110 protein-coding genes and 1 tRNA gene (2 of these 111 running past the window's edge) are annotated in these 110010 nt (G+C 66.6%); 62 read left to right on the top strand and 49 right to left on the bottom strand.

The window, feature by feature from the left end:
* On the top strand, nucleotides 1–48 hold the 3' portion of the coding sequence (locus FQV39_RS23540; protein WP_149132508.1) for an L-2-amino-thiazoline-4-carboxylic acid hydrolase. Its footprint begins 480 nt before the window's first position; the window shows 48 of its 528 coding nt (coding positions 481–528); its start codon lies beyond the left edge, outside the window; its stop codon occupies nucleotides 46–48.
* Nucleotides 49–54: 6 nt separating this feature from the next.
* On the opposite strand, the gene FQV39_RS23545 is transcribed toward FQV39_RS23540, so the two are convergent.
* Both FQV39_RS23545 and argH read right to left on the bottom strand, forming a co-directional pair.
* Nucleotides 55–3066: an aminotransferase class III-fold pyridoxal phosphate-dependent enzyme gene (locus FQV39_RS23545; protein WP_210251136.1), complete on the bottom strand. Its 3012-nt coding sequence runs from the start codon at nucleotides 3064–3066 to the stop codon at nucleotides 55–57.
* A 295-nt stretch (nucleotides 3067–3361) separates the two neighbouring features.
* The gene (argH, locus tag FQV39_RS23550; RefSeq protein ID WP_210251137.1) at nucleotides 3362–4768 is read right to left on the bottom strand and encodes an argininosuccinate lyase; all 1407 of its coding nucleotides are present in this window, start codon (nucleotides 4766–4768) and stop codon (nucleotides 3362–3364) included.
* A gap of 152 nt (nucleotides 4769–4920) precedes the next feature.
* On the opposite strand from argH, the gene FQV39_RS23555 reads away from it, so the two are divergent.
* The 3 genes from FQV39_RS23555 to FQV39_RS23565 are packed head-to-tail and all read left to right on the top strand — an operon-like array spanning nucleotide 4921 to nucleotide 7619.
* Entirely contained in the window at nucleotides 4921–6036 is a 1116-nt protein-coding gene (locus tag FQV39_RS23555) for an aminotransferase class I/II-fold pyridoxal phosphate-dependent enzyme (RefSeq protein WP_149132509.1), read from the top strand.
* A 19-nt stretch (nucleotides 6037–6055) separates the two neighbouring features.
* Entirely contained in the window at nucleotides 6056–6673 is a 618-nt protein-coding gene (locus tag FQV39_RS23560; RefSeq protein WP_149132510.1) for a helix-turn-helix transcriptional regulator, read from the top strand.
* Nucleotides 6666–7619, top strand: coding sequence for an ornithine cyclodeaminase family protein (locus FQV39_RS23565; RefSeq protein ID WP_149132511.1), 954 nt, complete (start codon nucleotides 6666–6668; stop codon nucleotides 7617–7619). Before FQV39_RS23560 ends, FQV39_RS23565 begins: the two co-directional genes overlap by 8 nt.
* A gap of 79 nt (nucleotides 7620–7698) precedes the next feature.
* On the opposite strand, the gene FQV39_RS23570 is transcribed toward FQV39_RS23565, so the two are convergent.
* Complete coding sequence (locus tag FQV39_RS23570) at nucleotides 7699–8808, bottom strand: aminotransferase class I/II-fold pyridoxal phosphate-dependent enzyme (protein ID WP_149132512.1); 1110 nt, start codon at nucleotides 8806–8808, stop codon at nucleotides 7699–7701.
* Between the two features lie 373 nt (nucleotides 8809–9181).
* Here FQV39_RS23570 and FQV39_RS23575 point away from each other — a divergent pair, with 373 nt between their 5' ends.
* Nucleotides 9182–9475, top strand: coding sequence for a hypothetical protein (locus FQV39_RS23575; protein WP_149132513.1), 294 nt, complete (start codon nucleotides 9182–9184; stop codon nucleotides 9473–9475).
* A gap of 57 nt (nucleotides 9476–9532) precedes the next feature.
* Here the strand turns inward: FQV39_RS23575 and FQV39_RS23580 are convergent, their stop codons facing one another.
* The 5 genes from FQV39_RS23580 to FQV39_RS23600 all read right to left on the bottom strand — a co-directional run bounded on the left by FQV39_RS23580 (nucleotide 9533) and on the right by FQV39_RS23600 (nucleotide 14226).
* Complete coding sequence (locus FQV39_RS23580; protein ID WP_149132514.1) at nucleotides 9533–10381, bottom strand: transporter substrate-binding domain-containing protein; 849 nt, start codon at nucleotides 10379–10381, stop codon at nucleotides 9533–9535.
* Between the two features lie 46 nt (nucleotides 10382–10427).
* Nucleotides 10428–11201, bottom strand: a complete 774-nt coding sequence (locus FQV39_RS23585) for an ABC transporter ATP-binding protein (protein ID WP_149132515.1) — start codon at nucleotides 11199–11201, stop codon at nucleotides 10428–10430.
* On the bottom strand, nucleotides 11198–11923 hold the full coding sequence (locus tag FQV39_RS23590) for an ABC transporter permease (RefSeq protein ID WP_149132516.1): 726 nt from the start codon (nucleotides 11921–11923) through the stop codon (nucleotides 11198–11200). Before FQV39_RS23590 ends, FQV39_RS23585 begins: the two co-directional genes overlap by 4 nt.
* Entirely contained in the window at nucleotides 11923–12642 is a 720-nt protein-coding gene (locus FQV39_RS23595; RefSeq protein WP_149132517.1) for an ABC transporter permease, read from the bottom strand. Before FQV39_RS23595 ends, FQV39_RS23590 begins: the two co-directional genes overlap by 1 nt.
* A 162-nt stretch (nucleotides 12643–12804) precedes the next feature.
* Nucleotides 12805–14226, bottom strand: a complete 1422-nt coding sequence (locus tag FQV39_RS23600; protein WP_149132518.1) for an amidohydrolase — start codon at nucleotides 14224–14226, stop codon at nucleotides 12805–12807.
* A gap of 255 nt (nucleotides 14227–14481) precedes the next feature.
* On the opposite strand from FQV39_RS23600, the gene FQV39_RS33295 reads away from it, so the two are divergent.
* From FQV39_RS33295 to FQV39_RS23645, 10 genes are all read left to right on the top strand, one after another.
* Nucleotides 14482–14637, top strand: coding sequence for a hypothetical protein (locus tag FQV39_RS33295; RefSeq protein WP_187640034.1), 156 nt, complete (start codon nucleotides 14482–14484; stop codon nucleotides 14635–14637).
* 11 nt (nucleotides 14638–14648) lie between these two features.
* The gene (locus FQV39_RS23605) at nucleotides 14649–14738 is read left to right on the top strand and encodes a K(+)-transporting ATPase subunit F (protein ID WP_149132519.1); all 90 of its coding nucleotides are present in this window, start codon (nucleotides 14649–14651) and stop codon (nucleotides 14736–14738) included.
* A 33-nt stretch (nucleotides 14739–14771) separates the two neighbouring features.
* Nucleotides 14772–16475, top strand: coding sequence for a potassium-transporting ATPase subunit KdpA (gene kdpA, locus FQV39_RS23610; protein WP_149132520.1), 1704 nt, complete (start codon nucleotides 14772–14774; stop codon nucleotides 16473–16475).
* Between the two features lie 166 nt (nucleotides 16476–16641).
* Nucleotides 16642–18693, top strand: a complete 2052-nt coding sequence (gene kdpB / locus FQV39_RS23615; protein WP_149132521.1) for a potassium-transporting ATPase subunit KdpB — start codon at nucleotides 16642–16644, stop codon at nucleotides 18691–18693.
* 13 nt (nucleotides 18694–18706) lie between these two features.
* Nucleotides 18707–19312 (top strand): K(+)-transporting ATPase subunit C, encoded by a 606-nt coding sequence (locus FQV39_RS23620; protein ID WP_149132522.1) that lies wholly within the window; start codon nucleotides 18707–18709, stop codon nucleotides 19310–19312.
* Between the two features lie 230 nt (nucleotides 19313–19542).
* Complete coding sequence (locus FQV39_RS23625; protein ID WP_149132523.1) at nucleotides 19543–22245, top strand: sensor histidine kinase; 2703 nt, start codon at nucleotides 19543–19545, stop codon at nucleotides 22243–22245.
* Complete coding sequence (locus tag FQV39_RS23630; RefSeq protein WP_149132524.1) at nucleotides 22242–22934, top strand: response regulator transcription factor; 693 nt, start codon at nucleotides 22242–22244, stop codon at nucleotides 22932–22934. The genes FQV39_RS23625 and FQV39_RS23630 overlap by 4 nt, the downstream gene beginning before the upstream one ends.
* Before the next feature lie 5 nt (nucleotides 22935–22939).
* Nucleotides 22940–23386: a PTS sugar transporter subunit IIA gene (locus FQV39_RS23635; protein ID WP_149132525.1), complete on the top strand. Its 447-nt coding sequence runs from the start codon at nucleotides 22940–22942 to the stop codon at nucleotides 23384–23386.
* Nucleotides 23387–23741: 355 nt separating this feature from the next.
* Entirely contained in the window at nucleotides 23742–24269 is a 528-nt protein-coding gene (locus tag FQV39_RS23640) for an invasion associated locus B family protein (protein WP_248313117.1), read from the top strand.
* 167 nt (nucleotides 24270–24436) lie between these two features.
* Nucleotides 24437–26833: a transketolase-like TK C-terminal-containing protein gene (locus FQV39_RS23645; RefSeq protein WP_149132527.1), complete on the top strand. Its 2397-nt coding sequence runs from the start codon at nucleotides 24437–24439 to the stop codon at nucleotides 26831–26833.
* Nucleotides 26834–26981: 148 nt separating this feature from the next.
* On the opposite strand, the gene FQV39_RS23650 is transcribed toward FQV39_RS23645, so the two are convergent.
* Both FQV39_RS23650 and FQV39_RS23655 read right to left on the bottom strand, forming a co-directional pair.
* Nucleotides 26982–27287 (bottom strand): hypothetical protein, encoded by a 306-nt coding sequence (locus FQV39_RS23650; protein WP_149132528.1) that lies wholly within the window; start codon nucleotides 27285–27287, stop codon nucleotides 26982–26984.
* Between the two features lie 116 nt (nucleotides 27288–27403).
* The gene (locus tag FQV39_RS23655; protein ID WP_149132529.1) at nucleotides 27404–28510 is read right to left on the bottom strand and encodes a hypothetical protein; all 1107 of its coding nucleotides are present in this window, start codon (nucleotides 28508–28510) and stop codon (nucleotides 27404–27406) included.
* A gap of 454 nt (nucleotides 28511–28964) precedes the next feature.
* Between FQV39_RS23655 and FQV39_RS23660 the strand changes: the two genes are divergently transcribed.
* Both FQV39_RS23660 and FQV39_RS23665 read left to right on the top strand, forming a co-directional pair.
* Nucleotides 28965–29999, top strand: coding sequence for an aspartate-semialdehyde dehydrogenase (locus FQV39_RS23660; protein WP_149132530.1), 1035 nt, complete (start codon nucleotides 28965–28967; stop codon nucleotides 29997–29999).
* Nucleotides 30000–30129: 130 nt separating this feature from the next.
* On the top strand, nucleotides 30130–31116 hold the full coding sequence (locus FQV39_RS23665; RefSeq protein WP_149132531.1) for a DMT family transporter: 987 nt from the start codon (nucleotides 30130–30132) through the stop codon (nucleotides 31114–31116).
* Between the two features lie 15 nt (nucleotides 31117–31131).
* On the opposite strand, the gene FQV39_RS23670 is transcribed toward FQV39_RS23665, so the two are convergent.
* Entirely contained in the window at nucleotides 31132–31800 is a 669-nt protein-coding gene (locus FQV39_RS23670; protein WP_149132532.1) for a TetR/AcrR family transcriptional regulator, read from the bottom strand.
* 149 nt (nucleotides 31801–31949) lie between these two features.
* Between FQV39_RS23670 and FQV39_RS23675 the strand changes: the two genes are divergently transcribed.
* From FQV39_RS23675 to bfr, 5 genes are all read left to right on the top strand, one after another.
* Nucleotides 31950–33149 (top strand): HlyD family secretion protein, encoded by a 1200-nt coding sequence (locus FQV39_RS23675; RefSeq protein ID WP_149132533.1) that lies wholly within the window; start codon nucleotides 31950–31952, stop codon nucleotides 33147–33149.
* Nucleotides 33150–33170: 21 nt separating this feature from the next.
* The gene (locus FQV39_RS23680; protein WP_149132534.1) at nucleotides 33171–34757 is read left to right on the top strand and encodes a DHA2 family efflux MFS transporter permease subunit; all 1587 of its coding nucleotides are present in this window, start codon (nucleotides 33171–33173) and stop codon (nucleotides 34755–34757) included.
* Nucleotides 34758–34922: 165 nt separating this feature from the next.
* On the top strand, nucleotides 34923–35456 hold the full coding sequence (gene irrA / locus FQV39_RS23685) for an iron response transcriptional regulator IrrA (protein ID WP_149132535.1): 534 nt from the start codon (nucleotides 34923–34925) through the stop codon (nucleotides 35454–35456).
* Nucleotides 35453–35740, top strand: a complete 288-nt coding sequence (locus tag FQV39_RS23690; protein ID WP_187640035.1) for a (2Fe-2S)-binding protein — start codon at nucleotides 35453–35455, stop codon at nucleotides 35738–35740. Before irrA ends, FQV39_RS23690 begins: the two co-directional genes overlap by 4 nt.
* A gap of 129 nt (nucleotides 35741–35869) precedes the next feature.
* A complete protein-coding gene (gene bfr / locus FQV39_RS23695; protein ID WP_149132536.1) occupies nucleotides 35870–36364 on the top strand; it encodes a bacterioferritin in 495 nt (164 codons plus the stop codon).
* A 222-nt stretch (nucleotides 36365–36586) separates the two neighbouring features.
* On the opposite strand, the gene FQV39_RS34150 is transcribed toward bfr, so the two are convergent.
* Entirely contained in the window at nucleotides 36587–37261 is a 675-nt protein-coding gene (locus tag FQV39_RS34150) for a cold-shock protein (RefSeq protein WP_149132537.1), read from the bottom strand.
* Between the two features lie 325 nt (nucleotides 37262–37586).
* On the opposite strand from FQV39_RS34150, the gene FQV39_RS23705 reads away from it, so the two are divergent.
* On the top strand, nucleotides 37587–38201 hold the full coding sequence (locus FQV39_RS23705; RefSeq protein WP_149132538.1) for a GNAT family N-acetyltransferase: 615 nt from the start codon (nucleotides 37587–37589) through the stop codon (nucleotides 38199–38201).
* A gap of 70 nt (nucleotides 38202–38271) precedes the next feature.
* On the opposite strand, the gene FQV39_RS23710 is transcribed toward FQV39_RS23705, so the two are convergent.
* Nucleotides 38272–38976, bottom strand: coding sequence for an AprI/Inh family metalloprotease inhibitor (locus tag FQV39_RS23710; protein ID WP_149132539.1), 705 nt, complete (start codon nucleotides 38974–38976; stop codon nucleotides 38272–38274).
* Nucleotides 38977–39153: 177 nt separating this feature from the next.
* On the opposite strand from FQV39_RS23710, the gene FQV39_RS23715 reads away from it, so the two are divergent.
* Nucleotides 39154–39537 carry a RidA family protein gene (locus FQV39_RS23715; protein WP_149132540.1) on the top strand — a complete coding sequence of 128 codons (384 nt, stop codon included), beginning with the start codon at nucleotides 39154–39156 and terminating at the stop codon, nucleotides 39535–39537.
* A gap of 18 nt (nucleotides 39538–39555) precedes the next feature.
* On the opposite strand, the gene acs is transcribed toward FQV39_RS23715, so the two are convergent.
* Nucleotides 39556–41508: an acetate--CoA ligase gene (gene acs / locus FQV39_RS23720; protein ID WP_149132541.1), complete on the bottom strand. Its 1953-nt coding sequence runs from the start codon at nucleotides 41506–41508 to the stop codon at nucleotides 39556–39558.
* Nucleotides 41509–41741: 233 nt separating this feature from the next.
* On the opposite strand from acs, the gene FQV39_RS23725 reads away from it, so the two are divergent.
* Complete coding sequence (locus tag FQV39_RS23725; protein WP_149132542.1) at nucleotides 41742–42875, top strand: DUF2235 domain-containing protein; 1134 nt, start codon at nucleotides 41742–41744, stop codon at nucleotides 42873–42875.
* A 207-nt stretch (nucleotides 42876–43082) separates the two neighbouring features.
* On the opposite strand, the gene FQV39_RS23730 is transcribed toward FQV39_RS23725, so the two are convergent.
* The 4 genes from FQV39_RS23730 to tsaD are packed head-to-tail and all read right to left on the bottom strand — an operon-like array spanning nucleotide 43083 to nucleotide 45880.
* A complete protein-coding gene (locus FQV39_RS23730) occupies nucleotides 43083–43493 on the bottom strand; it encodes an EVE domain-containing protein (RefSeq protein ID WP_149132543.1) in 411 nt (136 codons plus the stop codon).
* The gene (locus FQV39_RS23735) at nucleotides 43493–43819 is read right to left on the bottom strand and encodes a hypothetical protein (protein ID WP_149132544.1); all 327 of its coding nucleotides are present in this window, start codon (nucleotides 43817–43819) and stop codon (nucleotides 43493–43495) included. Before FQV39_RS23735 ends, FQV39_RS23730 begins: the two co-directional genes overlap by 1 nt.
* 10 nt (nucleotides 43820–43829) lie before the next feature.
* Nucleotides 43830–44828, bottom strand: coding sequence for an NAD(P)H-dependent glycerol-3-phosphate dehydrogenase (locus FQV39_RS23740; protein WP_149132545.1), 999 nt, complete (start codon nucleotides 44826–44828; stop codon nucleotides 43830–43832).
* Nucleotides 44825–45880 carry a tRNA (adenosine(37)-N6)-threonylcarbamoyltransferase complex transferase subunit TsaD gene (gene tsaD / locus FQV39_RS23745; protein WP_149132546.1) on the bottom strand — a complete coding sequence of 352 codons (1056 nt, stop codon included), beginning with the start codon at nucleotides 45878–45880 and terminating at the stop codon, nucleotides 44825–44827. The genes FQV39_RS23740 and tsaD overlap by 4 nt, the downstream gene beginning before the upstream one ends.
* A 256-nt stretch (nucleotides 45881–46136) precedes the next feature.
* Here tsaD and FQV39_RS23750 point away from each other — a divergent pair, with 256 nt between their 5' ends.
* The 4 genes from FQV39_RS23750 to rpoH all read left to right on the top strand — a co-directional run bounded on the left by FQV39_RS23750 (nucleotide 46137) and on the right by rpoH (nucleotide 52132).
* Nucleotides 46137–47996, top strand: coding sequence for a uroporphyrinogen-III synthase (locus FQV39_RS23750; protein WP_149132547.1), 1860 nt, complete (start codon nucleotides 46137–46139; stop codon nucleotides 47994–47996).
* 17 nt (nucleotides 47997–48013) lie between these two features.
* Nucleotides 48014–49711, top strand: a complete 1698-nt coding sequence (locus FQV39_RS23755; RefSeq protein ID WP_149132548.1) for a heme biosynthesis protein HemY — start codon at nucleotides 48014–48016, stop codon at nucleotides 49709–49711.
* 277 nt (nucleotides 49712–49988) lie between these two features.
* The gene (locus FQV39_RS23760; protein ID WP_149132549.1) at nucleotides 49989–51017 is read left to right on the top strand and encodes an RluA family pseudouridine synthase; all 1029 of its coding nucleotides are present in this window, start codon (nucleotides 49989–49991) and stop codon (nucleotides 51015–51017) included.
* A 218-nt stretch (nucleotides 51018–51235) separates the two neighbouring features.
* On the top strand, nucleotides 51236–52132 hold the full coding sequence (gene rpoH / locus FQV39_RS23765) for an RNA polymerase sigma factor RpoH (RefSeq protein WP_149132550.1): 897 nt from the start codon (nucleotides 51236–51238) through the stop codon (nucleotides 52130–52132).
* A 324-nt stretch (nucleotides 52133–52456) separates the two neighbouring features.
* On the opposite strand, the gene FQV39_RS23770 is transcribed toward rpoH, so the two are convergent.
* Entirely contained in the window at nucleotides 52457–53497 is a 1041-nt protein-coding gene (locus tag FQV39_RS23770; RefSeq protein ID WP_149132551.1) for a DUF2125 domain-containing protein, read from the bottom strand.
* A gap of 230 nt (nucleotides 53498–53727) precedes the next feature.
* On the opposite strand from FQV39_RS23770, the gene FQV39_RS23775 reads away from it, so the two are divergent.
* Nucleotides 53728–54300, top strand: coding sequence for a gamma-glutamylcyclotransferase (locus FQV39_RS23775; protein ID WP_149132552.1), 573 nt, complete (start codon nucleotides 53728–53730; stop codon nucleotides 54298–54300).
* Between the two features lie 13 nt (nucleotides 54301–54313).
* Here the strand turns inward: FQV39_RS23775 and FQV39_RS23780 are convergent, their stop codons facing one another.
* The 5 genes from FQV39_RS23780 to ftsE form a co-directional block, all read right to left on the bottom strand.
* Entirely contained in the window at nucleotides 54314–54712 is a 399-nt protein-coding gene (locus FQV39_RS23780) for a hypothetical protein (RefSeq protein ID WP_149132553.1), read from the bottom strand.
* A 95-nt stretch (nucleotides 54713–54807) separates the two neighbouring features.
* Nucleotides 54808–55584, bottom strand: coding sequence for a lysophospholipid acyltransferase family protein (locus FQV39_RS23785; RefSeq protein ID WP_149132554.1), 777 nt, complete (start codon nucleotides 55582–55584; stop codon nucleotides 54808–54810).
* Nucleotides 55585–55640: 56 nt separating this feature from the next.
* On the bottom strand, nucleotides 55641–56441 hold the full coding sequence (locus FQV39_RS23790) for a YdcF family protein (RefSeq protein ID WP_149132555.1): 801 nt from the start codon (nucleotides 56439–56441) through the stop codon (nucleotides 55641–55643).
* A gap of 115 nt (nucleotides 56442–56556) precedes the next feature.
* A complete protein-coding gene (locus FQV39_RS23795) occupies nucleotides 56557–57519 on the bottom strand; it encodes a cell division protein FtsX (protein ID WP_248313118.1) in 963 nt (320 codons plus the stop codon).
* Nucleotides 57506–58129 carry a cell division ATP-binding protein FtsE gene (gene ftsE, locus FQV39_RS23800; RefSeq protein WP_149134001.1) on the bottom strand — a complete coding sequence of 208 codons (624 nt, stop codon included), beginning with the start codon at nucleotides 58127–58129 and terminating at the stop codon, nucleotides 57506–57508. Before ftsE ends, FQV39_RS23795 begins: the two co-directional genes overlap by 14 nt.
* Before the next feature lie 302 nt (nucleotides 58130–58431).
* Here ftsE and FQV39_RS23805 point away from each other — a divergent pair, with 302 nt between their 5' ends.
* The 3 genes from FQV39_RS23805 to FQV39_RS23815 all read left to right on the top strand — a co-directional run bounded on the left by FQV39_RS23805 (nucleotide 58432) and on the right by FQV39_RS23815 (nucleotide 60371).
* Nucleotides 58432–59235, top strand: a complete 804-nt coding sequence (locus tag FQV39_RS23805; protein WP_149134002.1) for a zinc-ribbon domain-containing protein — start codon at nucleotides 58432–58434, stop codon at nucleotides 59233–59235.
* Between the two features lie 130 nt (nucleotides 59236–59365).
* Nucleotides 59366–59923 carry a hypoxanthine phosphoribosyltransferase gene (hpt, locus tag FQV39_RS23810; protein ID WP_149132556.1) on the top strand — a complete coding sequence of 186 codons (558 nt, stop codon included), beginning with the start codon at nucleotides 59366–59368 and terminating at the stop codon, nucleotides 59921–59923.
* Between the two features lie 73 nt (nucleotides 59924–59996).
* Nucleotides 59997–60371 (top strand): response regulator, encoded by a 375-nt coding sequence (locus FQV39_RS23815; protein ID WP_149132557.1) that lies wholly within the window; start codon nucleotides 59997–59999, stop codon nucleotides 60369–60371.
* 153 nt (nucleotides 60372–60524) lie between these two features.
* Here FQV39_RS23815 and FQV39_RS23820 read toward each other — a convergent pair whose 3' ends face one another.
* On the bottom strand, nucleotides 60525–61031 hold the full coding sequence (locus tag FQV39_RS23820; RefSeq protein ID WP_248313119.1) for an Lrp/AsnC family transcriptional regulator: 507 nt from the start codon (nucleotides 61029–61031) through the stop codon (nucleotides 60525–60527).
* A gap of 137 nt (nucleotides 61032–61168) precedes the next feature.
* Here FQV39_RS23820 and FQV39_RS23825 point away from each other — a divergent pair, with 137 nt between their 5' ends.
* Nucleotides 61169–62323 (top strand): trans-sulfuration enzyme family protein, encoded by a 1155-nt coding sequence (locus FQV39_RS23825; protein WP_149132559.1) that lies wholly within the window; start codon nucleotides 61169–61171, stop codon nucleotides 62321–62323.
* Nucleotides 62324–62330: 7 nt separating this feature from the next.
* Here FQV39_RS23825 and FQV39_RS23830 read toward each other — a convergent pair whose 3' ends face one another.
* Entirely contained in the window at nucleotides 62331–62864 is a 534-nt protein-coding gene (locus tag FQV39_RS23830) for a glycoside hydrolase family 19 protein (RefSeq protein WP_187640037.1), read from the bottom strand.
* Between the two features lie 199 nt (nucleotides 62865–63063).
* On the opposite strand from FQV39_RS23830, the gene FQV39_RS23835 reads away from it, so the two are divergent.
* Nucleotides 63064–64362, top strand: a complete 1299-nt coding sequence (locus FQV39_RS23835) for an aminotransferase class V-fold PLP-dependent enzyme (RefSeq protein ID WP_149132561.1) — start codon at nucleotides 63064–63066, stop codon at nucleotides 64360–64362.
* 66 nt (nucleotides 64363–64428) lie between these two features.
* Here FQV39_RS23835 and FQV39_RS23840 read toward each other — a convergent pair whose 3' ends face one another.
* Nucleotides 64429–64950: a cysteine dioxygenase gene (locus FQV39_RS23840; protein ID WP_187640038.1), complete on the bottom strand. Its 522-nt coding sequence runs from the start codon at nucleotides 64948–64950 to the stop codon at nucleotides 64429–64431.
* Between the two features lie 179 nt (nucleotides 64951–65129).
* Here FQV39_RS23840 and FQV39_RS23845 point away from each other — a divergent pair, with 179 nt between their 5' ends.
* On the top strand, nucleotides 65130–65603 hold the full coding sequence (locus FQV39_RS23845) for an Lrp/AsnC family transcriptional regulator (RefSeq protein WP_149132563.1): 474 nt from the start codon (nucleotides 65130–65132) through the stop codon (nucleotides 65601–65603).
* A 79-nt stretch (nucleotides 65604–65682) separates the two neighbouring features.
* On the opposite strand, the gene FQV39_RS23850 is transcribed toward FQV39_RS23845, so the two are convergent.
* From FQV39_RS23850 to FQV39_RS23875, 6 genes are all read right to left on the bottom strand, one after another.
* Entirely contained in the window at nucleotides 65683–66372 is a 690-nt protein-coding gene (locus tag FQV39_RS23850) for an OmpW/AlkL family protein (RefSeq protein WP_149132564.1), read from the bottom strand.
* A 152-nt stretch (nucleotides 66373–66524) separates the two neighbouring features.
* The gene (locus FQV39_RS23855) at nucleotides 66525–68150 is read right to left on the bottom strand and encodes a peptide chain release factor 3 (protein WP_149134003.1); all 1626 of its coding nucleotides are present in this window, start codon (nucleotides 68148–68150) and stop codon (nucleotides 66525–66527) included.
* Nucleotides 68151–68363: 213 nt separating this feature from the next.
* A complete protein-coding gene (locus FQV39_RS23860) occupies nucleotides 68364–69140 on the bottom strand; it encodes an ABC transporter permease (RefSeq protein ID WP_149132565.1) in 777 nt (258 codons plus the stop codon).
* Complete coding sequence (locus FQV39_RS23865) at nucleotides 69137–70078, bottom strand: ABC transporter ATP-binding protein (RefSeq protein WP_149134004.1); 942 nt, start codon at nucleotides 70076–70078, stop codon at nucleotides 69137–69139. Before FQV39_RS23865 ends, FQV39_RS23860 begins: the two co-directional genes overlap by 4 nt.
* Nucleotides 70079–70361: 283 nt before the next feature.
* On the bottom strand, nucleotides 70362–71012 hold the full coding sequence (locus FQV39_RS23870; protein WP_149132566.1) for a hypothetical protein: 651 nt from the start codon (nucleotides 71010–71012) through the stop codon (nucleotides 70362–70364).
* A gap of 240 nt (nucleotides 71013–71252) precedes the next feature.
* The gene (locus FQV39_RS23875; RefSeq protein ID WP_149132567.1) at nucleotides 71253–71477 is read right to left on the bottom strand and encodes a DUF1127 domain-containing protein; all 225 of its coding nucleotides are present in this window, start codon (nucleotides 71475–71477) and stop codon (nucleotides 71253–71255) included.
* Nucleotides 71478–71580: 103 nt separating this feature from the next.
* Between FQV39_RS23875 and gcvA the strand changes: the two genes are divergently transcribed.
* Complete coding sequence (gcvA, locus tag FQV39_RS23880; RefSeq protein ID WP_149132568.1) at nucleotides 71581–72513, top strand: transcriptional regulator GcvA; 933 nt, start codon at nucleotides 71581–71583, stop codon at nucleotides 72511–72513.
* A 117-nt stretch (nucleotides 72514–72630) separates the two neighbouring features.
* Here gcvA and FQV39_RS23885 read toward each other — a convergent pair whose 3' ends face one another.
* From FQV39_RS23885 to FQV39_RS23900, 4 genes are all read right to left on the bottom strand, one after another.
* The gene (locus FQV39_RS23885; protein ID WP_248313120.1) at nucleotides 72631–72924 is read right to left on the bottom strand and encodes a hypothetical protein; all 294 of its coding nucleotides are present in this window, start codon (nucleotides 72922–72924) and stop codon (nucleotides 72631–72633) included.
* A 148-nt stretch (nucleotides 72925–73072) separates the two neighbouring features.
* Nucleotides 73073–73696, bottom strand: a complete 624-nt coding sequence (locus FQV39_RS23890) for a TlpA family protein disulfide reductase (protein ID WP_149132569.1) — start codon at nucleotides 73694–73696, stop codon at nucleotides 73073–73075.
* Between the two features lie 226 nt (nucleotides 73697–73922).
* Entirely contained in the window at nucleotides 73923–74819 is an 897-nt protein-coding gene (locus FQV39_RS23895; protein WP_149132570.1) for a tellurite resistance TerB family protein, read from the bottom strand.
* Between the two features lie 102 nt (nucleotides 74820–74921).
* Entirely contained in the window at nucleotides 74922–75392 is a 471-nt protein-coding gene (locus FQV39_RS23900; protein WP_149132571.1) for an Lrp/AsnC family transcriptional regulator, read from the bottom strand.
* Nucleotides 75393–75517: 125 nt separating this feature from the next.
* Here FQV39_RS23900 and hppD point away from each other — a divergent pair, with 125 nt between their 5' ends.
* Nucleotides 75518–76651, top strand: coding sequence for a 4-hydroxyphenylpyruvate dioxygenase (gene hppD, locus FQV39_RS23905; protein WP_149132572.1), 1134 nt, complete (start codon nucleotides 75518–75520; stop codon nucleotides 76649–76651).
* 180 nt (nucleotides 76652–76831) lie between these two features.
* Here the strand turns inward: hppD and FQV39_RS23910 are convergent, their stop codons facing one another.
* From FQV39_RS23910 to FQV39_RS23920, 3 genes are all read right to left on the bottom strand, one after another.
* On the bottom strand, nucleotides 76832–77635 hold the full coding sequence (locus FQV39_RS23910; RefSeq protein WP_187640039.1) for an AprI/Inh family metalloprotease inhibitor: 804 nt from the start codon (nucleotides 77633–77635) through the stop codon (nucleotides 76832–76834).
* On the bottom strand, nucleotides 77620–78594 hold the full coding sequence (locus tag FQV39_RS23915) for a 2-hydroxyacid dehydrogenase (protein WP_248313121.1): 975 nt from the start codon (nucleotides 78592–78594) through the stop codon (nucleotides 77620–77622). Before FQV39_RS23915 ends, FQV39_RS23910 begins: the two co-directional genes overlap by 16 nt.
* Nucleotides 78595–78740: 146 nt before the next feature.
* Nucleotides 78741–79517: a FadR/GntR family transcriptional regulator gene (locus tag FQV39_RS23920; protein ID WP_149132574.1), complete on the bottom strand. Its 777-nt coding sequence runs from the start codon at nucleotides 79515–79517 to the stop codon at nucleotides 78741–78743.
* 228 nt (nucleotides 79518–79745) lie between these two features.
* Between FQV39_RS23920 and FQV39_RS23925 the strand changes: the two genes are divergently transcribed.
* The 5 genes from FQV39_RS23925 (at nucleotide 79746) to FQV39_RS23945 (ending at nucleotide 85245) form a co-directional block, all read left to right on the top strand.
* Entirely contained in the window at nucleotides 79746–80798 is a 1053-nt protein-coding gene (locus FQV39_RS23925; protein WP_149132575.1) for an ABC transporter ATP-binding protein, read from the top strand.
* Between the two features lie 226 nt (nucleotides 80799–81024).
* On the top strand, nucleotides 81025–82329 hold the full coding sequence (locus tag FQV39_RS23930) for an ABC transporter substrate-binding protein (protein WP_149132576.1): 1305 nt from the start codon (nucleotides 81025–81027) through the stop codon (nucleotides 82327–82329).
* 65 nt (nucleotides 82330–82394) lie between these two features.
* Nucleotides 82395–83351 (top strand): carbohydrate ABC transporter permease, encoded by a 957-nt coding sequence (locus tag FQV39_RS23935; RefSeq protein WP_149132577.1) that lies wholly within the window; start codon nucleotides 82395–82397, stop codon nucleotides 83349–83351.
* Nucleotides 83344–84246: a carbohydrate ABC transporter permease gene (locus FQV39_RS23940; protein ID WP_149132578.1), complete on the top strand. Its 903-nt coding sequence runs from the start codon at nucleotides 83344–83346 to the stop codon at nucleotides 84244–84246. The genes FQV39_RS23935 and FQV39_RS23940 overlap by 8 nt, the downstream gene beginning before the upstream one ends.
* A 93-nt stretch (nucleotides 84247–84339) precedes the next feature.
* The gene (locus tag FQV39_RS23945) at nucleotides 84340–85245 is read left to right on the top strand and encodes an NAD(P)-dependent oxidoreductase (protein ID WP_149132579.1); all 906 of its coding nucleotides are present in this window, start codon (nucleotides 84340–84342) and stop codon (nucleotides 85243–85245) included.
* 7 nt (nucleotides 85246–85252) lie between these two features.
* On the opposite strand, the gene FQV39_RS23950 is transcribed toward FQV39_RS23945, so the two are convergent.
* A complete protein-coding gene (locus FQV39_RS23950; protein ID WP_149132580.1) occupies nucleotides 85253–86329 on the bottom strand; it encodes a LacI family DNA-binding transcriptional regulator in 1077 nt (358 codons plus the stop codon).
* A 92-nt stretch (nucleotides 86330–86421) separates the two neighbouring features.
* On the opposite strand from FQV39_RS23950, the gene FQV39_RS23955 reads away from it, so the two are divergent.
* Nucleotides 86422–87444, top strand: coding sequence for an NAD(P)-dependent oxidoreductase (locus FQV39_RS23955; protein WP_149132581.1), 1023 nt, complete (start codon nucleotides 86422–86424; stop codon nucleotides 87442–87444).
* Between the two features lie 49 nt (nucleotides 87445–87493).
* Here the strand turns inward: FQV39_RS23955 and FQV39_RS23960 are convergent, their stop codons facing one another.
* Nucleotides 87494–88237, bottom strand: coding sequence for an aspartate/glutamate racemase family protein (locus FQV39_RS23960; protein WP_149132582.1), 744 nt, complete (start codon nucleotides 88235–88237; stop codon nucleotides 87494–87496).
* 568 nt (nucleotides 88238–88805) lie between these two features.
* Nucleotides 88806–88890, bottom strand: a tRNA-Leu gene (locus FQV39_RS23965).
* 205 nt (nucleotides 88891–89095) lie between these two features.
* On the opposite strand from FQV39_RS23965, the gene FQV39_RS23970 reads away from it, so the two are divergent.
* Both FQV39_RS23970 and FQV39_RS23975 read left to right on the top strand, forming a co-directional pair.
* Nucleotides 89096–89707, top strand: coding sequence for a YqaA family protein (locus FQV39_RS23970; RefSeq protein ID WP_149132583.1), 612 nt, complete (start codon nucleotides 89096–89098; stop codon nucleotides 89705–89707).
* An 8-nt stretch (nucleotides 89708–89715) separates the two neighbouring features.
* Entirely contained in the window at nucleotides 89716–90234 is a 519-nt protein-coding gene (locus FQV39_RS23975; RefSeq protein ID WP_149132584.1) for a disulfide bond formation protein B, read from the top strand.
* Nucleotides 90235–90379: 145 nt separating this feature from the next.
* Here the strand turns inward: FQV39_RS23975 and FQV39_RS33300 are convergent, their stop codons facing one another.
* Nucleotides 90380–90625 carry a hypothetical protein gene (locus tag FQV39_RS33300; RefSeq protein WP_187640351.1) on the bottom strand — a complete coding sequence of 82 codons (246 nt, stop codon included), beginning with the start codon at nucleotides 90623–90625 and terminating at the stop codon, nucleotides 90380–90382.
* Here FQV39_RS33300 and FQV39_RS23980 point away from each other — a divergent pair.
* From FQV39_RS23980 to maiA, 16 genes are all read left to right on the top strand, one after another.
* Nucleotides 90510–91895 carry an NfeD family protein gene (locus FQV39_RS23980; protein WP_149132585.1) on the top strand — a complete coding sequence of 462 codons (1386 nt, stop codon included), beginning with the start codon at nucleotides 90510–90512 and terminating at the stop codon, nucleotides 91893–91895. The two genes, FQV39_RS33300 and FQV39_RS23980, sit on opposite strands and share 116 nt — an antisense overlap.
* Entirely contained in the window at nucleotides 91892–92680 is a 789-nt protein-coding gene (locus FQV39_RS23985; RefSeq protein ID WP_248313123.1) for a slipin family protein, read from the top strand. The genes FQV39_RS23980 and FQV39_RS23985 overlap by 4 nt, the downstream gene beginning before the upstream one ends.
* A gap of 41 nt (nucleotides 92681–92721) precedes the next feature.
* On the top strand, nucleotides 92722–92853 hold the full coding sequence (locus tag FQV39_RS34155; RefSeq protein WP_282570104.1) for a hypothetical protein: 132 nt from the start codon (nucleotides 92722–92724) through the stop codon (nucleotides 92851–92853).
* Between the two features lie 223 nt (nucleotides 92854–93076).
* The gene (gene fahA / locus FQV39_RS23990; protein WP_149132586.1) at nucleotides 93077–94438 is read left to right on the top strand and encodes a fumarylacetoacetase; all 1362 of its coding nucleotides are present in this window, start codon (nucleotides 93077–93079) and stop codon (nucleotides 94436–94438) included.
* A 98-nt stretch (nucleotides 94439–94536) separates the two neighbouring features.
* Nucleotides 94537–95283: a GntR family transcriptional regulator gene (locus FQV39_RS23995; RefSeq protein WP_187640040.1), complete on the top strand. Its 747-nt coding sequence runs from the start codon at nucleotides 94537–94539 to the stop codon at nucleotides 95281–95283.
* Nucleotides 95284–95653: 370 nt separating this feature from the next.
* Nucleotides 95654–96862, top strand: coding sequence for an ABC transporter substrate-binding protein (locus FQV39_RS24000; protein ID WP_149132588.1), 1209 nt, complete (start codon nucleotides 95654–95656; stop codon nucleotides 96860–96862).
* Between the two features lie 71 nt (nucleotides 96863–96933).
* Nucleotides 96934–97836, top strand: a complete 903-nt coding sequence (locus tag FQV39_RS24005; RefSeq protein ID WP_149132589.1) for a branched-chain amino acid ABC transporter permease — start codon at nucleotides 96934–96936, stop codon at nucleotides 97834–97836.
* Nucleotides 97837–97838: 2 nt separating this feature from the next.
* Nucleotides 97839–98822, top strand: a complete 984-nt coding sequence (locus FQV39_RS24010) for a branched-chain amino acid ABC transporter permease (RefSeq protein ID WP_210251138.1) — start codon at nucleotides 97839–97841, stop codon at nucleotides 98820–98822.
* Nucleotides 98809–99576, top strand: a complete 768-nt coding sequence (locus FQV39_RS24015) for an ABC transporter ATP-binding protein (RefSeq protein WP_149132590.1) — start codon at nucleotides 98809–98811, stop codon at nucleotides 99574–99576. Before FQV39_RS24010 ends, FQV39_RS24015 begins: the two co-directional genes overlap by 14 nt.
* Nucleotides 99569–100282 carry an ABC transporter ATP-binding protein gene (locus FQV39_RS24020; RefSeq protein ID WP_149132591.1) on the top strand — a complete coding sequence of 238 codons (714 nt, stop codon included), beginning with the start codon at nucleotides 99569–99571 and terminating at the stop codon, nucleotides 100280–100282. The genes FQV39_RS24015 and FQV39_RS24020 overlap by 8 nt, the downstream gene beginning before the upstream one ends.
* A gap of 36 nt (nucleotides 100283–100318) precedes the next feature.
* Entirely contained in the window at nucleotides 100319–101062 is a 744-nt protein-coding gene (locus tag FQV39_RS24025; protein WP_149132592.1) for an SDR family NAD(P)-dependent oxidoreductase, read from the top strand.
* 14 nt (nucleotides 101063–101076) lie between these two features.
* Nucleotides 101077–102792, top strand: a complete 1716-nt coding sequence (locus tag FQV39_RS24030; RefSeq protein WP_149132593.1) for an FAD-dependent oxidoreductase — start codon at nucleotides 101077–101079, stop codon at nucleotides 102790–102792.
* The gene (locus tag FQV39_RS24035) at nucleotides 102789–103409 is read left to right on the top strand and encodes a glutathione S-transferase family protein (protein WP_149132594.1); all 621 of its coding nucleotides are present in this window, start codon (nucleotides 102789–102791) and stop codon (nucleotides 103407–103409) included. The genes FQV39_RS24030 and FQV39_RS24035 overlap by 4 nt, the downstream gene beginning before the upstream one ends.
* 37 nt (nucleotides 103410–103446) lie before the next feature.
* The gene (locus FQV39_RS24040; protein WP_187640041.1) at nucleotides 103447–104277 is read left to right on the top strand and encodes an SDR family NAD(P)-dependent oxidoreductase; all 831 of its coding nucleotides are present in this window, start codon (nucleotides 103447–103449) and stop codon (nucleotides 104275–104277) included.
* 49 nt (nucleotides 104278–104326) lie between these two features.
* Nucleotides 104327–105097 carry an SDR family NAD(P)-dependent oxidoreductase gene (locus FQV39_RS24045; RefSeq protein WP_149132596.1) on the top strand — a complete coding sequence of 257 codons (771 nt, stop codon included), beginning with the start codon at nucleotides 104327–104329 and terminating at the stop codon, nucleotides 105095–105097.
* A 154-nt stretch (nucleotides 105098–105251) separates the two neighbouring features.
* Nucleotides 105252–105884 carry a maleylacetoacetate isomerase gene (gene maiA, locus FQV39_RS24050; protein ID WP_149134009.1) on the top strand — a complete coding sequence of 211 codons (633 nt, stop codon included), beginning with the start codon at nucleotides 105252–105254 and terminating at the stop codon, nucleotides 105882–105884.
* 10 nt (nucleotides 105885–105894) lie between these two features.
* Here the strand turns inward: maiA and FQV39_RS24055 are convergent, their stop codons facing one another.
* From FQV39_RS24055 to FQV39_RS24075, 5 genes are all read right to left on the bottom strand, one after another.
* Entirely contained in the window at nucleotides 105895–106674 is a 780-nt protein-coding gene (locus tag FQV39_RS24055; RefSeq protein WP_149132597.1) for a helix-turn-helix transcriptional regulator, read from the bottom strand.
* Between the two features lie 364 nt (nucleotides 106675–107038).
* Nucleotides 107039–107824, bottom strand: coding sequence for an inositol monophosphatase family protein (locus tag FQV39_RS24060; protein WP_149132598.1), 786 nt, complete (start codon nucleotides 107822–107824; stop codon nucleotides 107039–107041).
* The gene (locus FQV39_RS24065) at nucleotides 107811–108539 is read right to left on the bottom strand and encodes an ABC transporter permease (protein WP_149132599.1); all 729 of its coding nucleotides are present in this window, start codon (nucleotides 108537–108539) and stop codon (nucleotides 107811–107813) included. Before FQV39_RS24065 ends, FQV39_RS24060 begins: the two co-directional genes overlap by 14 nt.
* Nucleotides 108536–109234 (bottom strand): ABC transporter permease, encoded by a 699-nt coding sequence (locus tag FQV39_RS24070; protein WP_149134010.1) that lies wholly within the window; start codon nucleotides 109232–109234, stop codon nucleotides 108536–108538. Before FQV39_RS24070 ends, FQV39_RS24065 begins: the two co-directional genes overlap by 4 nt.
* Before the next feature lie 48 nt (nucleotides 109235–109282).
* Nucleotides 109283–110010: the 3' portion of a transporter substrate-binding domain-containing protein gene (locus tag FQV39_RS24075; protein ID WP_149132600.1), read on the bottom strand. The gene runs 55 nt beyond the window's last position; 728 of the gene's 783 nt are visible here — the last part of the coding sequence; the start codon falls outside the window, past its right edge; the stop codon is at nucleotides 109283–109285.

The raw sequence follows: 110010 nt of genomic DNA on the forward strand, positions 1-110010 counted from the left end.
CACTGCAACTTCCGCTACACGCTGCAGCAGGAGCCGAAGGTCGGCTGAGGCGGCTCAGCGCGCCACCTCGACCTCGCGCAGGCAGATCCTCAGCCGGTCGAGGATCATCTCGACATCATCCGCGCCGATCGTCAGCGGCGGCCGGATCTTGAGGATGTTGTCGGCCGGCCCCTCGCGCCCGACCAGAATGCGCATCTCGCGCAGGCGATTCATGACATGGGCTGCCGCATCGGTCGCGGGCTCGAGCGTCTCGCGATCCGTGACCAGTTCAAGGCCGAGGAAGAGGCCGATACCGCGCACGTCGCCGACGCTAGCATAGTCCTTCGCCAGCTCGCGCATCCCGGAAAGCAGGCGCTCGCCCATCACCTTGGCGTTGGCCGAGAGCCCTTCCTCCTCGACGATGTCGAGCACCTCGGAGGCGATGCGGCAGGAGAGGTTCGAGCCGCCGAAGGTCGAGAAATACTCCGGTCCTTCGGCGAAGCGTTCGGCGATGGCGCGGGTCGTGATGACCGCGCCGATCGGGTGGCCGTTGCCCAGCGGCTTGCCGAGCACGACGATGTCGGGACGCACCGCCTGCTGCTCGAAGCCGAAATAGTAATCGCCGAGGCGGCCGAGGCCGGTCTGCACCTCGTCGGCGATGCAGACGCCGCCGGCAGCGCGGATGCGCTCATAGACCGCGGCGAGATAGCCGGGCGGCGGGATGATCTGGCCGCCGACGCTCGGGAAGGTCTCGGCGATGAAGCCGGCGACCTTGCCGCCGCGTTCCGCGATGGCGGCGAGCGCGCCGTCGACCTGCTGCGCATAATGCAGCGACCGGTCGGGATCGTCGCGGCGGAAGCGGCCGCGATAGTCATCGGCGACGTCGATAAGCTGCACCCAGGGCTTGCGGCCGCCCATGTTCGGCTTGTTGAACTTGTAGGCGGAGATGTCGATCGCGCCGGTGGTGTTGCCGTGATAGCCGTGATCGGGCGTGACGATGTCATAGCCGCCACTTGCGGCGCGCGCGAGGCGCAGCGCCAGTTCGTTCGCCTCCGAACCGGAATTGACGAAGAAGCAGACCTCAAGCTCCTTCGGCAGCTTCGCGGTAAGGCGTTCGGCCAGCGCCATCGGCGCGGGGTGCAGGTAGCGCGTATTGGAGTTCATCCGCGCGAGCTGGTCCATCGCGACGGCACGGATGCGCGGATGCGCGTGCCCGACATGCGGCACGTTGTTGTAGGCGTCGAGATAGGGCCGCCCCATCGTGTCGAAGAGATGGTGGCGCCAGCCGCGCAAGAAGGTGATCGGCCTCTTGTAACTGAGCTTGAGATTGGCGCCGAAGCGGGCCTTGCGCTCGGCCAAAAGCGCGGCCTCGTCGATCGGCTCGTAGGCGACGCGCTCGTCCGGCAGGTTGAGCAAGGCTGCGGGGTTCGGGCAGATCGCCTGCCAGAGCGCCCAGTCGTCGGGGTCGGCGACGCCCGGCCAGTCATGGCCCATGCCGTCGAGCGTCAGCGCAAGCTGGAAATGCAGATGCGGCTCCCAGCCACCATTTTCCTCGGCCGGGCCGAGTCTGGCGAAGGCCTCGCCTGCTGCGATCTCCTGGCCCGGTTTCAGCTTCGCCGCGCCATCGGCGGCGAGATGGCCGTAGAGGGTATGGAAGACATCGCCCGCGGGCGTGCGGTGCTCGAGGATGACGACGCCGCCATAGTCGAGATGGCGCTTGCGGTTCTCGGCCAGCGCGACCCGGCCGGCCAGAGGCGCGCGGACCGGCTCGCCGGCAGGGGCGAAGATGTCGACCGCCATATGGATGGTGCGGCGGTTCGAAGCGAGCCAAGGGCCCTTGCGGAAGGCCTTGTCGGTATAGACCAGCCGCGGCTCGCCATATTGGCCGATCCACCACTGCGAGGTGATGCCGATGGCGGGGCCGAGGTTCCGGGCCTCGTCAGCGCGCATGCTGAAGGGATTCTGCGGGACCGTTGCGTCGGCGATGGCCAGCGAGCCGACCGGGAGATCGTCGAGGGCACGGCCCAGCACCGGCGCGAAGCTGCCGCGCTGGCCGGCGATCCAGCTTGCGATGCGGCCGGCGGTGTCGGTGACGGGCAGGCCGCAGGCATTGCGCAGGCGGGCGCCCATCAATTCGCCGTCGATCGCGGGGTTTTCCAGCAGCCGCCAAGCCGGCGCCTGCGAGATGGTGACATAGGGGTCGCTCGGGCGGCTCTTGGCCTCGATCGTCGAGTTCACGACGCTGACGGCGAGCCGCATGCGGACGAGCGGCCAGATCAGGCCGATCTCCTCGGCACTCAAGGGCGAGACGGCGTGATAGCCGGCGACGAAGGCGGCGAGCGCGGCCTCGGGCGTCTCGTGGTCGAGGATGGCATAGGCCGCGGCGATGGCGATCTCGCAGACGCGCGGACCATTGGTGATGTCGCCGAAGTCGATCAGGCCACTGATCCCGGCGGGCTCGCCGAGGCGCGGCTGGACGAGGATATTGAAGTCGTTGAGGTCGTTGTGGATGGTCTGCTGCGGCAGCCGGTCGAGCGCGGGTTGCAGGGCCTCGAAGGCGGCGACGATCTCCGCGACGAGCTTGCGGCGCGAGCCTTCGAGCACGTCGAGATGCGGCTTGATCCAACCGGCCTTGGTCAGGTCCCACTTTGCCGCATCGGGCGAGGCCGTGACCTTGAAATCGCGCAAAGCGAGATCGAGCCGCGCGGTCAGCGCGCCGAGTTCGGAGAGGATTGCGGGCGTCTGCGGCCCGGCCTCGCCCATCGGGATGCCGTCAAAGGCGCGCTGGACCCAGACCATGCGCTGGCGGCCTTCGGCATCCGCGACGTTCTGCCAGAAACGGCGGCCTTCGGCCGGGAGAAGGCGCGGCAGCGGCAATGTCGGATCGGCGGCCAGCACGTGGCTGATCGCAGCGCATTGCTGGTCGACCAAAGCGGGCTCGCCCTGCGGACGCATCGCCTTGATGATGACGTCGCCCTCAGGCGTCCGGCCGCGGAAGTTGAGATCGTACTCGCCGCCGAGCTGCCGCAGCCCGCCATCGATGCCGAACTGCTCGGCCACCCCACGCAACCAGACGTGTTCCATCATCTCTCCCCCGCCGTGGAGCTGCTTGGCTCCGCGCTCGTTTCCTCAGCCCCGGCCGAATCGGTCGACGCCGTCTTCCATAGCCAGAAAGGCGGCTGGTTTGATCCCGCAAAGTTTGCGGGACGGCGACCGTCGGGATGCGTTGGGCGTATCTACGTTGAAAGAAAATACTCCGTCATCCCGGACAAGCCGCGAAGCGGCGCCGATCCGGGATCCATCGTAAAGCGCGGCGCCCTACGATGGATCCCGGGGCAAGCCCGGGATGACGGCGTGGTGGCAGTGCGAGCGATCAGATCGCTCAGCCCTCTGCCAGCCAGCGCTGCTTTGCCCGCGTGATCGCTTCGCGCACGGTATCGGGGGCGGTGCCGCCATAGCTGCGGCGGCTGCGGACGGAATGCTCCGGCGCCAACACTTCGAAGACCGCTGCGCCGATGCGCGGATCGATCGAGCGCATGCTGTCGAGGTCGAGGGCCTGCAAGGTGCAGCCCTTCGCCTCGGCCAGCGCGACGATGCGGGCGGTGATGTGGTGGGCGTCGCGGAAGGGCACGCCGGCCTCGCGCACCAGCCAGTCGGCGAGGTCGGTGGCGGTCGGGAAGCCGCGATCGAGGAAGGCGCGCATGTTTTCGGGTCGCACCGTCAGGTCGCGGACCATGCCGGTGGTGGCGGCGACGCAGAGCTCGACCGTCTCCAGCGCGTCGAACATCGGCTCCTTGTCCTCCTGCATGTCCTTCATGAAAGTCATCGGCAGGCCCTTCACCATCATCAGCATGGCGGTGAGCGAGCCGACGACACGGCCGGTCTTGCCGCGCACCAGCTCGGCGGCGTCCGGGTTGCGCTTCTGCGGCATGATCGAGGAGCCGGTGGTGAAGGCGTCGGACAGCGCGATGAAGCGGAAGCCGTCGCTGCACCAGAGCGTGATCTCCTCGTTGAGGCGCGAGAGATGCACGGCGAGCATCGAGCAGCAGAACAGCAACTCGCAGATATGGTCGCGCGAGCCGACCGAATCCATCGAGTTCTCGGTCGGGCGGGCGAAGCCGAGTTGTTCCGCAGTGACATGCCGGTCGATCGGGAAGGCGGTGCCGGCCAGCGCGGCGGCGCCGAGCGGCGAGACATTGGTGCGCTGGCGCGCGCCTGCGAGCCGTTCGCGGTCGCGGCCGAACATCTCGACATAGGCCATCAGATGGTGGCCGAAGGTCACGGGCTGGGCGACCTGGAGATGGGTGAAGCCGGGCATGATCGTTTCCGCATGCTCGCTCGCCCGCTCGATCAGCGCCTGTTGCAGGTCGCGGATCACGCCGTCGAGCCCGTCGATGGCGTCGCGCATCCACAGGCGGACATCGGTGACGGCCTGGTCGTTGCGGCTGCGGGCGGTGTGCAGCCGTCCGGCCGGCTCGCCGATGATCTCCTTGAGGCGCGCTTCCACGTTCATGTGGATGTCTTCGAGATCGATGCTGAATTCGAGTTCGCCGCGGTCGATCTCGCCGCGGATCTGGTCGAGCCCGGCCTGGATGCGCTCGTTGTCAGCCGCGGCGATGATGCCCTGGCGGGCGAGCATCGCGGCATGGACCTTGGAGGCGGCGATATCCTGTCGGTAAAGCCGATAGTCGAAGCCGATCGAGGGATTGATCCGGCGCATCACATCGGCCGGGGCGGAGGTGAAGCGACCGCCCCACATCTTGTTGGCGCCGGTGGTCTGGTCGGACATGATGACGGCTCTCCGGGAGCGGCTGTGAAGCGGTTGCACAGGGATAGCAACCGCGTATTGGACTGTAAATTCCAAAATCGACCTTGACGTCCAAATGATGCCCATCATACTCGCGGGAAATGTGGCGGATTGGTCGCCGCGGGATGGGCAGCATGAAGATCGAAGAATTCAGCCTGGAGCGCATCCAGTCGCTCTATGAGAACACCGTCGAGTTCAATCTCTCCGACAGCGGCGTCCATCCTTATTCGCTGAACGAGCTGCTCAGCGCCGATGAGCGCGCCAAGCTGATGGAGGTCGAGCTCGGCTATGGCTGGACCAATGGCGCGGTCGAGCTGCGCGAGGATATCGCCAAGCTCTATCGCAACCGGACCGCCGACGAGGTGATCGTCACCAATGGCTCGGCCGAAGCGAATTTCCTGATGGTGATGTCGCTGATCGAGCCGGGCGACGAGATCGTGGTCTTCGTGCCGAACTACCTGCAGATCTGGGGCTGGGCGCGGGCGATCGGCGCCACGGTCAAGGAGGTGAAGCTGCACGAGGAACTGGGCTGGACGCCCGATCTCGACGAGGTCCGCAAGGCGATCACGCCGCGCACCAAGCTGATGACGATCTGCAACCCGAACAATCCGACGGGCAGTTTGCTGTCGCGCGAGACGATGGACGCGCTCGTCGCCATCGCCCGGGCGCAGGGCTGCTACCTCCATGCCGACGAGGTCTACAAGGGCGCTGAACTCGAAACCGACGAGCCGCCGAGCTTCGCCGATCTCTATGAGAAGGCGATCATCACCAGCGGCCTCTCGAAGGCGATGGCGCTGCCGGGTTTGCGGATCGGCTGGCTGGTCGGGCCGGCTGCCGAGATCTACACGGCCTGGCAGAACAAGGACTACACCTCGATCACGACGAGCGCGCTGAGCGAGCAGATTGCCCGCATCGTCGTCCAGCCGGCGAAGCGCGCCGAGATCCTGCAGCGGAGCAAGACCATCCTGCGGCAGAACCTCGCCTTGCTGAGCGATTGGGTGAAGGCGAATGACGCGTTCTTCTCCTTCGTGCCGCCGAAGGCCGGCGGCATGGCCTTCATCAAGTACAGCCACTCGATGAACTCGACCCAGCTCGTGCATCGACTGCGCGAGGAGCGCGGCATCATGCTGCTGCCGGGCGACGTCTACGGGCTCGACGGCTATATCCGCGTCGGCATCGGCGCGCCGGGTGAGCATCTCTCGGCCGGGCTCGAGCGCCTGAGCGACTATCTGAAGTCGCAGCCGCGCTGACGCCGGTCCTGGGGGAAGCATGACGCCGGAACTCGCTCCTTACTTGGCCGTCTGCGATGCAGTCGCGCTGCTGTTCCGGCCGCATGCCGAGGTCGTGCTGCACGATCTCGCCTCGCAGAGCGTCGTGCATATCGCCGGCAATTTCTCGCAGCGCGTGCTGGGCGAGCCCTCGCTGCTCGACGAGATCGGCTTCGATCCCAACGAGACGATTATCGGCCCCTATGAGAAGGTGAACTGGGACGGGCGCCGGCTGAAGTCGATCAGCATCGTGCTCTCGGCCGGAGGCAAGGCAGCCGGCGTGCTCTGCATCAATGTCGATGTCTCGCATTTCCATGCGCTGATGCAGACCCTTTCCGCCTTTGCGACCGTGCCGGTGGGCACGGAGAAGCCGCAGGCGCTGTTCAAGGAAGACTGGCACGAGCGCATCAACGAGTTCGTGCAGCAATGGACGCAGGCGCGCGGGCTCGCCGTGACCAATCTCAGCCGGGCCGAGAAGCGCGAGCTGGTGGCGGATCTCGCCGCCAACGGCGCCTTCGGCGGCCGCAATGCGGCAGCCTATATCTCGCGCATCCTCGGACTCGCCCGTGCGACCGTCTACAACTACCTGAACCAGGCCAACGAGACCCCGGATGCTTGATCTGACGCGGGCGCAGATCGAGGCAGCCGTCGATCTCGACCGTGCCTTTGCCGCGCTGGAGGAGGGGTTCAAGGCCGCTGCGGCCGGCCAGGTGCAGATGCCGCCGGTCGGCTTTCTCGGCTTCCCCGCACACAACGGTGATTGCCACATCAAGTTCGGCCACATCGCCGGCGACCCGATCTTCGTGGTGAAGATCGCGACGGGCTTTTACGACAATCCGGCGAAGGGCCTGCCGACGACGAGTGGCATGATGATCGCGCTCTCGGCCGAGACCGGCGCCGTCGTCGCGATCCTGCGCGACGAGGGCTGGCTCACCGATCTCAGGACGGCGCTGGCCGGCGCCATCGCGACCCGCGCAGGGATGAGGGCAGATGCGCGCCGGATCGGGATCGTAGGGGCCGGCACGCAGGCACGTTTCCAGATTCGTGCCGCCGCACATCTGCTACGCGAACGAAAGCCGCGTTTTGCGGTCTGGGCGCGTTCGCCCGAGCGGCTGGAGGCGCTGCGGCGCGATCTCGAACGTGATGGCATCGCCGTCGAGCCGGTGACCGAACTTGAAGCGCTGTGCGCGCAATCGGACGCGCTGATCACGGTGACGCCGGCCGCCGCGCCGATCATCCGTGACGACTGGATCAAGCCGGGGACGCATATCACCGCGCTCGGTGCCGATGCGCCCGGCAAGCAGGAGCTGGACAGCGCGCTGGTGGCGCTTGCGGATACCCGGATCGCGGATTCACTGGAGCAGAGTCTCGACCATGGCGAGTTCGCCGCTGCCGCGGCTGTCGGGCTGATCGATGCGGGCGATTGCGTCGAACTGGGCGCCGTACTGGCCGGGCAGGTGCCGGCGCGTCGCTCGGACGGCGATATCACCATCGCTGACCTGACGGGGCTCGCGGTTCAGGACATCGCCATCGCCCGCGTCGTGCTGGACGGGATCGCGGGCTGAACGGCACTCCTCGCCGTTCCGGGCTCGGCCCTGCGGGCCGCCCCGGAATGACGGCGTGGGTGAAGGCGAGGCTCTTTGCTCAGCCCTTCAGCCGCGCCAGAAACCGGTCCATGCGCGCCAGCCCTTCCCGCAGCGTCTCGGTCGGCACGCCGATGCCGATGCGGATATGGCTCTCGATGCCGAACCAGCTTCCGGCGACGACGAAGACGCTCTCCTCCTCGCGCAGCTTCTGCGAGAAGACCTCGGAGGGCATGTCGAGCGGATAGCGCAGGAAGGCCATCCCGCCGGCCTGTGGCCGCCGCCAGGACCAGTCATTATGCTGCGCCATCCATTGCGCAACAAGGTCGGCATTGCTGCGCAGCAAATCCCGACCGCGTGCGAGCAGGCGGCCGCGCGTCTCGGGGCGCATTACCTCGGCCGCGAGGATCTGGCTGAGGATGCCGCTGCCGATGGTGGTGTAGTCCTGCCGCTCGGCCGCGGCCGCGACGATCGCGGGCGGAGCGACGATCCAGCCGAGGCGCAGGCCGGGGCAGGCGAAGGATTTCGACAGGCTGCTGGTGACGACGACCTTGGGATAGCTGCCCCAGAGCGTCTCCGTCTCTGCGCCCTCAATCTCGCCGCCGCGATAGATTTCGTCGACCATAAGCCAGGCGTCGTTGCGCTTCGCCGTTTCGACGAGCGCGGCGCGGCTCGCAGGCGCGAGCACGCTGCCGGTCGGGTTGGCCGGGTTGGTGACGGCGATGGCCTTGGCACCGGCCGCAACGCGGGCAAGATGTTCGGGATCGATCTGCCAGTCGCTTTCGCCGGAGAGTTCCAGCCGGCGGATGTCGAAGCCGAGCGCCCGGCCGAGGCCGTCGATCTGCATGAAGTTCGGCAGGGCGAAGACGAGCGCGTCGCCGGGCTCGAACAGCGCCATCAGCGCGATCATCGTCGCCTCGGAGGAGCCGTTGGTCACCAGCACATTGGCGGCCGTAGCGCCCGGATACCAGGAGGCGATGTTGGCGCGCAGGTCCGGCCGGCCGTCGGTCCAGCCATAGCCGAGCGGCTGCCTGAGCAGATCGCGCGCGGCTTGCTCGCCCAGAATATCCTCGATCGCCCAGGGGTGAACACCGCTCTCGGTCAGGTTGATCTCGACGTCGTTCTCGAAGAGCGTCTGGTTCCGCTCCATCTGGAAAATGTCGAACTTCACGAGAGCCTCCGGCAACGCGACATCGGTCCCTGCCGTCGCTGGGCAGGGCGGGTGCCCGATCTGTGAGCCTGGGCGGCTGGCGGGTCAAGTTTAATTTGGACAATCAGTCCAAATTGGACTGATTGTTTATTTGTCTCGTGTTGCAGCGCCTGTCAGCGATCGGCGCGCCACCACAGCCCGTAGCAGAACGTCGAGCATCGGGTTCGCGTTCCTCGCGCGTGCAGGGTTCGTTGTTGTTGTTGTGGGGGAATGCCGTTCTTGCAGGGGGGCGAAGGTCATCGCCGACGGCGCATCACAGCAGGTGTTCAGGGCGTGGCCGCAATTCCGCCTGGCTTGCCGGGAACCTCGCCGTCCCTATATCCGTTGCCCGGCCATGTTCGAATCGATGATGCTTACCCCGAATTTCCGCTTTCCCGGTGTCTTGAATTCCCAGGAGCTTCTCGTCGCAGAAGCCGCGCAGGCCAGAGCCTGGGCTGCGCTGGACTATGATGCGCGAACGGATGCGGAGCTTGAAGTGGAAGCGCGGGATCGTCTTGGACGCATCATCCTGCAACAGATGTCGCGTGGGTCTGATTCGATTTCCGACCTCGCTGCGGCGGCCGTCGCCGAGTTCAAAGCGACCAAGCCGGCGATGCGCGTCGAGATCACCGGCCGGCAGGGCGGCTGACACTGCGCGTAAAAAGCTGCGCAGCCGCTATCGGACGGCCGCGCAGGATGAGATGCCTCAGCGCACCGTGACGTCGAAGCCGAAATACTTCTCGCTCAGGGTCTTGATCGTGTCGTCGGCATTGGCCTCGGCGATCGCCTTGTCGAACTTCGCCTTCAGCTCGGTGTCGCTCTTGCGCAGGCCGATGGCGCTGCCCTTGCCGACGATGCCGCCCTGGAAGCGCGGGCCGACGACGACCATGTCCTCGTTGCCGACCTTCTTGGCGGCAGTCGAGAGGTAGGCCATCGAAGCCATGATCAGGTCGACGCGGCCGGCGGCGAGGTCGAGGTCATGCTGCTCGGTGGTCTTGTACTCGCGGATCTCGACGACGCCCTTCAGATACTTCTCGAGGAAGGCGCCGTTGATGGTCGAGGTCTGCACGCCGATGATCTTGCCCTTGAGCAGCGGCTTCAGCTTCTCGATCTCGGCGAGTGCGCCGGCCTCGTCGGCAGCCAGGTGGAAGATCTTGCCGGTGTCCGGCAGATCGGCGAGCGGGCTGCCCTTGATGACGGCGAAGGTCTGGCCGGTCGAGCCGTAGGGGTTCGAGAAGAGGATCGCCTCCTCGCGCTTCGGGGTGACCGACATGCCGGCCATGATCGCGTCGAACTTGCCGGCGTTGAGGGCCGGGATCATGCCGTCGAAGGCCTGGGCCTCGATCGAGCAGTCGAGATTGGCGCGCTTGCACAGGTCCTTGTAGAGGTCGATCTCGAAGCCGGCGAGGGTGCCGTTGGCCTCGGTCCAGTTCCACGGGCGGAAGGCGCCTTCGGTGGCGATCCGCACCTTCTGCGGCGCCTGGGCGAGAACGGGCGCGGTGAATGCGGCGGCGCCGAGCGCGGCGAGCGCAAACAGCTTTGCGATGGTCTTCATGGTTCTTCCCTGATGGAGCGGCCGGTTGCGGCGCGCTGGTTGAAGCTTAACCCGCCAGGAACTGGCGGAAGCGTTCGGATCGGCTGGCGGTGAAGACCTGCTGCGGCGGGCCTTCCTCCTCGATGACGCCCTTGTGCAGGAATACGACCTTGCTGGAGACGTCGCGGGCGAAGCCCATCTCATGCGTCACGACCAGCATGGTGCGGCCCTCTTCGGCGAGGGAGCGCATCACGCGCAGGACTTCGCCGACGAGCTCCGGATCGAGCGCCGAGGTCGGCTCGTCGAAGAGCATGACCTTCGGGCGCTGGGCGAGCGCGCGGGCGATGGCGGCGCGCTGCTGCTGGCCGCCGGAGAGATGCGCCGGATAGTGATTGCGCTTGTCGGCGATGCCGACGCGGGCGAGCAGCGCCTCGGCTTCGGCGATGCATTCGGCGCGCGGGCGACCCTGCACATGGATCGGCGCCTCGATGACGTTTTCCAGCACGGTCATGTGCGACCAGAGATTGAAGTTCTGGAAGACCATGCCGAGCTCGGTGCGGATGCGGTCGACCTGGCGCGGATCGGCCGGCTTGGTGCCGTTCGGCGTCTGCTGCAGGCGGATCGTCTCGCCCGCGACCGTGACGTCACCTGAGTCCGGCACCTCCAGCATGTTGATGCAGCGGAGCATGGTCGACTTGCCCGAGCCGGAGGAGCCGAGGATCGAGACGACGTCGCCCTCGCGGGCTTCGAGCGAGATGCCCTTGAGGACTTCGAGCGAGCCGAAGGTCTTGCGCAGATTGGCCAGCGAGACCGCGACGGGGCGTTCGGGGGCGGCGCTCATGCGGAAGCTCCGGATGTCAGGGTCGCGGGCGCGCCGGGGGCCGGGCGCAGATGCGGCGTCAGCCGGTATTCGGCGTATTGGACGAGCCGCGTCACGACGAAGTTGATGACGAGGTAGATCGCGCCGGCCACGATGAAGACCTCGATGGCGCGGTAGGTCTCCGAGATCAGCTTGGCGGCGAGCCCGGTGATCTCCATCAGCGTGATGATCGAGGCGAGCGAGGTCGCCTTGATCATCAGGATCAATTCGTTGCCGTAGCCGGGCAGGGCCTGGCGGATGGCGAGCGGCAGCACGATGCGGCGGAACAGCAGCAGGCGCGTCATGCCGGCGGCGCGGGCCGCCTCGATCTGCCCGGCCGGCACGGCCTGCAGGCCACCGCGGAAGATTTCGCTGGCATAGGCGGCAGTGTTGAGCGAGAGCGCCAGCAGCGCGCACCAATAGGGATCACGCAGGAGGGGCCAGGCGAAGCTCATGCGGACTTCGCGGAACTGGCTCAGCCCGTAATAGATGATGAAGATCTGCACGAGCAGCGGCGTCGAGCGGAAGATGAAGACGTAGAAGCGCGCGAACCACTCCAGCGGCGCGATACCGGACATGCGCAGCAGGGCGAGCAGCAGCGCCAGCACCGAGCCACAGGCAACGGAAGCGAGCGCGAGCTTCAGCGTCAGCGGGATGCCGGCGATCAGAGTCAGCAGCGTCTCATACATGAAGGCGAAATCCATCACGCCCTCCTGAGGCCGCGCGTGAGGCACTGTTCCGCCGTGCGCAGGCCCCAGCCCGACACCGAGGAGATGACGAGGTAGAGGATCGCGGCGATGAAGAAGAAGGTGAAGGGCTGGCGGGTGGAGCCGGCGCCGATCTGGGCCTGGCGCAGGATCTCGACCAGGCCGGTGACGGAGATCAGCGCGGTTTCCTTCAGCACGAGCTGCCAGACATTGCCGAGACCGGGCAGCGCGTAGCGCAGCACCAGCGGGGCGATGATGCGCCTGAGTCTCAGAAACGGGCGCATGCCGCAGGCGACGGCAGCCTCGATCTCGCCGCGCAAGACGGCGCGATAGGCGCCGCGGAAGACCTCGGTGTGATAGGCGCCTGAGACGACGCCGATGGCGAGCGCGCCGGCGAGGAAGCCGGGCAGGCTGATGAAGCCGGTCGCGCCGATGAGCCGGCCGAGCGGGGTCAGCACCGCGCTCGATCCGAAATAGAAGAGGTAGATGACCAGAAGATCGGGGATGCCGCGCAGCACGGTGGTGTAGCCGTCGGCGAGCCGGCGCGTGACCGGGCCGCCGGAGAGCTTGGCCCAGGCGCCGAGCGCGCCGATGACGGCGCCGAGGGCAAAGCCGCAGATCGCGACGGCGATCGTCATGCCAGCGGCGGCCAGCAGCGCGGGGCCCCAGCCATTGGCACCGAAGCCGATGATCTCGAAGAAGCCAGGCTGGTTCATCGACCCCTACTTTCGGCAAAAAGAAATCCGCCGGATGGGAGGGGCATGAAGCCCCGCCCAGCCGAGCGGCGTGACGACGCGCTTGATTCCCGCAGCGGAGCGAATGCGCAAGTCACCGAGCGGGTTTGCTCACATGCATCGCGCGCTCCGCCGGGAGGAGCGTCAATGTGCCGCCATGTCGAGCGGCGGCTCGACATCGTCGGTGATCGGGTTGGCGAAGGGATTCCTGGCGCGGAAGGCCGCGAACTCATCCTTCGCCGCCTTGAGCAAAGCGGGGTCGTTCAATACGTCGGCGGCGACGCCCGCCATGGCCTTGGCGGCGAGCGCCAGACCCTTATGGGCCGCAGGCGCGAGGCCCTGCGCCACCAGCTGCCAGGAATGGCCGGGCGTGCCGACGGCATAGCAGGCGGTGCGGCACTGCACGGTCGGCACGACCCAGCTTACCGTGCCGACATCAGTCGAGCCGACCGAGGTGTCGCTGCCGGCGCCGAGCGGATAGATCTCGTCGCTCAGCGCCTCGCCCTCCTTCGGCGCCAGGCCGAAGCGGGCATAGGACGAGACGATATCCTCGTTGCTCAGCGTCTTCTGGAACTTGGCGGCGAAGGCGTGGTCGGCGGCGTCGAAGCCGGGACCGCCCAGCGCCTCGAGATTGGCCTGCATCGCCTGCTCGAGCGGGCGGTTGCCGACGAGGTTGGCGTCACCCGAAAGCTGCTTGATGGCGACGGTCGTCTCGCTCATCAGCGCGGCGCCCTCGGCGATCTTCTTCACACGGGCGACGAGGTCCCACATCTCACTGAGCGTGGCGGCGCGGATCAGCTGGCGCGTGGTCGCCGTGGCCTGGACGACGTTGGGCGCAATGCCACCGGCATTGATGATGGCGTAGTGGACGCGCGCCGTCGAAGGCATGTGCTCGCGCATGTAGTTGACGCCGATATGCATCAGCTCGACGGCGTCGAGCGCGGAGCGGCCGAGATGCGGCGCTGCGGCGGCGTGCGAGGCGCGGCCGCTGAAGGTGAACTCGATCTCGACGCAGGCCAACGAGAAGGGCCGGTTGACGCCATTGAACGAGGCCGGGTGCCAGCACAGCGCGATATCGACATCATCGAAGGCGCCGGCACGGACCATGAAGCCCTTGGCCGAACCGCCTTCCTCCGCCGGGCAGCCATAGTAGCGCACGCGGCCCTTGATGCCGTTGGCGGCGAGGTAGTCCTTCACCGCGGTGGCGGCAAGGAGCGAGGCCGAGCCCAGCATGTTGTGGCCGCAGCCATGGCCGTTGCCGCCCTTCTCGACCGGGGTCTCGCTCGCGACGCCGGCTTCCTGGCTCAGGCCCGGCAACGCGTCGAATTCGCCCATGATGGCGATGACCGGACCGTCCTCGCCGGCTTCGCCGACCACGGCCGTGGGCAGGCCGGCGACGCCGGTGGTGACGCGGAAGCCCTCGCGCTCCAGCATGGCCTGATGTTCGGCGGCAGAGCGAACCTCCTGATAGTTCAGCTCGGGCATGTGCCAGACACGATCGGAAAGCTCGAAGTAGGCAGGCGCCTTCTCGTCGACGCGCCGCCAGACATCCTTGCTGTTGCTCATGGGAAAGCTCCTCCTGCGCGGGCCTTATTGCCCAATTTCGCGCCAGCTTCTGGCATGGCGCACGGGCGGCTCACAAGCGATCCGGCGACGGGGTTTCCCTGCGTTTTCGGCAGGGCCGGCGGCTTCTGGTGGCGCCGTCGTTCGAAATTCGCGCGGGGCAGTGGCCGAAGAATTCCTATAAAATCTTTATTTCCGCGCCCGCCTCCTTCTCTCGAACGGCTATGGCCTCGGCGCGATATTGGCCCCGAACGGCCGGTGCCACCCCAATGGAGCCGGTGCTCGCTGCCGGGCGTCCGGTCCGGCAGCCTCGACCATCGGGGTTATTCGATGATGGATACCATCGTACTCGCCATCGGGCTCGTCTTCTTCGGGCTCTCCTTCGCCTATGTCGCCGCTTGCGACGCGCTCTAGGGGAGGCCGGGATGCTTCTGGACCATGTCCTGGGCGGAGCGGTGACGCTGTTCCTGCTCGCCTACCTCACCTACGCGCTGATCCGCCCCGAGCGGTTCTGACGGCGGCAGCCCCTCAGATTCGGAACCTCATCCATGACCCTCAACGGATGGATCCAGATCCTGCTCTACTGCGGGATCATCGTCGCCCTGGTCAGGCCGCTCGGCGGCTACATGACGCGTGTCTTCGCGGGCGAGCGGACATTGCTCTCTCCGGTGCTGTACCCGGTCGAGCGGCTGCTCTACGGCGCCGCCGGCACGCATGAGAAGGAGGAGCAGCACTGGACAGCTTACGTCGCGGCAATGCTGCTGTTCAATCTCGCCGGCTTCCTCATGCTCTATGCGGTGCAGCGGCTGCAGGGCGTCCTGCCCTTCAACCCGGCGGAGATGGGCGCGGTGCCGGCCGACCTCGCCTTCAACACGTCTGCGAGCTTCGTCGCCAACACCAACTGGCAGAACTATGCCGGCGAAAGCACGATGTCCCACTTCACCCAGATGGCGGGACTTGCCGTGCAGAACTTCGTCTCGGCGGCGACGGGCATCGCCATCGCGGTCGCGGTGATCCGCGCCTTTGCGCGCCGTTCGGCCCGGACGATCGGCAATTTCTGGGCCGATCTCGTGCGAGCGACGCTCTATGTCCTGCTGCCGATCTGCGTGATCGGGACGCTCGTCCTCGTCTGGCAGGGCGTGCCGCAGAATCTCAATCCCTATACCGTCGCCACGACGCTCGAAGGCGCGCAGCAGACGATCGCGCAGGGGCCGGTCGCCTCGCAGATGATGATCAAGCATCTCGGCACCAATGGCGGCGGCTTCTTCAACGCCAATGCGGCGCATCCCTTCGAGAACCCGACGGCCTTCACCAACCTGGTCCACATGGTCGCGATCTTCGCGATCGGCGCCGCCCTGACCAATGTCTTCGGCCGCATGGTCGGCAACGAGAAGCAGGGCTGGGCGATCCTCGCCGTGATGGGGCTCTTGTTCATCGCCGGCGTCGTCATCTGCTACTGGGCCGAGGCCGCCGGCAATCCACTGGTCCAGGCGCTCGGCCTCGACGGCGGCAACATGGAAGGCAAGGAGGCGCGCTTCGGCATCACGCTCTCGGCGCTGTTCGCGGTCGTCACCACGGCCGCGTCCTGCGGCGCGGTCAACGCGATGCATGACAGCCTGATGCCGCTCGGCGGGCTGATCCCGCTGATCAACATGATGCTCGGCGAGATCATCGTGGGCGGCGTCGGCGCCGGCTTCTACGGCATCATTCTCTTCGTCGTCATCGCGGTCTTCGTTGCCGGGCTGATGGTCGGGCGCACGCCGGAATATCTCGGCAAGAAGATCGAGGCGAAGGAGGTCAAGATGGCGATGCTCGCCGTGCTCTGCCTGCCGCTCGCCATGCTCGGCTTCACCGCCGTCGCCGTCGTGCTGCCGGATGCCGTCGCCTCGATCGCCAATGCCGGCCCGCACGGCTTCTCCGAGGTGCTCTACGCCTATACCTCGGCGGCGGCGAACAATGGCTCGGCCTTCGCAGGGCTCTCCGGCAACACGGTCTGGTACAACCTGACGATCGGCGTGGCCATGCTGATGGGGCGCTTCCTCGTCATCATCCCGGCGCTGGCACTGGCCGGCTCGATCGCGGCCAAGAAGACCGTGCCGGAATCGGCCGGCACCTTCCCGACCCACGGGCTGCTTTTCATCGGCCTGCTCACCGGCGTGATCGTCATCGTCGGCGGCCTGACCTTTTTCCCGGCGCTCGCGCTCGGCCCGATCGTCGAGCACCTGGCGATGCTGGCCGGGCAGAGCTTCTGAGGACAAGTGCCATGCCACCGAAACCGGGCCTCGCCCTTCCACCCTCATCTGCGGAGCGACGATCGCGGTCCTGCTGATCGCCATCGTCTTCCACACCCTTTCTTTCCTGCTTGCGGCGGTCTGACCCGAAAGGGTCCCGCCCACAGGCCACGACGGAGCCTTCGTCATGAGTCATCCCAGGTCCGGCAGCATCCTCGATGCCCGCATTCTCGTCCCGGCGCTCGGCGGCGCCTTCCGCAAGCTCGATCCGCGCAGCCTTGCCAAGAACCCGGTGATGTTCGTCGTCGCCGTCGTCTCGGCGCTGACCACGATCCTGCTGCTGCGCGACTCGCTCGCCGGCGCGGCCCATCTCGGTTTCTCCTTCCAGATCGTGCTCTGGCTCTGGTTCACGGTGCTGTTCGCCAATTTCGCCGAAGCCGTCGCCGAGGGGCGCGGCAAGGCGCAGGCGGATTCGCTGCGCCGGACGCGTGCGGAAACCCAGGCCAAGCTGCTCAGCGGCGCGGACCGCAGCAAGTACACGCTGGTGCCGGGCCCAAGCCTCAAGCTCAATGACGTCGTGCTGGTCGAGGCCGGCGACATTATCCCGTCCGACGGCGAGGTGATCGAGGGCATCGCCTCGGTCAACGAGGCGGCGATCACCGGCGAGTCTGCGCCAGTCATCCGCGAATCCGGCGGCGACCGCTCGGCCGTCACCGGCGGCACGCAGGTGCTGTCGGACTGGATCCGGGTGCGCATCACGGCGACGGCGGGCTCGACCTTCATCGACCGCATGATCGCATTGGTCGAGGGCGCCGAGCGGCAGAAGACGCCGAACGAGATCGCGCTCAACATCCTGCTTGCCGGCATGACACTGATCTTCGTGCTGGCGACGGCGACGATTCCGAGCTTCGCCAGCTATGCCGGCGGCGCGATCCCGGTCATCGTCCTCGTTGCGCTGTTCGTGACGCTGATCCCGACCACCATCGGCGCGCTGCTCTCGGCCATCGGCATCGCCGGGATGGACCGGCTGGTGCGCTTCAACGTGCTCGCCATGTCCGGTCGCGCCGTCGAGGCGGCTGGTGATGTCGATACGCTGCTGCTCGACAAGACCGGCACGATCACGCTCGGTAACCGGCAGGCGACGGCCTTCAAGCCGGTCCGGGGTGTCAGCGAGCTTGATCTCGCCGATGCTGCGCAGCTCGCCTCGCTTGCCGATGAGACGCCGGAGGGCCGCTCCATCGTCGTGCTCGCCAAGGAGCAGCACGGCATCCGGGCGCGCGATCTCGTCGGGCTCAACGCTCATTTCGTGCCCTTCACCGCGCAGAGCCGGATGAGTGGTGTCGATCATGACGGCTCCAGCATCCGCAAGGGTGCCGTCGATGCGGTGCTCGCCCATGTCCGCGCTACCGGCGGCGAGGCCGAGGCGGCGCGCGAGGTGCAGAGCATCGCCGAGGAGATCGCCAAGACGGGTGGCACGCCGCTCGCCGTGGCGCGCGACGGCAAGCTGCTCGGCGTCATCCAGCTCAAGGACATCGTCAAGGGCGGCATCCGCGAGCGCTTCGCGGAGCTGCGCCGCATGGGCATCCGCACGGTGATGATCACCGGCGACAACCCGATGACCGCTGCCGCCATCGCGGCCGAGGCCGGCGTCGACGACTTCCTCGCCCAGGCCACGCCCGAGAACAAGCTCACGCTGATCCGCGAGGAGCAGGGCAAGGGCAAGCTCGTCGCGATGTGCGGCGACGGCACCAACGATGCGCCGGCTCTGGCCCAGGCCGATGTCGGCGTCGCCATGAACACCGGCACGGTGGCGGCGCGCGAGGCCGGCAACATGGTCGACCTCGACAGTGACCCGACCAAGCTCATCGAGATCGTCGAGATCGGCAAGCAACTGCTGATGACGCGCGGCGCGCTGACGACCTTCTCGATCGCCAACGACATCGCGAAGTATTTCGCGATCATCCCGGCGATGTTCATCGCCTTCTATCCGCAGCTCGGCGCGCTGAACTTCATGCAGCTCGCCACGCCGCAGAGCGCGATCCTCTCCGCGATCATCTTCAATGCGCTGATCATCGTTGCGCTGATTCCGCTCGCGTTGCGTGGCGTGAAGTATCGGCCGGTCGGTGCAGGCGCGCTGCTCTCGCGCAACCTGCTGGTCTACGGCGTGGGCGGCATCATCGTCCCGTTCATCGGCATCAAGGCAATCGACATGGCCGTCACGGCCGTCGGCCTGATCTGAAGGATCTGAACCCATGTTGAAGCAAATTCGTCCCGCGATCGTGATGATCGTCGCGCTCACCGCCATCACCGGCCTCGCCTATCCGCTGGCGATGACCGGGCTCGCCCAGGCGCTGTTCCCGCGCCAGGCAAATGGCAGCCTGGTCGAGAAGGACGGCAAGGTGATCGGTTCCGAGCTGATCGGCCAGTCTTTCACCGGCGAGCGCTATTTCCATGGCCGGCCTTCGGCGACGGTCGGCACCGACCCGAACGACAGCAGCAAGACCGTCAATGCGCCCTACAATGCCGCGGGCTCCGGCGGGTCCAATCTCGGCCCGACCAACCCGAAACTGGTCGAGCGCATCAAGGGTGACTTCGCCACTTTGAAGGAAGAGAACCCGAAGGCGGCCGTGCCGATGGATCTGGTGACGACCTCGGGCAGCGGGCTCGATCCGCATGTCTCGCCGGAGGCGGCCTATTTTCAGGTGCCGCGCGTCGCCAAGGCGCGGGGCCTGAGCGAGGCTGATCTGCGCAGCCTCGTCGCGAGCCATGTCGAGGAGCGGCAGTTCGGTCTCCTCGGTGAGCCCGTCGTCAACGTGCTGAAGCTCAACCTCGCGCTCGATGCGATGACCGTGAAATGACGCTGGAGGAGGCTGCGTTTTGATGGAAGAGCGTCGTCATTCCGGACAAGCGGCGTAAGCCGCGCCGATCCGGAATCCATCGTAGGGCTGAGTGCTTTACGATGGATTCCGGGTCTCCGCTGCGCTGCGCCCGGAATGACGGCGCGTTTCCTTCGAAAAACAACCTGCTCTAAGAATGCGGCGAGCGGAACGGGTCTGCCGCCACACAGTTCAAGGACCGAATTCCAGCCATGCCGGACGAGCTTCGTACCGAGCCGCCAAGACCGTCGCCGGATGCGCTGCTGGAGCAGCTCCGCGGCGAGACGCGCGGCAGGCTGAAGATCTTCCTCGGCGCCGCCCCCGGCGTCGGCAAGACCTATGAAATGCTGCTCGCGGGCCGGGCGCGCCGCGCCGAAGGCGTCGACGTCGTCATCGGCGTCGTCGAGACGCATGGCCGACGCGAAACGCAGGCCCTGATCGAAGGCTGCGAGGTGGTTCCGCGGGCGCAGGTAGCCTATCGCGGCCAGAGCGTCGATGAGATGGATCTCGACGCGGTGCTGGCGCGGCGGCCGGAACTCGTTCTCGTCGACGAGCTCGCCCACACCAACGCCCCGGGCAGCCGCCACCCGAAGCGCTATCTCGATGTGCTCGAGCTGATCGAGCGCGGCATCGACGTCTACACTACGCTCAACATCCAGCATGTCGAGAGCCTGAATGACGTCGTGGCGCAGATCACCCGCATCCGCGTGCGCGAGACGGTGCCGGATTCCATCATCGACCGGGCCGACGCGATCGAGATCATCGACCTCACGCCCGAGGACCTGATCAAGCGGCTCAACGAAGGCAAGGTCTATCTGCCGGAGACGGCCAAGCGGGCCGTCTCGAACTATTTCTCGCCGGGCAACCTGACGGCGCTACGGGAGCTTGCGCTGCGGCGCACGGCGCAGCGCGTCGACGAGCAGCTGCTCAGCCATATGCAGGCGCACGCGATCGCCGGCCCCTGGGCGGCCGGCGACCGGCTGATCGTCTGCATCGACGGCAGCCCGCGCGCCGCCTCGCTGGTACGCCATGCCCGACGTCTTGCGGAAAAGCTGAAGGCGTCATGGACGGCGCTGCATATCGAGGCGCCTGGGCGTGCGCTGCCTTCGGAGGCGGAGAAAGATCGGCTTTCCGTCGCAATGCGGCTCGCGGAGCAACTCGGCGGCGAGGCGGTGATCCTGCCGGGCGAGACGGTGCCGGACGAGGTGCTGCGCTATGCCGCCTCGAAGAATGTCAGCCATATCGTCATCGGCTCGTCGAGCGCTGCGCGCTGGCGGGAATTGCTCGTCGGTTCGGTGGCGCAGGCGCTGATCCGCGACGCTGGCGACATCAGCATCCATGTGATCCCGAGTCAGGAGACCAGCACGGGGGAGGGGCGCATCGCCACGACCACCGACGGGCGTCGCTTCGAGCCAGGTGCCTATCTGGCTGGTCTGGCCTTCGTTGCCGTGGCGGTAGGGCTCGGCATGTTGCTGCATCTCGTGCTCGATGTGCGCAACATCGCGCTCGTCTTCCTGATGGCGGTGCTGGCCTCGGCGGTGACGGCCGGGCTCTGGCCGGCGCTGTTCACCTCCGTGATCGGGGCGCTGGCCTTCAACTTCTTTTTCCTGCCGCCGCTCTACACGCTGGTCATCGGCGATCCCGAAAGCGTGCTCGCCTTCTTCTTCTTCCTGCTGGTCGCTCTGATCGCCAGCAATCTTACGGCCCGGGTCCAGCGTCAGGCTGCGGCGGCACGCCAGCGGGCGCGGACCACCGAGGACCTCTACCTGTTCTCGCGCAAGCTCGCCGGGACAGGCACGCTCGACGACGTGCTCTGGGCGAGTGCTTACCAGATCGCGGCGATGCTGCGCGTGCGCGTCGTCATCCTGCTGCCGGAGGAGGGCAGCATCGCGGTCCGGGCCGGCTATCCGCCCGACGATACGCTCGACGATGCCGATATCGCGGCGGCGCACTGGGCCTGGGAGCATGATCGCCCGGCGGGGCGCGGCGCCGACACGCTGCCGGGCGCGAAGCGGCTCTATCTGCCGCTGCGGACCGGGCGCGGCGCCATCGGCGTGATCGGGCTCGATTCCGACCGGCCCGGCGCCCTGCTGACGCCCGAGCAGCAACGCTTGTTCGACGCGCTGGCCGACCAGGCTGCGATCGCGATCGAGCGCGTCCAGCTCGCGGCGGATGTCGACAAGGCGAAGCTCGCGGCGGAGGCGGACCGGCTGCGCTCTGCACTGCTGACCTCGATCTCGCATGATCTCAAGACGCCGCTCGCCGGGATCATGGGTGCGGCCGGCACGCTGCGCGACTACGGCAAGGCGATTCCCGAGGCGGATCGATCCGAGCTTCTGGGGACGGTCGTCGAGGAATCCGAACGGCTCAACCGCTTCATCGCCAACCTGCTCGACATGACGCGGATCGAGGCCGGAGCAATGGAGCCGAACTATGCCCTGCTGGACGTCGGCGACGTCGTCGGCGCAGCGCTGCGGCGCGCGCAGGGCATTACGCGCGGCCATATGATCGACCTGTCGCTGGCGCCCAACCTGCCGATGCTGCGGCTCGACCCCGTGCTGTTCGACCAGGTGCTGTTCAACCTCGTTGACAACGCCGCGAAATACGCGCCGGCGGGCACAACGATCGGCGTCCATGCACGCGCGGTCGGCGATGCCGTGGTTCTGGACATCCTCGACGAGGGGCCGGGTCTGCCGCCGGCCGATCTCGAACGGATCTTCGACAGCTTCTACAGGGTCGGGAAGGGCGATCAGATCCGCGCCGGCACCGGGCTTGGCCTTGCGATCTGCCGCGGCTTCGTCGAGGCGATGGGTGGGACGATCACGGCCGCCAACCGCAGCGATCGACAGGGCGCGATGTTCACGATCCGCATGCCGATCCCGCCCGAAGCTCACCAGATGAAGGTATTGCCATGACCACGATGGCCGTCCGGGTGCTCGTCGTCGATGACGAGCCGCCGATCCGCAAACTGCTGCGGGTCGGGCTTGGAACCGAGGGCTACACGATCAGCGAGGCCGGCAACGCCAGGGACGCGATCGCGCGGATCGATGCCGAGGAGCCCGATCTGGTGCTGCTCGATCTCGGCCTGCCTGACATGACGGGCCAAGAGCTGCTGCGCCTCTGGCGCAGCGAGGGGCGCACGCTGCCCATCGTCATCCTGTCGAGCCGCACCGACGAGGCCGGGATCGTCCAGGCGCTGGAGGCGGGCGCCGACGACTACGTCACCAAGCCATTCGGCATGCGCGAACTGGCGGCGCGGCTGCGCGTGGCACTGCGCCACAAGCTGCATCAGCAGGGCGAGAAGCCGGTCTTCCGTACCGGCGAGCTCTCGGTCGATCTGGTCCGCCGCATCGTGCAGGTCGGCGGCACCGAGGTGAAGCTGTCGCCCAAGGAATACGACATCCTGCGCGCGCTGGTGCAGCATGCCGGCAAGGTGCTGACGCATCGGCACCTGCTGAAGGAGGTCTGGGGCGGCAATGAGGATGTGCAATATCTGCGCGTCTATATCCGGCAACTGCGCCAGAAGATCGAGCCGATCCCCGAGCAGCCCCACTACATCACGACCGAGCCTGGCGTCGGCTACAGGTTGCGCGAGAGCGACTGACCACAATGGATGTTTCCGAACTGATCACCCCCGGCGCCGTGCTGACGGGGGTCAAGCCGACATCGAAGGAACAGTGCCTTGATCTGCTCGCCCGCCATGCGGCCGGGGGCACCGGGATAGCGGCCGATATTATCGCTGCGGCGTTGAAGCGACGGGAAGCGCTGGGCTCGACCGGGATCGGCAGCGGTATCGCCATGCCGCATGCGCCGCTTGCGGGCCTCTCCGCGCCCTTCGGCCTGCTGGCCCATTTGGCCAAGCCGGTCCAGTTCGATGCGGTCGATGGCGAACCGGTCGATATCGTCTGCCTGATCCTGACGCCGGAGGCCGGACAGGGCCAGCATCTCAACGCGCTCGCTTGTGTCGCCCGGTGTCTCCAACGTCAGGAGGTTCGCGAGGCGATCCGTCGGGGGCGCCGTCCGCAAGATGTTCATGCCGCGCTCTGCAAGAGCTGAGAGGCGACGATCGCAGTGGCAATGGGCGGCTGCTGCGCGAATGTTTTCCAGATTGAAATGATTCAATTGCGAGATTTGATTTGAATGCATGAAATCAAAGCGGCGTTATTGGAGTTTTTAGGTGTATTTGCTCTTTCTCTCGCTAGAGCTTTCTGCAATATCGCTGCCGATATCTTCATCTGACTATAGTGCCATGCCCCGCCACTCTCTTCGATACGTTTCCCTCGCCGCCCTTGTTCTAGCGGTCGGCTCCCTTGCCGCCGCCCCCGCGCTCCGGGCTCAGGAAGAACCGGCTGCTCAGCCGGCACCCGCAGCCCCGCAGCAGCGTCAGGCTCCCCGCCCGGCTCCCAAGCCGTTGGCGAAGCCGTCCCAGCCCGTTGCGCAGAACCAGGCTGCTCCGAACGTCAGTCAACCTGCCGCCCAGTCCGCGACGCTGCCGAACGGCGCAAGCGCGATCAACGAGACCTATGGCGACTGGACGGTCGATTGCCGCATCGCCAATGGCCAGCGGCTCTGTGTCCTCCTTCAGTCGCAGGGCAACAGCCAGACCGGGCAGCGCGTCTTCGCCATCGAGTTGCGGACCCCTAAGGACGGGCGCGCCGAGGGCACGATCCTGTTCCCGTTCGGCATGAAGCTGGAGAACGGCGCCGTCCTGCGGCTCGACGACAAGGATCTGGGGCAGGGCCTGCGCTTCTCGACCTGCATGGCGCAGGGCTGCCTGCTGCCGATCTCCTTCCCGACAGTTGCGACCGACGCGATGAAGACCGGCAAGAGTTTGACGGTCGCGGCGCTCAACCTGTCGACTAACGAGCCGGTACCCTTCAACGTATCCCTGACCGGCTTCGCCGCTGCCTTCGAGCGCATCGCGCAGATCGACAGGTAGCCGGCAATCCGGGCGGCGCGGCGACGGGACGGTTTGGTGATTTCCGCCGGCCTGGTGTGCTGCAGTAGCGGAAGTCGCTAAAGTGGCTTAGCTGGACACAGAAATTTGGCTCGTTCTGCCAGTACTTCCGTGCATGATCGGCAGCACTGGGAGTTCGGGCCAAAACCATGACAACAGATCCGCGCCTGCCGTTTCTCGCCGAGCTGGAAAAGAAGATCCTCTGGCTCGCCTCGTGGACGATCCACAACGCCAACCACATCCGGTCGAACGAGGACGGAATGAAGGTCGGCGGGCATCAGGCCTCTTCGGCCTCGCTCGCCACGATCATGACCGCGCTTTACATGGCTGCGCTGAAGCCGCAGGACCGGGTGGCGGTGAAGCCGCATGCCTCGCCGATCTTCCACGCCATCAACTATCTGATGGGGCTGCAGACGCGCGAGAAGCTCGAGAATTTCCGCGGCTACAAGGGCGCGCAGAGCTACCCCTCCCGGACTAAGGACATCGACGACGTCGATTTCTCAACCGGCTCCGTCGGCCTCGGCGTCGCGCAGACGCTGTTCTCCTCGCTGACGCAGGATTATGTGAAGGCGCATGGCTGGGCGAAGGATCGCCCGGAAGGCCGCATGGTCTCTCTGATCGGCGATGCCGAGCTTGACGAGGGCAACATCTTCGAGGCCCTGATGGAGGGCTGGAAGCACGGCGTCCGCAACACCTGGTGGATCATCGACTACAACCGCCAGTCGCTCGACGCGGTGATCCGCGAAGGGCTCTACGATCGCTTCGAGACGATGTTCCGCAATTTCGGCTGGGATGTCGTGACGCTGAAATACGGCTCGCTGCAGCAGGCTGCGTTCAAGGAAAAGGGCGGCGAGCGGCTGAAGGCCTGGATCGATTCCTGCCCGAACCAGCTCTATTCGGCACTGACCTTCCAGGGCGGCGCGGCCTGGCGCAAGCGCCTGATGGACGATCTCGGCGATCAGGGCCCGGTGACGAAGCTGATCGAGAGCCGCTCCGACGCCGAGCTCTCGAAGCTGATGTGCAACCTCGGCGGCCATGACCTGCCGTCGATCCTCGAAGCCTTCGAGAGCATCGACCATGACCGGCCGGTCTGCTTCCTCGCCTATACGGTGAAGGGTTTCGGCCTGCCGATCGCCGGCCACAAGGACAACCATGCCGGGCTGATGACCAAGGAGCAGCTCGACGGCTTCCGCAAGGCCAACAACATCCGCCCCGGCCATGAGTGGGATCTGTTCGAGGGGCTCGACCTGTCCGAGAGCGCGATCAAGGGCTTCCTCGACAAGGTGCCGTTCTTCTCGGAGGGGCGTCGGCGCTTCTCCGCCGCCAAGCTGCCGGTTCCGGAGAAGCTGGAGGCCGGCATCCAGCCGTCGATGTCGACCCAGATGGGCTTCGGCAAGGTGCTCGACGATCTGGCGAAGATGGGTGGCCCGCTCGCCGACCGCATCGTCACGACGGCGCCGGACGTCACCGTCTCGACCAATCTCGGCCCCTGGGTGAACCGGCGCGGGCTGTTTGCCAGGGCCTCGATGGCCGACACCTTCAAGGACGAGCGCATCCCTTCGATGCAGAAATGGGAATTCTCGCCGAGGGGCCAGCACATCGAGCTCGGCATCGCCGAGATGAACCTGTTCATCAACCTCTCGGCGCTCGGCTTGTCGCATTCCATCTTCGGCGAGCGGCTGATCCCGATCGGCACGCTCTACGACCCCTTCATCTCGCGTGGCCTCGATGCGCTGAACTATGCCTGCTACCAGGATGCGCGCTTCATGGTGGTGGCGACGCCGTCCGGCGTGACGCTGGCGCCGGAGGGCGGCGCGCACCAGTCGATCGCGACGCCGCTGATCGGGATGAGCCAGGACGGGCTCTGCGCCTTCGAGCCGGGCTTCGTCGACGAGCTGGCGGTGATGATGCGCTGGTCCTTCGACTATATGCAGCGCGACGGCGAGGGCGATCCGGACGAGCGGACCTGGCTGCGCGACGAGACCGGTGGCTCGGTCTATCTGCGCCTGTCGACGCGGCAGGTCGAGCAGCCGAGCCGGGCGATGACGCCGGAGCTGGAACGCGAGATCATCGATGGTGCCTATTGGCTGCGTAAACCCGGCCCCAACGCCTCGGTCGTCATCGCCTATACAGGGGCGGTCGCGCCCGAAGCCATCGAGGCGGTCGGACTGCTCTCCGAGGACCGGCGCGATGTCGGCCTGCTGGCCATCACCTCTGCGGATCGTCTCAATGCTGGTTGGCAGGCGGCCGAACGCGCGCGCCAGCGGGGCAACCACGCTGCGACAAGCCATATCGAGCGGCTGCTCGGGGATCTCTCCCGTGATTGCGGGATCGTGTCAGTGCTGGACGGGCATCCGGCGACGCTCGCCTGGCTCGGCAGCGTGCACGGCCACCGGCAAAAGGCGCTCGGCGTCGAGCATTTCGGCCAGACCGGCACGGTCGCCGATCTCTACCGGCATTTCGGCATCGACGCGAATGCGATCGTCCATGCCGCGAACGCCGCATCCCCCGGGCGTCCGGTGCGCTATCTCAAGGCGTTGCCCTGAGTGAAGGGCGCGCTGCGGCACGCTGTGCTGCGACGCGCACGGAAGCGTCCTCAGAAAGAGGCGCCTTCTTGTCACGCGTTCCCGTATCTGCGCAGCAGCGTTTCACGCCGCAGCGCGCGCGGGATGACACGCGCTCAACGACACGCGATCAAAAGCGCGGCGTCGAGAAGGTGTTGGCGAAGGGGTTGACGCCAGCGCCGATGCGAGGGGGCAGGGTGCCTTCGCCATAGAATTCGCCCGTGTTGGCATAGACCGGCGAGGCGTAAACCTGTTGGGTGGCGTAGCGGTTCAGCGAGCCGACCGGGACGACGTTGCCGGCATCGAAGTAGCTGCGCTTCTGGACCGTCACCCGCAGCGGCCCGCGCCGGCTCTGCGCTTCGGCGATTGTCGCGAGAGCGGTCGATGCCGCCATAGCAATGGCGAGGACGGTGGCAATACGCTTGAACGGCATCATGGCGGCAGTCTCCGGGAGTGGATGCACCCACTCCATGTAAGCATCCCTAAACCGGCGGAAAGAGTAGCGCGCTGCCGTTAACAATTTTGTTAGAGCGGTGGGGTTTCGCGACAGCGTCAGGGCTGGCGGCGATTCGGCTTGGAGCGACGCTTGCCGGGCTCGGTAACGGCACGCGTCGGTTCGGCGATGGCGGTCTTCATCCGCAGGGACGGCAGGCTGCCGTCGACATCGAGCCAGGAGGCTTTCCGGCCGGTGGCGGAGAGGCGCGGAGGAGCGCAGGCCGGTTCGCGGTTGAGCTCGCTGCGGGCGAAGATGCTGCGCAATTTCGGATCGACCGGGCTGGCGAGATCAAGCCGGTCGATGAGACAGGCCAGCTGCCGGCGGTCACTTGGCTTCGATGCAGCGCACCACCAGCCGCTCATGGCAAAGGCCGCCTCGCCCGGCGGCGAACGGAAGGCGATGCAGGCACGGCTCTCCGTGCCGTTACCCAGGACGACATCGGCGGTCTCCAATGGGCCGAAACGCGTTTCGGTCGGCGCGGGCGCGCTGCTGCGTTCGACGGCAAACCCTCGCTGGGCGGCATCATGAACCAAGGCGACCATGAAAGAGCGGGTTCCGGAGGCGGCGCCATCGCCCGTCGCCAGGCGCAAGAGGAGATGTGGCTTCGGCTCTGTGAAGCTTCCGAAGCTCAGCAGGTCCTCGCGACGGCTGCCGTCCTGACTGCGCCGCGCTTCAAGGGCGGGGGCTTCCCGGCCGAGCTCGGACGCTTCCAGACTGAACACCGCGGTCGGGCGCGGGATCGTGATCCAGTCTTCCGCAGTAGCCGCGGTGCGTGGCCGGCGCGGAGATGCCGTCTGAGCCGATGAACTCGTCGCAGGCAGTGCAAGGCTCGCCAGCTGGGTCGGGGCCTCGTCCTTCGCGGAAAGGCCGGTGATCAGGGCAGCCGTCAGGCCGATGCTGCTCAGCGCGGCGGCGCTGCGCCAGGCGAGCGCGCCGGTCAGCCCGAGGCCGCGGCGTGGCACAAGCTGGCGAGCGATACGCAAGCTCCAGCGGAAGCCGGCCTCGATGCGATCAGCGCAAGCGATGAGGACAGGGACGATGTCGATGCGGGCAAGACGCGTGGCGATGCTGCGAGAAAAGGCGGCGCCACGCAGAAGCCACGGCCTGAGCCGTCGAAGCCCGGCCTGCACTCTCAGGACCACATCGACCGAACGCAAACGCAACACGTTACTCCCGCGCCGCTGGCCGCGACGCCTGAACCTTCAACCGGAGCAGGCTGGCCGCGAAGAGTCGCCGGCAGGTTACCGGCCGGCGCCGATCGCTCGGCAGCGTGAACGGCCGGTCAACGAGCAGGGTTAATGGCGGAGATTCAGGTTGGCCTTTGGGGGGAATTGACTTTTTCGCGCCGCGGGTGTTCTGACAGGGCGCGGTGCAGCAATGCGCCGCTAGCGAAGTTTTGCAGCCCTTCGGGATTGGCTCTGTGACTGTCCGTCTGACGACGACGAAACTCACGACCAAAACGACGACCGGGAAAGCCGGTACGTCGCGCTGACGCTTCGCCTCGGTTCCGGGTCCCATCTCCCCCCGGCGGGGGCAGATCGCCGAACCCGCCCGACACCAGGGTGGGGCGGCCCCAAAGGGAGATCCGAACCGCCCCCATCCGCAAAGGATCACATCATGAGCTTCAAGGTCGCAGTGGTCGGTGCAACCGGCAATGTAGGCCGCGAGATGCTGGACATTCTCGCCGAGCGCGCTTTCCCCGTTGGTGAGGTCGTGGCGTTGGCCTCGTCCCGCTCCATCGGCACCGAGGTTTCCTTCGGCGACAGGACGCTGAAGGTGAAGGCGCTCGAGCATTACGACTTCTCCGACACCGATATCTGCCTGATGTCGGCGGGCGGCGAGATCTCGAAGACCTGGTCGCCGAAGATCGGCGCGCAGGGCGCTGTCGTGATCGACAATTCTTCGGCCTGGCGCATGCATCCGGACGTGCCGCTGATCGTGCCGGAGGTGAACGCCGCGGCTGCTGCCGGCTTCTCCAAGATGAACATCATCGCCAATCCGAACTGCTCGACCGCGCAGCTCGTCGTGGCGCTGAAGCCGCTGCATGACCGCTTCGGCATCAAGCGCGTCGTCGTCTCGACCTATCAGTCGGTTTCCGGCGCCGGCAAGGAAGGCATGGACGAGCTCTTCAACCAGACCCGCGCGGTGTTCTCGGCCGGCGAGGTAGAGACCAAGAAGTTCCCGAAGCGCATCTCCTTCAACCTCATCCCGCAGATCGACGTCTTCATGGAGGACGGCTTCACCAAGGAAGAGTGGAAGATGATGGTCGAGACCAAGAAGATCCTCGACAAGAACATCAAGCTGACCGCGACCTGCGTGCGTGTGCCGGTCTTCATCGGCCATTCCGAGTCGGTCAACATCGAGTGCGAAAAGCCGATCACGGCCGACGAGGCGCGCGAGGTGCTGCGTACGGCGCCGGGCATCCTCGTCATCGATAAGCACGAGCCCGGCGGCTACATCACCCCGCACGAGGCGGCCGGCGAGGACGCGACCTATATCTCGCGTATCCGCGAGGATGCGACGGTGGAGAACGGGCTCGCCTTCTGGTGCGTCTCCGACAACCTCCGCAAGGGTGCGGCGCTGAACGCGATCCAGATCGCCGAGGTGCTCGTCAACCGCAAGCTGATCCAGCCGCGCAAGCAGGCGGCCTAATCAAGCCAGACCGGCATTTTCAGGAGGCGGGCCATAGGGACTTATACCCTGCCCGCCTTTTCTTTTGGATCTTCCCGGTGGCTGGCCGGCTCTCCGGCGCATGGAGAACTTGCCTTCTTTGCGCAGCGAAATGCTGATCAAAACGATTAGGCTCGCCGTCAATCACAAAAATCCCGCCAAGCCATTGCCGCAGCCCTTCACTCCCGGTCATGAGCCCAAGCCTGCCGCGCCCGCTGCTTCGCTGCGACGCGACAACGGATTGCTCGGCATCGGCATCATGCTGCTCGCTACGATCTTCCTGTCGGCCGGCGATGCGGCGTCGAAATACCTCGCGACGAGCGTGCCGGCGCTGCACATCGTCTGGCTGCGCTATGCCATCTCCGGGCTGATCCTATTGGCGATCGTCGCCATCAAGAACGACTGGGGGCTGTTCCGGACAAGGCGGCCCGGCATGCACCTGCTGCGCGGCTGCGGCGTGATCGGTTCGTCCATGCTGTTCGTCTCGTCATTGAAGCAACTGCCGATCGCCGACGCGACGGCGACCAGCTTCGTCGCGCCGCTCTTCGTGACGGCATTGTCGATTCCGATGCTGGGCGAGCGTGTCGGCTGGCGGCGCTGGCTCGCGACGCTGGGGGGATTGATCGGCGTCCTGATCGTGGTGAGGCCGGGCGGGGCCGGCTTCCAGCTCGCCTCACTGCTGCCGGCCACCTCGGCGCTGTGCTGGGCCTTTGCCCTGATCGTGACGCGCATGATGAGCGGCACGGAGAACGCGATCGCGACGGTGACCTATTCGACCGTCTTCGGTGCGCTGGTAATGACGCTGCTGCTGCCGCTGCATTGGGTGACGCCGACCTGGGAGATCGCGCTGGTCGGCCTGTTCATCGGCGCGGTCTCGACCGCAGGCCATTGGCTTGTGATCCTGGCGTTCCGCTATGCCGGCGCCTCGCTGCTGGCGCCGTTCTCCTATATCCAGCTGTTCTGGGCGTCGCTGTTCGGCTTCTTCCTGTTCGCGGCGCTTCCCGATGTCTGGACGCTGGTCGGCGCCGTCGTCATTGCGGCCTCCGGCCTTTACACCGCGCATCGCGAGCGCATTCGCGCCAAGCAGGTGCTCGGCTGACGCCGGTGCTGCATTTCAGTCGCGCGGCGTGACGCCGTAGCGCGCCATGAACATCGCGATCGCTTCGCCGACCACGCGTCGGATCTCCTCGTCGCTCGGCGGCGTGCGCACGGCATTGAACAGGCGCGGGCGCGTCAGCGTCGACTGGCAGAGGTCGATGAACTGGACGGCGGCGAGGCCGGTGTCCTCGATCGCCAGCTTGCCCTCGGCCACCATGCGATCGAGATAGGTCGCAATGAGCTTCGCGCCCAGCATCGGCCCGTTCTCGTAGAAGCCTCGGCCGAGATCGGGCATCCGCTCGGCGACGCCGATTACGACGCGATGGGCGCTGACGGCGAACTCGCCATTGATCATGCGCACGAGGCACTGGCCGAAATTGCTGAGCGCCCGGACGGGATCGGAATCCTCGTTCAGCGCCTCGAACGCGCCGCGCTTCTGCGATTCACGCTCCCGTTCGATCAGGGCGACGAAGAGATGCTCCTTGTCCTCGAAATAGACATAGAGCGTGCCCTTCGAGACATTCGCGGCCGTGGCGATGTCGCTCATGCTGGCCGCGTCGAAACCGCGGGCGATAAAGACCTGGTGAGCCCCGTCGAGAATCTGTCGCCGCTTGTCCGGGTCCATGCCGGCGATCCGGCGGTTGCGCGGGCCCGTCTTTACCGGGGCTTCAGAGGTTTTCGTCATCACATTCTGGCCCGGCCTGCGGGCTCTGCATGGCAGCTGCGAAAAAAGAATCGAACCGATCAGTTCGATTTGACTTGATATGCATCATCCCTCGCGCTATTTCAAGTGCAATCGAACCGAATGGTTCGAATTGACATGCAGGACGCACAATGTCTGCTGAAACCGCATCAGAACCCCGTCGCGACCGGCTGAAGCTGGTCGACGCCAAGGCCGAGACCGCTGAGCCGGCCACCGCCCGCGAGGCGCGCGAAGCGCCGGTCAGGGAAGCTCCCCCCGCTGCCGCGCCCGACAAGGCCAAGGGCGGCAAGAGCCCGCTGAAGCGCGGCATCATGATGGTCGCGGCGACCGCCGTCGTTGCCGCCGGGCTGTGGTACGGCATCGACTGGTGGCGCAATGGCCGCTTCATCGTCTCGACCGACGACGCCTATGTCGGCGCGGAGATGGCGACGATCTCGGCCAAGCTCGCCGCGAACATCGCCACCGTCTCCGTCGTGCAGAACCAGGAGGTCAAGGCCGGCCAGCCGCTCGCCGCGCTCGACGATGGCGACTGGCGGATCGCGCTCGACAGCGCGCGGGCCAAAAGCGCCACGGCGCGCGCAACACTGGCGCGCATTGACAGCCAGGTCGAAGCTGCGCGTGCCGCTCTTGTTCAGGCCCAGGCTCAGCAGAATTCCGCCGAAGCGGCCGTGACGCGCACTGCTGCTGATTTCGAGCGCGCCAACAGCCTCGCCGCCAAGTCCTACGGCTCGCAGGCGACGCTCGATGCGGCGACGGCAGCGCGCGACCAAGCGGTGGCTTCGGTGGCGAGCGCGAAAGCCGGCGTGGTGCAGGCGCAGGCCAACATCAAGGTGCTGGAGGCGCAGCGCGTCGAGGCCGCCCGCCAGATCGACGAGCTCAAGGTCGCCGAGCAGAAGGCCGAGCGCGATCTCACCTTCACCAAGATCGCCGCGCCGATCGACGGCGTCGTCGCCAACACCAATCTGCAGCTGGGCGACCTCGTCAGCGCCGGCAAGCGCCTGATGTCGATCGTTCCGCTCGACCAGGTCTATGTCGATGCGAACTTCAAGGAGACCCAGGTCGGGCCGCTGAAGGTCGGCGACAAGGCGAGCATCACGGTCGATGCCATGCCGGGCAAGGTCTTCCATGGCACGGTCAGCGGCATCGCCGGCGGCACGGGCTCGGTCTTCACGCTGCTGCCGCCCGACAACGCGACCGGCAACTTCACCAAGATCGTGCAGCGTGTGCCGGTGCGCATCGCGCTCGACAAGGAATCGACCGGACAGCACGTGCTGCGGCCGGGCATGTCGGTCATCGTGTCGATCGATCCGCGTCCCGCCAACCAGCGCTGACCCTCAATCGAGGAGGCCATCATGGCCACCGCGACCATGAATGCGCCGGCGGGAGCGCCGCCGGCCCCGGACGCCATCCCCTTACGCCGGATCTTCGCCTTCCTGGCGATGGTCTTCGGCATGTTCATGGCGATCCTCGACATCCAGATCGTCTCGGCCTCGCTGGCGGAGATCCAGGCCGGTCTGTCGGCATCGGCCGACGAGATCGCCTGGGTGCAGACGGCCTATCTGATCGCGGAAGTGATCATGATCCCGCTCTCCGGCTATCTCAGCCGGGCGCTGTCCACACGCGTCTTCTTTTCGATCGCAGCGGCGGGATTCACGATATCCAGCGTGCTCTGCGCCCAGGCCTCCTCGATCAACGAGATGATCCTGTGGCGCGCTGTCCAGGGCTTCATCGGCGGCGGCATGATCCCCGGCGTCTTCGCCGCGGCCTTCACCATCTTTCCGCCCGCCAAGCGGCCGATCGTCTCGCCGCTGATCGGCCTCGTCGCCACGCTGGCGCCGACGATCGGCCCGACGGTCGGCGGCTATCTCAGCCACGCCTTCTCCTGGCACTGGCTCTTCCTCGTCAACGTCGTGCCGGGCATCGGCGTGACGGTCGCGGCCTGGACGTTGATCGACTTCGACAAGCCGGACCACAGCCTGATCAAGCGCTTCGACTGGCTGGGGCTTGCCGGCATGGCCGCATTCCTCGGCAGCCTCGAATATGTGCTGGAGGAGGGGACGCGGCTCGACTGGTTCCAGAGCGAGGAGATCGTGTTCTTCTCGGTCGTGATGGTGTTCGGCGCCGTGCTGTTCTTCTGGCGAGCGCTGACGCGCGACGACCCGCTTGTCGACCTCTACGCCTTCAAGAACCGCAACTTCGCTTTCGGCTCGCTGTTCTCCTTCTGCATGGGCATCGGCCTCTACGGGCTGACCTATCTCTACCCGGTCTATCTCGGGCGCATCCGCGGCTACGACGCGCTGATGATCGGCGAGACCATGTTCGTCACCGGCCTCGCCATGTTCCTGACGGCACCGGTCGCGGGGCGGCTCTCGGCCAAGCTCGACCCGCGCGTGATGATGATGATCGGCTTCGCCGGCTTCGCACTTGGAACCTGGTGGGCCTCGTTCATCACCGCGGACTGGGACTTCTATGAGCTTCTGGTCCCGCAGATCCTGCGCGGCTGCTCGCTGATGCTGTGCATGGTGCCGATCAACAACATCGCGCTGGGCACGCTGCCGCCGCAGCAGCTCAAGAACGCCTCGGGCCTCTACAACCTGACCCGCAATCTCGGCGGGGCCGTCGGCCTCGCGGTGATCAACACGCTGCTGAACACGCGTACCGACCTGCACATCACTCGGCTGCACGAGATGGTCGCGGCCGGGCGTGGCGTGGCGGAGGAAGCGCTCGCCAATACGATGCAGCGCTTCGGCGATTATGGCGACGCCGCGCAGAAGATGGCGCTGGCACTGATCAACCAGCGCGTCCACAAGCAGGCGCTGATCATGGCCTTCAGCGACGTCTTCCTTGGCCTGACGATGATCTTTGCCAGCCTGGTCGTGCTGTCGCTCTTCCTGCGCAAGCCGCCCAAGGCCGCTGCCGGCGGCGGCGCCGGGCACTGATCGGCCGCGATTTCGTGATCGGCGAGCTGTGGGGCGCTGCCGGATGCCGCAGCCGCGATGATTGACAACCGATGCCAATCTTGCCAAATATGTGAGTAATATCAGTAGTTTAGAGGATTTCTAAACTGCATGGCCGGGCAACCGGCATGGTGGAAGGCGTTATCGATGAGCGTTCTGACGAACAAGGATCGGGATCACAAGCCGGTGGCGGGCGACCATATTCCGTGGCCGCAGAAAAACCCTGCCTCGTGCCCGATCAGCTCGGTGAAGGCTCGTCTGCGCTCTGCTGGCCTGCGGCCGACGCGCCAGCGCATGGCGCTGGGCTGGCTGCTCTTCGCGAAGGGCGACCGCCATGTCAGCGCCGAGATGCTCTATGAGGAGGCGCTGCGCGCCCGCGAGCCCTTGTCGCTGGCAACCGTCTACAACACGCTGCGCCAGTTCTCGGAAGCCGGCCTGTTGCGCCAGGTCTCGGTCTCCGGGCCGAAGACCTTCTTCGACACGAACGTGTCGGAGCATCACCATTTCTATAATGAGGACGACGAGACCGTCACGGATATCCCGGGCTCGACCATCCACGTAGCCGGCCTGCCGGAGGCACCGGAAGGGATGGTGATCTCCTCGGTCGAGGTGATCGTGCGGCTGCGCCGCGCCGATGGCGAAGAGGTCGAGACCAAGCGCGTGGTGGGTCATCACGCGTGATCGTCTGCTCCTGCAACGTTATCTCCTGCCGTCAGATCAAGGGCACCGTCGCGCCTGACGGCAGCGGTCCGCGGACAGCGGGCGAGGCTTATGACTGCCTCGGCTGCAGCCCGGATTGCGGGCGCTGCGCCCGCGAGGTGCGGTCCCTCCTGGCCGAAGCCCGCGCTGCCTGCGCGACGCAATGCAGCAGCTGCGCCAGCCGCGAGATCGAATGTGCGGTGCATGTCACCGTCGAGCGCATGCTCGAAGACATCGCCATCGTCGAGGAAGCCGCTGCAGCTTGAGCTGCGGCGGCTTTTTTGTTTGGCTCGTTTGCTTCGGGCGCGCCGCGAAGACGGTTTTGCCTCTTCCCTTCCGAGCTTGGCCTGTCTACATTAGTATCATTCTAATGTAAGTGATTGGGGTGCTCCGCCATGAAGGGCGATAAGAAGGTCATCGAATATCTCAACAAGGGGCTGCGCTCGGAGCTCACCGCCATCAACCAGTACTGGCTGCATTACCGGATGCTCGACAATTGGGGGCTGAAGGAGATGGCCAAGACCTGGAAGAAGGAATCGATCGAGGAGATGGTCCATGCGGACCGTTTCGTCGACCGCATCCTCTTCCTTGAAGGTTTCCCGAACCTGCAGACGCTCGACCAGCTGCGCATTGGCGAAAACGTCAAGGAAGTGATCGAGTGCGATCTCAAGGCCGAGCTTGAGGCGCGCACCCTCTATCAGGACGCGGCGAAATACTGCCGCGACGTCGGCGACTACCCGTCCGAGGATCTGTTCAAGGCGCTGATGAAGGATGAGGAAGGCCATATCGACTTCCTCGAGACGCAGCTCGACCTGATCGACCGGGTCGGCCTGGAACTCTATACCCAGAAGCATATCGGCGGCCTCGAAGGCGACGATCACGACCACTGAGAATGACGCGGGGAGCGCGCCTTTGGCGACGCTCCCCGTTGCATGCCACGCGGCTGCTAGAGCATTCCGCGTTTCTCCGAATCGCGGAAATCCTCCAAGTTTTTATTTTGTCGCATTTTCTTCACGCGAACCGGTATCCAATTCGCTCGAAAATGCTCTAGCAGCGAAAAAGAAAAGGCCCGCCATTGGCGGGCCTTAATGTTTGGAGCGATCTGATTCGGATCAGATGAAGCTGACGTTCGCAGCTTCCGGGCCCTTGCGGCCGGCGCGAATCGAGAAGCGCACGCGCTGCCCGTCGGTCGGCGGCTGAAGACCGCTGCGGCTGAGCGACGAGACGTGCAGGAAGACGTCCGGGCCGCCCTTGTCGGGGGCGATGAAGCCGAAGCCGCGATCCGCATTGAAGAACTTCACGGCGCCGTCGAACGGGCCTTCGACCGGACCGCTGTCGCGATCCTGGAAGCCGCCGCCGCGAGGGCCACGGTCGCCGCCGAAGCCACCGCGATCACGATCGCCATAGCCGCCACGATCACCGCCGCCGAAGCCGCCGCGATCACGATCGCCGTAGCCGCCGCCGAAATCGTCACGCGGCGGGCGCGGCGAGAAGGTGCGCGGAGCCGGCGCGGTCTGGGTTGCCGTGGACGCGTCGATCTCATGGACCGCAACGACTTGGAGTCCGCGGCGGCCTTCGCCGAGATCGGCGACGATGGTGGCGCCGGGCAGCAGGTCCTGCTGGTCGAGCGGGCCGATCGCCGAGACGTGCAGGAAGACATCGCCCGAACCGTCGGAGGGCGATGCGAAACCGAACCCCTTCTCGGGGTCGAACCACTTAACCTTGGCTTCGATATTTTCGTGCGTGACGAAGGGCTGGGCAGCAGGAGGCTTACGACGATCGAACATGGAGCTTCAAGTCTGAGTGACCGGGAGCACGCAACTTAGCGCATGCCGGGCGCGCCGTCATCGGGGTAAGTGCGAAATTATCGCATGAGGACTTAAACGATTGTAGTGCTTTTTCTCGCGCCATCCCCAAACTGTTCAAATCCTTTTGTCATGCTTATCCTGCATGGAGATTTGAGATATTGGCCTAAATCTTGATCATACCCGGCAAAAATGCCGCAGGTCGACGCCTTGCAATCGCCCGAATCCCGCACAATCTGGAAAACGAGTTAGGGAAGATACGCTCCTGGTCGGCAGTGCGCGTTTCGCGCTGTTCAGGAGATGACAATTGGCTCGTTCGAAATTCGCCGGCGTGAAGGCCGGCATTGGCGTGATCCGGCGGCTGTGGCCGACGGAGCGCGATCTGCTGCGGGAACATCTGCTCCGGCTCGATCCGGTGACACGCCATCAGCGATTCGGCACGGCGGTCAATGATGCCTTTCTCGAGAACTATGCGGCTACGACCTTCGGCGTGGGCGGACTCGTCTATGCCTATGTCGAGGATGGGGTTGTCCGTGGTGCCGCCGAACTGCGCGGCCTCGACGACATCGTGGCGCAGACAGGCGAGGCGGCTTTCAGCGTCGAGAGCGGCTGGCGCCGGCGCGGTATCGGCACGGATCTTTTTCACCGACTGATCACCGCGGCGCGCAACCGCAGCATCCGCACGCTTTACATGACCTGCCTGCCTGGGAACGCGGCGATGCGCCGGCTCGCCGCCAAGTTCGAAGCGGATCTCGTCGGCGGCTACGCGGATGTGGAAGGCGTGATCACGACCGGGGGGCCGACGCCCTTCACGATTCTCGACGAAGCGCTGGACAATGCGACAGGCTTTGCGACGATCGCCCTGTCGATCCAGAAGAACTTCTGGCCGACGACCCTGCTCGCCCGCGCACTCAGAGCATAATCTGTCGCTGGTTTGAACCGCGGCGCAGGGCAGAATGCTTCCGCCCGCGCTTCCTGTGCGGGGATGCAGATTACCTGCTGAGCGACAGTGCCGCGCCCGACTTGGTCACCGCGCCGTCGAGCGAGCTGCCGCCGCCGCGCAGGCGCGCCGCAACGGTGCCGCCCTGCTGGTAGAGATAGACCTCGCCGTCGCGATAATCCCAGGCCGAAATCTTCTGGAGATCCCGATTCGCGCAGCCTGACGAGCTGGCGCGATAGAGATCGAGCGTCGGCGTGCTCGACAGCTGAATCCGGCATGAGCCGCCGGTCGCTTCCCGCGCCGTCCAGCCGCCGACCATGTTGTCGCGGCTTGCGGCCGGGCGCGGCGTGGCGGCGCTCGCGCCGAGGCCGGCGACCTGATTGCTGCTGCCGCGCAGGCCGGGTGCCTGCTCTGGCTGGCCTGTCGGCGGCAAAGGCTGGCCGCCAGGTGGCAGCGCCTGGCCCTGCGGCGCGCCGGCGTTGGGGTTGAAGAACGGATCCTGCGGCGCGGGCAGGCCACCCCCTGCCGGCGGCGGGGCGGATGCGGCTGGATAGCCACCGGGCGGCGGCAACGGCTCCGACGTAATCGGCGCCGAGGAGACCGGCGGTGCGGAAGGCAGGACCGGCTGGTTGTAGGATGGCGGGTTCATTACCGGGCCGGAGAAGCGCTGAGAGCCTGCGCAGGCGGTCAGAACCAGCAGAGGCAGAAGGGCAGCCGCGCGGGTGAGGGCGGCAGGCGTGGCAGTCGTCGTCATCATGCGGCGCGGGTTCCGATCTCGGTCAGCCGAACTTTGCGTCATTATCACAGGAACACAATGAACGCGGCATGAGCATGGTCTAACTCAGGCCGGGCGCGATGCGAACCCGCGATCCATGCTCTGGTTCCAACAGATGTGGGCAGGCATAGTCCGGCGAGATTCCCGGAGACCGCCTGCATGAAGCCGCTCAACCCCGCCGCGATCGCGCCGCCCTTCGCCCGCTACAGCCATGGCATGGAACTGCCGGCGGGCCGGCGGCTCGTCTTCTGCTCGGGCCAGCTGGGGATTGCCGCCGATGGGAGCGTGCCCGAGGATGTCCGGGCGCAGGCCGATCTGTGCTTCGCCAATATCGCCGCGATCCTGGCCGAGGCCGGGATGACGCTCGCCGACATCGTGCGGGTCAATGCCTATGTCACCGACCGCGCCCATATGAAGGGCTATATGGAAGCGCGCGACGCCCATGTCGGCACGCCGCCACCGGCCTCGACCCTGATGATCGTCTCGGGCTTCACCCGGCCGGAATTCAAGGTCGAGATCGAGGTGGTGGCGGCTGCTGCCTGAGCGCCGCCACCCAAGCCATCAGCCGGCCTTGCGCTTGTTCTGGCGGTTCTCGATCAGATCGTCGACGACGGCGGGATCGGCCAGCGTCGAGGTGTCGCCGAGCGCGCCGAACTCGTCCTCGGCGATCTTGCGCAGGATGCGGCGCATGATCTTGCCGGAGCGGGTCTTGGGCAGGCCGGGCGCGAACTGGATCAGGTCCGGCGAGGCGATCGGGCCGATCTCGTTGCGGACATAGGCGACGAGCTCCTTGCGCAGCGTCTCGCTGGGCTGCTCGCCGGCCATCAGTGTGACATAGGCGTAGATGCCCTGGCCCTTGATGTCGTGCGGGTAGCCGACGACCGCGGCTTCCGAGACCGAGGGGTGCGCGACGAGGGCCGATTCGACCTCCGCCGTACCCATGCGGTGGCCGGAGACGTTGATCACGTCGTCGACGCGGCCGGTGATCCAGTAATAGCCGTCGGCGTCGCGCCGGCAGCCGTCGCCGGTGAAGTACTTGTTCGCATAGGTCGCGAAATAGGTGTCCATGAAGCGCTGATGGTCGCCATAGACCGTGCGCATCTGACCCGGCCAGCTGTCGGCGATGACGAGGTTGCCCTCGGCCGCCCCCTCCAGCACCTGGCCCGCGGCATCGACGATCTCCGGCTTGATGCCGAAGAAGGGCCGGGTGGCCGAACCGGGCTTGAGCCTGGTCGCGCCCGGCAGCGGCGTGATCAGGATGCCGCCGGTCTCGGTCTGCCACCAGGTGTCGACGATCGGGCAGCGGTGGTCGCCGACGACGCGGTGATACCACTCCCAGGCTTCCGGATTGATCGGCTCGCCGACCGAGCCGAGCAGCCGCAGCGAGGCGCGGCTGGTCTTCTTCACCGGCTCCTCGCCGGCTCCCATCAGCGAGCGGATCGCGGTCGGCGCGGTGTAGAAGGTGTTGACCTTGTGCTTGTCGATCACCTCCCAGAAGCGGGAGATCGACGGATAGGTCGGGATGCCTTCGAACATCAGCGTCGTCGCGCCGTTCGCGAGCGGGCCGTAGAGAATGTAGCTGTGGCCGGTCACCCAGCCGACATCGGCGGTGCACCAGTAGATGTCGCCGTCATGGTAGTCGAAGACGTATTGATGGGTGATCGCGGCGTAGACGAGATAGCCCGCCGTGGTGTGCAGCACGCCCTTCGGCTTGCCGGTCGAGCCCGAGGTGTAGAGCAGGAAGAGCGGCTCCTCCGCGTTCATCTCGACAGCGGGGCAATCGGCGGGAACCTTGGCCGCCTCGTCGTGGTACCAGACGTCGCGGCTCGCCTTCATCGCAACGTTGCCGCCGGTGCGCTTGACCACGATGACGGTGCCGATGCCGCCCTTCACCTTATCGTCGGCGAGGTCCACGTTCTTCTTGAGCGGGACCGAGCGGCCGCCACGCAGGCCTTCATCGGCGGTGATGACGATCCTGGAGTCGGAATCCTCGATGCGGCTCGCCAGCGAATCGGGCGAGAAGCCGCCGAAGACCACCGAGTGGATGGCGCCGATGCGCGCGCAGGCGAGCATGGCATAGGCCGCCTCGGGGATCATCGGCAGGTAGATGGTGACGCGGTCGCCCTTCTCGACGCCATGCGCCTTGAGCACGTTCGCGAACTTGCAGACTTCGGCGTGGAGCTGGCCGTAGCTGATCGTCTTCGACTCGGAGGGATTGTCGCCCTCCCAGATGATCGCGGTCTGGTTGGCGCGCGTGGCGAGGTGCCGGTCGACGCAGTTATGGGCGACGTTGGTCGTGCCGTCCTCGAACCATTTGATCGAGACCTTGCCTGGCTCGTAGCTGCTGTTCTTGACCTTGGTGTAGGGCTTGAACCAGTCGATCCGCTTGCCGTGCTCGCCCCAGAACTTGTCCGGGTCCGCGACCGAGGCCGCGTACATCTCCTTGTAGCGGGCATCGTTCGCCCAGGCCTTGTCGGCCCAGCCGGCTGGCACGTCGTAGATCGTCTCGGACATTTGGGTGTCTCCCCAGACTTGGGCCGTCTGTGTTGCGTTGGTCCCTGTGCTCTTGCGAGCGGTCGGGACATCGCTCCTTTGAATTCCCCGCATCATAGGATGCGCGCACGGCGCGGCAACCCATTGTGCGTCGCACTTTCGTGGCAGGGGCAGGCGCCGGATGCATGGTTCCGGGTCAAATTGTCCCCGGAGCATCTCATCACATGGTAGAATAAGACCGCTGGGAGGGCTTCATGGCGCGCAATGTCTGCATCTTCTCGGATGGGACGGGGCAGGCCGGAGGCGCGAACCCGATCAACTGGACGAGCATCTATCGTCTGTTCATGGCGACGCGGAAGGTCGATCCCACCCACCAGATCTGCTTCTACGATCCCGGTCTCGGCTCGAATCCGGACGAAGGCGAGATCCGCAGCCCGTTCCGGCGCTTCAAGGACTTGCTGGCCCAGGCGACCGGATACGGCATCACCGACAACATCATCGACTGCTACGCCGCGCTGCTCTGCGCCTACAGGCCGGGTGACCGCATCTTCCTGTTTGGTTTCAGCCGCGGCGCCTACACGGTGCGCAGCCTCGGCGGGGTGCTGGCGCTCTGCGGTGTGCCGAAAGGCTTTGTCAATGTTCTGCGCTGGGACGGCTTTACTGACGCGATCCAGGCAAGCGAGGTGCGGACGCTCGCGGCCAGTGCGGTGAAGGATGTCTACATGATCCGCGACCGCGCCGCGCGGATCGAGGCTGCGGCGGCATTCCGGCAACGCCACGGCACCGAACCGGCGCCACCTTTCTTCGTCGGCGTCTGGGATACCGTGCGGGCGCTCGGCCTTCCCGCCATCGGCAGCCTGCCGGGGCGCCACAAGTTCCACGATGCGATCCTCAACCGGCAGGTCGCCCATGGTCGTCAGGCACTTGCCATCGACGAGAACCGGCAGGTCTTCGCACCCGAGCTCTGGGACGAGACGCAAGCGCCGCCGGGGCAGATCAGGCAGCTCTGGTTTGCCGGCGTGCATACCGATATCGGTGGCGGCTATGGTCTGCAGATGGGCCTGTCCGACCTGGCGCTCGGCTGGATGATCGCGGAAGCGCGGGCCGCCACGCCCCCACTTATCGTCGAGCCGGGGCTGGTCGCGGAGCTCAGGCCGGACGCGCTCGGCCGGCAGCATGACGAGCGCAAGACCTCGTGGCTGCCCTGGAGCGAGGGCACGCGGGAGGGTTTCGTGCTGAACGGCTTCCAGCCGCAGCCAGCGCGGATGGCGCAGGCTGTCGAGCCGCGCCTTGAGGCTGCGGCTGTGCCGATCCTCGATGAGAGGCTGCCCTATCGGCCGCGCGCCCTGGCGAGCTATCCGCCCTTCGCCGAATATTATCGCGGCTGAGCGCTTGGTGTTGCGGATTTTGCGAACTGCGCCGTCATTCCGGGGCAGGCCGAAGGCCTGAGCCCGGAATCCAGAACCGATGCGGTTCTTCCGGAAGACTCGGGAACGTCCCCCTTCGCGAGTGAGGGCATCGGTTCTGGGTTCCGGGCTCTTCGCTGACGCGAAGCCCCGGAATGACGGTACGGTTCCGTTAAAAGCGCCGAGCGCTCAGAGGCCGCCCATCTTGCAGACGATCGCCCATTCCTCGTCCGTCACCGGCTGGACCGAGAGGCGGAAGGAGGTGACGAGCGACATCTTGGCGAGCTTCGGGTCGGCCTTGACCGCGGCGAGCGACACCGGTTTGGGCAGCGGCTTCACCGCCTTGAAATCGACCAGTACCCATGGCGGCCCGGCCGCTTCCCAAGGGTAGGCTTCCTTGATGACCTCGACGATGCCGACGACCTCGAGACCTTCATTGGAGTGGTAGAAGAAGACCTGATCGCCCTGCTTCATCGCCATCAGGTTGAGCTTGGCGGTGTGGTTCTTCACCCCGTCCCAATGCGTGCCCTTGGCGCCGGCCTTGACCTGGTCGTCCCAGGACCAGACCGAAGGTTCGGATTTGATCAGCCAGTGAGCCATCAGGCCTCGTCCTCCTTGAGCGGCACCGGCGGTTGCGAGGCCGCCTCGCCCTGTTCATTCCAGAACCGCACCATCTCGCGCGTCAGCGCGGCGTAATCCTTGGGGTCGAGCTCGACCCGCACCTCGCCTTCGCCGAAAGGCAGGATCAGCACGAAGCGATGCGTGCCCTCGGCCTTGCGTCGGCGATGCTGAAGCACAGGGCCTGCAATCCGCCCGGCCAGTGGGACGGGTTGGCCCTCGGCGACAAGCTCCGAGCCCGTCGTCTTGCGCACTTCGGCGATGCCGCGCGCGACGCGCTTGGTGAGATCGGACCAGTCGTTTGCCATGTCCTTCTCCCTATCGTTCCGCCCGGATCGGCCGGGCGAGCAGGGCGGCCACGGCCTCCCTCACGCCGATGCGCCCGGCGATGATCTCGGAGACCGCTTCCGCGATAGGCGTCTCGATGTTCCGCGACCGGGCCATCTCGACCAGGATCGGAGCGGTGAAGGCGCCTTCGGTGAGCTTGCCGCCGGCAGCTTCGGCAGGCTTACGACCCTGTCCGAGCGCCAGTCCATAGGCGAAATTGCGCGATTGCGGCGAGGCGCAGCTCAGCACGACGTCGCCGAGGCCCGACAGCCCCATCAAGGTTTCCGCTTCGCCGCCATAGGCCTCGCCGAAGCGGCGCAACTCCGCAAAGCCGCGCGCGACCAGCGCCGCGCGCGCGCTTTCGCCATAGCCGAGGCCGATGGCGATGCCGGCAGCGATGGCGAGCACGTTCTTGGCGGCGCCGCCGATCTCGACGCCGAGCGGATCGTCCGAATGATAGATGCGGAAGGCTGGCGAGCTCAGCGTTTCGGCCAGTGCCTGCGCCAGCTTTGGTTCTGCCGCTGCGAGTGTCACCGCCGTCGGCAAGCCACGGCCGATGTCGATGGCGAAGCTCGGGCCCGACAGGATCGCGGTCCGGGCACCGGGCAGAATGCTTTCGATGATCTGCGTGGGAAACAGTCCGCTCGTCTGCTCGATGCCTTTTGCGGCGGAGATGATCGGCACGCCGGTTGTCAGATGCTCTGCCAGATTCTGGCAGGCCGAGCGCAAATTCTGGGTCGGCACGGCGACGATCAGCGCGTCACAGTCGGCGAGGTCGGCAAGAGAGGCCGTGGCGTGGATCGACTCGGGCAGCGCGATATCGGGCAGGCGCGGCACCTGGCGGCTGCGCTCGATGGCCGCGACGGTGTCGGGGTCGCGCGCCCAGAGCCGGACCTTGCGCCCGGCGCGGGTCGTGGCGAGTGCCAGCGCCGCGCCGTAGGAGCCGGCGCCGACGACGCCGATGGTCGCGTAGGCCGCCTTGCGCTTCATGCGGCGGTTGTGGGCTTGGCCGAGAGTTCGTCGAGCGGCCAGCGTGGACGCGCGGCGACCGTCATATCGTCGACGAGGCCAAGCCTAAGCCGCTCCAGCCCGGCCCAGGCGATCATCGCGCCATTGTCGCCGCAGAGCGCCTGTGGCGGGGCGACCATCGGCAGCCCGGCTTCGGTGGCGAGGCGTGTCAGGCCGCTGCGGATCGCCTGATTGGCGGCGACGCCGCCGGCGACGACCAGTGTCGACGGCGTGATGCCGGCTTCGCGGCAGGCGCGCAGGCCGGCGCGGGTGCGGTCCACCATGACGTCGACGATCGCGGCCTGGAAGGAGGCGCAGAGATCGGCGACGTCGTTGTCCGAGAGCGGGGCGATGCGCTCGGCGACGAGGCGCACGGCGGTCTTGAGGCCGGAGAGCGAGAAATCGGGATTGGCGCGTCCCTGCATCGGCCGCGGGAAATCGAAGCGCTCGGGATCGCCCTTCAGCGCTTCGCGCTCGACCGAGGGGCCACCCGGATAGGGCAAAGCGAGCATCTTGGCGATCTTGTCGAAGGCTTCGCCCACCGCATCGTCGATGGTGCCGCCGAGCCTGAGATAGTCGCCGACGCCGCGTACGGCCAAGAGCTGGGTGTGGCCGCCCGAGACGAGCAGCAGCAGATAGGGGAAGGCGAGGTTGTCGGTGAGGCGGGCGGTCAGCGCATGCGCCTCGAGATGGTTGATCGCGATGAAGGGCTTGCCGGTCGCGAGCGCGATTGCCTTGCCGGCGGTCAAGCCCACCATGACGCCGCCGACGAGGCCGGGGCCGGCCGCCGCCGCGACGGCATCGATGTCGCCGGGCTTCAGGCCCGCATCGGAGAAGGCGCGTGCGATGATGCGGTCGATCGCCTCGACATGGGCGCGTGCGGCGATCTCCGGGACGACGCCGCCATAGGCCGCATGGGCGGCAATCTGGCTCAGCACCTCGTTCGACAGGATCTTGCTCTCGCCCGAGCGCTCGACGGAGACGATCGCGGCCGCTGTTTCGTCGCAGGTCGTCTCGATCCCAAGGACACGCATGATCGTTCGATTAACCTCACGGAACGGAAGAACGGGATGAAGGACCATGTCCGGCAGTTCCTCGCCGGCCATTCCTTCGTATAGTGCGGGGTAGGGTGCAAGGCCAAGGGGCGTGGGCCACGACCTTTGCGGCAGAGACAAAAACGGAGACGGCATGCACGGCATCATTGTTCCGCCTCAATGCGGACTGATCGCGGGAAGCTGCATCGTTCGCGCATCGTCCTGCGGTCGTTGCCCTTCTTGTCAGGAGCTGTGAATGCGCGTCTTCGTCTTCCGTCCCCGTCCTGATGCCGAACGGACCGGGCGCGCCATTGCCGATCATGGTTTCGAGCCTGTGCTTGCGCCGCTCTTCGACGTGGTTCGGCTGCCCGGAGCTGCACCGGAGGGTCCTTTCGATGCGATCGTGCTGACAAGCGGCAACGCCGTCCCGGCGCTCACCGAAGGACCGGCCGACTGGCGTGACCTGCCGGTCTTTACGGTCGGTGCGCGGACGGCGACCAAGGTCCGCGAAGCCGGGCTCGAGGATGCGCGCAGCGCCGATGGCGACCGCAACGACCTCATCGAGCTGATCAAGCGCACTCTGCCGGCCCCGGCGAAGCTCCTGATGATCGTCGGGCGGGATCGCAAGGAGGATGTGCCAGACCGGCTCAAGGAGGCCGGCTACGCGGTGACGCTCTGGACCGCCTATGCGGCCGAGCCGGTCTCCGTCCTGCCCGAGGATACGCAAGCCGCGCTGCGGCACGGCCAGCCGGGCGATGCGGCCCTGCATTATTCGGCGCGCGGCGCACGCACCTTCATCACGCTGGCGCAGGCGGCGGGCGTCGCCGACGACGCGCTCGAACTCACTCATGTCGTCCTCTCCGCCGACGTCGCCGCGCCGTTGATCGCAGCCGGCGCCAGCACTGTTCTGGTCTCCGAACACCCGGAGGAAGCGGGGATGCTCGCCGCGCTGGAGCAGGTTTCCGCGCGTGCGGGCGCCACCGATCCCACCCGGCCGGAGCCGCGCGGCAGCCTGAAGCGCACGCCGCCGACCATCGAGCTCAAGGCCGCGGCGGAGGCAGCCACGCCGCAGCCGGAGGCCGCCGAGGCGGATGCGCATCCGCCGGAAGCGATCGCGCCGACGGAGGCGCTGCCGCAGGAATTCACGTCGCCGCCCGTCGAGCCGCAGCGGGACGCTGTCGAACGCCCGGTGCCGGCGAGAACGCCCTGGCTTCCGCTGATCGCGGCTGGCCTTGTTGGCGGCGTCATCGGCGCTGGAGGCGTCTTTCTTGCCCTGAACCGGGCTGGACCGGCCGTGACCGGCGGGCAGATCGCCGAGCTGCGCAACCGGATCGATACCGTCCAGACCGGCGTGTCCGCGGCTGATCGCAAGGCGACGGCTGCGTCCGAGGCGGTGACGAAGGCAGGTTCCGAGGTGCAGGCGCTGGCCGGGAAGCTGGGAACACTCGCGAACCCGCAGGCGCCCGACACGGGTGCCTTCGCGGCGCAGGTCCAGCGGGTAGAGGCCGCGACCGCGACACTTGGGCAGCGGCTCGACCAGCTCTCCGGCCGCATCGGTGCGGTCGAGGCGCAGGCGAAGAGCGTGGCCGCAGTTGGCCCCGAGGCGACTGCCGCGGCGCGGGTCGTGCTGGCCGAGCGGGTGCAGCGTGCGCTCAGCGGCGGACGTTCTTTCGCCAGCGACGTCGCGGCGCTGGCGAAGAGCGGCGTCACGCAAGCGGATCTGGCGGCTCTCGCTGCTGTCGCGTCTTCCGGCGCGCCGACACAACAGGCTCTGCTCACCGGCTTCCGCAAGCATGGCGCGATGTTCCAGCGCGAGGTCACGCCGCAATCCGACAGCTGGTCGGACAAGCTCATCGGGCTCGCGAGCCGCATCGTCACGGTCCGCCCGGTCAGCGATAGTGGTTCGAACGACCCGGCGACCTTGCCGATCCGGCTGGAGGCGGCCATCGCGGCGGGCGACATGCCGAAGGCGGCGGCGCTGTGGGGACAGTTGCCCGAGCCGGCGCGCCGTGCCAGTGCGGATTTCGGCGCCGATTTGCAGAAGCGGGCGGCGGCGGATGCGGCGATCGGCAAGATCGCGCAGGATGCGGTCGCGGCGCTCGGCGCTGCCGGCTGACGGAGGATAGAGGGTCTATGGTTCGCGTTCTCATCTATCTCGCCGTCTTCGCCTGCCTTGCCTTCGGCGCCGTCTGGCTCGCGGATCGTCCGGGCGAGGTCTCGGTGCTCTGGCAGGGCTATCGGATCGAGACCAGCGTTGCGATCGCCGCGATCGGCGTCGTGGCGCTCGCCTTCATCGTGCTGCTGGTCTGGGCGGTGCTGCGCTTCGTCTTCGGCCTGCCATCGGCCTTCAGCCTGTCCTCGCGCGCCAGGCGCCGGGCCCGCGGCTTCGAGGCCGTCTCGCGCGGCATGGTGGCGATCGGGGCGGGCGATCCCGTCGCGGCTGGGCGCTATACCGGCGAGGCGCGCCGCTTCGCGCCGAACGAGCCGCTGACGCTGCTGCTGGAAGCGCAGACCGCGCAGCTCTCGGGCGATCGCGGCCAGGCGGAGGCTGCCTTCAAGGCGATGCTCGACAAGCCGGAGACGCGCGTGCTCGGCCTGCGCGGGCTCTTCGTCGAGGCCAAGCGCCGCGGCGACATGGCGGCGGCCCGCGCCTTTGCCGATGATGCGGTGCGCCGCTCGCCCTCGCTCGCCTGGGCCAATGACGCGCTGCTCGATTTCCACACCAATGCCGGCGACTGGCAGGCGGCGCGCACGGCCGTCGAACGCCGCGCCGCGTTGCGGCTCGCTGACAAGGCGGAAGCGCGGCGCCAGCGCGCCGTTTTGCTCGCCGCCGAAGCGCTGCAGGAGCGGGACCGCGAGCCGGAGAAGGCACTTGCCGCCGCGCTTGAAGCGGTGAAGCTCGCGCCGTCGCTGACGCCGGCCGCCGCGCTTGCCGGGCGGATGCTGTCGGAGCGGGGCGATGTCCGCAAGGCGTCCAAGCTGCTGGAGACCGCCTGGCGGGAAGCGCCGCATCCCGACATCGCCGCCGCCTATCTCGACGCGCGGCCGGGCGACAGCGCGCTCGATCGGCTCAACCGTGCGACCACCCTGTCGAAGCTCCGGCCTGCCGATCCCGAGAGCGTGCTGGTGCTGGCTGGGGCTGCGATTCAGGGACGTGAATTCCAGAAGGCGCGCGAAACCCTGAAGCCGCTGCTCGCCGGTGGAGCCTCGGTGCGCGCCTGCCTGCTGATGGCCGAGCTGGAGGAAGCCGAGCATGGCGCTGCCGGCCGGGTTCGCGAATGGCTGGCACGGGCGACGCGGGCGCCGCGCGATGCGGCCTGGGTCGCCGACGGCCTGGTCTCCGACCACTGGATGCCGGTCTCGCCGATCACCGGCCGGCTCGACGCCTTCGTCTGGACTGTGCCGCCTGCGACGCTGGGGAGCCCGCCTCAGGCGCTCGACGACGTATTGGTCGATCTCGACGATTCGACCAAGCTGATCGAGATCAAGCCGCACTCAGTCACGACGATCGAGCCGGCGGCGGTCGCTCCCCCGGCTGCGCCTGCACCGAAGGAAGAGCCAAAGCCGGAGCCGGTCGCGGCGGCTGCATCGCCCGCTCCGAAGGAGGAGCCTAAGCTGGCGGCAGAGACGAAACCGCTCGAGACGGTGGCGGAGGTCGCGAAGCCGGCTGAAGCCAAGTCGGCTGAGGCCGCCAAGCCGGCTGCGTCTGCGCGCGAGGCCGCGCCGCCCAAGCCGGTGATCTTTCCGGTCTCGCATGCGCCGGACGATCCGGGGCCGGACGACGAGCCGCCGCCGGAGCCGAAGAAGAGCGGCTTCCGCCTGTTTGGCTGAGCGCAGCCTTTCCTTCTCCCCTTGCGGGAGAAGGTGGCAGCGCGAAGCGCTGACGGATGAGGGGTCTCGCGACCTTTCAAGTTCAGCATTCATCCAGTGACGCCACCGATTCAGGGCAGCACGACCCCTCACCCCAACCCTCTCCCGCAAGGGGAGAGGGGGAACGTCGCGGTGCCCGCGCTTCTCCTTGCTGAAATGCTCGGGTCAAGCCCGAGCATGACGGTGGTAGCCCCGAAAAACGCGTGCGGTCGCGCCGCATGCACCGTATAGCGGCGCGATGACATCCGTTCTCGATCCGAATGCCAGCGTGACCCTGCGGGTTGGCCCCGAACAGGCCGGCCAGCGTCTCGACAAGGCGCTTGCCCTGCTCGCCGGCGAGATTTCGCGTGCGCGGCTGCAGCAGGTCATCAAGGAGGGCGGTGTCCGCCTCAACGGCGCCGTCGCCAGCGATGCCAGCCGCAAGGTTGTCGAAGGCGACGAACTCGCCCTCGTCATGCCCGAGGCCAAGCCGGCCGAGCCGATCGCGCAGGATATCCCGCTCGATGTCGTCTACGAGGATGAGCATCTCATCGTCATCGACAAGCCGGCGGGGCTCGTCGTGCATCCGGCGGGCGGGCATGAGGACGGTACGCTCGTCAACGCGCTGATCGCCCATTGCGGCGAGAGCCTCTCCGGCATCGGCGGCGTCCGGCGTCCCGGCATCGTGCACCGGCTCGACAAGGATACGAGCGGGCTGCTCGTCGTCGCCAAGAACGACCAGGCGCATCAGAAACTCGCCAAACAGTTTGCCGACCATGGCCGCACCGGCCCGCTGCAGCGGGCCTATCTCGCCATCGTCTGGGGTACGCCGCGCCTGCGCGAGGGCACGATCGATGCGCCGATCGAGCGATCGAACCGCAATCGCGAGAAGATGATGGTGGTCAAGGAGGGGCGCGGCCGCGAGGCGATCACGCATATCGAATTGATCGAGCGTTACCCGCCCTTGCTCAAGGGGCTCGACGAGACGGAGCCTCTCGCCAGCCTGATCGAGTGCCGGCTGGAGACCGGGCGCACGCATCAGATCCGCGTGCATATGAGTCATATCGGCCACCCATTGCTCGGCGACCAGCTCTATGGCTCGGGATTTGCCACCAAGGCGGTGCGGCTGCCTGCGGAGGCGCAAGCCGCGCTCGCCGCGCTGGGGCGGCAGGCGCTGCACGCCGCCATCCTCGGATTCGCCCATCCCGCCACGGGTGAGGAAATGCTATTCGAGTCCGAGCCGCCTGCGGATTTTGCGAATCTGCAAGCCGCCCTCGCGACGCTGTGAGGCGATCTGGCTTCTCTGCCACCTTTCCGCCAGACTGAGTTCGCATATACTGGGGTTGTCGGATGCGGATGGCCAAGGGGGCGCCGCACGCGATCAGTCCAGCCGAACTCCAGAGCAGTTTCTGCGTTGGATCTACTCGCATCATCCGAAACCTGCGCGAAGGTTGATCGCGCGGTGGGTCTGCCGCACGGCGGGGGCCTCGATGAGGAGACACGCGCATGGCGAGTGCTTCGCTGCCTGTCCTGTCCGCCGAGGGCGGGCTGTCACGTTATCTCGACGAAATCCGCAAGTTCCCAATGCTGGAACCGAGCGAGGAATACATGCTGGCCAAGCGCTGGCGCGAGCATGGCGACCGCGATGCGGCGCACAAGCTCGTCACCTCGCATCTTCGCCTCGTCGCCAAGATCGCCATGGGCTATCGCGGCTACGGCCTGCCGATCGGCGAGGTCGTGTCCGAGGGCAATGTCGGCCTGATGCAGGCGGTCAAGCGCTTCGAGCCTGACAAGGGGTTCCGCCTTGCCACCTATGCGATGTGGTGGATCAAGGCCTCGATTCAAGAGTACATCCTGCGCTCCTGGTCGCTGGTGAAGATGGGCACTACGGCCAACCAGAAGAAGCTGTTCTTCAACCTGCGCAAGGCCAAGAGCAAGATCTCGGCGCTGGGCGAGGGCGATCTGCGCCCCGATCAGGTCAAGCAGATCGCGACCAAGCTCGGCGTCAACGAGCAGGATGTGGTCGAGATGAACCGCCGCCTCGGCGGCGACGCCTCGCTCAACACGCCGCTGCGCGAGGATGGCGAGGGCGAGTGGCAGGACTGGCTCGTCGATGATTCCGAGAGCCAGGAGCGCCGCCTCGCCGATTCGGAGGAGAGCAGCAACCGCCATGCGGCCTTGCGCGAGGCGCTCGACGTGCTGAATCCGCGCGAGCGCCGGATCTTCGAGGCGCGCCGCCTCGCCGAGGATCCGATCACGCTCGAGGAGCTTTCCGAGGAGTTCGGCGTCTCGCGTGAGCGAGTCCGCCAGATCGAGGTGCGCGCCTTCGAGAAGGTGCAGGAGGCGGTCAAGAAGGCCATCACCCGCATCGAGGCGCCGCGCGCGGCCCTGCCGGTTGGCTGAGCCGGGTGCTGCAGCGCAGATATGTTCAAGGGGCGCCTCGGCGCCCCTTTTTCGTTTCGCGCGTCATGACAGGCGCGGGGAACCCCTCCCCCTTGTGGGGAGGGGCAGGGGTGGGGGTCGGAAAGCAGGGCTCGTGCCCGGGAGGTTGGCTCAGCGGCCAGCGCCGGCTCGTCTTGTCCGGAGGCCGCTCACCAGGCGGCACCACCCCCATCCCCATACCCTTCCCCACAAGGGGGAAGGGAGGAGACTACATCGGCACCCGCCAGCACGATGCGAACCGGACAGCCGTGGGTCAAGCCCGAGCATGACGGCCTGCCAATGGCTCTAATAGAGCGGCGGGAGTGGCTGGAGTGGTAGCCGGAAGGGCCCGATGAAGACCCGGCCTTCGCGCAGCGACACCGGCGGCAGCGGGGTGAGGCCGGGCGTCGCCGCGGGATCGGGACCGCGCCCGCCGAGAAGGCCGCCGAGCCCGCCGAGCAGGTTGCCGATGCGAATGCCGCCGATCTGCTCGATGCCGGCCGCTGCCAGCCGGAGATCGCCGGAGACGCGACGCATCGGATCCAGCTGCAACTGGCCGCCGCCGTCGACGCGGGCCTTGCCCTTGGTCGAGACGAGGCGGGTCAGCTCGAAGGCGCCGTTGGCGCCGCGCCAGCTCTCCAGCGCATCGGGGTTGAAGCCTTTGCGGAAAGCTTCCGCCTGGGTCAGCGTCGCCTGCAGCGCGATCTCGCCGGTATCGGTGTTGCCGAGCAGCGTGTCGATCGGCGGCAGGACCGTACCCTTGGCCGTGACGGCGATGTCGACGGCCTGGTCGGTCGCCGGCCGCGCCGGATTGCGGCGCAGATGGGCTTCCAGGGTCTTGCTGCTCCAGGTTTCGGGGTTCAGGCCGGGCGTCGTCTGAACGGCCGTGACATCGCTGGCGACGAGGGCGAAGCGCTCGGGATCGCGCCAGGCGAGGCTGGCATCGAGGTTCGTCCAGGTGAGAGCGAGCGAGCGGCCTTCCGGCAGGGTGACCTTGGCGGGGCCGGTGAGCTCGAAGATCACGAGACCGGGCGAATAGACCTGGCCGACGGCGACGGCGGGGCCGGTTTCGACGCGGATGGCGTCTCCCCAGCGCGTCGAGGTCAGAGCGAGCGCATTGCAGCGCAGCTCGATTCGGAAGGGATAGCCGCCGATCGTGCGGTCGGCGCAGGTCCAGCTCCGGCCGCGCTCGGCCTCGCGCGCCATGGCGGCGTCGATCTCGGTCGCGGCGCGCCCGCGCGCATAGAACCAGAAGGCCGACCAGGCCGCGGCCAGGATGACGAGCAGGAGCGTGGGACCGTAGAGCCAGAAGCGGCTCTGGCGGCGCGTTGGAAGGGGATCGGTCATGCGGCAGGCGTTCCTTGCGCGGAGACGGGCGGCGCGCGATATCGCCAGGGCCAAGACGGCCCTGGCGATATCGCTTTTCAATGTGGCATCGGATTCGACCGAAAACCGAGTTTCACTTTTCGGTCCGATGCCTTAGCTCGCCGAAGGAGCCGGCGCCAGAGCGAGAAAGCTCTTGCGCTGGACGGCGCGGCCCAGCAAGCAGGCTGACGCGGCCAAATTATGGGATGGCGATGACGACCGAATTCGGTGCGACCGATCTCTGGGTCTTCGGCTATGGCTCGCTGATCTGGCGGCCGGGCTTCGCTTTCGAGGAGAGCGTGCAGGCGCGGCTGCACGGCTATCACCGCTCGCTCTGCGTCTTCTCGCATGTCCATCGCGGCACGCCGGAGCGGCCGGGGCTGGTCCTCGGTCTCGATCGCGGCGGCGTCTGCCGGGGGCTTGCCTTCCGGGTTGCGGCGGCGCAGGCGCGGGAGACGGTCGAATATCTGAGGGGGCGCGAGCAGCCGACGGCGGTCTATCTCGAACGCCATGTTCCGCTCAGGCTGGAGGATGGCCGGCAGGCGCGCGGGCTGGTCTATGTCGCCGATCGCAAGCACCTGCAATATGCCGGCAGGCTGCCGCCCGCGCAGCTGCTCAAGCTCGTTCGGCAGGGAAGGGGCCAGTCCGGCGAGAACCCGGATTATGTGCTGCAGACGCATGAGCATCTGCGCAAGATGGGGATCTACGACCCGGTCCTGGCCGGCCTCGCGCAGCAGCTGGCGCCTGGCCTCGGCGCCCCGCATCCGCCATTGGCAGGTGGCTGAGGCAGGCGGCTGATCAGGCTTCCGGGCTGGCTTCCGGCATCAGGTCGAGCAGCGCGGCGCGACGGCTCAAGCCATCCTCGGCGAGAAGATGCACGTGGATCTCGGCGGCTCCTGCGGCCATGATCGCGCGCTGCCAGCGGCCCAGCGCCGCTTCGACACCGAAGGGGCCGGAATCCCGCGCCGCGATGATGCGCCGCTCGGTAGAGACCGCGAGCAGCACGGCATCGGTGAAGCCGAGTGCATGACTATCATCGACGGCGAAGACCGAGGCGACATAGCGCCGGCCCGAGCGGCCGCGCCAGGCGGTGAAGCGGCGCTCGCTGAGGCTCGCGGTGCTGCGTAGCGGCATCTCGCGCGCCGCCGGTAGCTCGTCGAAAAGATCCGGGGTGTAGCGATAGGCGAGAGCGGCCATGTCCGTTCCTCCGTGATAGGAACAAAATGGGAACAACATGGTGATAAGTCAAGCACCGAAGCTGGCAGCTCCTGGGACGGCGTAAGGTTCTGCTGTCAGGGTTTGTCAGGAGCCTGCGTCGCGAGCGGGTCGAGGCCACGCGTGGCGAGTTCCGCCCGGCCCTGCGCCAGCAGCCTGTCGCAGGCCGGCTCGATTCGTCCCTGCAGCTCGTGCTGGAAGGTCACCTTGTCGAGCCCCGGCATGATCGGCGGCAGGATCTCGATGCGGATCGTGCCGGGGCGGCGCAGGAACTTGCGGCGCGGCCAGTACAGGCCTGTATTGAGCGCGACGGGGACGCAGGGGACGCCGAGTTCGGCATAGAGATGGGCGGCGCCGAATTTGTAGGCGGGTGGCGCGCCGGGAGGGCGACGCGTACCTTCCGGGAAGATCAGCAGTTGGCGGCCGTTCTGGCCGAGCTCGACCTTGGCGCGGCGGGTGACGTCGGACAGGGCGCGGGCGCGGGCGCCGCGGTTGACCGGAATCATGCGCAGTTTGGACAGCGCCCAGCCGAAGCCCGGAATCCAGGTCAGCTCGCGCTTCAGGATGAAGACTGGGTTCTGGAAGACCGTGACGAGCGCGAAGGTCTCGACGAAGGACTGATGCTTCGCAGCGACCATCAGGCCGCCCTGCGGGATGTTCTCGATGCCGCTGATCTCGCAGCGCGTGCCGGCGACCACGCGCAGCAGCCAGAGCGAGGATCGCGACCAGGCGATGGCCACCGCCAGCAGAATCCGCCTCGGCAGCAGCAGCGCCGGCAGAATCACGAAGATCAGCCAGAGGACGAGATTGGCATAGAAGAGGGTGTTGAAGGCGAGGGAGCGCAGGACGAGCATGCTGCGCAATGAGCCTGAGACGCGGCGCCGGTCAAGCGCTTGCGCGGTTTCAGGGCTCAGCCCTCGTGGCGGGAATGGCCTTGCAGCCGGGAGCGCTTCTCGGCCGCGGGGCCCAGAAACTCGGCCGGCTTCGACGAGACTGGCTTGCGGCCGCCGGTGATCACCGAGAGCCGCGAATTCTCGGGATCGCTTTCGATGAGGCTGCGCAAGCGTGCGACGAGATATTTCGCGTATTCGGGCGCGAGAACCTTGATCGCCGCCCAGCGATACCACCAGCCTGTCGTGTCGAGATGCTCGGTCACGACCGGATGGGGGATCAGCGTGACGCCGGGCATGGCGTGGGCGAATTCCGCGACCGTGCGCGGCATATGGTAGTTCGAGGTCACGACCAGCAGCGAGCGGAAACCGTGCTGGCGGACCCAGCGCCGGGCTTCGATGGCGTTGCCGATGGTATTGCGGGCGCGATAATCGAGATCGACACAGCAATTGAGCAGGTCGCGGGCGGCGGGGTTGAGCTTGGCCAGCTCCTCGCGGCTGGTCTTCTCGTTGACGCCGCTGATCAGGAGCCGTGAGCCGCGCTCCGCCCCGAGCAGGCCGATGGCGTCGCCGATGCGCTGGGCGCCGCCGGTGACCACCACGATCGCATCCGTGCGCGGTGAAGTCGCCGGTTCCTGCGCGTCGATGGCCGAGGCGAAACGCGCATAGCCGAGGCCGAGCAGCGCGACACCGGTCCCTGCGAGCGCAGCGACGGTCAGAGCCAGAATGCGGCGCAGCGGGGGCCGCACAGCCCGCCCGGAGCCCCGGATCGCTGAATCCGGCGGCTCGATCCCGAGATCGTCCTTCGTGCTGCCGATCATGGCCATGATATCGTTGGCATAACCCGGCATTCGGGCATAACGGCGGCGGCAGCATGCCGGCTTTCGCCGCAGGAGTGAAGGATCCGTTGCCGGCCGGCCGTCGCTTCGCGCGCGCTCATGCCAGCATTCTCAGATAGTGACGGACGGTGAAGCGCGAGACGAGACCGGCGATGGCGGCGACCACCACCGCGACGAGCAGCACCGCGGCATAGCCGGCCCAGCCGATCTCGAAGGCGCCGAACAGCGCCTGCAGCTGTTCGGCTTCCGGCGCCGTGCGCCAGCGCGAGACGACGAAGCCGATGAGGGCGATGGCGAGGATCGCGGCGAGACCGCCGATGGCGCCGCCCCTGAGACCCAGCCTGATGAAGCGGCTCTGGAATTCACGGGCGATGAAACCGTCATCGGCGCCGACGAAATGCAGAACCTCGACACTGTCGCGGCTGCCCGCCATCGCGCCGCGTGTGGCGAAGGCGACGGCGAGCGCCGCCGCCGTCAGCACCAGCAGCACGATCGCGAAGCCGGAGGCGACGATGGTGCCGGCCATGGCCGAAAGCCGCCGGACCCAGAGCCGGTGATCGTCGAGGATGGCCGTCGGCACCTCGCGGCGCAGCGTCGGGCCGAAGCTCGCCAGATCCGGGCTGGCGCCCGCCTTGAGCTTGAGAACGATCAGGCGCGGCACCGGCAGTTCGACGAGATCGAGGCCGGTGCCGAGCCAGGGTTCGAGCAGCTTGTCGGATTCGGCCTTGGGCACGGCGCGCACGCTGTCGATGCCGTCGAGCGCCTGCGCCATCGCCACGGCGCGCGCGACGTCGTCATCGATGCTGCGATGCGAATCGGGCCGGATCTGGATGGTCATCTCATTGGAGATGGCCCCACGCCATTGGTCGGAAGCGCGCGCGGCGAGCACCGCGGCGCCGGCGCTGAGCGCGGCCAGGAAGGTCAGGATCGCGATCACCGCCATCAGCGCGCGGCCGGCGACGCTGTCCACGGGCACGAGCGGCAGGTCGCGCCGCAGGTTGGGCGGCAGCGTCCTTTCCTCACGCTCCGGTTCGGGATGGTTGAGCTCAGGCATCGACATGCAGCTGCCCGTCGGCCAGCACGAGGCGCGGCGCGTCGTAGATGTCCATCAGATTGAGATCGTGCGTCGCGATGATCACGGCGGTGCCGAGCGATTGCAGCTCCATGAACAGCCGCAGCAGCCGCCGGCCTAGGCCGGGATCGACATTGCCGGTCGGCTCGTCGGCGAGCAGCAGTTCCGGCCGGCCGATCAACGCGCGGGCGATGGCGGCGCGCTGCTTTTCGCCGCCGGACAGGACCGGCGGCACGGCATGCATGCGCTCGCCAAGGCCGACCCAGCGCAGCAATTCGACCACCTCGGCGCGATAGCTCGCCTCTTCCTTGCCGAGGACGCGCAAGGGCAGCGCAACGTTCTCATAGACGGTGAGATGGTCGAGCAGGCGGAAATCCTGGAAGACCACGCCCATGCGGCGGCGGAAGGCGGTGAGCGTGTCGGCATCGAGGCGCGAGACGTCCTGCCCGAACAGGTTCACCAGCCCGCGTGTCGGCTTCAACGCCATCAGGATGAGGCGCATCAACGTCGTCTTGCCGGCACCGGACGGGCCGGTGAGATACTGGAACGAGCGCGGCGCGATGCTGAAGTTGATGTCCTTCAGCACCTCCGGGCCCATGCCATAACGCAGGCCGACATTTTCGAACCGAACCAAGCGGTCTTCCTCACTCAGCGAAACGCGTATCCGGGCCGATCCTACACCGCATGCAGGCCTGCCCGGAACGACGCGATGGGGGCAGTTTGCGCCACAGAGTCTTCACGGGGCGTTAACCATAAATCGTGCCAATAGCAGCGGGCATTTCCGTTCGCCGCCATCCGTGTTTCAGAGCCTGTCGTCGCGCCAGGTCCTGAGGGACGAATCCCGGACCGAAGCGTACCGGAGACACCCGGCCATCGTTGCGAAGAGATTGCCCCAAGCCCATGCTGATTGTCTGCCCATCCTGTGCCAGCCAGTATGAACTCGACGCGGCCAAACTGGGGCCGGAAGGTCGAAAGGTCCGCTGCGCCAGCTGCAAGACGGCGTGGCATGTCGAGCCGGCTGCCGTCTTTCCCGATGCGCCGAGCGAGGAGGAGACGAAAGCCCTGCTGGCAGAGGAGATGGCGCGCGCTGCCGCCATCGATGCCGAGATCACGGCACTTGCCGCCGAAACCAGTGAAAAGGCAGTCGCCGAAGCAGAATCCGACGTGGTCGCCGACATCAGGCCTGCCGCCAGGCGCAGCAAGCGTGCCGCAGCGAAGGCAACCGCTTCCAGGGGGAGGGGTTGGCGGGGGCGTGCGGCGGCGTTGCCCGCGGCGGCCGCTGTCGCGGGCCTTGCCCTGCTCGGTCTCGTCGCCTGGCAACGCAACGCAGTCGTGCGCGCTGCGCCGCAGCTCGCAAGCGTCTTCGAGACGGTCGCGCTGCCGGTGAATGTGCGGGGCCTGAGCCTGGGTGCGATCGAGAGCGGGCTCGTCGAGGATGGTGCGAACCGTTTCCTGGTTGTCGAGGGCGATGTCACCAACATCACCAAGAGCAAGGCGAAAGTGCCGCTGATCGAGGTCGCGGTGAAGGATGCGACCGGCGCGACGCTTTACACCTGGACCACGGAGCCACCGCGGGCGAGTCTGGAGCCTGCCGAATTGATCCGTTTCCGGGCCCGGCTGGCTTCTCCCCCGGAAAGCGGGCGATCCGTGCGGGTGCGCTTCACTTCGGCCGCGACAACCGCCAGTATCGCCAGCACGCACTGACGCTGCTAGGACGGGTGCCTGTCGATCAGGCCCATTCGGCTGGACGGCGTTCATGAACAATCGCTGCACGGGCCCCGGCGCATCGAGCTTGCGCGGGCCGGTTGCGGTCGGAAATGAAGACGGAGACATCATGCCCGAGCGGCGGATCAGGGTTCTGTACGACGAGGCTGCGATCGCGCGGCGCAATCAGGAGATGGCGGAGGCCATCGCCGCCAGCAATCCCAAGGATCTGCTCGTCGTCGCCGTTCTGAAAGGCAGTTTCATGTTTGCGGCCGACCTGATCCGCGCGATGCACCGCATCGGCCTCGCGCCGCAGGTCGAGTTCATCCACCTCTCGAGCTACCGGACGGGAACCGTCTCGTCGGGGCAGGTCGAGATTCTGCGCGACGTGCAGAGCGAGGTGCGCGGGCGCGACGTGCTTCTGGTCGATGACATCCTGGAATCCGGCCGCACACTGGCTTTTGCCAAGGATCTGCTGGCCGCACGTGGTGCCGCCAAGGTGTCCACCGCGGTTCTGTTGGAAAAGCCACACAAGCGCGCGGTCAATATCCAGGCGGATTATGTCGGCTTCGAATGCCCGGACTATTTCGTGGTCGGCTACGGCATGGATGTGGCGCATTCCTATCGCCAACTGCCCTTCGTCGGCGTGGTGGAGACGGAAGATCAGGCCGGCCTGCCCGGCATCTAGAATCTTTGTTATGTCGCATTTTCTTCACGCGAACCGGTGTCCACTTCGCTGGAAAATGCTCTAGGGAACTGCGATGTCACGTATTCTGGTCGTCGACGACGAGGAGCCGCTGCGCGTGCTGGTGGCGCGCGGCCTCAGCCTGGACGGCCATAGCTGCCTCACTGCCGCCGATGGCGCCGAGGCGCTCGACATCCTCCTCGCGGAGGAAGGGCGCTTCGACCTGCTGCTGACGGATATCCGCATGCCGCTGATGGACGGGATCGCGCTGGCACTCGCCGCCAAGCAGCGCTTCCCCGAGCTGACCATCATGCTGATGACGGGCTACGCCGAACAACGCGAACGGGCGAAGAGCCTGGAGACGATCGTCGCCGAGGTGATGGCGAAACCCTTCACCATCGCCGAGTTGCGCGCGACCGTGATGAAGGTGATCGAGCGCTCGATCGGCTAGAGCACGCTGGATTTTCACGGAACCGATCCCGTCATTCCGGACAAGCCGCGACAGCGACGCCGATCCGGAATCCATCATAAGGCGCGGTGGTCTACGATGGATTCCGGGGCAAGCCCGGAATGACGGTGCGTTTCCACCGAACGTCAGCAGGCTCTAGGAGCTTCGTGCCGAACGGGGTGGCGCCGTGCGGCGCGCCGACGGGTCCTTCCGGTTCGGTCCGACCACTTCGCGCATGGCGACATAAGTGTAGAACGACGAGACATTCGGATCATCATGGAAGACCTCGCGAGCGAAGGCCGCATAGGCCTCCATGCTCTCCACCTGAAGGTGAAGGACGAAATCGGCGCCCCCGGTCACATAGGAAGCCTGCCGGATTTCGGGCCGCGAGCCCAGCTTGCGTGCGAACTCGTCGGCGAGCTGCGAGCCGCGGACGAGCGAAACCAGCACATGGATCGTGACGGGCACCCCGAGCACCGCCGGGTTTACGATCGAAACATCGGCGGTGATGATCTTTTCCGCCCGCAGCCGCCGAAGGCGGCGGAGCACGGCGCTCTGAGACAGCCCAACGCGCTCAGCCAGGATGCGGGCCGGCGTCTGGTTGTCGCGCTGGACTTCGGCCAGCAGCGCATGATCGAAACGATCGAGATCGGCGGTTTTCATCAGAGTATATCCCTCAGTGGCGAAAATAGTCGCTCAACGATGAAAAACGCCAACTAAAATTGCGGCTGCCCGCTAGAGTTTGCTCGACCTTCGATGCAGGTGAGATCGCTGCACACAGCAGGAAGCGTGGAGAGACGATGAGCACGAAAAGCTGGAGCCCGCGGAGCCTCGCCGCGCAGGCGATGGGCAAGGTCGATCCGCAGACCAGGGGCGTGGTGCCGCCGATCCATGTCTCGACGACCTATATCCGCGACGAGGACAACGGCTATGCCTCCGGCTTCATCTATGGCCGACCGGACAATGAGACGGTGCATGAGGCGCAGACCGTGCTCGCCATGCTGGAAGAGGCGAAGGCCGGCGCGCTGCTCTTCGGCTCAGGGATGGCTGCGGCGACTGCCGTGTTCCAGGCGCTCTCGCCCGGCGACCATGTCGTCGCCTCCAAGGTGATGTACTGGGCTCTGCGAGCCTGGCTGCTCAACGAGGCGACGCGCTGGGGCCTGCAGGTCGATTTCGTCGAGAGCGACGATCTTGCGGCGCTGAAGGCGGCGGTGAAGCCGGGTGCGACCAAGCTCGTCTGGATCGAGACGCCGTCGAACCCGCTCTGGACCATCACCGACATCGCCGCGGCGGCCGAGATCGCGCACAAGGCTGGCGCGCGTCTCGCGGTCGATTCGACCTGCGCCTCGCCGGTGCATACGCGGCCGCTGACGCTCGGCGCCGACATCGTCATGCACGCGGCCACCAAGGTTCTGAACGGGCATTCCGATGTCGTCGCCGGCGCGCTCTGTGCCAATGCCGATGACGAATTCTGGAACCGCATCAAGACCGTGCGGAAGGGGCAAGGCGGCATTCTCGGGCCGTTCGAGGCCTATCTCCTGATGCGCGGCATGCGCACGCTGCATCTGCGGCAGGAGCGTCAGTCGGCCTCGGCAATGGACCTGGCGCAGCGCCTCTCGGCTCATCCGCTGGTGGCGCGCGTGCTCTATCCCGGCCTGCCGCAGCACCCCGGCCACGACATTGCCGCGCGGCAGATGGAGAACGGCTTCGGCTACATGCTGTCGATCCAGGTCACAGGGGGCGAGGCGGCTGCGGTCAAGGCTGCGGCCCATGTCGGGCTCTACAAGCGTGCGACCTCGCTCGGTGGCGTCGAGAGCCTGATCGAGCACCGCGCCTCGATCGAGGGGGCCGGTTCGCCCTGTCCGACCGACCTGCTGCGCCTCTCGACCGGCATCGAGGATGTCGAGGATCTCTATGCTGATCTCGACCAGGCGCTGAAGGCCGGGCACGGCTGAGAGCGGGTCAGGTCCAGATCGTCTTGGCGAGCGTCAGATAGCGCGCCCGCTCGGCCAGGCCGTTGCGTCCGCCATTGATAAGCTTCGTCACCCGCTCGACATCATCGGCATCGGCGGCCGCGCCGATGCCGCGCTCGTGCCAATAAGCAAAGGCGACGGCGAGTGCGATGGCGGGGTCTTTCGCGTGCTCGGGCTCGGCTTCAAGATCGATGCCGAGAAGTTGTCCGAAGCGGCGATAGTTCGCCCGGCCGGTGAGCTGGAAGATGCCGCGGCCATGATAACGAACACCATCGCCGGCCTGTGTGTTGCCAAGATCGCGCCGGCCTTCGTGGCGGATGAAGTAGGCGGGCCCGCCATATTCCTCGAGCGTGCGGAAGGCGTCGGTCTCATGGGCAGCCTGCGCAAGGAAATGGCAGATGCGCAGCCGCGTCGCCACGCCGTAGCCAGGTGCCAGCCGATCAAAGCTCCTTGCAATGCCGGCGAGGATAGCGGCGCTTCCATCGGGCGCGAGCCGACGAAGCTTTGGCTCGGTGACAGCCAAGGGCGCTGGCTCCACAATCGTAGAGCGCGCTCCCGTCCAGCCAAACATCGACATGCGCAGGGCTCTCCGAGGGTTGAGCCGGCCAGCATGCGACCGCCATCGGACCCGGGGACAGAAGTTCTCCTTTATCCCCGCGTTTCGTCACAGGGCTGAAACACCGCCTCGCTACGCGGCACCGACCACGCAGGAGGTGACGACCATGCAAGCTCTCGAGACCAATCGCCGTGCGCTGCTGCTCGGCCTCGGCGCCGCCGCGCTGACGACGCAGGCCCTGACGGCCTCGGCCCGCACCTTGCCGGCTTTGCCGACGGCGAATATCGGCTCGGACACCGCCTATTGGACGGCCGTGCGCAATCTCTACGCCGTGACACCCGATATGGTGAACCTCGAGAACGGCTATTGGGGCATCATGGCCGAGCCGGTGAAGGCGGAATACAAGCGCCTGACCGACTTCGTGAATTTCGAGAACACGGTCTATGCCCGCACCAAGATCGGCAAGGACCTCGACGATGTCCGCGCGCCGCTCGCTGCCTTCCTCGGCGTGGCGCGCGAGGAGATCGCGCTGTCGCGCGGTGCGACCGAGGCGCTGCAGGCGCTGATCTCCGGCTACAACAAGCTGAAGCCCGGCGACACGGTGCTCTATGCCGATCTCGACTATGACTCGATGCAGTATGCGATGAACTGGCTGAAGGGCCGCCGCGGCGTCGATGTCGTCAAGTTTGCCATCCCGGAGCCGGCGACCCGCCAGGCCGTGCTCGATGCCTACGACGCTGCGCTCAAGGCCAATCCGAAGACCCGGCTGCTGCTGCTGACCCATGTCAGCCACCGCACCGGCCTGATGATGCCGGTCAAGGAGATCGCCGCCATGGCGAAGGCGCGCGGCGCCGACGCCATCCTCGACGCCGCTCATAGCTGGGGCCAGGTCGACTTCCAGGCCAAGGATCTCGGCGTCGATTTCATCGGCTTCAATCTGCACAAATGGATCGGCGCGCCGCTCGGCGTCGGCATGCTCTACATCAACAAGGAGCGCCTGGCCGATATCGACACCTATATGGCCGACGAGGACTTCAAGGCCAACGACGTGCGCTCGCGGCTGCACACTGGCACGGTGAACTTCGCCGCGCAGCTCACGGTGCCCACGGCGCTGGCGCTGCATCAGGAGATCGGGCCGCAGGCCAAGGAGGCGCGTTATCGCCACTTGCGCAACTACTGGGTGGCCAAGGCGCGCGAGCTGAAGGGTGTCGAGATCCAGACGCCGGACGATCCCAGCATGGTCGCCGGCATCACCTCCTTCGTGCTGACAGGCAAGCGCACGGCAGCGGAGACCAACGCGATCGTCGCGGAGCTGCGCGACAAGCACAAGGTGATGACGGTGCGCCGCGGCGGCGTCGCCAAGGGCGACACAATCCGCATCTCGCCGGCGCCCTACATCATGGAAGCTGACCTCGACCGCTTCATCGCCGCGCTGGCAGTGGTCTCGGGCAACCGGGCGGGCTGAGCCCGATCAAGAAAACAGGAGGGACAGGGCTTGCCCTGTCCCTCGGAGCTCCAGCCGCTGCGAATGTCAGCCGCTGACAGCAGTGTATTCGGTCTCGATCGAGGAAGCGTGAACCTCGTGGTCGAAGCCGTAGATATGGATCGAGATCGCCTCGCCCGGTCCGAAATTGCGCATGCGGTGGATGTTCGGGCCGGAGGGGAGCATGCAGGCGACATAGCCCGGCTTGCGCTCTTGCTCCTCGGTCGCAACGGCGCGGGTCGCGTCGATGGCGCGATACCAGGTCTCGGTCACGGTGCCGGAGACGACGCCGAAGCAGCACGAGCAGTGGTGATCATGGATCGAGGTGGCCGAGCCTTCGCCCCAGACGATCGCCCAGACGCTGACGTCCTCATTGCCGGCGAGCAGGTTGCGGCTGTAGCCGCCCGCCTTGCGCTCCAACGGCAGGCGCTGGATCAGATCCGGCATGTCGACGAGTTCCTGCAAGACTTCGCGTGCGGCGGTGAGATAGTCGCGGGATAGGGTGCCGGCATCGGTCCGCAGGCTCTGCAGCACGGCCCCGCGCCGCTCCTCGCTCAGAAATCCCTGCATGCCATTCCCCTCTCGATTGCTGGGAAAATCATACGGGACGCGTGCAGGCATCAGTTTGCGGAGATGGAGAATTTTCTTCCCTAATTGAAAACAATTGCCTGATATGGGATGATATTTGGAAAATATTCTCCGTTTCATTCTTTCGGAAAGAAGCTGATTCCGAAGTCAACCGAGGTGTCATGGCCAAGCTCGATGCTTTCGACCTGCGCATTCTGGCGCGGCTGCAGGAGGATGCGAGCCTCCCGCTCGCGGAGCTTGCGGAGGCGGTGGGGCTGTCGTCATCACCCTGCTGGCGGCGGGTGCAGAAGCTGGAGGAAAGCGGATACATCAAGCGCCGCGTCGCGCTGCTCGACCGGGAGAAGCTCAAGGCCGGCGTCACCGTCTTCATCGCGATCAAGACGGCCCGCCATTCGATGGAGTGGCTGGAGCGCTTTCATCAGGCCGTGCACGATCTGCCGGAGATCGTCGACTTCTACCGGATGAGCGGCGAGATCGACTATCTGCTCAAGGCCTATGTCGCCGATATCGCCGCCTATGACGCGCTCTACAAGAAGCTGATCTCGCGCATCGATCTCAGTGACGTGACCTCGATGTTCGCGATGGAGGAGCTGAAATCCACCTCGGCGATCCCGCTGGGTTTCGCCGAGGTGTGAACGTCGGCGGTGGAAACAAAAAAGGGAGCGGCCAACCGCTCCCTTTTCCCCAGTCGAACCGCCGAAGCCGTATTGGATCTCAGAAGCGGTAGGTGATGCCGGTGCCGATCAGCCAGGGGTCGATCTTGACCTTGCCGGCAATGAGCCCGTTATTCACCTTCACCTTCGGCTCCAGGAAGATCTTCTTGACATCGAAGTTGATGCCCCAGTGCTGGTCGATCATGTAGTCGAAGCCGGCTTGCAGGGCGAAGCCGAAGGAATCCTTCAGGTCGAAATCGGTGAAGCCGCCCTTGGCCTTCTCGTCGAAGAAGACGGTGTAGTTCACGCCGACGCCGAGATAGGGCTTGAAGGCGCCGAGATCGGTGAAATGGTACTGCAGCATCAGGGTCGGCGGCAGCAGCCAGGCCGAGCCGATGCGCGCGCCAGCGAGGCTGCCCGCGCCCTTCACATTGTGCGGGGTGACGCCGAGGACGAGCTCGGCGGCGATGTTCTTGGTAAAGAAGTAGGTGATGTCGAGCTCGGGCACGACCGAGTTGGAGATGTCGACCTTGCCGCCGACGATCGGCGCGCCGCCCAGCCTCAGGCTCGCCTCCTCCTGCGGGATGACGAAGAGCGCGCGGCCGCGGATCATCCACGGGCTCCAGCTGGTCAGCACCGGTGCCAGCGGCGCGGCCTTGGCCGAAGGCAGGTCGGCCGCATGGGCGCTTGTCAGGGCCGTGGCGCCGAGCAGTGCGGCGGCGAAGGAGAGACGGATCGAACGAGATATCATGGCAGCAGCTTCCGGAGTCGCGAGCCTGCGGCGCGGGTTGCGCCTCAAGGCTCATGTCTCCATCAGCGCCCGTTTCGCGCGATGCGAATTGATGCGGATCAACCCGAAAGGCGTGCGCTGCGGCCTGTCGCTTTCAGGCCACAGCAGTCTGCTCAGCCTTTCGTGACCTTCTGATAGTCCTTCACGTCGGAGAAGCGGACATCGGGCGCGCGCTCGGCGTCGTATTTCAGCGTGAACTGGGACGAGGCCATGAACACCGGGTCGCCGTCGAGGTCATCGGCCATCGAGGAAGGCTTCAGTCCGACGAATTTCGCCAGCGCCGCCTTGTCGTCCGACGAGACCCAGCGCGCGATCGAGAACTGGCAGGGCTCGAAATCGACGGGAAGCGAATACTCGGCGTCCATGCGCTCCTTCAGCACGTCGAGCTGGAGCGCGCCGACGACGCCGACGATGGCGGGAGCGCCGTCATGCGGCAGGAAGAGCTGGACGACGCCTTCCTCCGCCATCTGCTGCAGCGCCTCGCGCAGCTTCTTGGCCTTCATCGCGTCCTTGAGCTTGACGCGGCGCAGGATTTCCGGCGCGAAGCTCGGCACGCCCTTGAAGACGATATCCTCGCCCTCGGTCAGCGTATCGCCGATGCGCAGCGTGCCATGGTTCGGCAGGCCGACGATGTCGCCGGCAAAGGCTTCCTCGGCGATCGAGCGGTCGCGGGCGAAGAAGAACTGCGGTGCGTTGAGCGGCATCGGCTTGCCGGTGCGCACCAGCTTGGCCTTCATGCCGCGTGTGAGCTTGCCCGAGCAGACGCGCATGAAGGCGATGCGGTCGCGGTGGTTCGGGTCCATGTTCGCCTGAATCTTGAAGACGAAGCCGGTCATCTTCGGCTCGGCCGCCTCGATCGGGCGCTTGTCGGCGAGCTGGGCGCGCGGGCTCGGAGCGAACGCGCCGAGCGCATCGATCAGGTCGCGCACGCCGTAGTCGCGCAGCGCCGCGCCGAAATAGAGCGGCGTCAGATGGCCTTCGCGGAAAGCCTGCAGGTCGAAGGGCTTCAGGCCCTCGCTGGCAAGGAAGACCTCCTCGCGCCAGGTTTCGGCGGCGCCGTGCGGCAGAAGCTCGTCGAACAGCGGATCGTCCCAGCCGGAGACTTGTCTGTCCTCGGCGCTCTCGTCGCCCTTCTGATTGCGGCGGAAGGTATTGGCCTTGAGGTCGTAGGTGCCGGCGAATTCGCGGCCCCGGCCCACCGGCCAGGTCATCGGCGCGACGTCGAGCGCCAGCGTGGTCTCGATCTCGTTGATCAGGTCGAAGGGATCGCGCGTCTCGCGGTCGACCTTGTTGATGAAGGTGACGATCGGGATGTCGCGCAGGCGGCAGACCTCGAACAGCTTCTTGGTGCGGTCCTCGATGCCCTTCGCCGCGTCGATCACCATCACCGCACTGTCGACCGCAGTCAGGGTGCGATAGGTGTCTTCCGAGAAGTCCTCGTGGCCGGGCGTGTCGAGCAGGTTGAAGACGTGGCCGCCATATTCGAAGGTCATCACCGAGGTGACGACCGAGATGCCGCGCTGGCGCTCGATCTTCATCCAGTCCGACGAGGTCTGGCGGCGGCCCTGCTTGGCACGCACCTCGCCGGCGAGCTGAATGGCGCCGCCGAAATAGAGCAGCTTCTCGGTCAGCGTCGTCTTGCCCGCGTCCGGGTGCGAGATGATGGCGAAGGTGCGCCGGCGCGCATGCGGCGCGGCGCTGGCCACGGCCGGGGCCTCTAGTGTCGAAAGATCGGTCATGGCGCGCATGAAGACGGAAGGGGGGCGGAAGTCAATCGTTGCCGCTGTCCTGCTTGTCATTCCGGAGCTTCGCGTCAGCGAAGAACCCGGAACCCACGACCGGTGAGCGTTTGGCGTTATTGGATCGATATGTCCAACGGAAAACCATGAGGTCTCCCCCGGTCGCGGGTTCCGGGTTCGGCCCTGTGGGCCGCCCCGGAATGACAGGGTGGTTCAGTTCTTCAGCCGATAACCCGTCTTGAAGATCCAGCCGACGACGGCGATGCAGGCGGCGAGGAAGAGCAGCGTCATGCCGAGGCTCACGCCGAGGCTGACATCGGCGAGCCCAAAGAAGCTCCAGCGGAAGCCGCTGATCAGGTAGACGACCGGGTTGAACAGCGTCACCGTTTGCCAGAAGGGCGGCAGCATGCTGATCGAGTAGAAGGAGCCGCCGAGGAAGGCGAGCGGCGTCACGATCAGCAGCGGGATGACCTGCAGCTTCTCGAAACCGTCGGCCCAGATGCCGATGATGAAGCCGAACAGGCTGAAGGTCGTCGCCGTCAGCACCAGGAAGAGCAGCATCATGACGGGATGCTCGATCCTCAGCGGCACGAAGAAGGTCGCCGTCGCCAGGATGATCAGCCCGAGCAGGATCGATTTCGACGCGGCCGCCCCGACATAGGCGATCACCGCCTCCCACCAGGCGACCGGCGCCGAGAGCAGCTCGTAGATCGTGCCGGTGAACTTGGGGAAGTAGATCGCGAAGGAGGCGTTGGCGATGCTCTGAGTCAGGAGCGAGAGCATGATCAGGCCGGGCACGATGAAGGCGCCATAGGGCACGCCGTCGATCGATTGCATGCGCGAGCCGATCGCGCCGCCAAAGACGATGAAATAGAGCGAGGTCGACAGTACGGGTGAGACGATGCTCTGCAGCGGCGTGCGCCAGGTGCGGGCCATCTCGAAACGGTAGATCGCGGCGATGGCGCGCGGGTTAAAGCTCGCGGCGCTCATGCCTGCTCCCTCACCAGATTGACGAAGATCTCTTCCAGCGAGCTCTGGCTGGTGCTGAGGTCGCGGAAGCGGATGCCCGCTTCCGACAGGCCCTGGAGCAGCGTGGTGATGCCGGTGCGCTCGGCCTGTGTGTCGTAGGTGTAGACGAGCTCGTCGCCGTCGGCCGAGAGCTTGAGATCGAAATCCGCGAGCGCTTCCGGAACGGCACCGATCGGCTGCTGGAGCTGCAGGGCAAGCTGCTTCTTGCCGAGCTTTCGCATCAGCTCGGCCTTCTCCTCGATCAGGATGATCTCGCCCTTGGAGATGACGCCGACGCGATCGGCCATCTCCTCGGCCTCCTCGATGTAATGGGTGGTCAGGATGATGGTAACGCCATCATCTCTGAGTCGGCGAACCATCTGCCACATGTCCTGCCTGAGCTCGACATCGACGCCCGCCGTCGGCTCGTCGAGGAAGAGGATGCGCGGCTCGTGGGCGAGTGCCTTGGCGATCATCACGCGCCGCTTCATGCCGCCGGAGAGGCGGCGGATCTGCGTGTCCTTCTTGTCCCAGAGCGAGAGGTCCTTGAGGATCCGCTCGATCAGAGCCGGGTCCTTCGGCTTGCCGAAGAGGCCGCGGCTGAAGCTGACCGTCGCCCAGACCGTCTCGAAGGCGTCGGTCGTCAGCTCCTGCGGGACGAGGCCGATGGCGGCGCGAGCCGCGCGATAGTCGCGCTGAATGTCATGGCCGTAGGCCAGGACGGTGCCGGTGCTCGGGCGCACCAGCCCGCAGATGATGCTGATCAGCGTCGTCTTGCCGGCGCCGTTGGGGCCGAGCAGGGCGAATATCTCGCCGCGCCGGATGGCGAGATCGACGGTCTTCAGCGCGGTGAAGCCGGTGGCATAGGTCTTGGACAGACCTGAGACCGAGATGATCGGCGGTGTCGATGGCGAATGCATGGACTGCATATAGGTCAGGTTGCTCGGGGTTGCGACGGCAGGGGGCATGACGGGGAAGCATGATCGCCTGTCAGTGTGCGGCGGCAGCCTGCCCGCAAAGCAACGAGGCCGGACCTGAGCCCGGCCTCGTTCCTCAAGGAAGCATCTGCCTATTTCATGAAGAACCACAACAGGATGATGATCGGGATCGGAACACCCAAAAGCCATAGGATGATCGAACGCATCGGCAGCCCCTCATTGAAAGGATGATGGTGCGGCAACGCCCTCGAATGGCTGAAAGTTCCTACTGACTCGCGCCTAGGGATGGGGCCAGGGCTTCCGCACTCGGGTGCCAGAGAGGTTGGTAGCCGTGCCTCAACGCGGCGAGTGTGGCTGGTGGGGTGAGGACGATCACCAGCCCTTTGGGCCGTGGCCGAAGCGCGGCATAGCCTGCTGGCGACCACAGCAGGGCTGCGCTCCCGCGCAGTGCGAGAAATGCTCCGCTCTCGCCGGAGAGCAGCATCGTGCCGTCCGGCAGCTCGTCGGCCGGTAGATGACGGGTGCGCTTGGCTCGGCCGATCCGGCGATCGGCATCGAGGATACGGTCGATCTCGGGAAAGAGCGGCGTCTCCGGGAGGCTCAGGCCCCTCACCAGCGCGTCGCGATAGGCGAGCGCGTCGCGGCGGCGGCATTCCATACAGGGGCGGTGGCCGGCTGCGAGCGCCGTCACCTCGTCGCAAAAGAAGAGTTCGGTGTAGCCGCGGCCCCAGACTTTCCGGCGTCGCCCCTTGAATGAGAGCACGCAGCAGAGCCAGTGCTGCGTCGCCTGGATGCGGGTCGGCACCTCGCGCCGGTCGGGATCGTGGAAGCGGCCGCCGCGATTGCCGAAGAACAGCCCGCGCGCCGGATCGGCGAAGAGCGTGCCGTCAGGCCTGACGCGGTTGGGCAGGGGCATGGCCGATCTCCGTTGCGAGTGCGCGAGCACGTTAAGCCACCCCGCGTCAGATCGCGTCAGCGATGTCGACCGTGGCAGCTTGCCCTCAACGCGACGGAACGAGTCAGCGCGTATCCCGCCAAGGGCTGAGATAGCGAGCCTGCGAAGACAGAAAGGAGGTTGGCGGTCGTTGTCGACCTCCAGCCCCCCTTTTATTCGATCCTGGTTTAGACCGCTTTGCTCCGGCCGGTCCCAGCCTTCTCAGGCTGCTCCAACTGTTCGGCTGGTATCCGCATTGACGCGCTCGACGTCGCTGCGTGACAGGCCGAGATCCGACAGGGCTCGGTCGTCCATCGCGTAGAGCGCACGGGCGCTGCTCCTGGCATCGAGCCAGGCCTCGAGCTGCAACAGCAGCCCCAGGGCGCGGCCGCTCGACCGGCGGGCGGCGGAGAAGGAAAGTCCGGCTATGGCTGGGCTGACGTGCATGACGTGCCTCTTCGGTGATCTAACTACCTGCAAATTTGCGCCTTGCCCAAGGGGGAAGCAAATGCGAAGTTCTTCGCCTTGCCCAAGCTGAACTTGGCCTGATATGAGCCGCCGCCATCTCCCGCCCCTGGCTTCCTTGCGCGCCTTCGAGGCTGCTGCCCGGCATCGCAACTTCGAAAAGGCCGGCGATGAACTTGCCGTCACTGCCAGCGCCGTCGGCCAGCATGTGAGATCGCTCGAAGCCTGGCTGCGGCGCCCGCTCTTCATCCGGCTGCCGAGCAAGGGCGTTGCCCTGACCGAGGTCGGCGAACGCTATGCCGCGACGATTTCGCAGGTGCTCGACCAGCTCAACGAAGCCACCGCCCGGGCGTTGAGGCCGGAAGCGCTGAATGCCCTGACGGTCAGCACCTTGCCGAGCTTCGCCCTGAACTGGCTGATCCCAAGGCTCGGCTCGCTGAAGGAGCGCGAGCCCAATCTGGAGGTGCGGGTCGAGATCTCGGTGGGCCTGACCGATTTCGCCCGCGAGAATGTCGACGTCGCGATCCGCTTGGGCCGCGGCGGCTATCCAGGGCTCCAAACGGACCTCCTGATGGAGGAGAATTTCTTTCCCGTTTGCAGCGCCGCGTTGCTCGGCGACCCGGAGCGGCCGCTGCGCGAGCCGGCGGATCTGCGCCATCACACCTTGCTGCACGAGATTCCGGAGGGAATCCCCGATTTTATCACCTGGCCGCGCTGGCTCGCGGCGGTGGGCCTGCCGCAGATCGACGCGACCAGGGGCCCACGCTTTTCGCATACCTTCATGGCCCTGCAGGCTGCCGCATCGGGGCAGGGGGTGGCGCTCGCCACCAATGTCCTGATCGGGGATTATCTCGATGCCGGCCGTCTGGTCCGGCCGTTCCCGCATCAGGTCAAGGGGCCGCACCAGTACTATCTGGTCTGCCCCGAGGCCTCGGCGCGGCGGCCGGCGATCGCGGCTTTCCGGAGGTGGATCTGCGACGAGGCGGCAGCCCATGTGGCGCTGAGCGTCGGCCCGTGAGCATGGCTGCCGTTCCGCCATGGCGGACGGCGCCTGATACCAGTCAAGCCGGAAGCAAAAAAAGCCCCTCGGAGAGGGGCTTCAGTCTGGTCTCGAAAACTCAGGGGTACCGAAGGCTCAGTAGTAGCCGCAGACCCGGCGATAGCCGATGACGTTGCCCCAGCGGTCGAAGCGCTCGACCAGATCGCAGGAACGGACGGGAGCGGCATAGTAGCCGTAGCCATAGGCGGGGCGGGTGGCCGAAGCGATGATGGCACCCGCGGCGAGCGCGCCGACCACACCAGCTCCGACGCCCCAGCCACCGTAGCCATAGCCCCAGCGCGGCCGCGCCTCGGCGCCGGAGGCGATGAAGATTGTGGCCAGCGTCGCAGCCGCGAGGGTGGCGGTCAGCGTCTTGCGGATGGTCGTCATGCTCGTCTCTCCCGACTGGTGCGAGAGCGAACAACTCGCCCTCCATGCCGATTGGTCGCGGGACGGGGCAGGGAGGTTCAATGCAGGCGGCGATTATTTTATCGGATCCGATCCGCGGGAATGCACAAGCCCCGGTCCCATCGGCAAATCAGCCTGCCGCTCTTGCGTAGTAGCGCAGCAATTTCAGTCCCTCAGGGCTATCCCAATCCGCTTCGCCGACGAGATAGCCGACGCTGCGCGCTTCATGATCGAGCACATAGGTCATCGGCAGGCCGTAGAGGGCGAACGGAGTCGGCTGGGTCGATTTCGGACCGGAGGCCACTGTCCCGGTCGCGTCGATGAAGGTCGAGAGGTCTGCAAGCCCGAGGCGCTTGAGATAGGTGGTCACGGTCGTCGCCGATTTGTCCAAGGATACTGGGAGGACGACGAAGGGCTCATGCGCCGCTCTTGCCTGCAGACGCTGCAGGATCGGCAGTTCGCGCCGGCAGGGTGGGCACCAGCTCGCCCAGAAGTTCAGGAGGATGGCCTTGCCGCGATAGGCGGAGAGAGGCTTGCTCCTGCCAGCGAGATCGGTGAGCGCGAGGGAGCTGGCTTCATCGGGCGGATCGAGCTGCACGAATTGCGAGGCGGGGCCGGCGAAGAGCGGTGGCTGCGCAAGGGCGGGCACGGCGGCAATCGGCGAGAGCAGCGTCAGGGCGAGGGCTTGGCGGCGCGTCGGCGAGGGGGCGGCGTTCGGGTCTGGTGCCGGTCCGCCGGTCTTGGAGTCAGGCATGGCCCCCCGCACCTAGCAGCTGGGGACGTCGAAGTGGAGCCGCCGCGACCTGCAGCTCACGAGGCTGTGATGCCCTCAGCCGGCGCGGCGGGTACCGGCGGGACACGCCCAAATTGAGGCACACATGGCGTCGAAACCGGCGGCGATTTCAACGCCCTATGTAACAGCCGGCTTCCGCGACGGGCGAAAGCCGGCTCTGGCGTTGCCTGCGGCCGCCTTGTCTGGCTCAGACCTTGGCGGCGCTGGCGGCAGCGTCGATATTGGCGACGAGCTCGGCATCGAGCCCGAGCGAGCCGGCGAGGCCGGCCAGGAAGTCCTTCTCGGGTGCAGTGTCCGGATTAATGGCGATGCGCGCGGCCGTATAGATCTGCGCCGCGAGCTCCGGGCTCTCCGAGGCCTCGACCAGCTCGTCGATCGAGGCGGGTTTGGCGAGTTCCTGCGCCAGCCAGGCATGAGCCTCCTGATCGAGATTGGCCTCCTTGAGGCCGCCGAGAATCGCGTCGCGCTCTTCGGTGTCGATATGACCATCGGCTGCCGCTGCCGCGATCATGGCGCGGACGAAGACGAGGGCGGTCGCTTCGCTCGCCGCCTGCGGCTCGAAGCCGGTTCCGGCCGGGGCGGGCAGCAACTCCTGCTGGCGGCTGTCGATCAGCGGCTTGCCGGCCTGGTAGTTCTGATAGGCCTTGTAGGCGAGGCCGCCGATCAGGGCGAGGCCGCCGAGCTTGGCGGCGGAGCCTGCGACTGCGCGGCCGGTCGAGGTGCCGAATACCAGCGCGCCGAGGCCGCCGAGCACCGCCGTCGCCAGCGCGGGATTGCTGTTGAACAGGCCCTTGGCCTGCTCGATCAGCTGATCGGGCGTCCTGCCGCCGGTCATCCGGCCAAGGGCGTCGCTCGCGCCCTGCTGCACGCCGGTCTGGCGCGCGGCGTCGCCGACGCCCTGGCTCGCCTGGGTCAGGATCTGTCCGGCGAGACCACCCAGCCCGCCCGAGCGCTGCACCTGCTCCGCCAGACCACCGAGCATGCCGCTAAGGCCGCCCTGCTGCCCCGCCTGCTGTCCTGCCTGTGCGCCCGCCTGGCTGCCCGCGCTGATCAGGGCATCAAGCAGCGATTTGGCATTGAACATCGAAGTCCTCCTTGTAGTGGCCGCAGCGGGATGCCGTGCGGTCGAGATCGATCAGCCGCATGAAAGCGGCATGACGAAGGCGCAGTTTGCACAGGCTTCGCGCTATGTCATCGGCAGCGGCAAGAGCCCCGGCTCCTTCAGCGTCTCAAGCGCAATCTCGGAGCGGACGCGCGCCACGCTTTCATGCGGCATCAGGATTTCATTGACGAGCCGGGCGAGCGCCTTGAGGTCGCCGACCGCCACTTTCAGCAGGTAATCGGCCTCTCCCGTGAGGGCATGGGCTTCGAGAATCGCCGGGGTGAGCTTGACGAGGTCGCGGAAGCGCCGGGCGTTGTCGCGCGAATGCGTGTCGAGCGCGACATGGATGAAGACGATGACGCCGAGCCCGACAGCCGCCGGTTCCAGCGCAGCGCGGTAGCCGCGTATGACGCCGTCCTGTTCGAGGCGCTGGCGGCGGCGCGAAACCTGGCTGGCGGACAGGCCGATCTGCTCCGCGAGCGTTGCATTGGTCAGGGAAGCGTCGCGCTGCAGGGCATCGAGAAGCCGCCAATCGAGGGTGTCGAGCGTGGTCATGTCGTGCGCCATTCTGCTGGTGGGCGCATGGATAATGCATCTCTTGCGCTGCTGCGTACAGATTTGCACGCCTCTTGCCTCCCTTCTGCGTGACCATGTGCCCACAACAGAACAGGAGGAATGCCATGGGTCCCTTTCCGCACGATGCGGCTCCGCCGGAAATTTCCGATGCGAATCCGATGGGCACGGACGGCTTCGAGTTCGTTGAGTACGCCCATCCGGAGCCTGAGAAGCTCGGCGCCCTGTTCGAGACGATGGGCTTCCGTCCGATCGCCCGCCATCGCTCGAAGCAGGTGACGCTCTACCGTCAGGGCGACGTCAATTTCGTCGTCAATGCCGAGCCGGATTCCTTCGCTCAGGCCTTCGCCGCCGAGCATGGTCCCTGTGCCTGCGCGATGGCCTTCCGCGTGGTCGATGCCAAGCAGGCCTTCGAGCGGGCCGTCTCGCTCGGTGCCGAGCCTTATGAGAGCGCGATCGGGCCGGGTGAACTCGCGATCCCGGCGGTGCGCGGCATCGGCGGCTCGCTGCTCTATTTCGTCGATCGCTATGGCGAGAAGGGCTCGATCTGGGATGTCGATTTCGAATGGATCGGGGAGCGCGATCCGCATCCCGAGCAGGCCGGTCTCTATTATCTCGATCACCTTACCCACAACGTCCACCGTGGGCGCATGGATCATTGGGCCGGCTGGTACGGCAAGCTGTTCAATTTCCGTGAGATCCGCTTCTTCAACATCGAGGGCAAGCTGACCGGCCTGATCTCGCGGGCGCTGACCTCGCCCTGCGGCAAGATCCGTATCCCGATCAACGAATCCCTCGACGACAAGAGCCAGATCGAGGAGTACCTGCGCCAGTACAAGGGCGAGGGTATCCAGCATGTCGCGATGGGTGCGCGCGACATCTATGCCAGTGTCGAGCAACTGCGCCGCAACGGCCTGCCCTTCATGCCGTCGCCGCCTGACACCTATTACGAGAAGGTCAATGCGCGCGTGCCGAACCACGGCGAACCGCTTGAGCGGCTGAAGGCCGACGGCATCCTGATCGACGGCGAGGGCGCAGTGGCGCTGGGCGAGAAGCAAGGCCGGATGAGCAAGGTCTTGCTGCAGATCTTCTCGGGCACCGTGCTCGGCCCGATCTTCTTCGAGTTCATCCAGCGCAAGGGCGATGACGGCTTCGGCGAGGGCAATTTCCGCGCCCTGTTCGAGTCGATCGAGGAAGATCAGATTCGGCGCGGCGTGCTGAAGGTCGACGCGGCGGAGTGAGGGCGCTACGGGGCGTGCAGCGCTTCCTTCTCCCCTCGGGGGAGAAGGTGGCAGCGCGAAGCGCTGACGGATGAGGGACGTATAGCGCTGAAACGACAAAAGGGCCGCTTGCGCGACCCTTCCCTCATCCGCCCCCTTCGGGGGGCACCTTCTCCCCCGGGGGGAGAAGGGCGCGCGCGCCTACTGCGCCAGCTTGCGCATCAGGAGCGGTGCACCGACCGCTGGATCCTTGCGCCACAGCCCGTTCTGGAAGATCAGCTCGACGCTGTGGCCCTTGCGCGCCACCAGCGTGAGCCGTCCGCCGTCATAGCGCCAGCCGGCTGGGTCGAAGATGGTGAGCCCGGTGTCCTGGCAGGAGCCTTCGAAGGCGGCTGTCGCCTGTCCAGCCGCTGGTGGCGGCGACAGGACGAGACGGCAGGCCTCGCGGTTCTGCTGGCGCATTAGCACATAGCGTCCAGGCAATGTCGTCGCCGCAGGCGCTGTGGCCGGGTCGACAGGCGTCTGTCGTTGTGCGGCAGTGGCCGCGGCGGTCGCCGGACTCAGGGATTGCGCCGGCGCGACGCGCGGATGATCCTTCGAGACCAGACGATAGGCCTTGCCGTCGCTGCCCTTGCCGTCCAGTCCGGTTTCGGGCGTGCCCTTCTGAAAACCGACCACTTCCTTGCCGCCGGCGTCGAGCAATTGCGGCTGGCCATTGGCGGCCAGCGTCCATCCGGTCGCATCGTCGAGGATCGGCAGGGCGCGTCGGCAGGTGGCGGGGAAGCGCAGCTGGCGGGCGCTGCCGGATGCCTCTGCGCCGAGGGTAACGGTGCAGCTGCGCGTGGCGCCGGCCAATTCGAGGTCCCAGGCTCCGAGCCAGCGGCGAATCGCGGCCGGGGCCTTGTCGGCGCCGCGCGGGAGCGGCGCCGTCTGTGCTGCAGCCGGCAGGACGCCGGCGCCGAGGAGAAGAAGCGGCAGCAGCCGGCGAATCAGGCCTTTTTCCATGGGGTCTCCGGCACGGGCGTCAGCGGGCCCTTGCCATCGAACCATGAAACCAGATTGTCGACCAGCAGCTGGCCCATCGCCTCGCGGGTATGGACCGAGGCCGAACCGACATGAGGCAGCAGCACTGCGTGCTCGATCGCGATCAGCTCGGCCGGCACGCGCGGCTCGTCCTCGAAGACGTCGAGACCGGCGGAGAGGATGGTCTTGTCCTGCAGCGCCTTGATCAGGGCCTGCTCGTCGATGACGGTGCCGCGGCCGACATTGACGACGATGCCGTTCGGCCCGAGCGCCTTCAGCACCTCGGCATTGATGATGTGATGCGTCGAGGCCCCACCCGGCGCGACCGAGATCAGGGTGTCGACATCGGCCGCCATATCCACGAGCGAGGGATAGTAGCGATAGGACACATCCTCCTGGCGCGAGCGGCCGTGATAGGCGACCGGCACGCCGAAGGCTTCGAGCCGGTGCGCCACGGCCTTGCCGATGCGGCCGAGGCCGACGATGCCGACCGAGCGCTTGCGCAGCGAGGTGGTGAGCGGATAGTTGCCCTTCAGCCACTTGCCCTCGCGCAGGTAGCGATCGACCTGCGGGAGCTGGCGCACGGTGGCGAGCAGGAGGCCGATCGCGAGATCGGCGACTTCGTCGGTGAGGACATCGGGCGTATTGGTGACGACAAGGCCGCGCCGGCCGGCTTCGGCCGCATCGACATGGTCGTAGCCGACGCCGAAGCTTGAGGCGATCTCGAGCTTGGGAAGCGCATCGAACAGCGCGCCGTCAACCCGGTTGTGGCCGCCGCCGGCGGCGACGCCGCGCACGCGGCCGGCAACCTCGCGCAGCAGGGCGGCGCGATCGGGCGCGTTCCAGAGCTCATGGACGGTGAAGCGCGCCTTCAGCTGATCGGCGGCATAGGCCATCAGCGGGCCGGTCATGATGATTTCGGGCTTGGTGGAGGCTGTCATCGTGGCGCTGTCCGTGGGGCTGGAAGGAGTGTTGATTCGCGGCTTCTGAATCGATTAAAATGAAACTAGCTTGCTTGGCACGGCATTGTAGCCGCGCCTTTGCATGAGCGGTACCCGATGACGCCTCGCACCGGAGTGGGAGGCGCCTATTTAGTATGCTTTATTCGCATGATTTTTCCCGTCTCGGTCGCGTAATGCGTGCCGAGCGAGGCGAGGGTCGTGTTCAGGCTGTCGATCACGAGCCCGGCCATCCGGGCGGAGGCAAGGTCGCCGTCGCGGTCGATGATTGCGAGCAAGACGTGTTCGTGGTCGGGTAGCGATTCGATATAGGCCTCCTCGTCCCCCGTCTTGAGCAAGAGCGACCATTGCAGCGTCGCAATCACGGCACTGGCGAGGCATTGCAGCGCGGCGTTCTGCGCAGCAGCGAAGATCGCTTCGTGGAAGGCGAGGTCGGCGCGAATGGTCGCCTCGGCATAGGGCGGGCCGTCGACCATGCCGCGATAGGCCGCCTCGATCCGGGCGATGTCGGCGGAGGTCCGGCGCTGGGCGGCGAGGCGGGCGGCGCTGGGCTCGACGAAGCGGCGCAACTCGAAGAGATCGCGAATGAAACGCTCGTTCGGGTCCGCTTCGAAATGCCAGGAGAGGACGTCGGGATCGAGCAGGTTCCAGCGCTCGCGCGGCGCGGCGCGGGTGCCGCTCTTGGGGCGGGCCTCCACCAGCCCCTTGGCGGTCAGGATCTTGACCGCCTCACGATAGGCGGTGCGCGAAACCGAGATGTCCGAGCGCAGATCATCCTCGTTGGGCAGGACCTCGCCGGCCTTGACGCGGCCGGTGATGACCGCGACCGCGAGCTTCTGCGCGACCTGGCCGAAGAGCCGGTCCGGATTGAGAGTCGTCGGACGCGAGAAGTCGCGCACACGCATCGATAGCCCTCCCTCTGCCCTGCCGCAGTCCTCTTGTCCAAGGCTCGGCGCAGGCCATGGCGGCGCTTGACACGCTCGCTTCTATCGTATGACTTTATCGCAGACTGGAGCGGACACAATCGCCTGAAGCAGGCGTGGTCCGTTTTCATCATTCGGTCATCAGAAACCGATTGTGGTCGCAGCGCCTGAGGCGAGGCGACGAGGGAACGGAAAGCAGGGAAGGACGGCATGGCTTCAGTCCAGATCGCCGATGTACGCAAGGCCTACGGGTCGACGCAGGTCATCCACGGCGTCGATATCGACATCAACGACGGTGAATTCGTCATCCTGGTCGGGCCCTCCGGCTGCGGAAAGTCGACGCTGCTGCGCATGATCGCGGGGCTCGAGAACATCTCGGGCGGTGAGATCCGGATCGGCCCGAAGGTGGTGAACGACGTGCCCCCGAAAGAGCGCGACATCGCCATGGTGTTCCAGAACTATGCGCTCTATCCGCATATGACGGTCGCCGACAACATGGCCTTCTCGATGAAGCTCCGGAAGGCGCCGAAGAGCGAGATCGACGAGCGCGTCAACAAGGCCGCCCAGATCCTCGGCCTGAACAAGTTGCTCGACCGCTATCCGCGCCAGCTCTCGGGCGGTCAGCGCCAGCGCGTCGCCATGGGCCGCGCCATTGTCCGCGATCCGCAGGTCTTCCTGTTCGACGAGCCGCTCTCGAATCTCGATGCCAAGCTGCGCGTCCAGATGCGCACCGAGATCAAGGAGCTGCACCAGCGCCTCAAGACCACGACGGTCTATGTCACGCACGACCAGATCGAGGCCATGACCATGGCCGACAAGATCGTGGTGATGCATGACGGCATCGTCGAACAGATGGGCGCGCCGCTCGATCTCTACGACAATCCGGCGAATTTGTTCGTTGCGGCCTTCATCGGCTCGCCGTCGATGAACCTGCTCAAGGGCAAGATCGCGGGGAACGGCTTCGAGACCGAAGGTGGCGTCGTCTGGCCTGTCGGTCAGCATCCGGCGGATTCAGAGGGGCGCACGGCCGTGCTGGGCATCCGCCCCGAGCACTTCCAGCTCGACCCGAACGGCCTTAAGGCCGAGGTTGCTGTCGTCGAGCCGATGGGGTCGGAGACGCAGGTCGTCGTCCGTTGCGGCGGACAGGACCTCACCTGCATCTTCCGCGAGCGCATCACCGCCAAGCCAGGCGAGACCATCGGCATCACGCCCGATACCAGCGTGACGCATCTCTTCGACGCTGCGACCGGCAAGCGCATCTAGAGGACGCGCCATCCGGGTCGCGCAGCGGCCCGGGCGGACCACGCGTCCTCTGGCACAAGTTCAGAGCCGGCGCCGAGCAGGCTGAGGCGACCAGGCCGGTGCCGCCTCTCAGAGATTCGCCGCCCATTTGGAACGGGCGGTGGATAATGGCTGTTTAATGCCCATAATCCATGCAGGACGGAGGTCCCATGCAGGCCTCCGCCGCACCCACGGAGGAGACGGTTTCATGAGCATTTCCCGAAGAGACGTATTGATCGGCGGCGCCGGGCTTGCCGCCGGGGCAACACTGCCGCTGGCGCCGGCAATCGCGCAGGCCAAGATCGAGCAGGGCGCGACGCTGCGCGTGCTGCGCCCCACAAAGTTCGTCGATCCCGACCAGGCCATCTTCAACGAGAACACCGAGGCCTTCACCAAGGCGACCGGCGTGCCGGTCCGCGTGGACTATGCCGGCTGGGAGGATCTGCGCCCGCAGACGGCGGTGACCGCCAATACCGGCGCTGGCCCCGATGTTGTCGTCGGCTGGGCGGATGACCCGCACATCTTTTCCGACAAGCTGATCGATCTCACGCCGATCGCCGAGGATCTCGGCAAGAAATATGGCGGCTGGTACCCGATCGCCGAGAAATACGGCAAGAAGGACAAGACCAACCAGTGGATCTCGATCCCGATGGGCGCCTCCGGCGCGCCGGCGGTCTATCGCGAGTCGTGGGTCAAGGAAGCCGGCTTCGATACCTTCCCGAAGGATCTCGACGGCTTCCTCAATCTTTGCCGCAAGCTCAAGGCGAACGGCCACCCCGCCGGCTTCGCGCTCGGCAACGCGGTCGGCGACGGCAACGCCTTCTGCAACTGGCTCGTCTGGACCCATGGCGGCTACATGGTCGACGAGAACAACAAGGTCGCGATCAACTCGAAGGAGACGATCGCGGCGCTGAAATACGCCAAGGCGCTCTACGAGACCTTCATCCCGGGCACGCTCTCCTGGCTCGACATCAGCAACAACAAGGCGCTGACGGCGGGCGAGATCGGCGTCACCCAGAACGGCGTCTCGCTCTACTTCTCGATCAAGAACTCGAAGGACGAGAAGACCGCCGCGATCGCCAAGGACCTGAACCACGCGACCATGCCGGTCGGTCCGTTCGGACGTCCGTCGGAGCCGGCCCTGGTGATCAACGCCATGGCGTTCAAGCACACCAAGTTCCCGAACGCGGCCAAGGAATATCTCCGCTTCATGATGGAGAAGGAGCAGTACGACAAGTGGCTGACCGGCTGTTACGGCTACTGGTCCCAGCCGCTGATGGGCTTTGCCGAGAGCAAGGTCTGGTCGGCCGACCCGAAGATCCTGGTCTATCGCGACACCTGGGAACGGGCGTTGTGGAGCGGCTACAAGGGCTCGATCAACGAGGCGGCCGGCACGGTCAACGCCGAATATGTCGTCGTCCAGATGGTCGCCTCCGTCTGCGCCGGCCAGGCCACGCCTGAGGAAGCTGCCGCGGAAGCCGAGCGCCGCGCAAAGCGCTATTATCGGACCTGACCCGCTTTGCCCGGCCGCCGTCCATGGTCGGCGGCCGGGAATGCCGGTCCAACTGCGAGCGCGCCATGGCCATTGCTGCCGCCGAATCGCGAACCGTCTACAAGCTGGAACAGAACTGGCTGGTACGGCTGTTCGACAACAAGACTTTCCTGATCTGCATCTGCCTGTTTCCGGCAGCGGCGCTGCTGCTTGTCTTCCTCAGCTACCCGCTGGGCCTGGGCATCTGGCTCGCCTTCACCGACACCCGCATCGGGCGGATGGGCTATTTCATCGGCTTCGAGAATTTCGAGTCGCTCTGGCATGACCGGGTCTTCATCACCGCGGTCTGGAACACGCTGCTCTACACGGGCGTGGCGACGGTGGGTAAGTTCGCGCTGGGCCTGTGGCTCGCGCTGCTGCTCAACAACCATCTGCCGTTCAAGTCACTGCTGCGCGCGCTGATCCTGGTTCCCTGGATCGTGCCGACGGTGCTCTCGGCGATCGCCTTCTGGTGGATTTACGATCCGCAGTTCTCGATCATCTCCTATGTGCTCGTCGACGTGCTCGGCTGGCGCGACACCTATATCGACTTCCTCGGCCAGCCTTGGCCGGCGCGCTGGTCGCTGATCGCCGCCAATATCTGGCGCGGCATCCCCTTCGTCGCGATCAGCCTGCTGGCGGGCCTGCAGACGATCTCGCCCTCGCTCTACGAGGCGGCGATGCTCGATGGCGCCAATGCCTGGCAACGCTTCCGGCACGTCACGCTGCCGATGCTCATGCCGATCCTGGCGGTGGTGCTGACCTTCTCGGTGCTGTTCACCTTCACCGACTTCCAGCTCGTCTATGCCATCACCCGCGGCGGGCCGGTCAATGCGACGCATCTGATGGCGACGCTGGCCTTCCAACGCGGCATTCCCGGCGGTCAGCTCGGCGAGGGCGCGGCGATCGCGGTGGCGATGATCCCGTTTCTCGTGATGGCGACACTGTTCAGCTATTTCGGGCTCGCCCGGCGCAAATGGCAGCAGGGGGAAGACAATGACTGATCAGACCCTGGGCCAGCGGCCGCATCTGACGGACAAGGAGAGCACAGGCGTCATCGACTGGTCCTCCGGACCGCGCCGCTTCGTGATGCTCTACCTGCCGCTCTCGATCTTCGTTCTCGTGCTGCTGTTCCCGTTCTACTGGATGGCGATCACGGCGATCAAACCGAATGCGGAGCTGCTCGACTACAAGAACAACAACCCGTTCTGGGTGAAGTCGCCAACGCTGGAGAACATCAACAAGCTGCTGTTCCACACGGATTATCCGCAGTGGCTGTGGACCACGATGATGGTCGCGGTGGTGGCGACGGCGCTCTCGCTCTTCGCCAGCGTGCTCGCGGCCTATGCGATCCAGCGGCTGAAGTTCAAGGGCTCGCAATATGTGGGCCTAGCGATCTACCTCGCTTATCTGGTGCCGCCCTCGATCCTGTTCATTCCGCTGGCGACGCTGATCTTCCAGTTCGGCCTGTTCGACTCGCCGCTGGCGCTGATTCTGACCTACCCGACCTTTCTGATCCCGTTCTGCACCTGGCTCCTGATCGGCTACTTCAAGTCGATCCCCTACGAGCTCGAGGAATGCGCGATGATCGACGGGGCGACGCGGCTGCAGACGCTGCGGCAGATCACTCTGCCGCTCGCCATGCCCGGGCTGATCTCGGCCGGCATCTTCGCTTTCACCCTGTCCTGGAACGAGTTCATCTATGCGCTCGCCTTCATCCAGTCGGCGGAGAAGAAGACCGTGCCGGTCGCGGTGCTGACCCAGCTCGTCGAGGGCGACGTCTATCACTGGGGCTCGCTGATGGCGGGCGCGCTGCTCGGCTCGATTCCTGTTGCGATCCTCTACTCCTTCTTCGTCGACTACTACGTCGCCTCGATGACGGGTGCGGTGAAGGAGTAGCCGGCTTCGGCGCCGGCTTCCGCGAGGCCGGCGGCCTTCCTTGCGGGCATGGCGCGAGCCGTGCCCGCTTTCGTTCAAAGAGGGTCTGTCCGCATGTCCGCCACACCGATCTCCAGCATCGCCTTCGTCGGGCTCGGCGCCATGGGCGCGCCGATGGCCGAGAACCTCGTGAGAAAGCAGTTCCGCGTCACCGGCTTCGACATGCGCGAGGCGGCGCGGGAGGCGTTGGTCGCGGCTGGCGGACATGGTGCAGCCGGTGCCAAGGAAGCCGCCAGCGGGGCCGACGCACTCGTCCTGATGGTCGTCAACGCTGCCCAGGCGCGGGCGGTGCTGTTCGAGGCCGGGGCGCTCGCCGCGCTGGCGCCGGAGGCCACCGTGATCCTGATGGCGACCTGCCCGCCCGGCGAGGCCGAGGCGATCGCAGCGGAGGTCACGAAGACCGGCCGGCATTTCATCGACGCGCCGGTGTCAGGAGGCGTCAATGGTGCACGCAACGCGACGCTGACGATCATGGTCGGAGCACCGGCCGACAGCTTCGCGCGGGCGAAGCCTGTGCTCGATGCGCTCGGCGACAAGGTCTTCCACGTCGGCGAGAAGGCGGGGCAGGGCGCGACGGTGAAGACCGTCAACCAGCTGCTCTGCGGCGTGCATATCGCGGTCGCGGCAGAGGCGCTGTCGCTGGCCGAAAAGGCCGGTATCGACGGGCGATTGCTGTTCGAGATCATGGGCGGCTCGGCCGCCTCGTCCTGGATGCTCAGGGATCGCGGGCCGCGTATGCATGAGCCGGATCCGGCCGTGGCGAGCGCGGTCGACATCTTCGTCAAGGATCTCGGCATCGTGCTCGATGCCGGGCGCGCGGCCAAGACGGCGTTGCCGCTCGCCGCGACGGCGCATCAGATGTTCCTCGCCGCCTCCGGGCTCGGCCATGGCGGGCGTGACGATTCGCAGGTGGTGAGGGCCTATCGCGCGCTCAACGCGAAACCTGCCAACGATGCCTGAACGACGCTCAGCGCGGCGGGCAGGTCGTGCCGCGGACGATGAGCGCAGGCGTCAGCAGCAGGCGCTGTGTCGGTGCGGATGGGTCGGCGATGCGGTTGAGCAGGAACTCGGCCGATTTGGCGCCCATCTCGTTCTGAAAATTATGGACTGTGGTGAGTGCCGGGAACCACTGTGCCGCCTCCTTGACGTCGTCGCAGCCGACGATCGAGAAGTCGCGGCCCGCCTCCAGCCCACGATGGCGCAGGCCGAGCATGGCGCCGAAGGCGGCGAGGTCGTTCATGCAGACGGCCGCGGTTGGCGGCTCGGCGGCGTCGAGCACCTTCAGAATGCCTTTGTGACCGGTCTCGCGGGTGCCGAAGTCGAAATGCACCAGAGCTGGATCGAGCGGCAGGCCGGCGCGGGCGAGCGCTTCGCGATAGCCGGCATAGCGGTTGCGGCCGGTCGAGATGCTCTCATTGGCGCAAAGGAAGGCGATGCGGCGGTGGCCGAGGCCGATGAGGTGTTCCATCGCCAGCGTCGTGCCGTGGCGGTCGTCCGAGCCGACGAAGTCGAGATCGACGCCGGCGATCTCGCGCGAAAGCTGCACGATCGGAACACCGGAATCGGTCAGCGGGGCCAGGCTCTCGGCCGTGCTGCCGCCGGCCGAGCAGAGGATCATGCCGTCGGGCCGGTATTCGGCGAGGCTGCCGAGCACGCGTGCCTGTTTCTCGATGTCCTCCGCATAGGTGCCGAGCAGGATCGAGCGGCCGTGGCGGCCCGCCGTTTCCTCGATCGCGGCCAGCAGCTCGGCGAAATAGGGATTGGTGATGTCGTGAAAGACGACGCCGATGATGTTGGTGCGGTCGGTGCGCAGCGAGGCGGCGCTGCGGTTGTAGCTGTAGCCCATGGCGCGGGCGATCTCGCGGACACGCTCGCGCGTCGCCTCGGCGACGAGCGGCGAGCCGCGCAAGGCCAGCGACACCGTCGCGGTCGAGACGGAGAGATGATCGGCGATGCTCTGCAGGGTGACGCGGCTGCGGCCGGCTACGCCCGCCGGGCTGGGGCTTCTGGTCCGGCTGGACTCGGGCGGGCCGTCGGCAGTCATGAATCGTCCACTGTGAGCGCTGACCTCGCGATAGACCGCCGTGCGTCCTATCGGACGCGAAGTGGCGATCTAACTCTTTGTTCGAGCATCGGATGTCTCCGAAAAGTGGGTTCCACTTTTCGATCCGATGCTCTAGCCGGCGAGTCGGGCCGTTTTCTTCACGTTCCGTTTCATCTCAACCATATCAGCGGGAGAATTTGAAGATGACTGCAACCAAAGAGTCAGTGGGCTTCATCGGTGTCGGGCTGATGGGGCAGGGCATGGCCCGCAATCTCGTCGACAAGGGCTTTCCGCTCACCGTGATGGGGCACCGCAACCGCAAGCCGGTCGAGGAGCTGGTCGCGGCTGGCGCAGTGGAGGCGAAGACGCCGAAGGAGCTCGCGGCCCGTTCGACCATCATCTTCCTGTGCGTCACCGGTTCGGCCCAGGTCGAGGCGGTGACGAAGGGCGAGAACGGCATCATCGCGGGCGCGAAGCCCGGCACCGTGATTGTCGACTGCTCGACCTCAGACCCGACTGTGACGATGCGGCTCGCCGCTGAGCTGGAGGCGAAGGGGCTGCATCTGGCCGATGCGCCGCTCGGCGGCACCCCGGCCCAGGCGGCGCAGGGGCAGCTTTCGGCCATGGTCGGCGCCGCGCCGGAGGTCTTCGCCAGGGTCAAGCCAGCCATCGAAGCCTGGGCGCAGAAGGTCGTGCATCTCGGGCCGGTCGGCGACGGGCACAAGATGAAGCTGATCAACAACTTCCTGTCGCTGGGCTATGCCGCGATCTATGCGGAGGCGCTGACGCTCGGCCAGAAGATCGGCATCACGCCGCAGACCTTCGACAGCGTGCTGCGCGGCAGCCGCATGGATTGCGGCTTCTACCAGACCTTCATGAAATACGTGCTGGAGCGCGACCGCGACGCCCACAAGTTCACGCTCAGCAATGCGCTGAAGGACGTGCGCTATCTCGAGAGCGTCGCCAATGATGCCGGCATCGCCAACCCGATCGGCAATGCCGTCAAGAACAGCTATGCGGCGGCGGTGGCGAGCGGCCACGGTGAGGACTACGTGCCGATGCTCTCCGACTGGATCGCCGGGCTCAACGGCGTTTCGCTCGCCGGCAAGGGCTGAGTGAGGGAAACGAGGCGTCCGAGGATCGTGCGGGCGACTCGATTGGATATCAGGGCTGCGCCAGCAGTCGGGTCAGGCCGTCCGACAGGCCGGTGCTGGCGACAGGCGCAGGCAGGGCGAGGTCACCGCTTGCTGGCTTCAGCAAAGGCCGGTCAAGCGCGGCTAGCAGCATCCTGATGCCGGCTTCGGCCGAGCAGATCACCGGAATGTCGACATGCGGCTGCACGCGGGCAGCGAGCCCGGCGAGGCCGGCGCCGCCGAGGATGACCGCGCCGGCGCCGTCACGGTGCGCCACGAGGCGGCAGGCCTCGGCCAGCATGGCGATGGAGCCGTCCGGGTCGCGGGCGATATCGGCGCCGGTGGGCGCGACCGTCTCGACGGCGGCGAGGCACCCGCCGAGGCCGATCGAGCCGACGAATTCCCGCAGCATCGGCCCCCAGCGCTCGCCGCCGGTGACGATGGCGAAGCGCTCGGCCTTCTGGGCCGCGAGACGGCTGCTGGCCTCGGCCATGCCGATGACGGGAACGCGCGCCATCTCCTTGAGCGCGAGCAGGCCGGGATCACCGAAGCAGGCGAGATAGACACCGTCGCAGCCGTGGCCGTGCTCGGCGAAGGCCTCCAGCGCGGCATGGGCAGCCACGACGCTGGCGCTGCGACTGGCGATGTAATGCGCGCCGAAGCGTCCGGTCACCGGCACCATGGTCGTGTTCGGCGGCAGATAGGGCTCGATCACCCGCGCGACCAGGGCCGTCATTTCCGGCATGGTGTTGGGATTGATGACGAGAATGCGCAAAGCGATTGGTTCCCGATTTGCGAAGCGACAGAGTGCGCTCCGGCGAGAGGGCAAGGCTCTCCCGCAACGCCTCATCCATGCCATGAAGGAGCGCGGTTTCCGGCGCAAGAGCCTTCTGTCGTAACGCGGGGTGGGAGTCTCCAAGCGGACCTCCCTCACGATCCTGTCGGCGTCGGCCATTGCGTCAGCCGGATAAATGTCCGACTCACTCTGAGCCTGCTGACTATCTGCTGAACCACGCCGTCATCCCGGGCTTGACCCGGGATCTATGCCAGAGCGCTTCCGATAAAGATTCAGGAATGGATCCCGGCTCTGCGCGACGTTTATCCTTGGGCCGGCCGAAGGCCGGACCCGAGGGCTTCGACCGGGATGACGCGCGCTTCATCAAACGCAGCAGGCTCGGCGCACCCGTCGGTAACTGACCAACAGCAGACACTGCCGAGACAGCGTGCGTGGCGCATGTCTCGCGCGGGATCGCTGCTGCCGCGTCATTCCGGCGAGGCAGCAGGGAACTCGTCGGATGCTTGGGCTTTCTCAGGGGGCCAGCAAATAGCGGCAGATCGTGTTTTGGTGCCCCTGGCCGGGATCGAACCAGCACTCCTTGCGGAACTCGATTTTGAGTCGAGCGCGTCTACCAATTCCGCCACAGGGGCCCCTACAGGCGGGCGGACTATAGCGATCGGTCGATGCGGGTCAATCGGCGGAACGGCCGCCGCGGCAGGTTTCAGTGCGCTGTGCTCTGACGGCCGCGGTGGCTTCACGCATGCGCCCTTGCAAGGATGGCACACCGGGGCGGCGACAGCGCTCCGAAGGCTCGCAAACCGTTGCGTCACCCGTCGCCCCATGGTCTAGAGCGCCATGCTCAAGCGCCTCTACGAATGGACCATGTCGCTCGCGGCCCGGCCGCGCGCCGAGCTCTGGCTGGCGATCGTCGCCTTCGTCGAGAGCTCGTTCTTCCTGATTCCGGCCGATGTGCTGTTCGTGCCGATGGCGCTGGCGCGGCCGCCGCGGGCCTACCGGTTGGCCTTCGTCGCGACGCTGTTCTCCGTGCTCGGCGGCATCGCCGGCTATGCGCTCGGCTATTTCGCTTTCGAGGCGCTGGCGAAGCCGGTTCTGGAATTCTACGGCAAGCTCGGTGCCTTCGAGAGCCTGCGTGCATGCGCCGGGCCGGATACGACGCTGATCCTGCTCACGACCTCCGGCCTGGCCCATCTGCCGCCGATCAAGGTGGTGACGATCCTGGCTGGCGCCGTCCATATCGGCCTCGCGTTTTTCGTCATTTCCTGCGTTCTGGCACGCGGGGCGCGCTTCTTCGCCTTGGCCTTCCTGCTGCGCCGCTATGGCAATGCGATCCGGCATTTCATCGAACGTCGCCTGAAAGTGATCGCGGTGGTCGGGGCTGCGGCGCTGATCCTGCTTTATTTCGGCCTCAAGCTCGTCGCAGGGTCGGGCCAGCTTCTTTCCTGCTGAGCCTTGCCATGACCGCATCTCCAGCCATCGCATCCCACGGTCCCAACCGGCTGCTCACGCCGCCGCGGCTGATTGCGCTGATCGGGCTTGCGAGCCTGGCGCTGATCGGGGGCGCCTGGTTCTTCGAGCTGGTCATCCACCTGCGGCCCTGCAAGCTCTGTCTCGAACAACGCGTGCCGCATTATGCCGCCATCGGCCTGGCGCTTGCCGGGCTGGTGCTGGCGCGTTCGCCGCTATTGCAGTGGCTCGTTCTGCTTGGGTTGGCTGGCTTGATGGCCTGGAGCACGGGGCTCGGCATCTATCACGCGGGCGTCGAATGGGGCTGGTTCGTCGGGCCGAATGATTGCGGCGGCGCCGGGTCGGCGGCGGCCGGCATGCAGGATTTCATGAAGCAGCTGCAGACGACCCGGATCGTCGCCTGCTCGGAGGCGGCTTGGCGTTTCCTCGGCCTGTCGCTTGCGGGCTGGAACGCGCTTGCCTCGGCCGGGCTGTTCCTGCTCGCCATCTTCGGGCTGCCAAGGCGGTAAGATCCGGCCATCTCTACCCAATAATGCTGCATCGCTGATTCAGCGATCACGAGGTCGCACGTCGAAAATGGCTTGAACGCCGCGACGGCCGTCATGGCCGATGTCGATCAGGCCGAGCGCGGCGTGGTGGCAGCGATTGTGGTGGTCAGAAATCGGCGAAAGCGCTCGAGCGCGTCATCTGCCCGATAAGGGAGATATCGGCAATTTCGCCGCCATCGCCGACCTCATGGACTTCGCAGGAATCCAACCCATATTGATTCCACGGAGTTTTGAGCGTGAAACTCGCGCGGGTGGCCCTTTTCGCAGCGGCCGTCACGGTCGCGGCGATCCTTTCTCCCTTCTCCCCGGCCGGGACGGCGGAGAAGCGGGGCGCCTTGAGCATAGCGATCAACGGCGCCATCGGTCCGGCGAGCGCGCGTCAACTCAAGGAGGCGCTGAGCGTCGCGGCCGAGCGGAAGGCCGAGGTTCTCATCCTGCGGTTGAATACGCCCGGCGGCCTGGTCACCTCGATGCGCGAGATGATCGCCGACATACTGGCCTCTCCGGTTCCGGTCATCGGCTATGTCGCGCCGGCGGGCGGCCATGCGGCGAGCGCCGGGACCTACATCCTCTACGCCGCCCATGTCGCGGCGATGGCGCCCGGCACCAACCTCGGGGCGGCCACCCCGGTGCAGATCGGTGGGCTGCCCTCGCTCCCCGGCGGCGAGAAGGATACCGGCCCGGGCGGCAATGGGAAGGACGCCAGCGGGCGGCCGCCCGGCGACGCCATGGCGGCCAAGGTGACCAATGACGCGGTCGCGCTGATCCGCTCGCTCGCCGAAATGCGCGGTCGCAACGGCGACTGGGGCGAGAAGGCCGTGCGCGAGGCGGCGAGCCTGTCGGCTAGCGCGGCGCTTGAGCAACATGTCATCGACTTCGTCGCCCGCGACACGACCGAGCTCCTGCAGCTGGCCGATGGCCGCACCGTCGAGGTGGCCGGCAAGAAGGAAGTGCTGGCTACGAAGGGCCTGGCTGTCGAGACGCTGGAGCCCGGCTGGTTCATCCAGCTTCTTTCCGTCATCACCAATCCGAACGTCGCCATCATCCTGATGATGGTCGGCATCTATGGCATCGTCTTCGAGTTCATGAGCCCCGGCGCGGTGGCGCCGGGCGTGGTCGGTGTCACCTGCCTCGTGCTCGGCCTCTACGCGCTCGATCTGCTGCCGATCAATTATACCGGGCTCGCCCTGATGCTGCTCGGCGTTGCCTTCCTCATCATGGAGGCCTTCAATCCGACGGTCGTGCTGGGCCTCAGTGGCGCAGCCGCCTTCCTGCTCGGCGCCACCATGTTGCTCCAGGTCGAGGGGCCGGGCTTCGCCATATCCTGGGCGGTCATCGGCCCCGCCGCCGCGCTCACGCTGGGGCTCGCGCTGCTTGCAGGCACCTATCTCTGGGCGGCGCGTCGCAATCCGCCGCGCGTCGGCGGCGAGGCCATGCGCGGTCTTGCCGTGGACATCCTCGACTGGGACGGCGGCGAGGGCCATGTGCTGGCGCTCGGTGAACGCTGGCGGGCGAAGGCCGACGAGCCAATCGCGCCGGGGGACAGCGCCGAGGTGACCTCCGTCCGCGATCTCGTGCTGACAGTGCGGCGGCGCGATGCGACGAACGACGGAGCAAGATGATGACGACGATGGTCGGTTATGTGGCCTATCTGATCATTGCGCTGCTGGGGGCCTTCTTCCTGTCAGCGGCGATCCGCATCCTGAGGGAATATGAGCGCGGCGTGGTCTTCACGCTCGGCCGCTTTACCGGGGTCATGGGGCCGGGGCTCATTATCCTCGTTCCCTTCATCCAGCAGATGGTGCGCGTGGACCTGCGCGTCGTGGTGCAGGACGTGCCCCCGCAGGACGTCATCTCGCGTGACAACGTCTCGGTGAAGGTCAACGCAGTGCTCTATTTCCGCATCGTCGACGCTGAGCGCGCGATCATCCAGGTCGAGGATTTCATGACCGCCACCAACCAGCTGGCGCAGACCACGCTGCGCTCGGTGCTCGGCAAGCACGAGCTCGACGAGATGCTGGCCGAGCGCGACAGGCTCAACAGCGACATCCAGGAGATCCTCGACCAGCGCACCGATGCCTGGGGCATCAAGGTCTCCAATGTCGAGATCAAGCATGTCGACCTCAACGAAAGCATGGTCCGCGCCATCGCCAAGCAGGCCGAGGCGGAGCGGCTGCGGCGCGCCAAGGTGATCAACGCCGATGGTGAGCAGCAGGCCGCGGCAAAGCTGGTCGAGGCTGGCCGCATGTTGGCGGCCGAGCCGCAAGCGATGCAGCTGCGCTATTTCGAGGCGCTGCACGACATCGCCGGCGAGCGCTCCTCGACAGTGGTGTTCCCTCTGCCGGTGGATTTGCTGAGGATGTTCCTGAAGCAGCCGGGCGGTGATGGCGGGGGCACGAGCGGCTGAACGCGTGGTCTTTTCCTTGAGGGGGTGAAACAAACCTTGAGGTGCCCCCCAACCTCGAGATGCAGGAGCATGGTCGGCGCGGCTATGGCCCACCGCGGGGCTACTACGGACATCGACGCTACGGCCCGCCACCCGGGCTCGTCTATCGCTACGGCTATCCGGATTACGACTGACCGGCGGGTGTCGGCGCCGGGGCCTATCCGCAACCGGTTCGTCGGCGCGTCCCAAGCCTTGGGGACAGAACAGCGGCGGCGGCGGCGCTAGGCTCGCTGCAGAACTCCCGTCTCGGCGACTCGCTGGCGGGCCACAGGAAAGCAGCGGCGGCGCGCCTCGCCCGGATGCCTCGGCGGCGTCCGCGAGCCAGGCGGGCCACGCCTTAGGGAAGAGCGGTTCACCATGTCCGTCAGCCTCGTCGCCGAACATTCCGCAGAAACCGACGCAGCGCCGGCTGAGCATCTCGACGAGACCCATGCAGCGGCGCTGGTCAGTTGGGTGCCCTCGGCCCGCGGCCATGCCGAATTCCCGATCCAGAACCTGCCCTTCGGCGTGTTCTCCCCGCACGGCCAGGCGCCGCGTGGCGGGGTCGCGATCGGCGACGTGATTCTCGACCTCGCAGCGCTTGCCGCATCCGGGCTCGCCGGTGATGAGCTTGCCGAGGTGACCGCCGCAGCCGCGGCCCCGCGCCTGAATGGGTTCCTGGCGCTCGGCTCCGACGCGCGACGCAGGCTGCGCGCCCGCCTCTCCGCCCTGCTGCGCGAGGGCGCCCCCGAACGCGCGTCGGTGGAGCGCATGCTGCATCGCGCCGGCGACTGCCGCATGGGCCTGCCGGCCCAGATCGGCGACTACACGGATTTCTATGCCGGCATCCAGCACGCCATCAACATCGGCACGCTGCTGCGGCCGGACAATCCGCTGCTGCCGAACTACAAGCACGTTCCGATCGGCTATCACGGCCGCGCCTCCTCGATCGTGCCCACCGGCAGCGCGGTGCGGCGCCCGAACGGCCAGCGCAAGCGCCCGGACGAGAGCGCCCCGAGCTTCGGCCCCTGCCGCAATCTCGACTATGAGCTCGAGCTCGGCGTCTGGATCGGCCCTGGCAATGCGCTCGGCACGCCGATCGGTATCGACGAGGCGCAGGAGCATGTCGCTGGCCTGTGCCTGTTGAACGACTGGTCCGCTCGCGACGTCCAGGCCTGGGAGTACCAGCCGCTCGGCCCCTTCCTCGCCAAGGATTTCGCCACGACGATCTCGCCCTGGATCGTCACCGCTGAGGCGCTCGCACCCTTCCGGGTGGCGCAGGCGCCGCGCCCGGAGGGCGATCCGGCGCCCCTGCCTTATCTGCAGACGAGCCGGCCCGACCGGCCCGCCGCCTATGACATCACGCTCGACGTGCTGCTGCAGAGCGAAGCGATGCGTGAGCAGGGCCTTGCGCCGCACCGGCTGTCACGCGGCACGACGCGCGATCTCTACTGGACGGTTGCGCAGCTCATCGCACATCACAGCTGCAATGGCTGCAACCTGCAGCCTGGCGACCTGTTCGGCACGGGCACGATCTCGGGCCGCGCGCCCGACAGCTTTGGCAGCCTGATGGAGATTTCGCGCGGCGGGCGCGAACCGCTGACCCTGCCGAGCGGCGAGACCCGCACCTACCTCGCCGATGGCGACGAGATCATCATGCGCGCCAGCGCCAGCCGCGAAGGTTTTACCACGATCGGTTTTGGCGAATGCCGGGGGAGGATCCTGCCGGCGCTTTCCTGAGCGCGCGGACTGTCCCCTGCGACGGGGACAGCCCATCTGCATAGCCCGTGGCAAGTTGGATGTCCTACAAGTCGCATTGCCCGACGCACGGACACCGCATGCAGAGACATCTCATCACTTCGGCCGCTGATCCCGCCCCCCTCGGCGAGGACCGCGCTGCTGTCGCGCGCAGCCGCTCCGGCGATATCTATGAGACCCTGCGCAATGCCATCCTCTCGGGCGAAATCCGACCGAACGAACCGCTGATCGAGGCGGATCTGGCGGCCAGCTTCGGCGTCAGCCGCACGCCGATCCGCGAAGCGCTCCAGCGGTTGGCGGTCGAACAACTCATCATCCCGCGCAAGCGCGGCTGGTCGGTGCGCGAGATCACCGCGGCCGAAGCCAGCGAGAACTCGGAGGTGCGCGCTGCGCTCGAAGGCTATGCCGCGCGGCTCGCCGTCGAGAGGGCGACCGACGAGGAGATCGCGGCCGTGACCGCGATCCATCGCAGGCGGCTCGCGATCGAGCCGAACGACGATGCGGCGCGCGTCGAGACGAACCGCGAGTTCCACGGCCTCATCGTCGCCGCCGCCAGGAACGTGAAGTTGCGCGACGCCATCCTCCGCTCGGGGCGCTTCTACTTCAACGGCTCGGTCGCTCGCCGCACCAGCGAGGAGGAGTTTCACCTCAGCAATCGCGACCACGAGCAGATCGTCGCGGCGCTGCAGGCCCGCGACGGCGATGCGGCCGAGCTCGCCATGCGCAACCACATCCTGCGCACATTCCACATCTTCCGCAAACTCTCCTACCCGACGAGCGAGGCCGCCTCGCTCGCGCCGCTGCACGGCGCTTCCGGACGCGGCTGAGCCCCGCGCCGCAGCTGACGCGCAGGGATCAGAGCGCTGTGATTTGGTGGAATCGTGCCGTCATTCCGGACAAGCCGCGATAGCGGCGCCGCTCCGGAATCCATCGTAGAGCGCCGGAGCCCTATGATGGATTCCGGCGCTCCGCTTCGCTGCGGCCGGAATGACGCAGCGTTTCCGAGCAAGAACAGCACGCTCCAAGCGAAGCCGCTTGAGCCGCTGCCGCCTGCCTGCGCCGTCACCGGAGCTGTCCCAATTCCCTGTGACAGGCGGCTGCGAAAGGGCCGCTATGATCAAGGCACGGCTCGATGCGACGGTGCCATACGCAGGCTCGACCGCACGAAGAAGAACGGGCGACACAGGGAGAGATCCGATGAAGGCGAAGACGATTGGTGCCAGCCTGTCCGTTGTGGCCGGCTTGCTGATGAGCATGGCGGCCGGGGCCCAGGAGCCCGGCATTACCGAGAAATCGATCAAGATCGGCATCTTCGGCCCGCTCTCGGGTCCGAACATGGCCTATGGCTTCGACGTCGTGAACGCCGCCAAGATGTATTACGACAAGATCAACAAGGAAGGCGGCATCCACGGCCGCAAGATCGAGTACGTCGTCGAGGACGACCGCTGCAACGCCAATGATCTCGTCGCCGCCGTCAAGAAGCTCGTCGAGCAGGAGCAGGTCTTCATGCTCAATGGCGGCTCCTGCTCGGCCGCGGTCGTCGCCGCCAAGGACTATGTCGTGCGCAACAAGGTGCCCTATCTGATGCTGAACGCATCGGGCGACGGCGCGCTCTACCCGCCGACCGACTACATCTTCGGCGCCTTCTCGATCTCGCAATACGCCGTCGGCGGCGCGATGGTGGAGTTCGCGGCCAAGAGCTTGAACGCCAAGACCATCGGTTACATCAACCATGACGACGCCTATGGCGCCTGGAACCTGGAAGGCTCGCAGGCCGACGCCGCGACGAACGGGGTCAAGCTCGCCGTCGAGTCGGTGAGCCCGAGCATCAACGACGTCACCGCGCCCTTCCTGAAGCTGCGCGCCGCCAATCCCGACGTGCTGCTGATCGTGACCTATGCCCGCCCGGCGGCGCTGCTGGTCAAGAAGGCGGCCGAGCTCGGCTACAACAAGCCGATCATCCTCTCGGTGACCGGCACGGCGAGCCTGTCGCAGCTGGTCGAGAATGTCGGCAAGCCGGCGCTGAAGAACTTCTACATCCAGGAGGTGATGGTCGACTCGCCCGGCGGCGAGAAGCTGAAGCCGATCTACGACATGTACAAGGCCGCCTATCCGGACCTCGCCGCCAAGCCCGACCATCCGCAGACCTACATGCCCTACGGCATCCCCTCCGCGATGTCGCTGGTCAAGGCGCTGCAGGATGCCGGCCCGAACCCGACTCGCGAAAAGGTGCTCGAAGCGCTGAAGAAGCAGGATTTCGACTCCGGCGTCATGGCCGGGCGGATGAAGTTCGGTCCCGAGGAACGGGCGGCCAACAAGTCGACGATCTTCATCAAATATGACGGCACGACGATGACCCCGCAGCCCGGCGTCTTCACCAGCCGCTGGACCTACAAGGCGAAGTAAGCCGCGCCTGCGGCAGCGACGGGCGGCGTCTGAAGCGCGCCGCCCGCCTTCCCTGAACCTCTGGGCCGGACATGGACCTGCAACTCGCTCTGATCTTCCTGCAGCAAGGCATCGCTTCCGGGCTGGTCTCGGGAAGCGTCTACGCCCTGCTGGCGCTCGCCATCGTCATCATCTTCAAGACCTCCGAGGTGCCGAACTTCGCCCAGGGCGAGGTCTTCATGGCGGCGGGCTACATCGCCCTCTACCTCTTCGTCTTCCAGCAGATGCCGATCTGGGTGGTGCTGCCGGCGACGCTGGTCGCGGCCTTCCTCGCCATGGCCCTGTTCCGCCGCATCGTGCTGGACCAGGTCGCGAAGTCGGCGAAGGATCTGGTCTACCTCGTCATCGCGACCCTCGGCCTCTCCTATGTGCTGAAGGGGCTCGTCCGCCGCACCGGCTTCGGCGACACGCCGCGTTCCTTCCCGGCGCTGGTGCCGACCGACTCGGTCATGATCGGCCAGGCCTCGGTCACGGTGCTCGACCTGACCATCCTCGGCACGGCGCTCGCCGTGATGGCGGCGTTCTTCTGGATGTTCAACTACACCAAGATCGGCCGGGCGATGCGCGCCGTCGGCATGAACCCCAAGGCCGCCCAGCTCGTCGGCGTCGATCTCGGCCGCTGCCACATGCTGATCTGGGGGCTTTCCGGCGTGATCTCGGCGATCGCCGCCCTGCTGATTTCGCCAAAAATCCTGATGACGGCCGATATGGGCTCGATCGTGATGCTCGCCTTCGCAGCGGCGATCGTCGGCGGTTTCTCCAGCCTGCCCGGCGCGGTGGTCGGCGGTTTCGTCATCGGCATCGTCGAGAACCTCGTCGGCCTCTTCATCTCCTCGCGCGCCATCGTGCTCGCGCCGTTCCTCGCCATCCTGCTCGTGCTTGTGATCCGGCCGCAGGGCCTGTTCGGCGGCAAGCTGACGATCAAGAAGGTCTGATCGTGACAACGACCACAGCAACCCCGGCGGCCGCCCGGCGCGCGATCTCGCCGCAAGCCCTCGCCGCCCTCGCCGCGGCCGCGCTCGTCCTCGTCGCGCTGCCCGTCTTCACCTCCGGTTACGTCATCTACATCGCGAACCTGCTGCTGGTGTTCGTGGTGCTGTGCCTGGGCCTGCACATCGTGATCGGCGAGACCGGCCAGTTCTCGATGGCGCACGCCGCCTTCTACGGCATCGGCATCTATGCCAGCGCGCTGGCGAACCGCGCCGTCGACCTGCCCTATCCCGTCGCCATGCTGTTCGGCGCTCTCGTCGCCGGGGCAGTCGGCCTGTTCATCGGCGCGCTCGCCCTGCGCATGCGCGACATCTATCTCGCGCTCGCCACCTTCGCCTTCGGCGAGGCGATGCAATGGGTCTTCGCCAACTGGGACAGCGTCACCAACGGCCCGAACGGCCTGCGCATCAGCCCGGCCCGCTTCGGACCGCTCGAAATCCTCAGCGACAAGCAGGCCTATCCCTTCGTCGTCTTCTTCTGCCTGCTGATGATCGGGGTGACGATCGCGATCTCGCGCTCGCGTCTCGGCCGCTCCTTCCGGGCCGTGCGCGAATCCGAGGTCGCCGCCATGGCGATGGGTATCGACATCAAGCGCACCCGCGTCATCGCCTTCGGCCTCTCGGCCGCGATCGCTGGCTTCGCCGGCGGCATGTTCGGGCTGTTCCAGACCTTCATCCATCCCGACAGCCTCGGATTCCAGACCACCATCCTGGTGCTGACCATGGTCGTGGTCGGCGGGCTCGGCTCGATTGCGGGTGCGGTCGGCGGAGCGATCGTCTTCGGCCTGATCTCCGAGGTGCTGCGCCAGGCGCCGCAGTATCAGGAGATCATCTATGGCGGCATCCTGATCCTGTTCATGATGTATGCGCCGCGCGGCCTCTTCGCCTTCATCGGCGACCGGATCAGGGAGGCGCGCCATGGCCGCCGCTGACCCCTTCCTCGACGTCGCGGGGCTGACGATCCGCTTCGGCGGACTGACCGCGGTCGGCGGACTCGACATGGCCGTCGCCAAGGGCAGCATCCACGCCCTGATCGGCCCGAACGGCGCCGGCAAGTCGACGACCTTCAACTGCATCTCGCGCTTCTACACGCCGAGCGAAGGCCGCATCACCTTCGACGGACGCGACATCACGCGGCTGCCCGCAAAGGAGATGGCCGGGCTCGGCATCGCCCGCAGCTTCCAGAATCTCGAGCTGTTCGCCGAGCTCACCGTCTTCGAGAACGTGCTGATCGGCGCGCATGTCCATGCCGGCCGCTCCTGGCGCGACGCGATGAGCGCAAGGCCGCGCGGCATCGTCGAGTATGTCGAGCATCTGCTCGAACGCACCGGCTTGGCGGACTACGCCCAGTCCAAGGCCCGCAACCTCGATTTCGGTCACCAGAAGATGGTCGAGATCGCGCGAGCGCTCGCGATCCGGCCGAAGCTTCTGCTGCTCGACGAGCCGGCGGCGGGGCTGCGCAACCGCGAGATCGCCGCGCTCGACCGGCTGCTCTGCGAGCTGCGCGACCAGGACGGCCTCACCATCCTGCTGGTCGAGCACGTCATGCAGTTGGTGATGTCGATCTCGGACCGCATCACCGTGCTGAGCTTCGGCACCAAGATCGCCGAGGGCACGGCCTCCGAGGTGCGCGCGCACCCAGCCGTCATCGAAGCCTATCTCGGCCGGGAGAACGCCCATGCCTGACCTGCTCGAGATCGAGGGGATCTCGGCCTCCTATGGCCGCATCCAGGCGCTGTCGGAGGTGTCGCTGCGGGTGCCGGAGGGGGCGATCGTCGCCCTTCTCGGCTCGAACGGCGCCGGCAAGAGCACGACGCTGAACACCGTCTCCCGGCTCGTGCCGGTGACGCGCGGCACGATCCGCTTCGCCGGCGAAGCGATCCAGGGCTGGCCGTCGCACAAGGTCGTCTCCGGCGGCATCCTGCAGGTGCCGGAAGGGCGCGAGGTGTTTCGCGACATGAGCGTGCGCGAAAACCTCGACATGGGCGCTTATCGCCGCAGTGATCCGGCCGGGGTGAAGCGCGATCTCGAGCGTGTCTTCGACTATTTCCCGAAGCTGCGCGAGCGGCTGCAGCAGAAGGCCGGCACGCTCTCCGGCGGCGAGCAGCAGATGCTGCTGATCGGTCGCGCCCTGATGGCGGGGCCCCGCCTGCTACTGCTCGACGAGCCCTCGCTCGGCCTCTCGCCCGTGCTGGTGCAGCAGATTTTCGCGATCATCGAACGGCTGAACAAGGACGGGCTGACCATCCTGCTCGTCGAGCAGAACGCCGCGATCGCGCTCGGCTGCTCGAGCTATGCCTACATTCTCGAAAACGGCGAGATGGCGCTGGAAGGCCCCTCGGAGACGCTGCGCCGCGACGACAGCGTGCGCCGCACCTATCTCGGCGGCTGAGCCCGCCATGACCCAGCAGGACAGCAAGGAAATGGCATGAACGCGCCGCAGGAGAAGCCGCTAGCCCTGGTCACGGGCGCGGCCAGGGGCATTGGCAGGGCGATCGCGGAGCGGCTCTGCAAGGACGGCTTTGCCGTGGCGATCCTCGACCGCGAGCGCGAGGCGGGGCTGGCCTGCGCGGCCGAGCTCTCGACCAAGGGGCATAGCGCTTTCTTCGAGCCGATCGACCTCGCCGACCATGCCGCCATCCGGGCTCTGGTCGAGCGCCTGCCGACTCCGGCGGTGGTCGTCAACAATGCCGGCATCTTCGAGAACAAGCCGTTCTTCGAGCTGGAAGCCGAGGATTTCACCCGGATGATGAGCGTCAACGTCACGGCGCTGTTCATCCTCTCGCAGGCGGCGGCGCGGCGCATGGGCGCCGGCGGGCGCATCATCAACATCGCCTCCCGCGTCTTCCTGGGCGCCCGCAACCACGCCCATTACGTCGCCTCGAAGGCGGCCGTGGTCGGGCTGACGCGCGCCATGGCGATGGAGTTGCTGCCGCAGGGCATCATGGTCAACGCCGTCGCGCCAGGCGGAGTCGAGACCGAGATGGTCGCCAGGCAATCGGAGGAAGCGCGGGCCGCGCTGCTCGCGCTGCAGCCCACCGGCAGCCTGGCCCAGCCGGCCGACATCGCCAACGCCGTCGCCTTCCTCGCCTCGCCGCAGACCCAGTTCATCTACGGGCAGGTGCTGATGGTCGATGGCGGCAAGTCGCTCGGCGGCGGGCTCGGGTTCTGAGCGGAGCGATGCGCATGTCGGAAGGCTTCGACGAGATCTGCGACGTCGTGGTGGTCGGTTCGGGGGCCGGCGGCATGTCGGCCGCGATCACTGCCGCTAAGGCGGGGCTCAAGGTCGTGCTGATCGAGAAGAGCGAGTTCATCGGCGGCAGCACCGCGGTCTCCGGCGGCGCCATGTGGGTGCCGGAGAACCCACACGCCGCCAAGGCCGGCCATGCCGATACACGCGAGGCGGCGATGAGCTATGTCTCGGCCGTGCTCGGCAACCGGCTGCGGCCCGACCTGATGCGCGCCTTCCTCGACAACGGCCCGGAAATGGTGCGCTTCTTCGAGCGCGAGACCGCCTTGAAGTTCGAGGCGCGGGCCTATTCGCCCGACTACCAGCCCGAGCAGCCGGGCGCGGCCAAGGGCGGGCGTACCATCGACCCCGCCCCCTATGACGGCAATGAGCTCGGCGCCGATTTTGCGCTGCTGCGGCAGCCGCTGAAGGAATTCACCGTCCTCGGCGGCATGATGGTCAACCGCAAGGACATTGACGCGCTGGTCGGCCGCTTCGGCAGCGTTGCGAATTTCTGGCACAGCGCCAAGCTCCTGCTGCAGTATGGCCGCGACCGGCTGCGCCATCCGCGCGGCGCCCGCCTGCTGATGGGCAATGCGCTCGCCGGGCGCCTGCTGAAATCGGCGCGCCAGGCCGGGGTCGATCTGCGCGTCAACACGGGCGCGGACACGCTGATCAATCGCGACGGCGCGGTGGTCGGCGTCGTCGCCAAGAGCACGCAAGGCCTGGGGCGGATCGGCTCGAGGCGGGGCGTCGTGCTCGCCGCAGGCGGCTTTCCGGCCAATGCCGAGATGCGCCGGGAGCTCATGCCGCATGCCGACACCCATCGCTCGATGGCGCCTGCCAGCGACACCGGCGACGGCATCCGCCTCGGCCTCGCGGCAGGCGGGGCTTTGCGCGACGACAATATCGGCGCCGCCTTCTGGACTCCCGTCTCGGTGCTGAAGAAGAGCGATGGCAGCGAGGTCAAGTTCCCCCACCTGATCCTCGACCGGGCCAAGCCCGGGCTGATTGCGGTGGACAGCCAGGGCCGGCGCTTCGTCAACGAGGCGACCTCCTATCACGGCTTCGTCGAGGCGATGCATGCCGCCGGTGCCGTGCCGGCCTATCTGGTCTGCGACAGCGTCTTCCTGCGCAAATACGGGCTCGGCCTGGTCTATCCGGGCATGCGTTCGCCGGCCGCCTTCGTCGAAGCCGGCTATCTCTACCAGGGCGCGACGCTCGCGGAACTCGCGGCGAAGATCGGCGTCCCGGCGGCTGCGCTCGCAGCCGAGGCAAGCGCGATGACCGCGGCGGCCGAGAGCGGCAACGATCCCGCTTTCGGCAAGGGCTCGAGCGAGTACAACCGCTATCTCGGAGATGCGGCCCGGAAGCCGAACCCCTGCCTCGGGCCGGTTGAGACCGCGCCCTTCTACGCGGTCAAGGTCTGGCCGGGCGATATCGGCACCGCGACCGGGCTGATCTGCGACACTGAGGCGCGCGTGCTCGGCCAGGACGAGCGGCCGATCCCCGGCCTCTATGCCTGCGGCAACGACATGAACTCGATCATGGCGGGCGCCTATCCCGGCGCCGGCATCACGCTCGGTCCGGCGCTGACCTTCGGCTTCATCGCCGGGCGTGCGCTTGCCGCCGAGCCCGACCATCTCCCGTCCAGCGAAAGGGCCGGCTCATGAAGCTCTACCAGTCCGCCACCTCTCCCTTCGTCCGCAAGGTGCGGATCACCGCCGCCGAGCTCGGCCTGATCGACCAGATCGAGATGCAGGACGTCTCGCAGGACTACAAATCCGGTGGGCCGCTCGCCCGCGAGCAGAACATCATCAAGGTCAACCCGCTCGGCCAGGTGCCGACACTGATGACCGAGGACGGCGCAGTAATCGCCGACAGCCGCGTGATCTGCGAGTATCTCAACCACCGTGCCGGCGGCGAGATCTTCCCCTCTGACCCCGCCGCGCGCTGGAACGCCCTGTTCGAGCAGAGCGTCGGCGATGGGCTGCTCGATGCCGCGCTGCTCGCCCGTTATGAGGGCCTGCTGCGCCCGGAGGACAAGCGCTGGGAGCGCTGGAACGAGGGTCAGATGACCAAGGTCAAGGCCGCCCTCGCCATGATCGAGGGGAAGGCGCCCGGCTTCGGCGAGCGGGTCGATATCGGCACCATCACCTTCGCCAGCGCGCTCGCCTATCTCGACCTGCGCTTCGCCGATCTCGGCTGGCGCGATGGCCATCCGGCCGCCGCCGCCTGGTTCGCGCGCATCGAACAGCGCCCGGCTTTCGCCGGCCAGAAGCTCGGCTGATCCGGGCTGCACCAGTCCAAGGCTGGAGGATGGGATCATGAGCGTTTCACTGGGACTCGCCGACAGGATCGTCCTGGTGACCGGCGGCGCCTCTGGCATCGGCCGGACATGCGCGCTGGCGCTCGCCGGCGAAGGTGCCGCTCTCGCCATCGCCGACAGCAATGCCGAGGGCGCGGCCGCGGTCGCCCGCGAGATCAAGGCGCTGGGGCGGCGTGCCGTCGCGACGAGCTTCGACGTGCGCGACGCGGCCGCGACCGAGGCAGCAGTCGCCGGGATCGAGGAACAGCTCGGCCCGCTCGACGGGCTGATCACCGCCGCCGGCATCTCCCGACCTGCGCCCGCCACCGAGCTCACCTCCGACAGCTGGGAGGCGGTGATCGGCGTCAATCTGAGCGGAACCTTCTATTCCTGTCAGGCGGTCGGCAAGCGCATGGTCGCGCGCGGACGCGGCGCGATCGTCACCATCGGCTCGACCTCTTCGCTCGGCGGCCAGTCGGGCCGAGCGCATTACTGTGCCTCGAAGGCCGGCGTCGTCGGCCTGACCCGCGATCTAGCGATCGAATGGGGCTCTTATGGCATCAGGGTGAATTCCGTCGGGCCGAGCGCGACCGACACGCCGATGATCCGGGCCGGCATTCCGGAGCGCTTCGTCGGCGAGGTGATGGAGGACCGCACACCGCTCGGCCGCCTCGCCCAGCCGCAGGAGATCGCGAATGTCTGCCTGTTCCTGCTCTCGGAGCTGTCGAGCTACATCAACGGCGCGCTGATCATGGCCGATGGCGGCGTCTCCGCCGGCTTCTTCACGCGCCGGAACGGCCGCGACCTCTCCTCCAAGTCCCTGCTCGCCACCGGCGCCTACGCCGAATAGCGCCCTCCTTCTTGGGCTGGCGCCCCGATCAACCATGGGAATCCCGACGATGAAGAAGCTCGCTCTGGTCACCGGCGCAGGACGCGGCATCGGCGCCGCCATCGCGCAGAAGCTCGCCGAGGATGGCTGGCGCGTCGCCGTCGCCGATCTGACGCGCGAGCCGGCCGCAGCCGTCGCCGCGAGCCTGCCCGGTGAGGGGCACAGCGCCTGGGCGGTCGATGTCGCGGACGAAGCCTCGGTCGAAGCGCTGTTCACCGCCCTCGAAGCCGAGCACGGCGCGATAACCGGGCTGGTCTGCAATGCCGGCATCCTGCTGATGGCGGCGAATGGCGAGCGCCCGACCATCTTCGACATGACGCTCGATGATTGGGAACGCACCCATGCGGTCAACACCCGCGGCGTCTTCCTCTGCATCCGCGCCTATGGGCGCCGCCGCCGCGACAACCCCGTCGAGGGCGGGCGCGTCACCACGACGAGCTCGGTCGCGGCCGAACTCGGCGGCTATCGCGGCTCGTCGAGCTATATCTCGTCGAAATCCGCGATCCTCGGCTTCACCAAGGCGATGGCGCGCGAGCTCGCGCCGCTGAAGATCACCGTGAACTGCGTCGCGCCCGGCGTCATCGACGCACCGATGCTGGCGGCCGCCACGCCGAGCTCAGCACCGGCCGACACGCTCGACACGCTCGCCAAGGCGGTGCCCCTTGGCAGGCTCGGCCTGCCGGAGGACATTGCGGGTGCCGTCGGCTTCCTGCTCTCGGCTGAAGCCTCCTACATCACGGGGGCGACCCTCGACGTGAATGGCGGCTACCGGATGGCCTGACGCGCGAGGCAAGAGCAGGATGCGAAAAAGTGGGAACCGGTTTTTCGCATGAATCCTGCTCTCGCTTTTTGATGAGAGACGGATTCAGCTTTCAGATGGAAACGCTTTGCGATTCCATCTGAAAGCATCCGGCTCTGCAGACGGAGGGATGTCGATGATCCTGCATGGCTATTTCCGTTCGTCCGCCGCCTGGCGCGTGCGCATCGCCTTCGCGCTGAAGCATCTGGAGCCTGCCAGCGTGTCGCATAATCTGCGCACCGGCGCCCATCTCGATCCGGCCTATGCGGCGCTGAACCCGCAAAAGCTCGTCCCCGCCCTCGAATTCGCGGACGGACACGTCCTGACGCAGTCGCTCGCGATCATCGGCTGGCTCGACCGACTGGTGCCCGAGCCAGCCTTCCTGCCGGCCGACTCGCTCCAGCGCGCCAAAGTCGAGGCCTTCGCGCTGACCATCGCCTGCGACACCCATCCGCTGCAGAATCTCAAGGTGCTGAACCGGCTGCGAGCCGCCGGCTGGTCGGAGGTTCAGGTCCGGGGCTGGGCTGCGGAGGTGATCTCCGATGGCCTTTCGACCTGCGAGGCGCTGCTGCGCGACGAGACCGGCCCCTATTGCTTCGGTGCGGCGCCGACGCTCGCCGATATCTGCCTGGTGCCACAGATCGGCAACGCCCGGCGCTTCAAGGTCGATCTGACGCCCTATCCAAAACTTGTCGCGATCGATGCGGCTTGCGCCGAACTGCCCGCTTTCGTCGCGGCGCAACCCGACAGGCAGCCCGACGCGGCCTGAGCCCGGCGGCTCACATCAGCAGGCGCGTCAGCTCGTTCTGCGACGAGATGCCGAGCCGGGCATAGGCGCGCTTGCGATAGGTCAGCACGGTGTTGAGGCCGACGCCGAGCTCGAGCGCGATCCCTTCCGAGGTGACGCCGGCCGCGACCAGCGAGCAGACGTCGCGCTCGCGGGCGGAGAGGCAGGGCGCGACCTTCTCCAGTCGTGCCCGGAAGTCCGCAGCGGTGTTGCTGCCCTGGGTGGAGCCATTCGCCTCGTGGTGACGCCAGAGCGCCGCCATCAAGAGCGGCGCGCAGCCGATCAGCCTGGCAATCACCTCATCGCTGAAACTCTCCCTGCGGCCGCGATAGAGGCTGAGACGCAGCGTGCCGGCCGGCCGCCTCTGGAAGAGCGAAAAGCGCTCGGAGAGTCCGACCGAGACATAGCACTCGCTGCGATAGGCAGAGCTGTGGATGTCGGTTGCCCTGAGCTTCACGGCCCAGCACTGCCGGTCCTGGCGCCCGTCGACGACGATCGCGTTGGCGGGATCGGCGTGCCAGTGCCGGGCGACATAGCGCCGGGCGACGCTGAGCGCCGTCTCGCTCGGCCCCTTGTCTTCGGCAAGCAGCGTCTGAACATCACCCGAGGGGGTGGCAAGGAAGGCGGTCAAATTCTCGGTGCCGGTGAAGCGCCGGGCAACGCTGAAGAGATTGGGCGCAAAGTCGCGACGGCCGACGGATTCGATGACATCCGGCATCGCCGACAGGATGTCGCTCGCCGCCATGGCCTGCTCGATCGCCGTGAGCTGCATGTTTCTCTCCCGGCTGCCCTCTCTTTTGCGGCGACGATGGTCGCAGCCGGGTGCTCGCCGAGGGCGATGGATATCAGTATCCCATTTGGTATGCAAACTTGCCTGCACGCCGCGCCGCCCTCATCGATCTCTCAGATCTGGCTCTCGCCGAAGCGCGCAACTCGAAGGAGGGGAGAAACTGCGCCGAGCTATCGCTCTCGATGTCCGCTCAAGCAGCTGTGTGCAAGGCGCTTAAGTCCTCGGAAAGCGATCGAGAGCGATACAGTCGCAATGAGGTCAGCAATTATGGAAGTGACTTGCGATCTTGCCGGGGCCGTCGCGTCGAATGCCTCAGCGGTTCGGGCGATGACCTGCGTGTCGCTTGCTATCGTTGCACCAGCTTGTCCAGGACCGCCATATGCAGCGCGGAGCTGCCGCTCGCCACGACGCAGCGATGGCCGGAATGGATTGTGAGTTCCCGTCCCCCCCAATCGGTGATTGCGCCGCCCGCGTTGCGCACGATCGGCGTCAGCGCGCAGTAGTCGAACGGGTCGAGCCCGCCGTCGATGCTGATGTCGAGCGCCCCGTCGGAGACGCGGCCATAGGCGTGGCAGCCGCCGCCATAGACACACCATTTCGTATCGCCGCGCAGCCGCTCGAAGGCCGCGCGCTCGCCGGCATCGAAGGGTTCGGGATTGCCGTTTCCGAGGATGGCGTCAGCTAGCGACGCGCCCTTGCGGGTCTGCACCACCTCGCCGTTGCGGCGCGTCGGCAGCCCGTCGCCGCCGATCCAGCGCTCCGCCGTGACGGGGTTGTCGATGACGCCGAGGATCGGCGTGCCCCGATAGGCCAGCGCGATCAGCGTGCCGAAGGTCGGGATGCCCGTGATGAAGGCCTTGGTGCCGTCGATCGGATCGATGATCCAGACGAAATCGCGGTCGAGGCCAATGGATTCGAACTCCTCGCCGAGGATGCCGTGATCGGGATGGGCGGAGGCGAGCTCCCGGCGCAGGCGGTCCTCGACGCGGCGGTCGATCTCGGTGACCGGGCTGCGATCGGCCTTGGTGTCGAAGCTCCGGCCCCGGGCGATCGCTTCGCGGATGATCGCGCCGCTGAGGTCGGCAAGCCGCTCGGCGAAGCCGGCGAAGGCGTGGATGTCAGGCTTGGACATGGGCATCTCCGGCGATCACCGCCGATGTGGCGGGCGCGCGCTGGTGTCTGGCGAGCCGGTATTCGAGGGCTCGCAGGGCTGCGGTCAGGATGGCGGCGATGACGAGGTAGATCGCGGCCGCGGTCACGAAGAGCTCGTAGGGCGCGAAGGTGCGCGCCACGATCGTGTTCGCGGTGCCGGTCAGCTCCATGATCGTGATGGTGCTCGCCAGGGACGTCGCCTTGAGCATGCTAACGACCTCGTTGGCATAAGCCGGCAGGGCGAGCCGGAAGGCGCGCGGCAGGATGATGACGCGATAGGCCATCGGGCCGGACATGCCGCAGGCACGGGCCGCCTCGATCTCGCCGGCCGGGACCGCCTGGATCGCCCCGCGTAGGATATTCGCCGTATAGGCGGCGGTATGCAGCGCGAAGGTCAGGACCGCGCAGAACCAGGGCTCCCGGATGAAGGGCCACAGCGCGCTCTCGCGGATGGTGTCGAATTGCGACAGGCCGTAATAGACCAGGAAGATCTGGACCAGGAGCGGCGTGCCCCTGAAGAAGGAGATGTAGAAGGCGATGACGGCGCGGACCGGTCGGGACGCCTCGAGCCTGGCGATCGCCATCGGCACGGCCAGCGCCAGCCCCAGGACGAGCGCGGCCGTCAGGAGCTGCAAGCTGAGCCAGGTGCCCTGCACCAGCGCGGGCAGGCTCTCGACCATGAGGGCCGGGTTCATCGCACCAGCTCCCGTTCGCCGCGGCTGGCACGGCGTTCCAGCTCGGCGACGAGCAGGCCGTTGCTGGTGGTAAGCGCGTAGAAGATGATGGCAGCGATCAGATAGAAGCGGAACGGCTCGCCCGTGACCGAGGTCGCCATGGTGCTGACCCGCATGATCTCCTCCAGCCCGACGACCGAGACGAGCGAGGTGTCCTTGATCAGCGAGATCCAGTTGTTGCCGAGGCCCGGCAGGGCGAAGCGCCAGATCTGCGGCAGGCGCACCGTCGTGAAGGCGTCCCACCAGGAGAAGCCAAAGGCCTCCGCGGCCTCGATCTGGCCTTTCGGAATCGCGAGGAAAGCGCCGCGCAGCACCTCCGCGGCATAGCCGCCGAAGACGAGGCTGAGCGCGAAGACGCCGGCGGCGAAGGCGGGAATCTCGACGAAGCCCGCTGTCGCGCCGATGGATTTGGCGAGCCCGGTCAGGGTGACCGAGCCGCCGAAATAGATGATGAGGATGATCAGCAGCTCCGGCGTGCCGCGCATCACCAAGGTGAAGAAGAAGCCGAACTGCCTGACCGGCCACCAGCGGGAGAGCTGGGCGAGCGCGCCGAGAATGCCCCAGACGAGTCCGAGCGCCAGCGCGGCGAAGGCGACCTCAACGGTCGTCAGCGCGCCGTGCAGAAGCTGGCCACCCCAGCCCATCAGGATATCCATCGTCGCCACCTCCGCGGCTCCCTCGCCGGCTGCCTCGCTCGCGGGCGATCAGGGCAGGACGCTGAACGACCAGTAGCGATCGTTGATGGCCTTGAAGGAACCGTCTTTGAACGAGGCCTTCAGCGCCGCATCGACCTCGTCGCGAAGGGCGCTGTCATCCTTGCGCAGCGCGACGCCGACGCCGGGCCCGAAATAGGCGATATTGTTGATCTCGGGGCCGATGAAGTGGAATTTCTCGCCACGCGGCTTCTGGAGGAAGTCGCCGTCGAGCTTGATCGGCCCGGCGAAGGCGAGGTCGATCCGGCCCGACTGCAGGTCGAGCAGCAGGTTATCGACCGTGTCGTATTGCGCGATCTTCACGCCCGGGAATTCCTTGGTCATGAACTGCTCGTAGGTCGAGGAGCGCTGGAGGCCGACCGTCTTGCCGGTCAGCGCCTTCGGGTCCGGCTTGCCGTCGGCCGAGACCGGCGCGACGTTCAGCGTCTTGGCGCCGATGAAGCGAGCCGTGGAGGAGCGATAGGGCACGCTGAAGTCGATCGACTTCTTGCGCTCGTCGGTGATCGACATGCTCGCCACGATCAGGTCGAACTTGCCCGCGAGTAGCGCCGGGATCATGCCGTCCCATTGCTGGCAGACGAAGACGAGATTGACGTTCAGGCGCTTGCCGATCTCACGGGCGACATCGATGTCGAAGCCCTGCAATTCGCCCTTGGCGTCGCGGAAGTTGAAGGGCGGGTAGGTGCACTCGCTGCCGACCTTGATGTCCTTCGCAGCGG

This window comes from Bosea sp. F3-2 (genome assembly GCF_008253865.1).
Lineage (GTDB): Bacteria > Pseudomonadota > Alphaproteobacteria > Rhizobiales > Beijerinckiaceae > Allobosea.

What these genes read in the sequence shown, in the direction of transcription:
- FQV39_RS23545 (WP_210251136.1), bottom strand. Translation starts at nt 3,066, where the DNA reads ATGATGGAACACGTCTGGTTGCGTGGGGTGGCCGAGCAGTTCGGCATC.
- argH (WP_210251137.1), bottom strand. Translation starts at nt 4,768, where the DNA reads ATGTCCGACCAGACCACCGGCGCCAACAAGATGTGGGGCGGTCGCTTC.
- FQV39_RS23555 (WP_149132509.1), top strand. Translation starts at nt 4,921, where the DNA reads ATGAAGATCGAAGAATTCAGCCTGGAGCGCATCCAGTCGCTCTATGAG.
- FQV39_RS23560 (WP_149132510.1), top strand. Translation starts at nt 6,056, where the DNA reads ATGACGCCGGAACTCGCTCCTTACTTGGCCGTCTGCGATGCAGTCGCG.
- FQV39_RS23565 (WP_149132511.1), top strand. Translation starts at nt 6,666, where the DNA reads ATGCTTGATCTGACGCGGGCGCAGATCGAGGCAGCCGTCGATCTCGAC.
- FQV39_RS23575 (WP_149132513.1), top strand. Translation starts at nt 9,182, where the DNA reads ATGTTCGAATCGATGATGCTTACCCCGAATTTCCGCTTTCCCGGTGTC.
- FQV39_RS23580 (WP_149132514.1), bottom strand. Translation starts at nt 10,381, where the DNA reads ATGAAGACCATCGCAAAGCTGTTTGCGCTCGCCGCGCTCGGCGCCGCC.
- FQV39_RS23585 (WP_149132515.1), bottom strand. Translation starts at nt 11,201, where the DNA reads ATGAGCGCCGCCCCCGAACGCCCCGTCGCGGTCTCGCTGGCCAATCTG.
- FQV39_RS23590 (WP_149132516.1), bottom strand. Translation starts at nt 11,923, where the DNA reads ATGGATTTCGCCTTCATGTATGAGACGCTGCTGACTCTGATCGCCGGC.
- FQV39_RS23595 (WP_149132517.1), bottom strand. Translation starts at nt 12,642, where the DNA reads ATGAACCAGCCTGGCTTCTTCGAGATCATCGGCTTCGGTGCCAATGGC.
- FQV39_RS23600 (WP_149132518.1), bottom strand. Translation starts at nt 14,226, where the DNA reads ATGAGCAACAGCAAGGATGTCTGGCGGCGCGTCGACGAGAAGGCGCCT.
- FQV39_RS23605 (WP_149132519.1), top strand. Translation starts at nt 14,649, where the DNA reads ATGCTTCTGGACCATGTCCTGGGCGGAGCGGTGACGCTGTTCCTGCTC.
- kdpA (WP_149132520.1), top strand. Translation starts at nt 14,772, where the DNA reads ATGACCCTCAACGGATGGATCCAGATCCTGCTCTACTGCGGGATCATC.
- kdpB (WP_149132521.1), top strand. Translation starts at nt 16,642, where the DNA reads ATGAGTCATCCCAGGTCCGGCAGCATCCTCGATGCCCGCATTCTCGTC.
- FQV39_RS23620 (WP_149132522.1), top strand. Translation starts at nt 18,707, where the DNA reads ATGTTGAAGCAAATTCGTCCCGCGATCGTGATGATCGTCGCGCTCACC.
- FQV39_RS23625 (WP_149132523.1), top strand. Translation starts at nt 19,543, where the DNA reads ATGCCGGACGAGCTTCGTACCGAGCCGCCAAGACCGTCGCCGGATGCG.
- FQV39_RS23630 (WP_149132524.1), top strand. Translation starts at nt 22,242, where the DNA reads ATGACCACGATGGCCGTCCGGGTGCTCGTCGTCGATGACGAGCCGCCG.
- FQV39_RS23635 (WP_149132525.1), top strand. Translation starts at nt 22,940, where the DNA reads ATGGATGTTTCCGAACTGATCACCCCCGGCGCCGTGCTGACGGGGGTC.
- FQV39_RS23645 (WP_149132527.1), top strand. Translation starts at nt 24,437, where the DNA reads ATGACAACAGATCCGCGCCTGCCGTTTCTCGCCGAGCTGGAAAAGAAG.
- FQV39_RS23650 (WP_149132528.1), bottom strand. Translation starts at nt 27,287, where the DNA reads ATGATGCCGTTCAAGCGTATTGCCACCGTCCTCGCCATTGCTATGGCG.
- FQV39_RS23660 (WP_149132530.1), top strand. Translation starts at nt 28,965, where the DNA reads ATGAGCTTCAAGGTCGCAGTGGTCGGTGCAACCGGCAATGTAGGCCGC.
- FQV39_RS23665 (WP_149132531.1), top strand. Translation starts at nt 30,130, where the DNA reads ATGCTGATCAAAACGATTAGGCTCGCCGTCAATCACAAAAATCCCGCC.
- FQV39_RS23670 (WP_149132532.1), bottom strand. Translation starts at nt 31,800, where the DNA reads ATGACGAAAACCTCTGAAGCCCCGGTAAAGACGGGCCCGCGCAACCGC.
- FQV39_RS23675 (WP_149132533.1), top strand. Translation starts at nt 31,950, where the DNA reads ATGTCTGCTGAAACCGCATCAGAACCCCGTCGCGACCGGCTGAAGCTG.
- FQV39_RS23680 (WP_149132534.1), top strand. Translation starts at nt 33,171, where the DNA reads ATGGCCACCGCGACCATGAATGCGCCGGCGGGAGCGCCGCCGGCCCCG.
- irrA (WP_149132535.1), top strand. Translation starts at nt 34,923, where the DNA reads ATGAGCGTTCTGACGAACAAGGATCGGGATCACAAGCCGGTGGCGGGC.
- bfr (WP_149132536.1), top strand. Translation starts at nt 35,870, where the DNA reads ATGAAGGGCGATAAGAAGGTCATCGAATATCTCAACAAGGGGCTGCGC.
- FQV39_RS34150 (WP_149132537.1), bottom strand. Translation starts at nt 37,261, where the DNA reads ATGTTCGATCGTCGTAAGCCTCCTGCTGCCCAGCCCTTCGTCACGCAC.
- FQV39_RS23710 (WP_149132539.1), bottom strand. Translation starts at nt 38,976, where the DNA reads ATGATGACGACGACTGCCACGCCTGCCGCCCTCACCCGCGCGGCTGCC.
- FQV39_RS23715 (WP_149132540.1), top strand. Translation starts at nt 39,154, where the DNA reads ATGAAGCCGCTCAACCCCGCCGCGATCGCGCCGCCCTTCGCCCGCTAC.
- acs (WP_149132541.1), bottom strand. Translation starts at nt 41,508, where the DNA reads ATGTCCGAGACGATCTACGACGTGCCAGCCGGCTGGGCCGACAAGGCC.
- FQV39_RS23725 (WP_149132542.1), top strand. Translation starts at nt 41,742, where the DNA reads ATGGCGCGCAATGTCTGCATCTTCTCGGATGGGACGGGGCAGGCCGGA.
- FQV39_RS23730 (WP_149132543.1), bottom strand. Translation starts at nt 43,493, where the DNA reads ATGGCTCACTGGCTGATCAAATCCGAACCTTCGGTCTGGTCCTGGGAC.
- FQV39_RS23735 (WP_149132544.1), bottom strand. Translation starts at nt 43,819, where the DNA reads ATGGCAAACGACTGGTCCGATCTCACCAAGCGCGTCGCGCGCGGCATC.
- FQV39_RS23740 (WP_149132545.1), bottom strand. Translation starts at nt 44,828, where the DNA reads ATGAAGCGCAAGGCGGCCTACGCGACCATCGGCGTCGTCGGCGCCGGC.
- tsaD (WP_149132546.1), bottom strand. Translation starts at nt 45,880, where the DNA reads ATGCGTGTCCTTGGGATCGAGACGACCTGCGACGAAACAGCGGCCGCG.
- FQV39_RS23750 (WP_149132547.1), top strand. Translation starts at nt 46,137, where the DNA reads ATGCGCGTCTTCGTCTTCCGTCCCCGTCCTGATGCCGAACGGACCGGG.
- FQV39_RS23755 (WP_149132548.1), top strand. Translation starts at nt 48,014, where the DNA reads ATGGTTCGCGTTCTCATCTATCTCGCCGTCTTCGCCTGCCTTGCCTTC.
- FQV39_RS23760 (WP_149132549.1), top strand. Translation starts at nt 49,989, where the DNA reads ATGACATCCGTTCTCGATCCGAATGCCAGCGTGACCCTGCGGGTTGGC.
- rpoH (WP_149132550.1), top strand. Translation starts at nt 51,236, where the DNA reads ATGGCGAGTGCTTCGCTGCCTGTCCTGTCCGCCGAGGGCGGGCTGTCA.
- FQV39_RS23770 (WP_149132551.1), bottom strand. Translation starts at nt 53,497, where the DNA reads ATGACCGATCCCCTTCCAACGCGCCGCCAGAGCCGCTTCTGGCTCTAC.
- FQV39_RS23775 (WP_149132552.1), top strand. Translation starts at nt 53,728, where the DNA reads ATGACGACCGAATTCGGTGCGACCGATCTCTGGGTCTTCGGCTATGGC.
- FQV39_RS23780 (WP_149132553.1), bottom strand. Translation starts at nt 54,712, where the DNA reads ATGGCCGCTCTCGCCTATCGCTACACCCCGGATCTTTTCGACGAGCTA.
- FQV39_RS23785 (WP_149132554.1), bottom strand. Translation starts at nt 55,584, where the DNA reads ATGCTCGTCCTGCGCTCCCTCGCCTTCAACACCCTCTTCTATGCCAAT.
- FQV39_RS23790 (WP_149132555.1), bottom strand. Translation starts at nt 56,441, where the DNA reads ATGATCGGCAGCACGAAGGACGATCTCGGGATCGAGCCGCCGGATTCA.
- FQV39_RS23795 (WP_248313118.1), bottom strand. Translation starts at nt 57,519, where the DNA reads ATGTCGATGCCTGAGCTCAACCATCCCGAACCGGAGCGTGAGGAAAGG.
- ftsE (WP_149134001.1), bottom strand. Translation starts at nt 58,129, where the DNA reads ATGGGCCCGGAGGTGCTGAAGGACATCAACTTCAGCATCGCGCCGCGC.
- FQV39_RS23805 (WP_149134002.1), top strand. Translation starts at nt 58,432, where the DNA reads ATGCTGATTGTCTGCCCATCCTGTGCCAGCCAGTATGAACTCGACGCG.
- hpt (WP_149132556.1), top strand. Translation starts at nt 59,366, where the DNA reads ATGCCCGAGCGGCGGATCAGGGTTCTGTACGACGAGGCTGCGATCGCG.
- FQV39_RS23815 (WP_149132557.1), top strand. Translation starts at nt 59,997, where the DNA reads ATGTCACGTATTCTGGTCGTCGACGACGAGGAGCCGCTGCGCGTGCTG.
- FQV39_RS23820 (WP_248313119.1), bottom strand. Translation starts at nt 61,031, where the DNA reads ATGAAAACCGCCGATCTCGATCGTTTCGATCATGCGCTGCTGGCCGAA.
- FQV39_RS23825 (WP_149132559.1), top strand. Translation starts at nt 61,169, where the DNA reads ATGAGCACGAAAAGCTGGAGCCCGCGGAGCCTCGCCGCGCAGGCGATG.
- FQV39_RS23835 (WP_149132561.1), top strand. Translation starts at nt 63,064, where the DNA reads ATGCAAGCTCTCGAGACCAATCGCCGTGCGCTGCTGCTCGGCCTCGGC.
- FQV39_RS23840 (WP_187640038.1), bottom strand. Translation starts at nt 64,950, where the DNA reads ATGCAGGGATTTCTGAGCGAGGAGCGGCGCGGGGCCGTGCTGCAGAGC.
- FQV39_RS23845 (WP_149132563.1), top strand. Translation starts at nt 65,130, where the DNA reads ATGGCCAAGCTCGATGCTTTCGACCTGCGCATTCTGGCGCGGCTGCAG.
- FQV39_RS23850 (WP_149132564.1), bottom strand. Translation starts at nt 66,372, where the DNA reads ATGATATCTCGTTCGATCCGTCTCTCCTTCGCCGCCGCACTGCTCGGC.
- FQV39_RS23855 (WP_149134003.1), bottom strand. Translation starts at nt 68,150, where the DNA reads ATGACCGATCTTTCGACACTAGAGGCCCCGGCCGTGGCCAGCGCCGCG.
- FQV39_RS23860 (WP_149132565.1), bottom strand. Translation starts at nt 69,140, where the DNA reads ATGAGCGCCGCGAGCTTTAACCCGCGCGCCATCGCCGCGATCTACCGT.
- FQV39_RS23865 (WP_149134004.1), bottom strand. Translation starts at nt 70,078, where the DNA reads ATGCATTCGCCATCGACACCGCCGATCATCTCGGTCTCAGGTCTGTCC.
- FQV39_RS23870 (WP_149132566.1), bottom strand. Translation starts at nt 71,012, where the DNA reads ATGCCCCTGCCCAACCGCGTCAGGCCTGACGGCACGCTCTTCGCCGAT.
- FQV39_RS23875 (WP_149132567.1), bottom strand. Translation starts at nt 71,477, where the DNA reads ATGCACGTCAGCCCAGCCATAGCCGGACTTTCCTTCTCCGCCGCCCGC.
- gcvA (WP_149132568.1), top strand. Translation starts at nt 71,581, where the DNA reads ATGAGCCGCCGCCATCTCCCGCCCCTGGCTTCCTTGCGCGCCTTCGAG.
- FQV39_RS23885 (WP_248313120.1), bottom strand. Translation starts at nt 72,924, where the DNA reads ATGACGACCATCCGCAAGACGCTGACCGCCACCCTCGCGGCTGCGACG.
- FQV39_RS23890 (WP_149132569.1), bottom strand. Translation starts at nt 73,696, where the DNA reads ATGCCTGACTCCAAGACCGGCGGACCGGCACCAGACCCGAACGCCGCC.
- FQV39_RS23895 (WP_149132570.1), bottom strand. Translation starts at nt 74,819, where the DNA reads ATGTTCAATGCCAAATCGCTGCTTGATGCCCTGATCAGCGCGGGCAGC.
- FQV39_RS23900 (WP_149132571.1), bottom strand. Translation starts at nt 75,392, where the DNA reads ATGACCACGCTCGACACCCTCGATTGGCGGCTTCTCGATGCCCTGCAG.
- hppD (WP_149132572.1), top strand. Translation starts at nt 75,518, where the DNA reads ATGGGTCCCTTTCCGCACGATGCGGCTCCGCCGGAAATTTCCGATGCG.
- FQV39_RS23910 (WP_187640039.1), bottom strand. Translation starts at nt 77,635, where the DNA reads ATGGAAAAAGGCCTGATTCGCCGGCTGCTGCCGCTTCTTCTCCTCGGC.
- FQV39_RS23915 (WP_248313121.1), bottom strand. Translation starts at nt 78,594, where the DNA reads ATGACAGCCTCCACCAAGCCCGAAATCATCATGACCGGCCCGCTGATG.
- FQV39_RS23920 (WP_149132574.1), bottom strand. Translation starts at nt 79,517, where the DNA reads ATGCGTGTGCGCGACTTCTCGCGTCCGACGACTCTCAATCCGGACCGG.
- FQV39_RS23925 (WP_149132575.1), top strand. Translation starts at nt 79,746, where the DNA reads ATGGCTTCAGTCCAGATCGCCGATGTACGCAAGGCCTACGGGTCGACG.
- FQV39_RS23930 (WP_149132576.1), top strand. Translation starts at nt 81,025, where the DNA reads ATGAGCATTTCCCGAAGAGACGTATTGATCGGCGGCGCCGGGCTTGCC.
- FQV39_RS23935 (WP_149132577.1), top strand. Translation starts at nt 82,395, where the DNA reads ATGGCCATTGCTGCCGCCGAATCGCGAACCGTCTACAAGCTGGAACAG.
- FQV39_RS23940 (WP_149132578.1), top strand. Translation starts at nt 83,344, where the DNA reads ATGACTGATCAGACCCTGGGCCAGCGGCCGCATCTGACGGACAAGGAG.
- FQV39_RS23945 (WP_149132579.1), top strand. Translation starts at nt 84,340, where the DNA reads ATGTCCGCCACACCGATCTCCAGCATCGCCTTCGTCGGGCTCGGCGCC.
- FQV39_RS23950 (WP_149132580.1), bottom strand. Translation starts at nt 86,329, where the DNA reads ATGACTGCCGACGGCCCGCCCGAGTCCAGCCGGACCAGAAGCCCCAGC.
- FQV39_RS23955 (WP_149132581.1), top strand. Translation starts at nt 86,422, where the DNA reads ATGTCTCCGAAAAGTGGGTTCCACTTTTCGATCCGATGCTCTAGCCGG.
- FQV39_RS23970 (WP_149132583.1), top strand. Translation starts at nt 89,096, where the DNA reads ATGCTCAAGCGCCTCTACGAATGGACCATGTCGCTCGCGGCCCGGCCG.
- FQV39_RS23975 (WP_149132584.1), top strand. Translation starts at nt 89,716, where the DNA reads ATGACCGCATCTCCAGCCATCGCATCCCACGGTCCCAACCGGCTGCTC.
- FQV39_RS23985 (WP_248313123.1), top strand. Translation starts at nt 91,892, where the DNA reads ATGATGACGACGATGGTCGGTTATGTGGCCTATCTGATCATTGCGCTG.
- fahA (WP_149132586.1), top strand. Translation starts at nt 93,077, where the DNA reads ATGTCCGTCAGCCTCGTCGCCGAACATTCCGCAGAAACCGACGCAGCG.
- FQV39_RS23995 (WP_187640040.1), top strand. Translation starts at nt 94,537, where the DNA reads ATGCAGAGACATCTCATCACTTCGGCCGCTGATCCCGCCCCCCTCGGC.
- FQV39_RS24000 (WP_149132588.1), top strand. Translation starts at nt 95,654, where the DNA reads ATGAAGGCGAAGACGATTGGTGCCAGCCTGTCCGTTGTGGCCGGCTTG.
- FQV39_RS24005 (WP_149132589.1), top strand. Translation starts at nt 96,934, where the DNA reads ATGGACCTGCAACTCGCTCTGATCTTCCTGCAGCAAGGCATCGCTTCC.
- FQV39_RS24015 (WP_149132590.1), top strand. Translation starts at nt 98,809, where the DNA reads ATGGCCGCCGCTGACCCCTTCCTCGACGTCGCGGGGCTGACGATCCGC.
- FQV39_RS24020 (WP_149132591.1), top strand. Translation starts at nt 99,569, where the DNA reads ATGCCTGACCTGCTCGAGATCGAGGGGATCTCGGCCTCCTATGGCCGC.
- FQV39_RS24025 (WP_149132592.1), top strand. Translation starts at nt 100,319, where the DNA reads ATGAACGCGCCGCAGGAGAAGCCGCTAGCCCTGGTCACGGGCGCGGCC.
- FQV39_RS24030 (WP_149132593.1), top strand. Translation starts at nt 101,077, where the DNA reads ATGTCGGAAGGCTTCGACGAGATCTGCGACGTCGTGGTGGTCGGTTCG.
- FQV39_RS24035 (WP_149132594.1), top strand. Translation starts at nt 102,789, where the DNA reads ATGAAGCTCTACCAGTCCGCCACCTCTCCCTTCGTCCGCAAGGTGCGG.
- FQV39_RS24040 (WP_187640041.1), top strand. Translation starts at nt 103,447, where the DNA reads ATGAGCGTTTCACTGGGACTCGCCGACAGGATCGTCCTGGTGACCGGC.
- FQV39_RS24045 (WP_149132596.1), top strand. Translation starts at nt 104,327, where the DNA reads ATGAAGAAGCTCGCTCTGGTCACCGGCGCAGGACGCGGCATCGGCGCC.
- maiA (WP_149134009.1), top strand. Translation starts at nt 105,252, where the DNA reads ATGATCCTGCATGGCTATTTCCGTTCGTCCGCCGCCTGGCGCGTGCGC.
- FQV39_RS24055 (WP_149132597.1), bottom strand. Translation starts at nt 106,674, where the DNA reads ATGCAGCTCACGGCGATCGAGCAGGCCATGGCGGCGAGCGACATCCTG.
- FQV39_RS24060 (WP_149132598.1), bottom strand. Translation starts at nt 107,824, where the DNA reads ATGTCCAAGCCTGACATCCACGCCTTCGCCGGCTTCGCCGAGCGGCTT.
- FQV39_RS24065 (WP_149132599.1), bottom strand. Translation starts at nt 108,539, where the DNA reads ATGAACCCGGCCCTCATGGTCGAGAGCCTGCCCGCGCTGGTGCAGGGC.
- FQV39_RS24070 (WP_149134010.1), bottom strand. Translation starts at nt 109,234, where the DNA reads ATGGATATCCTGATGGGCTGGGGTGGCCAGCTTCTGCACGGCGCGCTG.